We start from the raw sequence: 112,312 nt of genomic DNA, 5'->3' as shown, positions 1-112,312 counted from the left end.
TGCCAGGCATCAATTAAAAGAACCCCGTACCGTATGGTGCGGGGTTTTTTGCTTTTTGGGCTTCTTACTTCCTCCTTGAAACTTTCTCACCTTCCGCTTGCAGACTCGACATTCAGCCTGTTTCTGGGTATCGTTAGCTGTCTGGATGTCTAAACGTTTATACGTATGCTGTGAGGATATGAGGTTATGCCGATTCGGGTGCAGGACGAGCTACCAGCCGTCAATTTCTTACGTGATGAAAACGTCTTTGTGATGACGACTTCACGCGCTACAGGTCAGGAAATTCGCCCACTGAAGGTGCTTATTCTCAATCTGATGCCGAAAAAGATCGAAACAGAGAACCAGTTCCTGCGTTTGCTTTCGAACTCGCCGCTGCAGGTTGATATCCAGCTGCTGCGAATCGATGCCCGTGAGTCGCGAAATACGCCTTCTGAGCATCTGAATAATTTTTACTGTAACTTCGACGACATTCGCGACGAAAACTTCGACGGACTGATTGTGACCGGTGCACCGCTGGGCCTGGTCGAATTTAATGATGTTGCCTACTGGCCGCAGATCAAACAGGTACTGGAGTGGGCTAAAGATCACGTCACGTCCACGCTGTTTGTTTGTTGGGCGGTGCAAGCCGCCCTGAATATCCTCTATGGGATCCCCAAACAAACCCGCACTGAGAAGCTTTCAGGTGTTTACGAGCACCACCTTGTCCAACCTCACGCCCTGTTGACGCGCGGGTTCGATGACTCCTTCCTGGCCCCACACTCGCGCTACGCCGATTTCCCGGCACAGCTGATTCGTGATTACACCGATCTCGATATCCTGGCCGAAACCGAAGACGGGGATGCTTACCTGTTTGCCAGTAAAGACAAGCGCATTGCCTTTGTTACCGGGCATCCTGAGTACGATCCGAACACCCTCGCGTCGGAGTATTTCCGTGACGTTGAAGCCGGTCTGAATCCGGACGTTCCGTACAACTATTTCCCCAAAAACGATCCACAGAACAAACCGAGAGCCACCTGGCGTAGCCACGGGAATTTGCTGTTTACGAACTGGCTCAACTATTACGTCTACCAGATCACACCATACGATCTGCGCCACATGAATCCAACGCTGGAGTAATCTTCTGCACTAAACGATCCTAAAGCGTTTCAGCTATTCACATCAGGCACCTTCGGGTGCCTTTTTCATTTCCGAAATGCCACTCAACAAACAATAAAACTTTAATTTCATATTAATCAATGCGTTAAATGCATTTAATAATTAAAATGGAAATTGTTTTTGATTTTGAAAAAAATATAGATAGTCTTAATTCTGCTGAGCGAAAACTACACAACGATCTTTCGTTCGCATCGGGGGCGTGATTTTGGATCTTTGATGAGGAGCAGAGTAATGACTCAACAGGCAACGACGGTCGATGAACTGGCCTTTACCCAGCCGCATGGCGAGCAAGAACAGCAAATTTTGACAGCAGACGCTGTCGAATTCCTGACCGAACTGGTGACCCGCTTTACGCCAACGCGCAATAAGCTGCTGGCGGCACGCATTCATCAGCAGCAGGAAATTGATGATGGCAAGTTGCCTGGGTTTATTTCGGAAACCGCTTCCATTCGCCGTGGTGAGTGGAAAATCCGCGGCATTCCGGATGATTTACAGGATCGGCGCGTCGAAATCACCGGCCCGGTGGAGCGCAAAATGGTGATCAACGCCATGAACGCGAACGTAAAAGTCTTTATGGCGGATTTTGAGGACTCACTGGCGCCGGACTGGCATAAGGTTATCGACGGGCAAATCAATCTGCGCGACGCCGTGAACGGCACCATCAGCTATACCAACGAAGCCGGCAAAATCTATCAACTGAAACCCAATCCGGCGGTTCTGATCTGTCGCGTACGTGGACTGCATCTGCCTGAAAAGCATGTCACCTGGCGTGGCGAAGCCATTCCGGGCAGTCTGTTTGACTTCGCCCTCTATTTCTTCCACAACCACAAGAATCTGCTGGCAAAAGGCAGCGGCCCCTATTTCTATCTGCCGAAAACACAGGCCTGGCAGGAAGCGGCCTGGTGGAGTGAAGTATTTAGCTTCACGGAAGATCGTTTCAACCTGCCGCGTGGCACCATTAAAGCCACCCTGCTGATTGAAACGCTGCCTGCCGTGTTCCAGATGAACGAAATTCTGCATGCGCTGCGCGATCATATTGTTGGGCTGAACTGTGGGCGCTGGGATTACATCTTCAGCTACATCAAAACCCTGAAAAATCATCCCGATCGTGTACTGCCGGATCGCCAGGTGGTCACCATGGATAAACCGTTCCTGAGTGCCTACTCACGCCTGTTGATTAAGACCTGCCACAAGCGTGGGGCCTTTGCGATGGGTGGAATGGCGGCATTTATCCCAAGCAAAGATGCTGAACGTAACAATCAGGTGCTCAACAAGGTGAAAGCCGATAAAGAGCTTGAAGCACGAAATGGCCATGACGGAACGTGGATCGCGCATCCGGGTCTGGCGGATACGGCAATGGACGTCTTCAACCGCGTACTCGGTGAGAACAAAAACCAGCTGTTTGTGACGCGTGATGAGGATGCCCCAACGGCTGAAGAACACCTGCTGGCACCGTGTGCGGGCGAGCGTACGGAAGAGGGTATGCGCGCCAATATCCGCGTAGCCGTCCAGTACATTGAAGCGTGGATCTCCGGTAACGGCTGCGTGCCGATCTACGGCCTGATGGAAGATGCCGCTACCGCCGAAATCTCTCGCACCTCAATCTGGCAGTGGATCCACCATCAAAAAACGCTCAGCAACGGCAAGCCGGTGACCAAATCCCTGTTCCGTCAGATGCTGGCCGAAGAGATGCGGGTGATCCAGGACGAACTGGGTGAACACCGCTTCAGCAGCGGACGTTTTGATGACGCCGCACGCCTGATGGAGCAAATCACCACATCCGATGACTTAATCGACTTCCTGACCCTGCCGGGCTACCGCTTCCTGGCGTAATTCACCCCACAACAATATGGAGCATCTGCACATGAAAACCCGTACCCAACAAATCGAAGAATTGAAGAAAGAGTGGACCCAACCTCGCTGGGAAGGCATCCGCCGCCCGTATAGCGCGGAAGAGGTGGTGAAATTGCGTGGCTCGGTCAATCCGGAATGTACCCTGGCGCAGCGCGGCGCGGCGAAAATGTGGGATCTGCTGCACGGCGGTGCCAAAAAAGGTTACATCAATAGCCTCGGCGCGCTGACTGGCGGCCAGGCCCTGCAGCAGGCGAAAGCCGGCATCGAAGCCATCTATCTTTCCGGCTGGCAGGTTGCGGCGGACGCCAACCTGGCCTCCAGCATGTATCCGGATCAGTCGCTCTATCCGGCAAACTCGGTACCAACCGTGGTGGATCGGATCAACAACACCTTCCGCCGTGCGGATCAGATCCAGTGGGCGGCAGGCATTGAGCCAAACGATCCGCGTTTTATTGATTATTTTCTGCCAATCGTCGCGGATGCGGAAGCGGGATTCGGCGGCGTGCTGAACGCCTTTGAGCTGATGAAATCGATGATTGAGGCCGGTGCAGCGGCCGTTCACTTCGAAGACCAGCTGGCGTCAGTGAAGAAATGCGGACACATGGGCGGGAAAGTCCTTGTCCCAACCCAGGAAGCGATTCAGAAGCTGGTTGCGGCGCGTCTGGCGGCTGACGTGCTCGGCGTACCCACGCTGGTGATTGCCCGTACCGATGCGGATGCGGCTGACCTGATTACTTCTGACTGCGATCCTTACGACAGCGAGTTCATTACCGGTGAACGCACCAGCGAAGGGTTCTATCGTACCCATGCTGGCATTGAACAGGCGATCAGCCGTGGGCTGGCATATGCACCGTATGCGGACCTGGTCTGGTGCGAAACCTCCACGCCGGACCTGGCGCTGGCAAAACGCTTTGCCGATGCTATCCACGCCAAATATCCGGGCAAACTGCTGGCCTATAACTGCTCGCCGTCCTTCAACTGGCAGAAGAAACTGGATGATCAAACCATCGCCAGCTTCCAGCAGCAGCTGTCCGACATGGGCTACAAATATCAGTTCATCACGCTGGCTGGCATTCACAGCATGTGGTTCAACATGTTCGACCTGGCGCATGCCTACGCGCAGGGTGAAGGCATGAAGCATTACGTTGAGAAGGTGCAGCAGCCGGAATTTGCTGCCGGTAAAGAGGGCTATACCTTCGTTTCGCATCAGCAGGAGGTCGGGACCGGTTACTTCGATAACGTGACCACTATCATCCAGGGGGGCACCTCCTCCGTCACCGCCTTAACGGGATCGACGGAAGAAGCCCAGTTCTGAGCCGTGTAATGCCCGGTGGCACGCTACCGGGCCTGTGAACATACTCCCTCTCCCGTCGGGAGGGGGCCGGGGTGAGGGAGCATGAACAATGTCGCGTGGTCTGGAATTACTGATTGCCCAAACTATTCTGCAGGGCTTCGATGCCCAGTACGGACGTTTCCTGGAAGTCACATCCGGCGCGCAGCAGCGTTTTGAGCACGCCGACTGGCATGCGGTTCAGCAGGCCATGAAGCAGCGAATCCACCTTTACGACCACCATGTGGGTCTGGTGGTGGAGCAGTTGCGTTGCATTACCGACGGCAAAATCCCTGACGCGGAGTTTTTACTGCGCGTGAAGGAGCATTACACCCATCTGTTACCTGATTACCCGCGCTTCGAGATTGCGGAGAGCTTTTTCAACTCCGTCTATTGCCGGTTATTTGACCACCGCTCATTATCTCCTGAGCGGTTATTTATCTTTAGCTCTCAGCCGGAACGCCGCTTTCGCACTATTCCGCGTCCGCTGGCGAAGGATTTCTTTCCCGATCGCGGCTGGGAAAAACTCCTGCATCGCGTATTAACGGATTTGCCGCTGCGTTTGCCCTGGGAGAATAAAACCCGTGATATCGGCTATATCTCTGCGCATCTCAAGGAGACCTTTGGCGAAGAGGTGCTCGGGCAAAGCCATTTGCAGGTTGCCAATGAGCTTTTTTACCGTAATAAGGCCGCCTGGCTGGTCGGTAAACTGATGACACCGTCGGCCATTGTGCCGTTTCTGTTACCCATCCATCGTACCGATGACGGTGAACTGTTTGTTGATACTTGCCTGACGACCAGCGCCGAGGCCAGCATTGTCTTTGGTTTCGCCCGCTCCTACTTTATGGTGTATGCCCCGCTGCCTGCTGCTCTGGTGGAGTGGTTGCGCGAGATCCTGCCGGGGAAAACCACCGCCGAGCTGTACATGGCCATTGGCTGTCAGAAACACGCCAAGACGGAAAGCTATCGGGAATATCTGCGCTATGTCACCACGGCAGATGAGCAATTTATCGAAGCCCCCGGTATTCGCGGCATGGTGATGCTGGTCTTTACCCTGCCGGGTTTTGATCGGGTGTTTAAGGTCATCAAAGATACGTTCGCGCCGCAGAAGGAGATGACCGCTGCTCACGTCCGCGCCTGCTACCAGCTGGTTAAAGAGCACGATCGCGTCGGGCGAATGGCGGACACCCAGGAGTTCGAGAACTTTGTGCTGGATAAGCAGCAGATCGATCCGGCATTAATGGCGTTATTACTGCAGGAAGCGCCGGCGAAAATCACCGATCTGGGCGACAAAATTGCCATCAGCCATCTCTATATCGAACGCCGCATGATCCCACTCAATATCTGGCTGGAGCAGTCCGAAGGTCAGGCACTGCGTGATGCCATTGAAGAATACGGCAACGCTATCCGTCAGCTTGCCGCCGCGAATATCTTCCCGGGCGACATGCTGTTTAAAAACTTCGGGGTCACCCGTCACGGGCGGGTGGTGTTCTACGATTATGATGAAATTTGCTATATGACTGAGGTGAATTTCCGCGATATACCGCAGCCCCGCTATCCGGAAGATGAACTGTCCGGCGAGCCGTGGTACAGCATCTCACCGGGAGATGTCTTTCCTGAGGAGTTTCGCCACTGGCTATGCGCTGACCCGCGCATCAGGCCACTGTTTGAAGAGATGCATGATGACCTGTTTCGTGCCAGCTACTGGCGGGGTCTGCAGACGCGCATCAAGAATGGGCATGTGGAAGATGTGTATGCCTATCGCCGCAAACAACGGTTTTGTATCCGGTATGCGGTGTAATGCCCCCTCTCCCGACGGGAGAGGGATTCAGGTGCACCCGATGTTATCGAATCCCGCCATATGCCAGCGTGACCTCTTTCGCCGCCTTAATCACCAGCGCACCTAACTCCGTGACGCGGTCATCGGTCATACGGGAAATCGGTCCGGAGATCGAAATGGCGGCAAACGGCTCGCGGTGCTCGTCAAAGATGCAGGCTGCAATACAGCGCAGTCCTAACGCATGCTCTTCGTCATCAAACGAATAGCCGCGCTTGCGGGTCAGGGCCAGATCTTCTTTCAGATGTACCGGTGAGACCAGCGTGGCGTGGGTGTAGGCGTGCAGCCCTTTCCGGTGCAGCAGTCCGGTGACCTGCTCTTCGCTGAGCTGCGACAGAAACGCTTTCCCCGCCCCGGAGGCATGCATCGGCAGCTTGCCGCCAATCGGTGCCGACATACGCATTAGCTGCGTGCACTGTACCTGGTCGATGATAATGGCCTGATGGTCGCTCTGGTCGAGCACGGCCAGGTTTACCGTCTCGCCGGAATCTTCCATCAGCTTACGCAGAATAGGGTGCACAATCGCCAGCAGGTTGCGGCTCTGCAGGAAGCTGCTGCCGACGATAAACGCATGTGCGCCCACCGCCCAGTGTCCCAGCTCGCCCACCTGGCGCACAAAGCCCAGCTGCTGCATCGTGGTCAACAGTCGATGGGTCGTTGAGTTCGGCAGGCCAGCCTGCTGTGCCAGCTCTGTCAGGGCCACGCTGCTGTGTGACTCGGCTATCCATTCCAGCAGCTTCAAACCGCGCGTGAGCGATTGAACCTGTCCGCCCTGAGAGGCGGCGGTGGTGGCAGCAGGTTTTCTGCCGCGTTTAGCGGGAACGGTCGTGACCATGACGAACTCCTTTTTCTGTATCGTGGAAATCATTTTCGTTTTATTTGGTGATTTTGCAACCGTTATCCTGACTGATCGGATGAGTGATAGTGAACATGTCTCATGTTACCGCTGTGTGACTTTTACACCCTGCGAGATTGTGCCAGTATGGACTGCTGGCCTTTTGGCCTGGTTGAGCGTTGTCGGGAGCAAGTGTGAGCAGCAAAGTAGAGCAACTGCGTGCGCAGTTAAATAAACGAATTCTGGTGCTGGACGGCGGCATGGGTACCATGATCCAGAGCTATCGTCTGAGTGAAGACGATTTCCGCGGCGAGCGTTTCGCCGACTGGCCATGCGACCTCAAAGGTAACAACGACCTTCTGGTGCTCAGCAAACCGCAGGTCATTTCGGCGATCCACAACGCGTATTTGGAGGCGGGTGCGGATATCGTCGAAACCAACACCTTTAACTCGACAACCATCGCCATGGCGGATTACCAGATGGAATCCCTCTCGGCGGAGATAAACCTTGCCGCGGCAAAGCTGGCCCGCGCCTGCGCTGATGAATGGACAGCCCGTACGCCGGACAAACCGCGCTACGTGGCCGGGGTGCTTGGCCCAACCAACCGCACCGCGTCGATTTCACCCGATGTGAACGACCCGGCCTTTCGTAACATCAGCTTTGATCAGCTGGTGGCGGCGTATCGTGAATCGACCAAAGCGCTGGTGGAAGGCGGTTCCGATCTGATCCTGATTGAAACGGTATTCGACACCCTCAATGCCAAAGCCGCGATTTACGCGGTGAAAGAGGAGTTCGAGGCGCTGGGCGTCGACCTGCCGATCATGATTTCCGGTACCATCACCGACGCCTCTGGTCGTACCCTCTCCGGCCAGACCACAGAAGCTTTTTATAACTCCCTGCGTCACGCTGAAGCGCTCTCCTTCGGCCTGAACTGCGCGCTGGGTCCCGATGAGCTGCGCCAGTATGTGCAGGAACTTTCGCGCATCGCTGAATGCTATGTCACCGCACACCCGAACGCCGGCCTGCCGAACGCCTTTGGTGAATACGATCTGGATGCAGACACCATGGCGGCGCAAATCCGCGAGTGGGCCGAATCCGGTTTTCTGAATATCGTCGGTGGTTGCTGCGGTACCACGCCAGAGCATATTGCCGCGATGAGCAATGCGGTGGCGGGTCTGCCGCCGCGTCAACTGCCTACGCTGCCGGTTGCCTGCCGTTTGGCCGGCCTTGAGCCGTTGACCATCGGTGACGATAGCCTGTTTGTGAACGTCGGGGAGCGGACTAACGTGACCGGTTCGGCGAAATTCAAACGGCTGATTAAAGAAGAGAAGTACAGTGAAGCGCTGGACGTGGCCCGCCAGCAGGTTGAGAGCGGTGCCCAGATCATCGACATCAATATGGATGAGGGGATGCTCGACGCCGAAGCGGCGATGGTGCGCTTCCTCAACCTGATTGCCGGTGAGCCGGACATTGCCCGGGTGCCGATCATGATTGACTCCTCTAAGTGGGAAGTCATCGAGAAAGGGCTGAAGTGTATTCAGGGTAAAGGCATTGTTAACTCCATCTCGATGAAAGAAGGCGTTGATACCTTTATCCACCACGCGAAGATGGTGCGCCGTTATGGTGCCGCCGTGGTGGTGATGGCCTTCGATGAAATGGGCCAGGCCGATACCCGTGCGCGCAAAATTGAGATTTGTCGCCGCGCATACAAAATTCTGACGGAAGAGGTGGGCTTCCCGCCGGAAGACATCATCTTCGACCCGAACATCTTCGCGGTTGCTACCGGTATTGAAGAGCACAATAACTACGCGCAGGACTTTATCGGCGCGTGTGAAGACATCAAACGCGAGCTGCCGCATGCGCTGATCTCCGGCGGCGTCTCGAACGTGTCATTCTCCTTCCGCGGTAACGATCCGGTGCGTGAAGCTATCCACGCCGTATTCCTCTATTACGCTATCCGTAACGGTATGGACATGGGGATCGTTAACGCCGGACAGCTGGCCATTTACGACGACCTGCCGGCGGAACTGCGCGACGCCGTAGAAGACGTGATCCTCAACCGGCGTGATGACGCCACCGAGCGCATGCTGGATCTGGCCGAGAAATACCGCGGCAGTAAATCCGATGCATCGGTAAACATTCAGCAGGCGGAGTGGCGTGCCTGGGACGTGAAAAAACGTCTGGAATACTCACTCGTTAAGGGAATTACCGAGTTTATTGAACAGGACACCGAAGAAGCACGTCAGCAATCGACGCGCCCGATTGAAGTGATCGAAGGGCCGTTGATGGACGGCATGAACGTGGTCGGCGATCTGTTTGGCGAAGGCAAAATGTTCCTGCCGCAGGTGGTGAAATCCGCACGCGTCATGAAGCAGGCGGTGGCCTATCTCGAACCCTTTATCGAAGCCAGCAAAGAGAAAGGCTCCAGCAACGGTAAAATGGTGATCGCCACCGTTAAGGGCGACGTGCATGACATCGGTAAGAACATTGTGGGCGTCGTACTGCAGTGTAATAACTACGAGATTATCGATCTTGGCGTGATGGTGCCGGCGGATAAAATCCTCAAAACTGCGCGCGAAGTGAATGCTGACCTGATTGGACTTTCCGGGCTGATTACCCCGTCGCTGGACGAGATGGTCAACGTGGCGAAAGAGATGGAGCGTCAGGGCTTTACCATTCCACTGCTGATTGGCGGGGCGACAACGTCCAAAGCGCACACGGCGGTGAAAATCGAGCAGAACTACAGTGGCCCGACGGTTTATGTGCAAAACGCCTCGCGTACCGTGGGCGTCGTGTCGGCATTGTTGTCTGCCACCCAGCGTGATGATTTTGTCGCGCGTACCCGCAAAGAGTACGAGACCGTGCGTATTCAGCATGGCCGTAAGAAACCGCGGACGCCGCCGGTGACACTCCAGGCCGCGCGCGATAACGATCTGGCGTTTGACTGGGCCAGCTATACGCCCCCTGTGGCGCATCGTCTGGGCGTTCAGGACGTCACTGCCAGCATCGAGACGCTGCGTAACTACATCGACTGGACACCGTTCTTCATGACCTGGTCACTGGCGGGCAAATATCCCCGCATCCTTGAAGATGAGGTGGTCGGGGAAGAAGCCAAACGCCTGTTCAACGACGCCAACGAAATGCTTGACCAGTTGAGTGCGCAGAAAAGCCTCAACCCGCGCGGCGTGGTGGGCCTGTTCCCGGCGAACCGTGTGGGCGACGACATCGAAATTTATCGCGACGAGACCCGCACGCACGTGCTGGCAGTAAGTCGCCATCTGCGCCAGCAAACCGAGAAAGTGGGCTTTGCTAACTACTGCCTGGCCGATTTCGTTGCACCGAAGCTTTCCGGGAAAGCGGATTATATCGGGGCGTTTGCCGTGACCGGGGGTCTTGAGGAAGATGCGCTGGCGGAGGCGTTCGACGCGCAGCACGATGATTACAATAAAATCATGGTGAAAGCGATTGCCGATCGTCTGGCGGAAGCCTTCGCAGAGTACCTCCACGAGCGCGTGCGCAAGGTACACTGGGGCTACGCGGCCAATGAGAACCTCAGCAACGAGGAGCTGATCCGCGAAAACTACCAGGGGATTCGTCCGGCTCCGGGCTATCCAGCCTGCCCGGAACACACCGAAAAGGGCACTATCTGGACATTGCTGGATGTAGAAGCCCATACCGGCATGAAGCTTACCGAGTCTTTCGCCATGTGGCCTGGGGCATCGGTGTCCGGCTGGTATTTCAGCCATCCCGACAGCAAATACTTCGCCGTCGCGCAGCTGCAGCGCGATCAGATTGAAGATTACGCCCTGCGCAAAGGCATGAGTGTCTCAGAGGTTGAACGCTGGCTGGCACCCAATTTAGGCTACGACGCTGACTAACGTCACTTTTCCTTACAACAAACAGGGCGCTCATTGGGCGCCCTGTCTCTTTCTTACGTTTAAACCCTTATACTGAATCATAAAAACGTAGAACGATAAGGAGGAGAACCTTCCGTGCTGACCCTGTTACACTTGCTTTCCGCAGTAGCATTGCTGGTATGGGGCACGCATATTGTCCGTACCGGCGTTATGCGCGTCTTTGGCGCGCGCTTACGCACCGTTCTCAGCAGCAGCGTTGAGAAGAAGCCGCTCGCCTTCTGCGCGGGCATCGGCGTGACGGCACTGGTGCAGAGCAGTAATGCGACGACCCTGCTCGTGACCTCGTTTGTGGCGCAAGATCTGGTGGCGCTGGCACCCGCGCTGGTCATTGTGCTGGGCGCTGACGTGGGGACCGCGCTGATGGCGCGTATCCTGACCTTCGATCTCTCCTGGCTGTCGCCGCTGCTGATTTTTATCGGTGTCATCTTCTTCCTTGGCCGTAAGCAGACGCGTGCCGGACAGCTTGGCCGCGTGGGGATTGGCCTTGGGTTGATCCTGCTGGCGCTGGAGCTGATTGTGCAGGCGGTGACCCCCATCACCGAGGCCAACGGCGTTCAGGTCATCTTTGCCTCGCTGACCGGGGACATCATGCTGGATGCGTTGATCGGCGCGGTATTTGCCATCGTCAGTTACTCCAGCCTGGCCGCTGTGCTGCTGACGGCGACGTTAACCGCCGCGGGGGCGATCTCTTTCCCGGTCGCGCTGTGTCTGGTGATCGGGGCCAACCTTGGCTCTGGCCTGCTGGCGATGCTCAATAACAGCGCCGCAAACGCTGCTGCCCGGCGCGTGGCGCTCGGAAGCCTGCTGTTTAAGCTGGTGGGTAGCCTGATTATTCTGCCGTTTGTCTATCCACTGGCCAACCTGATGGACAATCTCCCGTTACCGAAGGCTGAGCTGGTTATCTATTTCCACGTGTTTTACAACCTGGTGCGTTGCCTGGCGATGGTGCCTTTTGCTGAACCCATGGCCCGCTTCTGCGAACGGCTTATTCGGGATGAACCGGAGCTGGATGCGCGTCTGAAACCTAAGCATCTGGACACCTCCGCGCTGGATACCCCGGCGCTGGCGCTGGCTAATGCCGCGCGCGAGACGCTGCGCATGGGCGATGCCATGGAAACGATGCTTGAAGGGCTGCAAAAGGTCATGCACGGAGAGCCGCGAGAAGAGAAAGAGCTGCGCAGGCTGGCGGACGATATCAACGTGCTCTATACCGCCATCAAGCTCTACCTGGCGCGTATTCCGCAGGATGAACTGGCAGAGGAAGAGTCCCGCCGCTGGGCGGAAATCATCGAAATGTCGCTTAACCTCGAACAGGCCTCGGATATCGTTGAGCGTATGGGAAGTGAAATTGCTGACAAATCCCTTGCCGCGCGCCGCGCCTTCTCGGTTGAAGGCCTGAAGGAGCTGGAGGCGCTGCACGAGCAGTTGCTGAGCAACCTGAAGCTGGCGATGCTGGTCTTCTTCTCCAGCGACGTACCGAGCGCCCGCCGCTTGCGTCGTAACAAACATCGCTTCCGTATCCTCAACCGGCGCTACTCGCACGCCCACGTTGAACGACTGCACCAGCAGAACGTCCAGAGCATTGAAACCAGCTCCCTGCACCTGGGGTTGCTGGGGGACATGAAGCGTCTCAACTCGTTATTCTGCGCGGTCGCTTATAGCGTCATGGAGCAGCCGGATGAAGACGACGATCGAGATGAATATTAATCTCTGAAAGCGCCTTGATAAGGTGGTTAACCACAAAACCAGCAGGTTTACGCCGGGCATGATGCCCGGTAACCGTCGGCTAATCTTTTTACCAGCCCAAACCTAAGGTATATTTCGCCTTTACAGGAGAAACTATGCTGCCAACTCAATCAACACGATTAAACAAATACATTAGCGAGAGCGGGATCTGCTCACGTCGCGAGGCGGACCGTTACATTGAACAGGGTAACGTGTTTCTCAACGGCAAACGCGCCACCATCGGTGACCAGGTCGTCCCCGGTGACGTGGTCAAAGTGAATGGTCAGCTCATTGAACCGCGTGATGCGGAAGACCTGGTATTTATCGCGTTGAATAAGCCGGTTGGCATCGTCAGTACCACGGAAGACGGCGAGCGGGACAACATTGTTGATTTCGTTAATCACAGCAGCCGTATCTTCCCGATTGGCCGCCTTGATAAAGACTCACAGGGGCTGATTTTCCTGACCAACCACGGCGATCTGGTGAACAAAATTCTGCGTGCCGGTAACGACCACGAGAAAGAGTACATCGTTACGGTCAATAAGCCGGTCACGGACGACTTTATCCGCGGTATGGGCGCAGGTGTGCCGATTCTGGGGACCGTCACGAAGAAGTGCAAGGTGAAGAAAGAGGCGCCGTTTGCTTTCCGCATTACCCTTGTGCAGGGCTTAAACCGTCAGATCCGCCGGATGTGCGAGCACTTCGGTTATGACGTGGTGAAGCTCGAACGTACGCGCATTATGAACGTGAGTCTGACCGGTATTCCACTGGGCGAGTGGCGTGATTTAACGGATGACGAACTGATTGAGCTGTTCAGGCTCATCGAGAATTCATCGTCTGAAGCGAAGCCAAAAACGAAAGCCAAACCGAAAACCCAGGCCATTAAGCGCCCGGTGGTGAAAGCGCCGCCATCAGAAGAGAAAAGCCGCGGCAAGCCTACGGGCAAACGCTTCGTCCAGCCGGGCCGTAAAAAGAAAGGGCGCTAATTAGCGCCTTCCACGGGGTGAGGTATTGGCTGACCAGGAAAAGGTCGCTTCTTTATCGGGTTTATAAGCCTGCTCTTTTTTCAGCTTGCGGGCTTGTTTCGCCTCAGTTTCACGCTGAGCCATCAATTTATCAATGTACTCTTTTTTAACCTGATTGGTTTCGGCGTTAGTCAGCGTGCGGCCATGGGCGATACGAGCGCGGTCGAGGAGCGTTTTCAGTTCGCGCTGCTCAGCTTCCGTCATGTCTTTCTGGGTCAAACGTGGTGTAGCCATTGCTGAAGCCTCCTGAAGGGGAGGCTCCAGTGTAAAGCAAGCGAAGGAAATTAACCCTGTTTCACTGCATCTTTTTTCGCGGGCTCATTAATGGGTTTGCCTGACCAGTAGCCTGCCAGCAGCGAGCCGGACAGATTATGCCAGACGGAGAACAGCGCACCCGGCAAGGCCGCCAGCGGCGAGAAGTAGATCTTGCCCAGAGCTGCGGCCAGCCCCGAGTTTTGCATCCCCACTTCGATTGCCAGCGTACGACAGGTGGATTCGTCGAAACCAAACAGCTTCCCGCCCCAGTAACCGCCCAAAAGACCAAGGGTGTTATGCAACACTACCGCGATGATCACCACAAAGCCTACTGAGGCAATGTGCGATGCAGAGCCGGCAACCACGGCGCTGATGATGGCCAGAATACAGACCATCGAGAAGGCAGGCAGGTACGGTTCAACGGCTTTGACCACGCGCGGGAACAGATGGTGAATCACCAGGCCCAGCGCAATCGGGATCACCACAATCTGCAGAATACTGAGCAGCATCCCCATGACGTCTACCTGAATCTGCGCATCCACATACAGACGCGTTAACAGCGGCGTGGCAATCACACCCACCAGCGTTGAAACGGAAGAGATGGTCACCGAGAGCGCCACATCACCTTTTGCCAGGTAAATCATCACATTGGATGCCGTGCCGCTGGCCACGCTGCCGACCAGCACCATACCGGCGGATAAATCTGGCGGCATTTTAAAGGCCATGGCCAGCAGCCACGCCGCAAGCGGCATGACCAGGTAGTGCAGGAAAATTCCTGCCGCTACGGGGGCTGGGCGCGACAGAACGCGTTTGAAGTCGTCAATTTTCAGGTGTACGCCCATGCCGAGCATAATCAGCATCAGCAGCGTCGTGACCCACGGGCCAATGCCCGTAAAGTGGGTGGGAGTGTAATACGCGAGTACGGAAAGCAGCAGTGCCCACAACGGGAACAGCCGGGTGATGGCGGATAACATAGATAGTCCTTGCAGTATTGTCGTGTTGTTTAGTTATAAAAAAGCCGGGTCTGTGCCCGGCTTATAGGTATTGTTTATCGTGCTAACGAATTTTATTCAAACAAATTCTGATGAAGTTTTTGCACGACCTGCTCGGCCTGATCGGCTGGCACCAGGAAGCAGAGGTTGTAGCTGGAGGCGCCGTAGCAAATCATACGAATGCTGAACGGGTCGAGTACGCCGAAGACCTCTTTGCCCACGCCGCAGGCACGCGACAGCTTGTTGCCGATGATGGCAACCAGCGCCAGATCTTCTTCCACTTCCACGCGGCACAACTCAGAGAGTTCGATCAGCAACGACTGCGTCAGCAGGGTGTCGCCGGTTGACGTGGAGCCAGTGGTGTCCAGCGTCAGCGCGATGCTCACTTCGGATGTGGTGATCAAATCCACGGAGATATTATGGCGCGCGAGGATGCCAAACACTTCCGCCAGGAAACCGCGAGAATGCAGCATATTGTGGCTGTGCAGCGTCACCAGCGTCTGGCGGCGGCGCAGGGCCAGCGCTCGGAACAATGGCGGGTTTTCGGTTTTCTTGCACACCAGCGTACCGCCTGCTTTGGGATCCTTACTGGAGCCAACGAAGACCGGGATATCGCTGCGCACGGCCGGCAACAGCGTCGCCGGGTGCAATACTTTCGCGCCGAAGGTGGCCATTTCGGCCGCCTCTTCAAACGCGATCACATCAATGCGTTTCGCCGCAGAGACCACGCGCGGGTCGGTGGTGTAAATACCCGGCACGTCAGTCCAGATATCCACACGGGTGGCATGCAGCGCTTCGCCGAGCAGGGCTGCCGTATAGTCACTGCCGCCGCGGCCAAGCGTAGTTGTACGGCCTTTGGCTTCGCTACCGATAAAGCCCTGAGTGATCACCATCCCTTCTGCCAGGCGCGGAGCCAGCTGCTGCTGGGTCAGCTCGGCCAGCATTTCAACATCCGGCTCGGCACGGCCAAAGCGATCGCTGGTGCGCATGACTTTACGCACGTCAAACCACTGGGCATGGACGTTACGCTCGCGGAGGATCTCCACGAACAGCAGCGTGGACATCAGCTCGCCGTGGCTGACCAGTTCATCGGTCAGCGCGGTGGAGGTCGCCAGAGAGGCGGCTTCAGCCAGGGTAGTGATATTTTCCAGCAGGCGTTCCACTTCCTCACGGATCACGTTCGGATTCTGCAGACGTTCAAGGATGTTGAACTGAATTTTGCGCAGTGCGTCCAGCTTAACGAAACGTTCGGTTGCTTCCAGTCCTTCAGACAGAGAAACCAGCAGGTTCGTCACGCCAGCAGAGGCGGAAAGCACCACCAGGCGGGTATTCGGATCGGCCAGCACCACATCGGCGCTGCGGTTCATGGCATCGTAATCGGCCACACTGGTGCCGCCAAATTTGGCGACCACAAAACTCGTCATAACAACCTCGTGTCAGGGAATGAATAAAGCGACCTTGGCACAAGAATGAAACGAGAACAGGTGCAGGCGCAAAATACGGCCCTATAAATAAAATGTGGGGGAGGTCCTGTCAATGCTGGGATTATGCGGATTTTTTATGGGGGGGTACCCCTCAGTAACAGGACTTATAACAGGGCCATATTTTATGCTCCTTTTTACCGCCTTTTGACCGACATTTCGCCGCCCCTGAAGGGCGTTTCAGCAGCTATACTTTTCGGGTCTTTTCACCTGTGTTTGATGCAGGCCAGGGCAATGGCATAAAAACCATCACAATTTTTATTTGCAGGCGCTACAATCGACCGCAGTCACAATTCTCAAATCAGAAGAGTATTGCTAATGAAAAACATCAACCCAACGCAGACCGCTGCCTGGCAGGCACTACAGAAACATTATGATGAAATGAAAGACGTCACCATCGCGGACCTGTTCGCGAAAGATGCCGATCGTTTCAATAAGTTCTCCGCGACCTTCGATGACCTGATGCTGGTGGATTTCTCCAAAAACCGCATTACCGAAGAAACGCTGGCGAAGCTGCAGGATCTGGCGAAAGAGACTGAGCTGGCCGACGCCATCAAATCCATGTTCTCCGGTGAGAAGATCAACCGCACCGAAGACCGTGCCGTGCTGCACGTGGCGCTGCGTAACCGTAGCAATACTCCGATTATCGTTGACGGCAAAGATGTGATGCCGGAAGTGAACGCGGTGCTGGAAAAGATGAAAGCTTTCTCTGAAGCGATCATCTCCGGAAGCTGGAAAGGCTACACCGGCAAACCGATTACGGATGTCGTTAACATCGGTATCGGCGGGTCTGACCTCGGCCCATTCATGGTCACCGAAGCGCTGCGCCCATACAAAAACCACCTCAACATGCACTTTGTTTCTAACGTCGATGGTACCCACATTGCCGAGGTGCTGAAGAACGTGAATCCGGAAACGACCCTGTTCCTGGTCGCGTCTAAAACCTTCACCACTCAGGAAACCATGACCAACGCCCACAGCGCGCGCGACTGGTTCCTGAAAACCGCAGGCGACAACAAGCACGTGGCGAAACACTTCGCCGCGCTGTCGACCAACGGGAAAGCCGTTAGCGAGTTCGGTATCGACACCGCGAACATGTTCGAGTTCTGGGACTGGGTGGGCGGTCGTTACTCTCTGTGGTCCGCTATCGGCCTGTCGATCATCCTCTCCGTCGGCTTCGACAACTTTGTTGAGCTGCTCTCCGGCGCGCATGCGATGGATAAACACTTCTCCACCACCGCACCTGAGAAAAACCTGCCTGTGCTGCTGGCGCTGATTGGTATCTGGTACAACAACTTCTTCGGGGCTGAAACCGAAGCGATTCTGCCATACGACCAGTACATGCACCGTTTTGCAGCCTACTTCCAGCAGGGCAACATGGAATCCAACGGTAAATACGTTGACCGTAACGGTAACGCTGTGGATTACCAGACTGGCCCAATCATCTGGGGCGAGCCAGGCACTAACGGCCAGCATGCGTTCTATCAGCTGATCCACCAGGGCACCAAAATGGTCCCGTGCGATTTCATTGCCCCGGCCATTACCCATAACCCGCTGTCAGACCACCATCCGAAGCTGCTGTCTAACTTCTTCGCACAGACTGAAGCGCTGGCGTTCGGTAAGTCTCGTGACGTGGTTGAGCAGGAATACCGCGACCAGGGTAAAGATCCGGCCACGCTGGACCACGTTGTGCCGTTCAAAGTGTTCGAAGGCAACCGTCCAACCAACTCCATCCTGCTGCGCGAAATTACGCCGTTCAGCCTGGGGGCGCTGATTGCCCTGTACGAGCATAAGATCTTCACTCAGGGCGCTATCCTGAACATCTTCACCTTTGACCAGTGGGGCGTTGAGCTGGGTAAACAGCTGGCAAACCGTATCCTGCCTGAACTGGGTGACGATAACGCGATTAACAGCCACGACAGCTCCACAAATGGTCTGATCAACCGTTATAAAGCATGGCGCGCGTAATTAAAGTGTCATGAAAAAGTGCCGGCGAAATGCCGGCATTTTTTTATCGGATAATTCCTGATGTCTGTTATTAAACTCAAATTCCTGTAGTGAGTTTAATCTGAAAATAGCTGTTAACCTGTTAATTGCTGCGGTTTATTTTAGGAAAATACGGATAATTACCGTCACGGAATCTAATTCTATTTCATTGATTTATATAAGTTATATTATTATCTAATCGTCCTTTTGTTTCCATTTTATCCAATTGTCCGAAAACCCTTCTTCTATTTACCCCTACGGCAAACCCTCACCTTTAGTTGTGTATACTCGAATCCGCCTGAAATTCTTTTTGGGCAAATCTCCATTCATTAAATGAAGGGAAATTCTTATGAAGAAAGTACTGTATGGCATTTTCGCCATATCTGCGCTTGCGGCGACATCTGTTAATGCGGCTCCGGTTCAGGTCGGAGAAGCGGCAGGTTCGGCTGCGACGTCTGCGTCTGCGGGGATTTCTACCGCGTCCAGCGCCAGCACCGTAAGTTCAGCCGTGGGTGTCGCCCTGGCGGCAACCGGTGGCGGTGATGGCTCCAATACCGGAACCACGACCACCACGACCACCAGCACCCAGTAATAACGGGTGTTTTAATCATAACCACACTTCGGTGTGGTTATTCTGGCTTTTCAGTAGCCTTCGGGACCTGTAGACCGGGTAAGCGCAGCATCACCCGGCAATAATGCGGAGAAGAGTCGTGAAGCGACCTGGGATCATCCTGATTTGTCTGCTTTTGCAGGCGTGCTCGGCCACCACCAAAGGGCTGGGCCATTCACTGTGGGAAAGCATGTTCGGTACGCCGGGCGTGCATCTGACCGATGACGAACTTCAGAACATGCCCTATGCCAGTCAGTACATGCAGCTCAACGATGGCCCACAGCTGTTTGTGGTGCTCGCTTTCGATGAAAACGGGCAGCAGAAATGGGTGACGCAGGATCAGGCCACCATCGTAACGCAGCATAGCCGTATCGTGAAAACCCTGCTCGGGGGTGACAACCTGCTTGAAGTCAACAATCTCGCCGCCGATCCGCTGAACAAGCCGAACCAGATAACCGATGGGGCAAGCTGGACCCGCACGATGGGCTGGACCGAACACAAGCAGGTTCGCTATGCCACCGCCCGCTCCACCTTCCGCTGGGATGGCACGGACAGCGTCAATGTGGGCAGCGACGAAACCCGGGTTCGCGTGCTGGATGAAGAGGTCACCACCGATCAGGCAACCTGGCATAACCGCTTCTGGGTGGACGATGACGGCCAGATACGCCAGTCGTTACAGTATCTTGGTGCCGGATTCTTCCCGGTCAAAACCACGCTGATCAAGGCCGCGAAATCATGAAAACACTTATTCGCGTTGCGCTGATCGCAAGCTTTGCTACGCCGCTCGCATGGTCTGCCGGGACGGTAAAAGTCTATACGCAGGACAATACGAAGCCTAAAACATTGACCAACGCCGGACACTTGATCGATCTCGTCGGCCAGCCAAGGCTGGCGAACAGCTGGTGGCCGGGTGCGGTCATCAGTGAACGACAGGCGACGGTGGTGGCGGAGCAACAACATAACGCGCTGCTCGCCAGGCTAACAGGGCTGGCGGAGCAGGAAGAGGGTGACGACGCGGCGGCCATTAACAGCCTTCGCCAGCAGCTTAAGGCGCTGAAGGTCACCGGACGGTTGCCGGTCAATCTCGATCCGGACCACGTTCGCGTCGCGGAAACGGCTAACCCGTCACTGGAAGGCGAGTACACGCTCTGGCTACCTGTTCAGCCTTCTACCATTACCGTGTTCGGGCTTGTCAGCAGTCCGGGTAATAAGCCGTTTATGCCGGGTCGCGATGTGGCGAGCTATCTCGATGAACAAAATTTGTTGAGCGGTGCGGATAAGAGCTACGCATGGGTGGTGTACCCGGACGGCCAAACGCAGAAAGCACCGGTAGCCTACTGGAATAAACGCCATATCGAACCGATGCCAGGCAGCGTCATTTTTGTCGGTTTTGCCGACCATTTCTGGACGAAGGCATATGACGGGCTGAACGCCGATATCCTTCACTCCCTGAAACAGCGGATACCGGAATAATGAAAAGAACCTATCTCTATAGCATGCTGGCGTTGTGCGTGAGTGCCGCCTGCCATGCAGAAACGTATCCGGCACCCATTGGCCCGTCTCAGTCAGATTTCGGCGGCGTCGGTTTACTGCAAACGCCTACCGCGCGCATGGCGCGGGAAGGGGAAATCAGCCTCAACTACCGTGATAACGATCAGTATCGCTACTACTCCGCCGCTGTACAGCTGTTTCCGTGGCTCGAAACCACGCTGCGCTACACTGACGTGCGCACCAAACGGTACAGCAGCGTCGAGTCCTTCTCCGGCGATCAGACCTACAAAGATAAAGCGTTCGACGTGAAGCTGCGTCTGTGGGAAGAGAGTTACTGGATGCCGCAGGTCTCCGTTGGCGCGCGGGATATCGGCGGTACCGGTCTGTTTGATGCGGAATACGTGGTGGCCAGCAAAGCCTGGGGACCGTTTGATTTCTCACTCGGTCTCGGCTGGGGGTATCTGGGGACCAGCGGCAACGTGAAAAACCCGTTCTGCTCCTACAGCGACAAATATTGCTATCGCGATAATAGCTATCAGAAAGCAGGCTCCATCAACGGCGACCAGATGTTCCACGGCCCGGCCTCGCTGTTTGGCGGCGTAGAGTACCAGACGCCCTGGCAGCCGCTGCGCCTGAAACTGGAATACGAAGGGAATGACTATTCACAGGATTTCGCCGGCAAGATTGAGCAGAAGAGCAAATTTAACGTCGGTGCCATTTACCGTGTGGCTGACTGGGCTGACGTTAACCTCAGCTATGAGCGTGGCAATACCATGATGTTTGGCGTGACGCTGCGTACCAACTTTAACGATATGCGGCCACACTACAACGACAACGCGCGCCCTGCCTACCAGCCGGAGCCGCAGGATGCCATTCTGCAGCACTCCGTCGTGGCGAACCAGCTGACCCTGCTGAAATACAACGCCGGTCTGGCGGATCCGAAGATTCAGGTGAAAGGCGATACGCTGTACGTGACCGGCGAGCAGGTGAAATACCGCGACTCGCGGGAAGGGATCGAACGCGCCAACCGGATCATCATGAACGATCTGCCGGACGGGATTAGCACGATCCGCGTGACCGAAAACCGTCTGAACATGCCGCAGGTTACGACGGAAACGGATGTCGCCAGTCTTAAGCGCCATCTGGAAGGCGAACCGCTTGGGCATGAAACCGAGCTGGTGCAAAAACGCGTTGAGCCAGTGGTGCCAGACACCACCGAGCAGGGCTGGTATATCGATAAGTCGCGCTTTGATTTCCATATCGATCCGGTACTGAACCAGTCTGTTGGTGGGCCAGAAAACTTCTACATGTATCAGCTGGGCGTCATGGCGACGGCGGATCTGTGGGTCACCGACCACATGCTGACCACCGGCAGCCTGTTCGGTAACCTTGCCAACAACTACGACAAGTTCAACTATACCAACCCGCCGAACGACTCGAAGCTGCCGCGCGTGCGTACTCGCGTACGTGAATATGTGCAGAACGACGCTTACGTAAACAACCTGCAGGCCAACTACTTCCAGTACTTTGGCAACGGTTTCTACGGCCAGGTTTACGGCGGTTATCTGGAAACGATGTTTGGCGGCGCGGGGGCTGAAGTACTCTACCGTCCGGTAGACAGCAACTGGGCGTTTGGTCTTGATGCCAACTACGTCAAACAGCGTGACTGGCGCAGCGCGCAGGACATGATGAAGTTCACCGATTACAGCGTTAAAACCGGCCATCTGACGGCCTACTGGACGCCGTCGTTTGCCCCGGATGTACTGGTGAAAGCCAGCGTTGGTCAGTATCTGGCGGGGGATAAAGGTGGCACGCTGGATATCTCTAAACACTTCGACAGCGGTGTGGTGGTCGGTGGCTATGCCACGATCACTAACGTCTCGCCGGACGAGTACGGGGAAGGGGACTTCACCAAAGGCGTGTACGTCTCCATTCCGCTGGATCTGTTCTCGTCAGGCCCAACCCGCAGCCGTGCGGCAATTGGCTGGACGCCGCTGACGCGTGACGGTGGTCAGCAGCTGGGTCGTAAATTCCAGCTGTACGACATGACCAGCGATAAGAACATCAACTTCAGATGATGCGTGAGTGCCCGGTAGCGTTACGCCTGCCGGGCACCTTACAAACGCCGCAACAGTCTCGCCGGGTTCCCGGCGTAAACCCCTTTCTCGGTGATGGACTTTGTCACCACGCTTCCCGCCCCAATCACCGCCCCATCACAAATTGAGACAGCCAGAATGGTGGCCCCGCTGCCGATTGAAACGTCGTTGCCCACGCGAATGTGTCCCCAGCTGCGCCGGTCGGCATTGGGTTTACCGTCGCGGAACATATCGTTGGCGAACATCACCCCATGGCCAATGAAACAGCGCTCGCCGACGGTGACGTACTCGCAGATGAAGGTATGGGACTGAATTTTGCTGTCAGCACCGATGTGCGAGTTAGCCTGGATTTCAACAAACGGGCCGATAAAGACGTTATCGCCCAGCGAACATTCATAAAGATTCGCGGGTTCGTAAATGACGACGTTTTCGCCGCAGACAACATGACGAATAGCCGCCTGGCGTTGCTCTGGCATACATCTCCTTAGACTGGCATCGACATAATATGGAGGGTGCTGGTTTGCGCCGCAGTGACGAAGAGGGTGTCTTTGACATGTTTCAGCCCCTGCGCTTCGTAAAACCGGCGTGCGCGAGGGTTCTTTTCGAGGACTTCCAGCCACAGCAGATTTTCCGAACAGGCTTTTGCCTGGCGAATCACTTCCGCAAGGAGTTGCTCGCCGTAGCGGTGTCCCGTGGCATCCGGCAATAAATAGAGTTTATGCAGGAGCGTACCCGACAGCCCCTCGGGCTCGATGGTCTGCTGGGTTGAGAATTTTGCGAATCCGACTGGCATTTGTGCGCTGGCAATGAGCCAGTAAGTGCCCGGCTGCATCAGGCTGTCTGCTATCGCCTGCGGCGCGTATTCCTGCTTAAGAAAGGCGGCAAGCTCTGTCTGGCTTTCCCATAGATGCCCAAAGTGATGCCGGTAGCTGGCATACCCCATTTCACTCAGCTGTTTTGCATCATCCAGGGTGGCGCGTTGAATGGTTAATTTCATCATCCCTTCGTCGAAATAAGCGTGTCACAATGCAACATGCCACAGCGCTGAACATAATATAAACAAAAAATATAGATCACCGTCACATTTTTGCGTTATACAGGAACCTCGCCCTGGAGAATGAGGTGCTCTATGACATCCCTGACTCGCCCGCGCGTTGAGTTTATCTCAACAATCCTCCAGACCGTGCTGAACCTCGGTCTGCTGAGCCTTGGCCTGATACTGGTCGTCTTTTTGGGAAAAGAGACGGTGCATCTGGCGGATGTGCTGTTCGCCCCTGAACAAACCAGCAAATATGAGCTGGTGGAAGGCCTGGTGGTCTACTTTCTCTACTTTGAGTTTATCGCGCTGATTGTGAAGTATTTCCAGTCGGGCTTTCACTTCCCGCTACGCTATTTTGTTTACATCGGGATCACCGCGATTGTGCGGCTGATCATCGTGGATCATACCTCCCCGCTCGACGTACTGATCTATTCGACGGCGATCCTGCTGCTGGTGATCACGCTCTGGCTGTGCAATTCGAAACGGCTGAAACGGGAATAAAAAAATGGCGGCCCGGAGGCCGCCTAACAACAGTCACAAGTTGGGTCAATACAATACGTCTAAAGTTGAGGGTTGCAGTGGCATAACAAATGAAACTTAACCTTTCACACCGCCCGCCGTCAGGCCATTCACCAGCCAGCGCTGCGCCAGCAGGAACACGACGGTGATAGGGATGGCGGAGAGTACAGCCGCCGCCGCAAAGTCGCCCCACAAATAGTTCTGCGGATTGAGGTATTGCTGCATACCGACGGCCAGCGTATAGCTGTTGACATCACGCAGTAACAGGGAAGCGACCGGCACTTCGGTGATGGCTGCGATAAACGACAGGATAAAGACCACCGCCAGGATCGGCACCGACAGCGGCAGAAGCACCAGACGGAATGCCTGCCACGGGGTCGCGCCATCCAGCGCCGCCGCTTCTTCCAGCGAGCCGTCGATGGTTTCGAAATACCCTTTGATGGTCCACACATGCAGCGCGATACCGCCAAGATAGGCGAAGATGACGCCACCGTGGGTGTTCAGGCCGATAAACGGCACGTACTGGCCCAGTCGGTCAAACAAGGCATACAACGCCACCAGTGACAGTACTGCCGGGAACATCTGGAAAATCAGCATCCCTTTCAGCAGCGTGGCTTTACCCGGGAAACGCATACGGGCAAAGGCGTAAGCACAGGTCGTGGAGAGTGCGACAATTCCAATCGCGGTAATCCCGGCAATTTTCACCGAGTTCCACAGCCATAACAGCACCGGGAACGGCGGTGGCGTGACGCGGCCATCCGCGTGTTCAACGCTGAAGCCCAGCGCTAACTTCCAGTGCTCCCAGGAGATTTCATCCGGGATCAGGCTCCCGGTCGCGAAGTTACCGGCACGCAGGGAGATGGCGATGACCATCAGCAGCGGGAACATGATTGCCGCGATAAAAATCAGCAGCCCTAAATGCGTCGCGAAGAGGCGCAGTTTCTGAGATTTGGGTTGGACCATAGACATATTCTGTGCCCTCCTTAGTCGAATTTCATGCGTGTTGCTTTCAGGTTCACAATCGCCAGAGCGCCAACCAGCAGGAAGATCAGGGTGGCAATCGCTGCCGCCAGACCGAAGTCCTGACCGCCGCCGCCTTCGAAGGCGATACGGTAGGTGTAGCTGACGAGCAGGTCGGTATAGCCTGCCGGCGTGGTGGTGCCAAGACGGTCAGGCCCACCGTTGGTCAACAGCTGAATCAGCACGAAGTTGTTAAAGTTGAAGGCAAAGCTGGCAATCATCAGCGGCGTCAGCGGCTTAATGAGCAGCGGCAGCGTAATCTTAAAGAAATTCTGGAACGGACCCGCGCCATCCATTGCCGAGGCTTCGTACAAATCGTCCGGAATCGCCTTCAGCAGGCCCATGCACAGGATCATCATGTACGGATAACCGAGCCAGGTGTTCACGATGATAATCATCGAGCGGGCGGTGATTGGGTCGCTGAACCAGGCCGGTTTGATGCCGAACAGCGCGCTCAGCATCATGTTGATTTCACCGAAGCTCTGGTTAAACAGCCCTTTGAAAATCAGAATCGAGATAAACGACGGGACGGCATACGGCAGAATAAGCAGCACGCGGTAAATGGCTTTCCCTTTCAGAGATTCCCACTGCACCAGACACGCCAGCACCATGCCCACGGCAACGGTCAGGATCACCGTCAGTATGGAGAACACCACGGTCCAGACAAAGATGGCGAAGAACGGTTTCTGGATCCCTTCATCGGTGAAGACGCGGGTGAAGTTGTCCCAGCCTATCGTCACGGTGTAGCCCGGGCTGAGCTTGTCATCACCCCATTTGCCATCAGCCGTAATGGACTGGTAGAAACCAATGTCGTTGTTTGGACGGTACTTCACGCCGCTCTGGTTGTTGGTCAGCGTGCCGTCGTCCGCCAGCGTATAGAGCGGTTGTGTCCCGGAGAACTGGCGCAGTGAACTCATGGTCACTTTGCTTTCGTCCGGCAGTTGGGCGGTAAGCTGCGTCAGCGCCTGACGGTTCTGCGTAATGATGCGCAGGTTAGCGCGTTCGCCTTCCGGCAGGGCCGCAGCCTCTTTTAAGGCCAGCTTCTGCTCGCCGCCAAATTTGAAAGCGTCAGAGACATAATTTTTTCCGGTTTCTTCGTCAGTGAGTGCTAACTTCCACTCGCTGCCCGCAGGATACAGGCCGAAGTTAAAGGTTTTGCCCGCCTGATAAGAGCGGTCCATCAGCACCTGTTGGGCGCGTTCCTGCGCAAGCTGGTTGGTGCTGCTGTAGTTGGTGAACGCGATAGCAATGGTACAAATCAGCGGGAACAGGACAAACAGGCCCATCCCGGCCACGCCCGGGTAAACATATCGCCAGGCATAGGCTTTACGGTTGGCGAAAATATACAGGCCAGCAGAGCTTAAAATCAGCGTCATGATGGCGAACAGATATTCCCCTTGTACGTACATTAAAACAACAAGGTAACCCACCAGCAGACACAGCAGACCCATTACAGACCACTTCAGGGCAGAGCTTTGCCACCAGTGTTTCTTTTTAATGACATCCATGGGGTTCTTCCTCTACAACACATTTTGTTCTCCCTCTCTCCGCAGGGGAGAGAGGGGATAAAAGCCTTACTTCGTGATACGACCCTGAGCATCTTTCAGCGCAGCATCAACCGTCTGACGACCGCTTGCTGCGTTGATGACGGCGGTACGGGTGGCGTACCAGAACGCTGCCATTTGTGGGATGTTCGGCATGATTTCGCCTTTCTGGGCGTTATCCATGGTTGCCGCGATACGTGGGTCTTTCGCCAGCTGATCCTGGAAGGATTTCAGCGCAACCGCGCCCAGCGGTTTGTCCTTGTTCACTTCATCCAGACCCTGATCGGTCAGCAGGTAGTTTTCCAGGAACTCTTTCGCCAGCTCTTTGTTCGGGCTGGCAGCGTTAATACCTGCGCTCAGCACGCCAACGAACGGTTTAGACGGCTTGCCTTTAAAGGTTGGCAGCAGGGTTACGCCGTAGTTGATTTTGCTCTTGTCGATGTTGGTCCAGGCCCACGGACCGTTGATGGTCATCGCGGTTTCGCCTTTGTTGAACGCCGCTTCTGCGATGGAGTAGTCGGTATCCGCGTTCATGTGTTTGTTCTTGATGAGGTCAACCAGGAAGGTCAGGCCTGCTTTCGCGCCAGCGTTGTCCACGCCCACGTCTTTCACGTCATATTTGCCGTTTTCAAATTTGAACGCGTAACCGCCGTCGGCAGCAATCAGCGGCCAGGTGAAGTACGGTTCCTGCAGGTTGAACATCAGCGCGCTCTTACCTTTCGCCTTCAGCTCTTTATCCAGTTTCGGGATCTCTTCCCAGGTTTTCGGTGGGTTGGGTACCAGATCTTTGTTGTAAATCAGAGACAGCGCTTCTACCGCGATTGGGTAAGCGATGATCTTGCCGTTATAGCGAACGGCATCCCAGGTGAACGGGTACAGTTTGTCCTGGAAAGCTTTGTCCGGCGTCACTTCAGCCAGCAGACCCGACTGGGCGTAGCCACCGAAACGGTCATGTGCCCAGAAGATGATGTCCGGACCGTCACCCGTTGCAGCAACCTGCGGGAATTTCTCTTCCAGTTTGTCCGGGTGTTCAATGGTAACTTTGATACCGGTGTCTTTCTCGAATTTCTTGCCCACTTCGGCCAGGCCGTTATAGCCTTTATCGCCGTTAATCCAGATAACCAGCTTACCTTCTTCAATTTTGGCGAGAGCCGGTGCGGAAATCATCATTGCTGCAAGGGCGGACAATGCGAAAACGCGTGCGCCAGTCTTGATCTTCATATCTGCCATCCTTTTTTGGTGATGTGCTCGTGGATACACTGAGGTGGTTCAACGTGACTCAGTCTCCTTATTTGACATCCTCTTTCCATCCTCCCAACCCCTACGCCCCACCCCCCGTTTGTGTGATCTCCGTTACATAAATTTAAGTTATGAGTGCTGGCGCACATAAAAACACAGTGAATTTTGCAGGTGGCTTCACGAATTTCGCCTCAGCCCTCCAGCGGCGGTCGCAGAGCCTGCTCTCTCATCCTCCCGCCTCCTCCCCCATAAAAAAGCCGGGGGGTGGAGGATTCACGAAAGTAATGGATACCCCATAGTGAACTTATCTTGAATGTTTCTGTCGGTGACAGGTTGTAACGAAGGGAGAAGGGCATGGCGAGCGTACAGCTGCGTAATGTAACGAAAGCCTGGGGTGACGTTGTGGTGTCGAAAGACATCAATCTGGACATCCACGAAGGTGAATTCGTGGTATTTGTCGGCCCATCTGGCTGCGGTAAATCAACTCTGCTGCGTATGATTGCCGGTCTTGAAACCATCACCAGCGGCGATTTGCTGATTGGTGATACCCGAATGAATGACATTCCGCCTGCCGAACGTGGCGTCGGCATGGTTTTCCAGTCTTATGCACTCTATCCCCACCTTTCCGTAGCCGAGAACATGTCCTTCGGTCTGAAGCTGGCGGGCGCGAAAAAAGAGGTGATTAACCAGCGCGTCACGCAGGTGGCGGAAGTGTTACAGCTGGCACACCTGCTTGAGCGTAAACCAAAAGCCCTCTCCGGTGGTCAGCGTCAGCGTGTGGCAATTGGCCGTACGCTGGTCGCCGAACCGCGCGTGTTCCTGCTCGATGAACCGCTTTCTAACCTGGATGCCGCCCTGCGCGTCCAGATGCGTATCGAAATCTCCCGTCTGCACAAACGTCTTGGCCGCACGATGATTTACGTCACCCACGATCAGGTCGAAGCGATGACGCTGGCCGACAAAATTGTGGTGCTGGACGCCGGTCGCGTGGCGCAGGTGGGTAAACCGCTGGAGCTTTATCACTACCCGGCAGACCGCTTTGTTGCGGGCTTTATTGGCTCGCCAAAGATGAACTTCCTGCCCGTCAAAGTGACCGCGACAGCCATTGAACAGGTACAGGTGGAGCTGCCAAACCGTCAGCAAGTGTGGCTGCCGGTCGACAGCGCCAACGTACAGGTGGGGGCCAATATGTCCCTCGGTATTCGTCCTGAGCATTTACTGCCGAGCCACATCGCCGATGTGACGCTGGAAGGTGACGTTCAGGTCGTCGAACAACTTGGTCACGAAACACAGATTCATATCCAGATCCCCGCCATCCGTCAGAACCTGGTCTACCGCCAGAATGACGTGGTGTTGGTAGAAGAGGGTGCCACATTCGCTATCGGTTTGCCGCCAGAGCGTTGCCATCTGTTCCGTGAGGATGGCACCGCATGTCGTCGGTTGCACAAAGAGCCAGGCGTTTAAGCATTCCAATTACAAAGAAAAGCAATGATCTCAGGAGATAGAATGATGATTACTCTGCGCAAACTTCCTCTGGCAATCGCCGTGACGGCAGGCATTTTGTCTGCACACGCGGGTGCCGTGGACTTTAAAGGTTATGCTCGTTCTGGCATTGGCTGGACCGGGAGTGGCGGTGAACAACAATGTTTCCAGGCAACCGGTGCACAAAGTAAATACCGTCTCGGTAACGAATGTGAAACCTACGCCGAACTGAAACTGGGTCAGGAAGTGTGGAAAGAGGGCGATAAGAGCTTCTATTTCGACACTAACGTTGCGTATTCCGTTTCTCAGCAGAATGACTGGGAATCCACCAGCCCGGCCTTCCGTGAAGCAAACGTGCAGGGTAAAAACCTGATTGAATGGCTGCCAGGCTCCACCATCTGGGCCGGTAAGCGTTTCTATCAGCGTCATGACGTCCACATGATCGACTTCTACTACTGGGATATCTCTGGTCCTGGTGCGGGTATCGAAAACATCGATCTGGGCTTCGGTAAACTGTCTCTGGCCGCGACCCGTTCTTCTGAGTCCGGCGGTTCTGCAACCTTCGCCGATCGTGATGCGAACGGCGATCGTATTTATGACAACGTAGTACCAAACGATGTCTTCGACGTCCGTCTGGCCGGCCTGGAAACCAACCCGGGTGGTACACTGGAACTGGGTGTTGACTATGGTCACACCAACATTCCTGACGACTACTATCTGCAGCCTGGCGCCTCTAAAGATGGCTGGCTGTTCACCGCTGAACACACCCAGAGCATGTTGAAAGGCTTCAACAAGTTCGTGCTGCAGTACGGTACGGACTCCATGACCTCTAACGGCAAAGGTATTCCGCAGGGCGGTAGCATTGATAACGACGGTTCCATGTGGCGTGTGCTGGACCACGGTGCAATCACCCTGGCAGACCGTTGGGACCTGATGTACGTCGGTATGTACCAGAATATCGATCGTGACAACAACAATGGTACAGAGTGGTGGACTGTCGGCGTGCGTCCAATGTTCAAATGGACGCCAATCATGAGCACCCTGCTTGAAGTGGGCTACGATAACGTTAAGTCTCAGAAAACTGACGAGAAAAACAGCCAATACAAAATCACCCTGGCACAGCAATGGCAGGCAGGCGACAGCATCTGGTCTCGCCCGGCTATCCGTGTCTTCGCAACCTACGCGAAGTGGGATGAGAAATGGGGCTATGCGAACAACGACTCAGGCGCAGGTTACACCTCTGGCGTAGCGTATAGCGACACTTCCGCGAAAACCTTCAGCCGTGGCGACTCCGACGAGTGGACCTTCGGTGCCCAGATGGAAATCTGGTGGTAATTCGGTAGACCTGACGTAATGACCTAAAAAGAGGGGCGTAAGCCCCTCTATCCTTAGGGTGCTGCGCGCTATTGCCTGGCCACCGCAGTGCTCACGCTATCAGAGGTAATAACAATGAAAATGAAGAAAAGTCTCGTCGCGCTGTGCCTCTCTGCGGGGCTGCTGGCCTGTGTTCCGGCGATCACCTTCGCAGATGTCAATTTCGTGCCACAAAATACCAGCGCTGCACCTGCCATCCCGGCGGCGGCGCTCCAGCAACTGACCTGGACGCCGGTTGACCAATCCAAAACCCAGTCAACCCAACTTTCTGCGGCAGGCCAACAGCTTAACGTGCCGGGAATTGCCGGTCCGGTTGCCGCTTTCAGCGTCCCGGCCAATATTGGTGAGCTGACCCTGACGCTGACCAGCGAAGTAAGTAAGCAGACCAGCGTATTTGCGCCTAACGTCCTGATTCTGGATCAAAACCTGACGCCATCTGCCTTCTTCCCGAGCGACTATTTTGGTTACCAGGAACCTGGCGTCATGAGCGCTGACCGCCTCGAAGGCAAAATGCGCCTGACGCCTGCTCTGGGACAGCAGAAGATTTATGTCCTGGTCTTCACCACGGACAAAGATTTGCAGCAGACCACTAAGCTCACCGACCCGGCAAAAGCCTATGCCAAAGGAACCGGTAACTCTGTTCCGGATATCCCGGATCCGTTAGCGCGTCATGTCACCGACGGGTTGCTTAAGCTGAAAGTCTCAACAAACAGTGCTTCCAGCGTACTGGTTGGCCCTCTGTTTGGTTCATCCGGTACAGGCCCGGTCACGGTGGGGAACACTGCTGCGCCTGTGTATGCCGCACCAGTTGCTACGGCGGCGGCTCCGGCTGCAACCGCAGCTCCAGCTCCGGCGAAGAAAGCCGAGCCGGTACTGAACGACACCGAAGAATACTTCAATAACGCCATTAAGCAGGCGGTGAAGCGCGGCGATGTCGACAAAGCGCTGAAACTGCTTGATGAAGCCGAACGTTTAGGTTCAACCACTGCCCGTTCCACCTTTATCAGCAGTGTAAAAGGCAAGGGGTAACCGTTTCCCCACAGTGCTGATTTGTTAGTAGTTTAGTGCGCCTGAGTGGGCGCACTTTTTTTGGTGTCACACGGGCTGTTGCGCTCTTGTTGCGATCGTGATCGTTAAATAACGTTTGGCCCCCCTCAATCCGCTTTTCTGCGATACAATGCCATTACGTTATGTATCGGAGAGTCTGGCATGTCACACCCCGCGCTAACGCAACTGCGTGCGCTGCGCTATTTCGACCAAATACCTGCGCTTGACCCGGAGCAACTGGACTGGCTGCTGCTGGAAGATTCCATGACTAAACGTTTCGAGCAGCAGGGCAAAACCGTTACGGTGACCCTGGTTCAGGAAGGGTTTGTCTCTTGTGCTGAGATCGCCTCTGAGCTGCCGCTGTTGCCGCAGGAAGAACGCTACTGGCTGCGCGAAATTTTACTCTGTGCAGACGGTGAGCCATGGCTTGCCGGACGAACGGTCGTTCCCGAGTCTACCCTTTCCGGGCCAGAACTGGCGCTACAACGGCTGGGGAATACGCCGCTGGGGCGTTATCTTTTCACGTCGTCCGAGCTTACCCGGGATTTTATTGAGATTGGTCGCGATGCCGAACTGTGGGGGCGTCGTTCCCGCCTTCGCCTGAGCGGTAAACCGTTAATACTGACGGAGCTTTTTTTACCGGCATCGCCGTTGTACTGAGAGGAAGAAAAAATGGAGTGGAGCCTGACGCAGAATAAGCTGTTGGCTTATCACCGCTTGATGCGTACAGATAAACCCATCGGCGCGCTGCTGCTGCTGTGGCCGACCCTTTGGGCGCTATGGGTAGCAACACCAGGGGTACCGCCGCTGTGGATCCTGGGGGTGTTCATTGCAGGCGTCTGGCTGATGCGTGCGGCGGGCTGCGTGGTCAATGACTATGCGGATCGTAAATTCGACGGGCACGTAAAACGTACGGCCCATCGTCCGTTGCCCAGCGGGCAAGTGACCGAGAAAGAGGCCCGTACGCTGTTTATCGTACTGGTGCTGCTCTCTTTCCTGCTGGTGTTAACCCTGAACACCATGACCATTCTGCTTTCAGTTGCGGCCCTGGCTCTGGCCTGGGTTTATCCGTTCATGAAGCGCTACACCCACCTGCCTCAGGTGGTGCTGGGCGCGGCGTTTGGCTGGTCGATCCCGATGGCGTTTGCGGCGGTGAGTGAGTCCGTCCCGTTAAGCTGCTGGCTGATGTTCCTGGCGAACATTCTCTGGGCCGTGGCATACGACACGCAATACGCGATGGTAGACCGCGACGATGACCTGAAGATTGGCATTAAATCGACGGCGATCCTCTTCGGACGTCATGACAAGCTGATCATCGGTATCCTGCAGGTTGCGGTGCTGGCGTTAATGGTGACGATGGGTTACCTGAACGGGCTCAACTGGGCGTTTTACTGGGCCGTGCTGGTGGCGGGAATGCTGTTTGTCTACCAGCAGAAGCTGATTGCCAAACGTGAGCGTGAAGCCTGCTTCAAGGCGTTTATGAATAACAACTATGTCGGTCTGGTGCTGTTTTTAGGGCTGGCGATGAGCTACTTTTCGTAAAAAAACGGCAGCCAGAAGGCTGCCGTTTTTGTTTTCATCGCAGGTCATCAGACAGCTGCACGCTTCACTCGCCTTGCGTCGCACTTTCAATCGTTAAACGCACATCAGACGTGATCAGTTCGGCCAGCATCTGGTATACCTTCAGCGTCTCTTCCGGCTCGGCATCGCCCGTATCACTGATAAATCCTTCATCACGCAGCGTCAGCACCAGAGAGCTGAAGACCGCTTTGTCGAAGAATTCCGGGGCGTTAATCCCGTGCAGAACAGACAGGCGCTGTGCCAGCGTCCGGCTCTCTTTCTCGAGCGTACCGCGGTTAATGGACGGATTCGCGCTCAGCAACCAGAAGGTGATGGCGTAGCGCTGCAGCGTTTCGCGTGCGCCCGCCGCCAGCAGTTGCAGGGTACGGGACCGTGACGGATTGATATGCAGCTCGTCATTCGTGACGGTAATCAGCCCCTGACGACGCAGCTCTTCGGTCAGTTTATCCAGCTCAGTCGCCAGTTCGTCCTTGTCCCAGCGCAGGAACAGCTCCGCTTTCAGCATTGGATAGAGCGTTTCAACATGACGCAACAGCTCCTGACGCGAGATGCGACGATGCTGGGTGATGATGGCCGCCATGAGCGAGGGCAGCATCAGCATATGCGCGATGTTGTTGCGATAGTAAGTCATCAGCACCGCCTGCTCACGCGGGAGAATGATGATGTCGCCGATGGTGTCCTTTTCGACTTCAAACTTGTTCATCTGCAGGGCATGCTCGATAAGCTCGCTTGCCGTGCTTACCGGTACGGTCGAATCCACCGAGTACGGCACGTTGCGCATCATGTCGAGATAGCAATCCAGCTGCTCCGTAAGCTGTTCACGGGTCAGTGAACGCTGACGTGAGGCCAGAAGCGCCGTACAGCACAGGTTCATGGCGTTTGCCGCACCGGCGTTGTTAATGCGCACCATCAGTTCAGAGGCGATGCTGTTGACCGTAGGCGTCAGCCAGGCCGGGCGAATCGCTTCGATAGGATCGATAGACTCGCGCCACTCCGGAACATGGTTGTTCAGGTAGGTCATCAGCGGCATCGGCTCGCCAAAGTTGACGTAGCCCTGGCCAAGGTTGCGTAACTTGCTCAGGCCGCGCAGCATCTGCGGCAGGCTCTCTTTCTCTTTGGTCGCACCGCGGAGCTCTTTGGCGTAGGTGCCCACTTCCATCACGTGTTCGTAGCCAATGTAGATGGGTACCAGGGTGATCGGGCGAGTTCCCCCGCGCAGCATCGCCTGAATGGTCATCGACAGCGTGCCGGTTTTAGGATCGAGCAGACGACCGGTACGGGAGCGACCACCTTCCACGAAGTATTCAACGGAATAACCGCGGCTGAACAGCTCGCCAAGATATTCACGGAATACGGTGGAGTAGAGCTTGTTGCCCTTAAAGGTACGACGGATAAAGAACGCCCCCAGGCGGCGGAAAATCGGGCCGGCTGGCCAGAAGTTCAGGTTAATGCCGGCAGCGATGTGCGGCGGTACCAGACCCTGGTGATAGAGCACATAGGAGAGGAGCAGATAGTCCATGTGGCTGCGGTGGCAGGGGACATAGACAATCTCATGGCCATCATGGGCCAGCTGGCGTACGCGCTCGGCGTTATGAACGTTGATGCCCTGATAGAGGCGGTTCCACGTAAAGCCCAGGATACGATCGGAAAGACGAATCATCTCGTAAGAGAAGTTCGCGGCAATCTCTTCCATCAGCGCAATAGCGTTCTGCTGTGCTTTCTCATGGGAAATCTTTTTGCTGCGCGCTTCGTCTTCAACGGCCCTGGCAATCGCTTTGGAGGCCAGCAGCTTGTTGAACAGGTCCTGACGTGCAGGAAGACGCGGGCCGACGGCAGCCAGACGCTGACGGGCGAAGTGCATACGCGCCACGCGCGCCAGTTTTTGCGCGATAATCTTGTCGGTGCCGTGTTCGTCCGCCATACGGCGCAGCGAAACGGACGGGGAGAAACGCACGAAGCTGTCACGTCCCAGCCAGGAGACCGCGAAGAATTTCTGAATGCCGTTAAGCATGCGCAGCGGTGGGTTCTCTTCACCTTTCTCTCTGCCCGGGCGGCGACCAAACATCACCGATACCGGCACCATCTGCACATCCAGACCCGGATTGCTGCGGTGCAGGTCGAGATAGTCGTGGAAAAGCTTGATGGACTCTTCCTTTGGCGTGTAATAGGTAAACACGCGCGGCCCGCCGTGAATGAACACATAGCGCGGCAGCAGAGTGCCGTCGACTTCGAGGGGTTCAAGCGGGTCAGGTAAATCATGCGCCAGACACTGGGCGCGAAGCGTCAGTAGGTCTGCCTTCGAGTTATAAGGCAAAACGTACATAATTGGGCGTGACGTATCGAGCCCCAATTCCAGCGCGGGTTCCGCTGGGATAGACTTGCTTTTTACCAGGACGCTTAATGGTAAATTAAGTAATTTGTAGTAAATTCGTGGCCAGCCGGACATAAACGATGTAAAGCCTCTGGTTAATAATGCAATTGCGGCGCAAGGATAACAGAAAGCGCGCAAAATTTCTGTTGTTACCCGTCATACTTCAGGCAGCAGCGAAACACGCTGCGCCTACTGTTACTGACGCTATTTTAATTAAAAGGTTCTTTTAATGGCCAATAATACCACTGGGTTAACCCGAATCATCAAAGCCGCCGGCTATTCATGGAAAGGTTTCCGTGCCGCGTGGGTCAATGAAGCCGCGTTTCGCCAGGAGGGCGTCGCCGCTATCATCGCGGTGATTATCGCCTGTTTCCTTGATGTTGATGCGATTACCCGCGTTTTGTTGATCGGCTCCGTGCTGTTGGTGATGATAGTGGAAATTCTCAATAGCGCTATTGAGGCCGTGGTGGACCGTATCGGTTCTGATTTCCATGAGCTCTCCGGCCGGGCGAAAGACATGGGGTCTGCTGCCGTATTGCTGGCGATTATCACTGCGGTCATCACCTGGGTCACGCTGCTTTGGTCACATTTCCGATAAGCCTCGAGAAATAATTAAGTCCCTGGTTTTTTGTGCAGTTTTTGGTTCCAAAATCGCCTTTGACTGTATATACTCACAGCATAACTGTATATACACCCAGGGGGCGGAATGAAAGCGTTAACGACCAGGCAGCAAGAGGTGTTTGATCTCATCCGGGATCATATCGGCCAGACGGGTATGCCACCCACGCGTGCGGAGATCGCTCAGCGTCTGGGTTTCCGTTCTCCGAATGCTGCCGAAGAACACCTGAAAGCGCTGGCGCGTAAAGGCGTCATTGAGATTGTATCGGGCGCTTCACGTGGCATCCGTCTGCTGGTGGAAGAAGAGACAGGCATTCCGCTGGTGGGCCGTGTCGCGGCAGGTGAACCTTTGCTGGCACAACAGCATATTGAAGGTCACTACCAGGTTGACCCGGGCATGTTTAAACCGAGCGCAGATTTCCTGCTGCGCGTCAGCGGCATGTCGATGAAAGATATCGGTATTCTGGACGGCGATCTGCTCGCAGTTCATAAAACCCAGGACGTGCGCAACGGGCAAGTTGTGGTCGCGCGTATTGACGATGAAGTTACCGTTAAGCGTCTGAAAAAGCAGGGTAACACCGTCCAGTTACTGCCTGAAAACAACGAGTTCTCCCCGATTGTGGTGGATCTCCGCGAACATAACTTCTCTATTGAAGGGCTGGCTGTTGGGGTTATCCGCAACGGTGAATGGCTGTAATCATGTCATAACAGGCTACGGACCTGCCGTAGCCTGATTCAATCTCCACTGCCGGTATTTTTCATGTCACTGCTGACGACATCAGATAAGGCATTGTGGCGTCTTGCACTGCCAATGATTTTTTCCAATATCACCGTCCCTCTGCTGGGACTGGTAGACACGGCTGTTATTGGTCATCTGGATTCCCCCGTTTATCTGGGCGGCGTCGCGATCGGCGCGACGGCAACCAGCTTCCTTTTTATGCTGCTGCTCTTTTTGCGCATGAGTACCACCGGGCTTACGGCTCAGGCGTATGGCGCAAAAGATCCGTTGCGTCTGGCGCGTGCGCTGGTACAACCCTTGATCCTTGCCCTGGGCGCGGGTGCGCTGATCGTGGTGTTGCGCACGCCACTGATTGATCTGGCGCTGCATGTCGTTGGCGGGAGCGAGGCGGTACTTGAGCAGGCGCGACGCTTCCTTGAAATTCGCTGGCTCAGCGCACCCGCATCACTGGCGAACCTGGTCCTGCTAGGCTGGTTACTCGGCGTGCAGTATGCCCGTGCGCCAGTCATTCTGCTGGTGGCAGGCAATCTTCTCAACATCGTGCTTGATGTCTGGCTGGTGATGGGTCTGCATATGAACGTGCAGGGCGCCGCGCTGGCGACGGCAATTGCAGAATACGGTACCTTTTTCATCGGCCTGTGGATGGTCTGGCGCGTGCTGGCCCTGCGCGGTATCTCGCTTGCGATGCTCAAAACCGCGTGGCGCGGTAATATCCGCACGCTGCTGGCGCTTAACCGCGACATTATGCTGCGCTCGTTACTGCTTCAGCTCTGCTTTGGCGCGCTGACGGTCTTCGGGGCGCGACTTGGGCCGGAGATCGTCGCGGTTAATGCGGTCCTGATGACGCTGCTGACCTTTACCGCGTATGCGCTGGATGGCTTTGCCTATGCCGTTGAAGCCCATTCCGGGCAAGCGTATGGCGCACGCGAAAGCGGTCAGCTCCGCGAGGTGTGGCGTGCCGCCTGTCGTCAGTCAGGCCTGGTGGCGCTGGCGTTTGCACTCATTTACGCCTGTCTGGGTGAACAGATCGTTGCTTTACTCACCTCCCTCCCATCGCTGCGCGAACTGGCGAGTCACTATCTCTTCTGGCAGGCAATCTTACCGGTGGTGGGCGTGTGGTGTTATCTGCTGGACGGCATGTTTATTGGCGCGACGCGAGGTGCGGAGATGCGCAATAGCATGGCGGTCGCTGCGGCGGGATTTGGTCTGACGTTGCTGACGCTGCCGTATCTGGGCAACCACGGTTTGTGGCTGGCTCTGGCGGTTTTCCTCGCGTTACGTGGTCTGTCGCTGGCCTTTATCTGGCATCGTCACTGGCGAAATAACACCTGGCTGCCTTCCCGCCACGATATATCGTGACGGTTAAAGATTCCGAATATAAAAACAACTGCCGGATCCTTAACTACAATAATAATCACGTCCAGCAGAAAAGAACGAAGCGGACGAAACTTACAGACGCTTAACACGAGGACACGATTATGAATAAAGACGAAATCGGCGGCAACTGGAAGCAGTTCAAAGGTAAAGCGAAAGAACAGTGGGGTAAGCTGACGGATGATGATATGACCATCATCGAAGGTAAACGCGATCAGCTGGTGGGTAAAATTCAGGAACGTTACGGCTACGAGAAAGATCGTGCTGAAAACGAAGTGAAAGACTGGGAAACCCGTAACGATTATCGCTGGTAATCCTTTACTCCCCCTGAGGGCGGCTTCGGGCCGCCTTTTCTTTTGCCGTTAACGCGGCTTTTTCTTCACCAGTACCGAATGGTCGTGCTGGCACTCATCCTGGTGTCGACAGGCTTCTACCTCTACGCAGGCTGAACACAGGCCGTGCGCTTCAATCACGTTATGTCGCAACGCAAAGCCCATTTTGGCTGCCAGCGTATGCATAATATCTTCAACGCCTTCCGCACCTTCTTCCTTAACGCTGCCGCAGCGATCGCAGATAAACATGGCCGACGTATGGGTTGGCTGATCGAACAGATGGCACAGCACATAGCTGTTTGTCGATTCAACCTTATGCACAAAGCCCTGTTCCAGCAGGAAATCCAGCGCGCGGTACACCGTTGGCGGTTTAGCCTGTGGCTCGCTTTCGCGCAGCAGATCAAGCAGATCGTACGCGCTGATCGCGCCCTGCTGCAGGCTCATCAAACGTAATACTTCAAGGCGCTGCGGAGTCAGGCGCACATTGCGTTGCACGCACAGCTTTTCTGCCTGCGCTAACAGCTCTTTTGTGGACTTATCCATTTAGCACCCCGGATGTTATAGGCTGGAAAACCCCCACTTTATCATGTTCTGCTAAAAACACCGAGATCCGCCAGGCTGTGCTATACCTGACGCAACGCAATCCGGGGAATAAACGATGAAAAGACCTGACTGTATTCGACACTGGCGCGACGTAGAAGGCGCAGATGACTCAACCTATCCCGACAGTAGTGAACGTTTTTCCATTGGCGCACCGCTGGCGCGTAAGCTCGGCCTTGGACGCATTGGTATACACCATGAGCGCTTACCGCCAGGCCGACGGACCTCTTATCCTCATGCTGAAAGCGACGAAGAAGAGTTTATCTACGTGCTTGAAGGCTACCCTGAAGCCTGGATTAACGGATATTTATGGAAACTTGAACCTGGCGACAGCGTGGGCTTTCCCGCCGGAACCGGGGTCTGTCATACCTTCATCAACAACACCGACGAAGAGGTACGGCTTCTGGTGGTGGGTGAGGCCAACAAGAAGCATAACCGTATCTATTACCCGCTTAATCCGGAGTACGCCGCCACGCGCGAAGATCGCTGGGTAGACCACCCTCCTCAGTTTTTTGGACCGCACGATGGAAAACCTGGGAAAAAATAATTTCCTCTTCTATAAATATTGAGGGCCGTCACAAATAACTACAGGCCTGGCGGGAATTTAACTTAAGGAAATAGCGGGTCTTTTTGCACTTATTCACAGCAATAGTTCGTTCCTGTTTGGGAGATAACAGACAGGGGTTATTTAATAACAGACTATAAGACGAGCATACTGTGAAAAAACATTTTAAATTTTCGGTGGTTAGCATCGCTGTCTCCTTGTTTATGGCAAATCAGGCGGGAGCAGCCAATACCTGGACAGAATCACGTAGCGACGCCATGGGGGGCACGGGTGTCGCGGCCGGAAACTATGGCAGCGGGGCGTTAATCAACCCTGCGCTACTGGCGAAGGCGAAACCGGACGACGATGTGACGGTCATTTTACCGTCCGCTGGCGTGCAGGTGACCGATGAGGACAATCTTCAGGATGAGATTGATACCATCAATGATAAAATCAACCATTACAAAGACGTGGTTGATAACCTTACACCGATTGAGATCATTACCAACCCGTTAGGTTCCATCAACCAGTTCCAGGGCGCGGCGAAAGATCTCGCCGATGAGCTGGATTATCTCAAGGGCAAAACGGCACGCGCCACGGCGGGTGCGGGGATAGCCGTCAGTATTCCTAACGATGTCCTTTCCGTGGCCTTTATGGCTAAAGGCTATGCCCACGGACGCGTCAGTTCTTCTATTGATCAGCAAGATATTGATTACCTGCGCGGTATTCAACGCAGCGATGCGGTGGCTGCCGGCGTTGCACTGGACGCTGCGCTGAACGGCACCGATCAAATCACGAAAAACCTCAACTCAACGGCGTCTGGCCGGGCGGCAATTGTCTCCGACTATGGTATCGCGGTGGCGCGTCAGTTCGAGCTTGGCGGTGTTCCGGTGTCTGTTGGCGTGACTCCAAAACTGCAAAAGACCTGGGTCTATAACTACACCACCTCCATTTACGATTATGACAGCAACAAGTGGAACGACAGTCGCTACCGTACTGACGACACCGGCTTTAACGTTGATGCCGGTATCGCGGCCGATTTTGGTGAGCACTGGACGGTCGGCGTGAGCGGGCAAAACCTGATGTCACGCGATATCGACACCAAAGACATTCGCATCCGCAACGGGCGCACGGGGGAGGTGGTGAGCTATAAAGATACCTACCAGATCCGCCCTCTGGTTACCGCGGGTGCCGCCTGGCATAACGATCTGGTGACGTTAACCGCCGATGGCGATCTGACGGAAACCAAAGGCTTCAAAAGCGAAGACACTTCTCAGTATGTTGGCGTAGGCGCCGAAGTGACGCCGCTGAACTGGCTGGCGGTGCGTGCGGGTTTCCGTGCTGACATGAAAGGTAACGACAGCAATGTCTTTACTGGCGGTGTCGGTTTTGCACCGTTTAACACGGTCCATGTCGACCTGATGGGCCTGTACGGTGAAGACGAGACCTGGGGCGCAGGCGCCCAGCTGAGCATGACCTTCTAAAGTGCACCGGAGGCGCTGCGCCTCCGGCTTTTCTTTGTGCTATAGTAGCGCCCCCTTTTCACCAGATGCTTAAAACTTCGCCATGTCGTCAGAATTACAGACTGCTTTCCCTGCACACCGTTTCTCCATTGCGCCGATGCTCGACTGGACGGACAGACACTGTCGCTACTTCCTGCGTCAGCTCTCCCGCCATACGCTGCTGTACACCGAAATGGTGACCACCGGAGCAATTATTCACGGAAAGGGCGACTATCTGGCCTACAGCGAAGAAGAGCATCCGGTTGCGCTGCAGCTTGGCGGTAGCGATCCCGCTGCGCTGGCGCAGTGTGCGAAGCTTGCAGAAGCGCGCGGCTATGACGAGATTAACCTTAACGTTGGCTGTCCGTCTGATCGTGTGCAGAACGGCATGTTCGGCGCGTGTCTGATGGGCAATGCATCGCTGGTGGCAGACTGCATCAAGGCGATGCGCGATGTGGTTTCCATTCCGGTGACGGTCAAGACCCGTATCGGCATTGACGACCAGGACAGCTACGAATTTCTCTGCGATTTTATCAATACGGTCTCCGGGAAAGGCGAGTGCGAGATGTTTATCATCCATGCGCGTAAAGCCTGGCTCTCCGGACTTAGCCCGAAAGAGAACCGTGAAATCCCGCCGCTGGACTACCCGCGCGTGTACCAGCTAAAACGTGACTTCCCGCAGCTCACGATGTCGATCAACGGCGGCATTACGTCGCTGGAAGAGGCCAAAACACACCTGGAGCATATGGATGGCGTAATGGTCGGGCGAGAGGCGTATCAAAATCCAGGCATTCTGGCGACGGTCGACAGGGAAATCTTTGGCGTTCAAGGCGCAGATACCGACCCGGTGGCCGTGGTACGCGCCATGTATCCCTACATTGAGCGTGAGCTGAGTAACGGGACGTATCTTGGTCATATCACCCGTCATATGCTGGGCCTGTTCCAGGGGATCCCGGGAGCACGCCAGTGGCGTCGCTACCTTAGCGAGAACGCGCACAAAGCCGGTGCAGACATCGAGGTGCTGGAACACGCGCTACGTCTGGTCGCTGATAAGCGATAATTTTCGCTAAAAGATCGTCAAATTCACCACGCCTCGCACACCCGTGCGGGGCGTTTTTCTTTAAGAACAGCGGGTTATGGTTGGCATGATTCTTGTAATGATCGCGGTATCATTCGGGAACGCGTGGGAGAGCACCATGTTAGAACTACTTTTTGTGATTGGCTTTTTTGTCATGCTGATGATGACGGGGATTTCCCTGCTCGGGATTCTGGCGGCTATCGTCGTGGCGACGGTGGTCATGTTTATCGGGGGATTATTTGCCCTGACGCTGAAGCTCCTGCCGTGGCTGCTGCTGGCCATTGCCGTGGTGTGGGTAATACGGGCGATTAAATCACCAAAACTGCCCACTTATCAGCGCAATAACCGTTTTCGTTACTAAGGTATTGAGGTGTTCGTCACATACCTGCAACTTTTCCAGCAGCATTGCTTAGAACAGAATAGGATTTACTTATCGAATCTGTCACTATGACTGCCGCTAAAGAATTCATCGAGCTGTACCCTACATACAGCCGAACTAAAAAAAGAAAGGGCTTCCCACGGGAAGCCCAATTTCTTTTTAGGGGTCAGGGAATTAACAGACTTGAACCCTGTGTCGCTCTGCTCTCCAGCACCTCATGTGCTCGCCTGGCATCGGTTAGCGCGTATTTCTGCGCCTCCGCCACATCCACTTTAATCACGCCGCTGGCGATCAGCGAAAAGAGCTCGTTGCTGGCCTCGATCAGCTCTTCCCGGTTAGTGATATACCCCTGCAGGGAAGGGCGAGTCACATACAGCGACCCTTTCTGGTTGAGAATGCCAAGATTAATGCCGGTCACAGCGCCCGAGGCGTTGCCGAAGCTCACCATCAGCCCGCGACGCTGCAGACAATCCAGCGACGCCTCCCAGGTATCTTTACCCACCGAGTCATAAACCACGCGCACCTTTTTGCCGTTGGTTATCTCTTTGAGGCGCTCAGCAATGCTCTCTTCACGGTAGTTAATCACCTGCCAGGCGCCGGCCTGAAGCGCGCGCTGGGCTTTTTGTGCACTGCCCACCGTACCGATAAGTTTTGCACCGAGCGCTTTGGCCCACTGACAGGCGATCAGCCCCACGCCGCCCGCCGCGGCATGAAACAGGAACTGCTCGTCAGGTTTGATCTCATAGGTTTTGCGCAGCAGATAATAGACCGTTAGCCCTTTCAGGAATGAGGCGGCCGCTTGTTCAAACGAGATGGCATTTGGCAGAAGGGCGGCTTTATCGGCCGGCACGTTGTGCACGGAACTGTAGGCACCCAGCGCGGATTGCGCGTACACCACGCGATCGCCCTCTTTAATATGCTTAACGGCACTGCCCACTTTGAGCACGACGCCTGCCGCTTCCGTTCCCAGTCCGCTTGGCATGGAGGGAGGCGGATAGAGACCGCCGCGAATATACGTGTCGATGTAGTTAATGCCGATGGCTTTGTTTTCAACCTGAACTTCGTTTTCACCAGGCGCTGCGGGGGTAAACTCCACCGCGTTTAACACTTCTGGCCCACCATGTTTCTGGAATTCAATGCGCGTTGCCATGCTCCCTCCGTCAGAAAAATATGGTAATCTTTCGACCCACTCTTTATCTCGGTAACTCCATTCACTATGGCAGGAAACAAACCCTTCAACAAACAGACTGAACCTCGCGAGCGTGATTTCCAGGTCGCAGGATTAAAAGTCCCGCCGCACTCGATTGAAGCGGAACAGTCGGTGTTGGGCGGTTTAATGCTGGATAACGAACGCTGGGACGACGTCGCCGAGCGCGTGGTGTCCGAGGATTTCTATACCCGTCCGCACCGTCATATCTTTACTGAAATGGCACGTCTGCAGGAGTCGGGCAGCCCGATTGACCTTATCACGCTCGCGGAATCGCTGGAGCGTCAGGGGCAACTGGACAGCGTGGGTGGGTTTGCTTACCTGGCGGAACTGTCAAAAAACACGCCAAGTGCGGCGAATATCAGCGCTTATGCCGATATCGTGCGCGAACGTGCAGTTGTTCGTGAGATGATCTCGGTGGCGAATGAGATCGCCGAAGCCGGTTTTGATCCGCAGGGGCGTACCAGCGAAGACCTGCTTGATCTCGCCGAGTCCCGCGTCTTTAAAATCGCGGAAAGCCGGGCAAATAAAGACGAAGGCCCGAAGAATATTGCTGATGTGCTTGATGCTACCGTCGCGCGTATTGAGCAACTGTTCCAGCAGCCGCACGACGGTGTCACCGGCGTGAACACCGGCTATGACGATCTCAATAAGAAAACCGCGGGTCTGCAGCCGTCGGATTTGATTATCGTCGCGGCGCGTCCCTCCATGGGTAAAACGACATTTGCGATGAACCTCGTCGAAAATGCGGCGATGTTGCAGGACAAGCCGGTTCTTATCTTCAGTCTTGAGATGCCATCAGAACAGATCATGATGCGTTCTCTGGCGTCGCTGTCGCGCGTGGATCAGACCCGTATCCGTACCGGCCAGCTCGACGATGAGGACTGGGCGCGTATCTCCGGCACCATGGGTATCCTGCTGGAAAAACGGAATATTTATATCGATGACTCCTCCGGCCTGACGCCGACGGAAGTGCGCTCCCGTGCGCGCCGTATCGCCCGTGAACATGGCGGCATTGGCCTTATCATGATTGACTACCTTCAGCTGATGCGCGTGCCGTCGCTGTCCGACAACCGTACGCTGGAAATCGCGGAGATTTCCCGCTCGCTCAAGGCGTTAGCCAAAGAGTTGCATGTGCCCGTGGTGGCGCTGTCACAGCTTAACCGCTCCCTGGAACAACGTGCTGATAAGCGCCCGGTCAACTCCGACCTGCGTGAATCGGGCTCCATCGAGCAGGATGCCGACTTAATCATGTTTATCTACCGTGATGAGGTTTATCACGAGAACAGCGACCTGAAAGGGATCGCCGAAATTATTATTGGTAAACAACGTAACGGCCCTATCGGTACGGTACGTCTGACCTTTAACGGACAGTGGTCGCGTTTCGACAACTACGCCGGTCCTCAATATGATGATGAGTAATTTCTAAGGAATTCAAATGCAAGCGGCAACTGTAGTCATTAACCGCCGCGCTCTGCGACACAACCTGCAACGTCTGCGTGAACTGGCTCCCGCCAGTAAACTCGTTGCAGTCGTGAAAGCGAACGCTTACGGACACGGTCTTATTGAGACCGCGCGAACGCTCCCCGATGCCGACGCCTTTGGCGTCGCCCGTCTTGAAGAAGCCATCCGCCTGCGCGCGGGCGGGATCACTCAACCGATTTTGCTGCTGGAAGGCTTTTTTGAAGCGGCAGATCTGCCGACCATTGCTGACCAGCATCTGCACACCGCGGTACATAACGAAGAACAACTCGCGGCGCTGGAAACCGCCGAGCTGAGTGAGCCGGTCACCGTCTGGATGAAGCTCGATACCGGCATGCACCGTCTGGGCGTGCGCCCGGAAAAGGCGGACGCGTTTTATCAGCGTCTGTGTCAGTGCAAAAACGTCCGTCAGCCGGTGAATATCGTGAGCCACTTTGCCCGTGCCGATGAACCCGAGTGTGGCGCGACCGAGCAGCAGCTGGATATTTTTAATACTTTCTGCGAAGGCAAACCAGGAATGCGCTCCATTGCCGCGTCTGGCGGTATTTTGCTGTGGCCGCAGTCGCACTTCGACTGGGCGCGTCCAGGCATTATTCTTTACGGCGTCTCTCCGCTGGAGAACAGACCCTGGGGGCCGGATTTTGGTTTCCAGCCGGTGATGTCCCTTGTGTCTAACCTGATTGCCGTGCGCGATCACAAAGCGGGTGAGCCCGTGGGCTACGGCGGAACGTGGACCAGCGAGCGCGACACACGCCTTGGCGTGGTGGCGATGGGCTATGGCGATGGTTATCCTCGCGCCGCGCCGTCCGGCACGCCGGTACTGGTCAATGGCCGTGAAGCGAACATCGTGGGCCGCGTGGCGATGGACATGATCTGTATTGACCTCGGGCCAGATGCACAGGACAAACCGGGTGATGACGTGGTGATGTGGGGTGAGGGTTTACCTGTTGAACGCATCGCTGAAATCACAAAAGTGAGTGCTTACGAACTTATCACGCGCCTGACATCAAGGGTTGCGATGAAGTACATCGACTAACAGACCTTTCCAGGGAGGGGTAATGTCACCATCCGAAATGGCCGCTTGTCTGGCTTATGCCCTCTCGGTCTGGCTGGCTGCCAGAAACAGTATTCACACGTGGTGGATAGGCATCATCGGCAGTGGGCTTTATGGCTGGGTCTTTTATTCGGTTCAGCTTTACGCTGACGTTACCCTGCAGCTCTTTTTCATCATCACCAGCATCACCGGCTGGGTGCACTGGCTCAAAGGTCATCGCGGGGAGGTATTGCCCGTTCGGCGTACCCCGCCCAGACATTTCTTCATCCTGCTCGCCTGCGCCCTGCTGGTGGCCGCGGGTTATGGCCTGATCTTGCATCGCTACACTAACGCCTGGGCCCCCTGGGTGGACTCCGTTATTTTGACATTTAGCGTGCTTGCACAGTTTATGTTAATGGGGCGACGCCTGGAGAACTGGTACGTCTGGCTGGCTGTAAACACGCTGGCGGTCCCGTTATATGCGATGAGAGATCTGCATTTGACCGCGGGTTTATATCTGGTGTTTTGGTTTAATGCCTGGCACGGTTTATATCAGTGGCGTAAGGAGATTCGCGCCCAGTGAAGCCTTATCGCGACGGTCTGGTTGTGGGCAAATTCGCGCCATTACACGTGGGGCATGAAGCGCTGATAAATGCTGCGCTGGCCCAGTGTGAGACGGTCTATATCATCAGTTATTCGCGTCCGGAAATTCCGGGTTATGACCCCGACAAGCGCCTTCACTGGTTAAGCGCGCGCTTCCCGCAATGTCATCACCTTGTGCTCACGCCGGAGGTCATCGCGACCCATGCGCTTGAATCACCGCCGAATAATGATGCGGATGCCGATCTTCACCGGCATTACGTGGCAACGCTGTGTGAAAAAATACTTCACTGCCAGCCGCAGGCCGTATTTACCGCCGAAGACTACGGCGACGGATTTGCGGCGGTGTTAAGCCAGCGTTTTGGCAAGCAGGTTACGCATGTCCGCCTCCAGCGTCCGAAAGGGCCTGATGCGCCCTCGGGAACCCTGATACGTTCTGACGTCCATCGCTACCGCACGATGATGTCCCCGGAGGTCTACCGTAGCTTTGTCTTTCGGATTTGTTTATTGGGGGGCGAATCGACAGGAAAAAGCACGCTTTCCCGCGCACTGGCGACGACGCTCAACGCCCCATTTGTCGCCGAGTTTGGCCGAGAATATTGGGAAGAGAAGAATGGCGTGCTGGGATGCGACGATCTGCTGCATATTGCCCGCGAGCAGGTGCGTCGTGAAGCGATGGCCAGCACGGCTCCCTTCCTGGTTTGCGATACCTCGCCCTTAACCACGCTGTTTTATATGCTCGACCAGTTTGGCAGCGCGCCACGCGAGCTAGAGGAATTAGCCGGGCGTGCATATTCTCTGGTGGTGCTCTGTGGCGATGAGTTTCCTTTTGTTCAGGATGGTACCCGTCAGGGGGCTGCATTCCGCCAGCGACAACAGGCATGGTACATCCGCGCGTTAACAGACAGAAATATCCCCTATCTGTCTGTTTCTGGTTCGCTCGCTGAACGCATTGAACAGATTCGACGACATCTGCAGGAACGGATCTGATATCGCTCTCGATCTTCTGTCATATCCGGTTTATTGTTGAAATCCCTGCCTCATCGAATTCCGGAGAATCATCGCGTGTTTCAGAAAGTTGACGCCTATGCCGGCGACCCTATTCTCTCCTTAATGGAGCGTTTCAAAGAAGATCCTCGCAGCGACAAAGTCAACCTCAGTATTGGTTTGTATTACAACGAGGAGGGCATTATTCCTCAGCTGCAAGCCGTGGCAGAAGCGGAAGCGCGTCTTAACGCCGTCCCGCACGGGGCCTCGCTCTATCTGCCAATGGAAGGGTTAAACAGCTACCGCAACACCATTGCGCCGCTGCTGTTTGGTGCCGATCACGCCGTGCTGACACAAAAACGGGTGGCGACCATCCAGACGCTGGGTGGCTCGGGCGCATTAAAAGTTGGCGCTGACTTTCTGAAAAAATACTTCCCGGATTCTGGCGTGTGGGTCAGTGACCCGACGTGGGAAAACCACGTGGCGATTTTTGAGGGCGCAGGCTTTACGGTGCAGACCTATCCGTGGTTTGACAGCGAAACCAACGGCGTGCGCGTTGACGCGCTGCTGGAAAAACTGAATACGCTGCCGGAGCGCAGTATTGTTCTGCTGCATCCGTGCTGCCATAACCCGACCGGTGCAGACCTGACTAATGCCCAGTGGGATGCGGTAATCGACGTGCTGAAGACGCGTAACCTGATCCCCTTCCTCGACATCGCCTATCAGGGCTTTGGCGCGGGCATGGAAGAAGATGCCTACGCTATCCGCGCCGTTGCCAGCGCCGGACTGCCTGCGCTGGTCAGCAACTCGTTCTCAAAAATCTTCTCTCTGTACGGTGAGCGCGTCGGCGGCCTGTCAGTGGTCTGTGAGGACGCTGAAGCGGCCGGGCGAGTACTCGGACAGCTGAAGGCGACCGTGCGCCGCATTTACTCCAGCCCGCCAAACTTTGGTGCGCAGGTAGTCGCCACGGTACTGGGTGACGATCGGCTGAAAGCGTCGTGGCTCGCCGAAGTGGAATCTATGCGCAAGCGCATCCTGACGATGCGTCAGGAGCTGGTCGACGTGCTGAAAGAGGCCGTCCCAGGGCATAATTTTGACTATCTGCTTAAGCAGCGCGGGATGTTCAGCTACACCGGCCTCAGCGCGGCTCAGGTCGATCGCCTGCGTGAAGAGTTCGGCGTCTACCTGATTTCCAGCGGCCGTATGTGCGTGGCGGGGCTTAATGCCAGCAACGTTCATCGTGTTGCGCAGGCGTTTGCTGCAGTGATGTAAGCACTCACTATCATCCCTCTCTCCCTGCGGGAGAGGGCCGAGTGAGAGCATCAGGACGCACAAAAATCTTGCCCGGTGGCGCTGCGCCTACCGGGCCTTCAGACCTCATCCGCGCTTTGTGATCTTCTTCTTTTTATTCAGCTTCATAAGTAAAAACTCCTTTCCTTCATCTCCCCCCGGGGTTATGGTCGGATAGTTTTTTGACCATTCACTCAAAATAAAACGATAACAAACTGAATATTCAGGGGAAAACATGCGCAAGATCACACTGGCGCTCAGCGCCGCCTGCTTATTGTTCTCGCTAAATAGTGCCGTCGTCGCGCGCGCTTCCGCACCGACGCCGCTTTACACCGGCACAACAGCCGCCATGCTTGCGGAGCAGGCACCTGTTCACTGGGTATCCGTAGCCCAAATCGAAAATAGCCTGTTAGGGCGCCCGCCAATGGCTGTAGGCTTTGATATCGACGATACGGTCCTGTTTTCCAGCCCGGGATTCTGGCGGGGCAAAAAAACCTACTCACCGGACAGCGAAGCGTATCTGAAGAACCCCGAGTTCTGGGAAAAGATGAATAACGGCTGGGATGAGTTCAGCATTCCTAAAGAGGTGGCGCGCGCGCTTATCGCCATGCACGTTAAACGCGGTGACAGCATTTACTTTGTGACCGGACGCAGCCAGACCAAAACCGAAACCGTCTCTAAAACGCTGCAGGATGATTTTCAGATCCCGGCTTCCAGCATGAATCCGGTTATTTTTGCCGGCGACAAACCCGGCCAAAACACCAAAACCCAATGGCTGGAACAGAAGAACATCAAAGTCTTCTATGGCGATTCAGATAACGATATCACCGCCGCGCATGACGTCGGAGCCAGAGGGATCAGGGTGTTACGCGCCTCAAACTCTACGTATCGACCGTTGCCCATGGCCGGAAAGTTTGGCGAAGAAGTGATTGTTAATTCTGAGTATTAACCGCCGGGCGGCGAGGTTGCCTCTTTTTTAATCAAATCTCGCCGCTGTGGGTTTTACCTTTCGCTTTCTTGCTGCACACTTAGAAAGATTCATCTTTCATAACGGAGCAGCACATGTGGTATCAACAGACCCTGACCTTAAGCGCGAAACCTCGTGGATTTCATCTGGTGACTGATGAAGTCATTGGGCAAATTCGCGACCTCTCGCGCATCAGGACGGGGTTACTGCATCTGCTGCTTCAGCACACGTCAGCCTCTCTCACGCTTAATGAAAATTGCGATCCCACCGTCCGGTCTGACATGGAGCAGCATTTTCTCAAAACCGTTCCGGACAACGCCCCTTATGAACACGACTATGAGGGAGCAGATGACATGCCGTCGCATATCAAATCCTCTCTGCTGGGCGTATCGCTGATGCTGCCGGTGCACAATGGTCGGTTACTGCTGGGAACGTGGCAAGGGATCTGGCTGGGAGAACATCGTATTCACGGTGGTTCGCGTAAAATTATCGCAACGCTACAAGGGGAATAAAGATGACAATTTCGGAGCTACTTCAGTACTGCATGAGTAAACCTGGCGCGGAGCAGAGCGTTCACAGCGACTGGAAAGCCACGCAGATTAAAGTGGGGGATATTCTGTTTGCGATGGTGAAAGAGGTTGAGGGTCGCCCGGCGGCGTCGCTGAAAACCAGCCCGGAACTGGCGGAGCTGTTACGCCAGCAGCACCATGACGTCCGGCCAAGCAAGCATCTCAACAAAGCGCACTGGAGCACCGTTTATCTCGACGGTTCACTGCCGGGTTCGCAAATTTATTATCTGGTGGACGCGTCTTATCAGCAGGCGGTAGAGCTGCTGCCGGAAGCGACCCGACAGCAACTCTCCGTGTGACAATTACAGCAACGGTTTGAGGAAGCGCGCGGTGTGCGAGGCTTCGCACTCTGCAACGGTCTCTGGCGTACCGGAGACGAGGATTTCACCGCCGCCGCTGCCGCCTTCCGGGCCGAGATCGACAATCCAGTCCGCGGTTTTAATCACGTCCAGGTTGTGTTCAATGACCACAATCGTGTTGCCCTGATCGCGAAGCTGATGCAGAACATCAAGCAGCTGCTGGATATCGGCAAAGTGCAGACCGGTGGTCGGCTCATCGAGAATGTACAGCGTCTGGCCGGTACCGCGTTTGGAGAGCTCACGCGCCAGCTTCACGCGCTGTGCTTCACCGCCAGACAGCGTGGTGGCAGACTGCCCCAGACGAATATAGGTCAGGCCCACATCCATCAGCGTCTGCAGCTTACGCGCCAGCGCAGGGACCGCGTCAAAGAACTCACGCGCCTCTTCGATGGTCATATCCAGCACTTCGTGTATGGTTTTGCCTTTGTACTTAATTTCCAGCGTTTCGCGGTTATAGCGTTTGCCTTTGCACTGGTCGCACGGCACGTAAATATCCGGCAGGAAGTGCATCTCAACCTTGATAACCCCGTCGCCCTGGCACGCTTCACAGCGTCCGCCGCGCACGTTAAAGCTGAAACGTCCTGGCGTATACCCGCGTGAACGCGCTTCCGGCACACCTGCAAACAGTTCACGTACGGGTGTGAACACGCCCGTATAGGTGGCAGGGTTGGAACGCGGAGTCCGCCCGATTGGACTCTGATCGATATCGATCACTTTATCGAAATGCTCCAGCCCCTGGATGTCAAGGTACGGCGCCGGTTCGGCCAGCGTCGCGCCGTTCAGCTGCGTCTGCGCAATCGGGAACAGCGTATCGTTGATCAGCGTCGACTTACCGGAACCGGATACGCCGGTGATACAGGTAAACAGCCCAACCGGCAGCGTCAGCGTCACATCTTTCAGGTTGTTGCCGCGGGCGCCGGTCAGCTTCAGCACTTTTTCCGGGTTCGCCGGTACACGCTGTTTCGGCACTTCAATCTTGCGCTTGCCGCTCATGTACTGGCCGGTCAATGACTCCGGCACCGCCATAATATCTTTCAGCGTTCCTTCCGCGACCACCTGGCCGCCGTGTACGCCAGCGCCCGGGCCGATATCGATAACGTGGTCAGCGGCGCGGATCGCGTCTTCATCGTGCTCAACCACAATCACCGTGTTACCGAGATTACGCAGGTGGACAAGCGTGCCGAGCAGACGCTCGTTGTCACGCTGGTGCAGGCCGATTGAGGGTTCATCCAGTACATACATCACGCCGACCAGGCCTGCGCCAATCTGGCTCGCGAGGCGGATACGCTGAGCTTCGCCACCGGAGAGGGTCTCTGCGGAGCGGGAAAGCGTCAGGTAATTCAGGCCGACGTTCACCAGGAACTTCAGACGATCGCCGATCTCTTTCAGCACTTTTTCCGCGATTTTGGCGCGCTGGCCGGAGAGCTTCAGGTTGTTGAAGAAGTCCATCGCGTGACCGATGCTCATGTCTGAGATGGTCGGCAGCGCCGTGTTTTCAACAAACACATGGCGAGCTTCACGGCGCAGACGCGTACCTTCACAGGTCGCACAGGAACGGTTGCTGATAAACTTCGCCAGCTCCTCGCGAACCGCGCTGGATTCGGTCTCTTTGTAGCGGCGCTCCATATTGTGCAGCACCCCTTCAAACGGGTGACGGCGCACGGAGGTATCACCGCGATCGTTCATGTACTTGAACTCGATGTTCTCTTTGCCGGAACCGAACAGCACCACTTTGTGCACGTTCGGGTTCAGGCTGGCCCACGGGGCTTCGACGTCGAATTTATAGTGCTCTGCCAGCGACTTCAGCATCTGGAAATAGTAGAAGTTGCGGCGATCCCATCCGCGGATCGCACCGCCAGCCAGCGACAGCTCCGGGTTTTGGATCACCCGGTCCGGGTCAAAATATTGCTGCACGCCCAGCCCGTCACACGTCGGACAGGCGCCCGCCGGGTTGTTGAACGAGAACAGACGCGGCTCCAGCTCGCGCATGCTGTAACCACAAATCGGACAGGCAAAGTTGGCGGAGAAGAGCAGCTCTTCCGCTTTCGGGTTGTCCATATCGGAGACCACGGCCGTACCGCCAGAGAGTTCCAGCGCGGTTTCGAAGGATTCGGCCAGGCGGGTCGCCAGATCGTCACGGACTTTGAAACGGTCAATCACCACTTCGATGGTGTGCTTTTTCTGCAGCTCCAGCTTAGGCGGATCCGACAGGTCACACACTTCGCCGTCGATACGGGCGCGGATATAGCCCTGGCTTGCCAGGTTCTCCAGCGTTTTAGTGTGCTCGCCCTTACGTTCTTTAATGATGGGCGCCAGCAGCATCAGGCGTTTACCTTCCGGCTGCGACAGCACGTTATCCACCATCTGGCTTACGGTCTGCGCGGCCAGCGGGACGTCGTGATCCGGGCAGCGCGGTTCACCCACGCGTGCATACAGCAGACGCAGGTAGTCATGAATTTCGGTAATCGTACCAACCGTTGAACGCGGGTTATGCGAGGTGGATTTCTGCTCAATGGAGATAGCAGGTGATAACCCTTCAATATGGTCTACATCCGGTTTTTCCATTAGTGACAGGAACTGACGTGCGTATGCAGAGAGTGACTCCACGTAACGACGCTGTCCTTCGGCATATAAAGTGTCGAAAGCCAGTGAGGATTTGCCAGACCCCGAAAGCCCGGTCACGACGATGAGTTTGTCGCGAGGGATTATGAGGTTGATATTCTTGAGATTGTGGGTGCGGGCGCCCCGAACTTCGATCTTATCCATTCACCTTTCCCGGTTGGAACACGGATTGCCTGGTTTGTTTGAAGGACAAACGGCTGTCAGAAACGGCTAATTATGACACAAAATGACCTGTTTGAATATACAGTATTGGAATGCATTTTCTGATTCACTGTGTAACAATGTCGAGTTCGCGAGAGATTTCGGAACCGACTACGCAACTATGCAAATTGCAGCGTGGAAATGGTACACTCGCGCGTTTACACTATTAAGAAACGTATTCAGGAGACACGAACATGGCCAGCAGAGGCGTAAACAAGGTGATTCTCGTCGGTAATCTGGGCCAGGACCCGGAAGTACGCTACATGCCGAGTGGTGGCGCAGTTGCCAACATTACGCTGGCTACTTCCGAATCCTGGCGTGATAAAGCGACCGGTGAGATGAAAGAGCAGACCGAATGGCACCGCGTTGTGCTGTTTGGCAAACTGGCGGAAGTGGCTGGTGAGTATCTGCGTAAAGGTTCTCAGGTTTATATTGAAGGCCAACTGCGTACCCGCAAATGGACCGATCAAGCCGGCGCTGAGAAGTACACCACGGAAGTTGTGGTCAACGTGGGTGGCACCATGCAGATGCTCGGTGGCCGTCAGGGCGGTGGCGCACCAGCAGGTGGCGGTCAGCAGCAGCAGGGCGGTTGGGGTCAGCCTCAGCAGCCACAGGGCGGCAACCAGTTCAGCGGTGGCGCGCAGTCTCGCCCACAGCAGCAGTCCGCGCCAGCACCGTCTAACGAACCCCCAATGGACTTCGACGACGATATTCCGTTCTGATATCCGACGGTTTAAAACAAAAAACCCAGACCTCGGTCTGGGTTTTTTTATTCATCTCAGGGATCAGGTAATCACCATCGGCCAGTCTGGCGGGGTATGGCTCATGGCTTCCACCATGACCACTTTAATATTTTCCCAGACGGCAGCGAGATCCAGCAGGGTGATGCCAAGCAGGCCCGTTGCGAACCAGCATGCTGCGCCCAACCCCAACAGGGTGCTGATGACAGCAAGGCCAGCATAGTCAGATTTACGAAACTGAATGTTTAGCGTGCTGGCCAGGAACATCAGCACCGCACTTAACAAAGGCCAGCGCAGGAGAACCATGCTGGTAGTAATGGTTGCCATAAAACCCATCCTCAACAAAACAGACGAACTGAATGAAACAGTGTTTCTCGTTACACAATATGTGTGAACTATATCACATTTGTTGATTTATTCGCCAGCCTCAGAAGGGTGAAAAAAGCAGGAATTATCACAGCCAGGCGTCGCACGAGGATTGAGGGGAAAATATATCTTTGCACGCTAATGACCCCCTTTTATCGCTTCCAGGTAATAAATTCATTGAGATAACAAAACCTCTTCAAATTGAGGTGTGCTATAGAACGTTTACAGCAACAACCCTTTGGATTATGCTTGAGTGGATAAATAAATTTACTCGCATTCTATAATTCAGGTTTTTGAATTTTATTGGTTTTTTTCTCTTTGTACGTTTTTAATTACACACAACGTCTCGCACTCCAGCTGTGCTGATATTCAGCATCCTGCTCTGGCTCGCCGATTTTTGAATCTGAAGAAAGTTGCGTCCGGTTTAACGCTTAATAATCTGCGAAAAAAATGAAAGAAAAACGACGTGAGATTGTTAATGACAGCCTGCGGGCGTTGCATGCGCTGGCAGATCTGATGCCCCAGCTTCACGCCCATTGTTCGCTGGGCGAGATGCTTGAGACGATCAACCGGGCCTTCGGGGCAAGCCTGGCCTGGATTAGCGTTGATACTGACGGGCTGCAGCGCGTGGTCTGTGCGGGTGAAGTGACCTGTCACTCATTTGAGGTGGCCGATTTTCTTGCCGGTACCCTGCTGGAGAAGCATCACCGCGCGTGGCGGGTCGTCTACTGGAAAGAGAATATCGGCCGCGCATTATTCTCCGCTCATCATCCTGGCTATTCGCAATTGCAAAGCGGGGTGTTATGTAAGCTTTCAACCCATAACGGACAAGGCAGCGGCTATTTCTTTCTGGCGTTTGCTGAGCCGTTATATTCTCTGGCCATCCTGAAAAGTATTGTTGCGGTACTGATCGAAAAATTAAAAGACTATTTTTCAGAAATTATCGTTCGTGAAAAAACAGCGCAGGAAATGCAGCGTGTGGTGACCCAATATAAAACCCTGTTTGAACGAGCGCCTGTTTTAATGAACTCATTCGATAAATTTAACCGCTGCGTGCTGTGGAATGCTGAGTGTGAAAAAGTGTTTGGCTGGACAATGGCGGAGATCAGCGCCCATGCCGATCCGCTCTCACTGTTTTACCCCGACCCGGAAGAGCGGCGACGGGTCAGGGAGTCGGTAAATGTCTCGCCGCTAAAGGATATGTACGAGTGGCATCCACTGCGTAAAGACGGTACGCCGTTGACGGTTTTGTGGTCAAACATTCTGCTGCCGGACAGCTCAGTCCTGAATATCGGGCTTGATATTACCGAGCGTAAAAAAGCCGAACAGCAGCTGGAAGTGAAAGCCACCACGGACGATCTTACCGGGTGTTTTAACCGTTCAACCATTTTACAGCAGCTGGAATCCGCGCTGGCGGCAAATGCCAGGCAGGATGCTGACAGCCATTTTTGCGTGCTCATGTTTGACCTGGATTTTTTCAAACAGATCAACGATCGGTGGGGGCATCAGGTGGGCGATCGGGCGCTTATCCACTTTTGCCAGGCTATCCGTGAGTTAAGCCCCGAGAACGCTGCGCTTGGCCGTGTGGGCGGCGAGGAGTTTTTACTCCTGCTGGCACGAACCGACGGCAACGCGGGCGCCCTTTTTTCGGCGAGGCTACGTACTGCCCTCAAAACCAACCCGCTCGTGGTGGGAGAGAAAAAGCTGGTGCTGTCATTCAGCGCCGGGGCGGTGGAGGTCTGCCAGGGCCAACGCGATACTTCAGGATTACTGATGCGTGCCGATAAAGCATTATATGACGCCAAGCGTACGGGTCGGGGGAAAACGGTGGTGGCTGCTGATTATTTATAAATCAAAAACCAAAATACGCGCGAGTAAATAGCATAAAATGTCATGTTGCCGTTGTTGTTTTTTCACACTGCCAGAAGTTTGGCTTAATCAACGATCCTCTGTTGTGTTATCTTAAAACCTCCCGTACCCGCTGGATAATTATTTTCCTTAATTGAAACGGAACGAATACTTACAGTTTAGCTTACGGGAAAATATTATCGTCATAACGAAAATTAAGATTTTTAATACTAAAAGTCAGTTGCTAACTTCGCATGATTCATGCAACGTAATCACCTGTTAAACAAAGCATCCGGCCTTCATTACTACAGGCGTACAACATGCAGGGATATAGGGCGGGAAATGAATCGTAGCGCGCGGCGCAAGATGCTCAGGGTGGTAGGGATCATCATGGTAGTTATGCTGCCGGTGATGCTTGCGCTATGGTTTGCCCAGATAAGAGCCGTGTCGGAAACAAGCGCCCAGCTACGTACCTTTGCTGAACTGGCGTTAGACAAAACAGAACTGGTAATTCAACAGGTTGATCTGGCCCGCTACGAGGCTGAAAAATATCAGGGTGAACGTTGTACACCAGAACATCGCCAATATATGTTGAACGTTGTTCGCGGTCGTCTGTTTGTTGCGGATTTAATTTATGCTGAAGGTCAGAATTTTCTTTGTTCGACCGTTTTTACACCCGCCAGTCCTTATCTGATATCCACTGCTAATTACACACGTAAACCTGACGTTGCTATCTATTATTATCGCGATACGCCATTTTTTACTGGCTATAAAATGACATATATGCAGCGCGGAAATTATGTTGTGGTGGTCAATCCGCTTTCCTACAGCGAAGTAATGTCGACAGATCATTCCCTTTCGTGGGGGGTATACGACACGGTAACGAATGCATTCTTTTCCGTCAGTCAGCGCGCGAATGTTTCTTTATTAAGTTCGATGATTCGGGATAAGGAATCGGTATTTCAAAAAGATAACCGTTTTTATACGGTCGTCAAATCCCCAAAACGGCCTATTGCCGCTATCGTGTCGACGTCGAATAAACGTTTTTATGAAATGCTTTATCACCAGGCGACGTTGACGCTACCGCTGGGGATGATCTGCAGCATAATTATTTTGCTGGTGTGGTCTCGCACCCATCGTGAACTCAATTCTCCCGGGCGGTTACTGCAGCGAGCGCTCAATAAACGCCAGCTTTGTGTCCACTATCAGCCGATTATTGATATCAAGAACAACCAGTGCGTGGGAGCCGAGGCGTTATTACGCTGGCCTGGCTTTAACGGACCGGTCATGAGCCCGGCTGAATTTATTCCGCTGGCGGAAAAAGAGGGCATGAGCGAGCGAATTACGGATTATGTTGTCGAAGAGGTATTCAGCGATCTGGGCACATTCCTGGCAACGCATCCGCATCTCTATATTTCGATTAACCTGTCGGCCACGGATTTCCACTCTTCACGGCTGATCGCCATGATTTCGGACAAGGCCCGACACTACGCCGTGCGTGCGCAGCAAATTAAAATCGAAGTCACGGAGCGCGGTTTTATTGATGTCCCTAAAACCACTCCGGTTATTCAGGCGTTCCGTCAGGCGGGTTACGAAGTGGCGATTGATGATTTTGGAACGGGTTACTCTAACCTGCACAACCTTTATTCGCTGAATGTCGATATTCTGAAAATCGACAAATCCTTTATCGACACCCTAACAACCAACAGCACCAGCCACCTTATCGCCGAGCATATTATTGAGATGGCACAAAGCCTGCGGCTTAAAACCATTGCGGAAGGGGTGGAAACGGCAGAACAGGTGAGCTGGTTGTTGAAACGTGGCGTTCAGTTCTGTCAGGGATGGCACTTCGCGAAAGCGATGCCGCCCCAGGAGTTTATGACCTGGCAGCAGCAACCTTTGCATTGAGAGTCATTAATTCAACTGGTGGCGATAGTCGCTCGGTGTGCGGTCAAACTCGCGGCGAAACACGCGGGAAAAGGTTTGTTGCGACACATATCCCAGATCCATCGCGATATCAAAAATGGGCCGCTGCGTTGAGCGTAAGGCCTGCGCCGCCAGCAGCAGTCTGCGCTGACGAATGTACTCACCCAGCGTCTGGTGCATAACGGTACGGAACATTCTCTGTAAATACCATTTCGAATAGCCGGATTTTTTAGCGACCACATCAATGTTCAACGGTTGGTCGATATGTTCATCAATCCATTCAATAAGTGTCTGAATAATTTGCTGATGCGACATAAGGTTGCCCCTCTGTAGATACAACTGCCCTGGTTGATTCGTCGTTTTCTCTGCGGGCGAGTATAATTCCTCAAGTTAACTTGAGGTAAAGAGGTTTTATGGAAAAGAGATTGCCGCGAATTAAAGCGTTGTTAACCCCCGGCGAAGTGGCGAAGCGAAGCGGCGTTGCGGTGTCGGCGCTCCACTTCTATGAAAGCAAAGGGTTAATTAAAAGCATCCGAAACGCCGGAAACCAGCGACGCTACACGCGTGACGTGCTCCGTTATGTCGCAATTATCAAAATTGCCCAACGAATCGGAATCCCCCTGGCCACCATCGGCGATGCGTTCGGCGTGCTGCCGGAAGGGCACTCTCTCAGCCCGAAAGAGTGGAAAGAGCTTTCCTCTCAGTGGCGTGAAGAGCTGGATCGACGCATTCACACGCTGGTAGCGCTGCGTGATGAACTGGACGGATGTATTGGCTGCGGCTGTTTGTCGCGCAGTGATTGTCCGTTGCGTAACCCGGGCGACAGGCTGGGTGAGCAGGGGACAGGGGCGCGGTTGCTGGAGGAAGACTGAGATCCGGCGGAAAACCGCACCTCATAAAGAACTAAAGCGCCACAAAAGGGCGCTTTAGTTTTTCCCGGTCTTTGTCTTTCACTCTATCCCGCTGGTTCACGGGAGGGTTTCCCCCGACATCAGCACCCCTCATGTCGAGCGTGTTGGGGAGGTTCCGGATTGTGCTGACACTTTAATTCTATGCAAGACCCGTCTTTTCGCCAGTCGGTCAGGCCGTTTTTTAGGCGAATTTTTTTCGCGGTGTTGTTCGATTTTCTATAGTTAAAAAGTATGAATAAAAGGAGAACACAATGCTCACGGTACACCACCTGAACCAGTCCCGCTCACACCGTGTGATCTGGGCGCTGGAAGAACTTTCCCTGCCCTATGAGATTGTTCGTTACCAGCGCGAAAAGAGCATGCTGGCGCCTGAGTCGCTCAAAAAAGTGCACCCGTTGGGCAAATCGCCGGTTATTGAAGATAACGGCCTGATCCTCGCCGAGTCGGGGGCCATCCTCGAATATCTTCAGGAAACCTACGATCCTGAGTCGCGGCTTAAGCCTCTGGATCCTGCGCATAAGGTGCAGTACCGCTTCTGGTTGCACTATGCCGAAGGTTCGCTAATGCCGCTGCTGTTGATGAAGCTGGTTTTCAGTAGCCTCGGTAAGCCGCCCGTGCCGTTTGGCATCCGCACGTTGGGTAAAGCGCTGGGGCAGGGAGTGCAAAAAGCGTATCTCAACCGCCAGCTTGAAACCCATGCACGCTTTATTGAGTCGCATCTTGCCGAAAACAGCTGGTTTGCCGGCGACGCGCTCAGCATGGCGGATATGCAGATGAGCTTCCCGATTTTTGCCCTGCTGGCGCGCGGTGGTATTGATAACCTCCCGCATACCCAGGCCTGGAAGAAAAAAGTGGAGAGCAGCCCTGGCTGGCAAAAAACGCTGGAGCAAGGTGGCCCGTTATCGATTCCGGGTGGGGAGTGAAATGTAAACAAATTGCGCACAGACGATAACGTTTGCGCATCCTCTGTTTATTTCTTCAGCGTCATAAGGGAATTTTAGCGAAAAACGATAAAGTTCAGTTGAAAAGGGCGGGGATTAGGCTAGATAATCGTTTGCCTTAATTTGACAACCCGTTTGTAAGCGCGGAGCTAAACGTTTGCTTTTTCTGTGACGCCCCTTTCGTCGCAAATGCAAAACACGGATTTGACGTTTAGCTGGCAGTGGCGTCTCCACCACGCTTACGGACTTTCTATAAAAACTCTCAGGGGATGTTTTCTATGTCTACGCCATCTGCGCGTACTGGCGGTTCGCTTGACGCCATCTTTAAAATTTCGGCTCGCGGCAGCAACGTGCGCCAGGAAATCGTTGCCGGTCTGACCACGTTTCTGGCGATGGTTTACTCCGTCATTGTCGTTCCGGGTATGCTGGGTAAAGCAGGCTTCCCGCCGGCGGCCGTCTTTGTTGCTACCTGTCTCGTGGCGGGCGTTGGCTCCATCGTGATGGGCCTGTGGGCGAACCTGCCGCTGGCGATCGGTTGTGCAATCTCGTTGACCGCCTTTACCGCTTTCAGCCTGGTTCTGGGTCAGCACATCAGCGTACCGGTTGCGCTCGGCGCCGTGTTCCTGATGGGTGTACTGTTTACCGTTATCTCCGCCACCGGCATCCGTAGCTGGATTTTGCGCAACCTGCCTCAGGGCGTGGCGCATGGCACCGGCATTGGTATCGGGCTGTTCCTGCTGCTGATTGCCGCAAACGGCGTCGGCCTGGTGATCAAGAACCCGCTGGACGGTCTGCCGGTGGCGTTGGGGCACTTCGCGAGCTTCCCGGTCATTATGTCCCTGATCGGTCTGGCGGTGATTATTGGTCTGGAAAAACTGAAAGTCCCGGGCGGCATTTTGCTGACCATTATCGGGGTGTCCATTGTTGGCCTGATTTTCGATCCTAACGTTCACTTCTCCGGGATTTTCGCCATGCCGTCGCTGAGTGATGACAAAGGCAACTCTCTGATTGGCAGTCTGGATATCATGGGGGCGTTGAACCCGGTGATCCTGCCAAGCGTGCTGGCGCTGGTGATGACCGCGGTGTTTGATGCAACGGGTACCATCCGTGCCGTCGCGGGTCAGGCGAACCTGCTGGATAAAGACGGTCAGATTATCGATGGCGGCAAAGCGCTGACCACCGACTCCCTGAGCAGCGTCTTCTCGGGTCTGGTGGGCGCGGCTCCGGCTGCGGTGTATATCGAGTCCGCTGCGGGTACGGCGGCAGGCGGTAAAACCGGCCTGACGGCCATTACCGTTGGCGTGCTGTTCCTGCTGATCCTGTTCCTCTCTCCGCTCTCCTACCTGGTGCCGGCCTACGCGACCGCACCTGCGCTGATGTACGTTGGTTTGCTGATGCTGAGCAACGTGGCGAAAATCGATTTTGCTGATTTTGTGGATGCGATGTCAGGCCTTATCACGGCGGTCTTTATCGTGCTGACCTGTAATATCGTTACCGGCATCATGATCGGTTTCGCGTCGCTGGTGATTGGGCGTCTGGTCTCCGGCGAGTGGCGTAAGCTGAACATCGGTACCGTTGTGATTGCCGTCGCGCTGGTGGCGTTCTACGCGGGCGGCTGGGCAATCTAAGTTGTCCATTGATGCGAAAACGGGTGGCTCAGGCCGCCCGTTTTTATTTTCAGGACTCATCCCGTTGTCTTTTGCGTTACTCTGGGGAAGATAGAATAACAGGCACGACGCCTTAGGTTTGGCTTTTAAGAAACACAGCAAACAGGGAACGCATGGAAATCTTCTTCACAATACTCATCATGACTCTTGTGGTCTCGCTCTCCGGGGTAGTCACACGCGTACTGCCCTTTCAGGTCCCCCTGCCATTAATGCAAATTGCCATCGGCGCGCTGCTGGCGTGGCCGACGTTTGGCCTGCACGTGGAGTTCGACCCCGAACTGTTCCTCGTGCTGTTTATTCCGCCGCTGCTGTTTGCCGATGGCTGGAAAACGCCCACGCGTGAATTCCTTGAGCACGGGCGAGAGATATTAGGCCTGGCGCTGGCGCTCGTGGTGGTCACGGTGGTCGGGATTGGCTTCCTGATCTACTGGGCGGTACCGGGCATTCCGTTAATTCCGGCCTTTGCGCTGGCCGCGGTACTGTCACCAACCGATGCCGTGGCGTTGTCCGGCATTGTCGGTGAAGGCCGTATTCCGAAGAAAATCATGGGGATTTTACAGGGTGAGGCGCTGATGAATGACGCCTCTGGCCTGGTTGCCCTGAAATTTGCCGTGGCCGTCGCGATGGGCACGATGATCTTTACCGTGGGCGGCGCGACCCTGGAATTCTTCAAGGTGGCGATTGGCGGTATCCTGGCCGGGTTTGTGGTGAGCTGGCTGTATGGTCGTTCGCTGCGCTTCCTCAGCCGCTGGGGCGGCGATGAACCGGCGACACAGATTGTGCTGCTGTTCCTTCTGCCGTTTGCCTCTTACCTGATTGCCGAGCATATCGGCGTGTCGGGCATTCTGGCGGCGGTGGCGGCAGGGATGACCATCACCCGCTCCGGCGTAATGCGCCGCGCGCCGCTGGCCATGCGCCTGCGTGCGAACAGCACCTGGGCGATGCTGGAATTTGTCTTTAACGGGATGGTATTCCTGCTCCTGGGCCTGCAGTTACCGGGCATCATGGAATCCTCGCTGGTGGCGGCAGAGGCCGACCCGAACGTCGAAACGTGGATGTTGTTCACCGATATCGTGCTGATCTACATGGCGCTGATGCTGGTGCGTTTCGGCTGGCTGTGGACGATGAAAAAATTCAGCATGCGCTTCCTGACGAAAAAACCGATGGAGTTTGGCTCGTGGACCACGCGCGAGCTGCTGATTGCTTCTTTTGCTGGCGTTCGCGGGGCAATTACGCTTGCCGGTGTGCTGTCCATTCCGCTGCTGCTGCCCACGGGCGATGTCTTCCCGGCGCGCTATGAACTGGTGTTCCTGGCGGCAGGGGTGATTCTGTTCTCACTGTTTGTCGGCGTGATAATGCTGCCTCTTCTGCTGCAGCATATTGAGACGGGTGACTCGACTCAGCAGCATAAAGAGGAGCGTATTGCCCGCGCGGCGACCGCTGAAGTGGCGATTGTGGCCATTCAGAAGATGGAAGAACGTCTTGCGGCGGACACGGAAGAGAACATCGACAACCAGCTGCTGACTGAAGTGAGCTCGCGCGTGATTGGTAACCTGCGTCGTCGTGCCGATGGCCGCAACGATGTGGAAAGTTCGCTGCAGGAGGAGAACCTGGAGCGCCGGTTCCGTCTGGCGGCGCTGCGCTCAGAGCGTGCCGAGCTGTACCATCTGCGCGCCACGCGGCAAATCAGCAATGAGACGCTGCAAAAACTGCTGCACGATCTGGATTTGCTGGAAGCCTTGCTGATAGAGAATCAGTAGTCCGTGCGGGCTGATGCCCTCACCCTGACCCTCTCCGCCCGGAGAGGGTCAGGGAACCCAAAATCCTTCACAGCATTTCAGCCACGCCTGCGCGCTGTGCGATAAATAAACCCCTTCGCGCCAAATCATCCCTAATTGCCAGTGCAAATCGCTTTCCAGCGGGATCCAGCGCAGGGTGTTTTTATCGAGCCGTTCGCAAATCGGCTGCGGCAATATCGCAATGCCGACGCCAGCCTGCACCATCGCGGCCAGGAAATCCCACTGCCCGCTGCGCACCGCAATGCGCGGCTTCACGTTGTGTTGATTAAACAGCGCCATCAGCTGGCGGCTGAGGGCGAAATCTTCGTTGTAAATCAGCAGCGGGTGTTCACCGAGCCGTTCGGGTTTCACCGTGTCGACCTTCAGCCAGTCACCAGAGCGGGGGACCAGCACGCACAGCGGGTGGCTAAAGAGCGGCAGCGTCGCCAGACCGCTCTCTTCTTCCACGGGGAGGGCGGTCATGGCGACATCCAGCTCGCCGTTGGTGACCGCCTGTTGAACCGTTAAGCCGCCAAACTCGGAAATTTTCAGCTCAACGCCGGGATAACGCTGGCGAAACAGGCTGATGGGGCCGGCCATCATCATCCCAACCATCGGCGGGATGCCGAGGCGCAGCAGCCCTTTTGTCAGGTGATTGATATCGCCAAGCTCCGCTTCCAGCTGGCGGAACTCCGCCAGGATCGCCAGCCCGCGTTCAAAGACGACCCGCCCGGTATCGGTCAGCAGCAGCTTGCGTCCGTCGCGGATAAGCAGGGTGCAGTTCAGTTCATCTTCGAGGTTTTTCAGCATCTTGCTGATGGTGGGTTGGGTGACAAACAACTTCTCCGCTGCGCGGGTAAAACTTTGCTGACGAACCACTTCGACAAAATAGCGCAGCGTTCTTATGTCCATGATTATTCCTCGGAACTATACCTTTGATGATTTTAATTCATTTCAGTCCATTACGTGCGCTCACTATACTGGCGCCTCGTCTCATTTTTGAGGAAAACCCCCATGGCCATGGCGTTAAGCCGTGTTACGCCTGCCGTTGTGCAACGACTTCAGGTACCGGTTCAGGTACTGCTTTATGCGGGACTGTTTGTTTTCGCGGAATATCTTGTCAACTGGTTGCATCTGCCGCTGCCTGCCAACCTGGTCGGAATGGTGCTGATGCTGACGCTTATCCTCTGCCGCGTTATCCCCCTCAACTGGGTACGCGCCGGCGCGCGCTGGCTGCTGGCGGAGATGCTGCTGTTCTTTGTGCCTGCCGTGGTCGCGGTGGTGAACTATGCGCAACTGCTGAGGGTAGATGGCTGGCGCATCTTCGCGGTCATTGCGCTGAGCACGCTGATGGTGCTGGGGGCCACCGCCTGGGTGGTTGATAAAGTGTATCGGTTTGAAATCAGCAGGCAAAAGCATGACTAACTTCCAGATAAGCGTGTTGTGCCTGATTGCCACCCTGGCGATCTACTTTGCCAATAAACGGCTGTATCGCCGTTTTCACGCGCTGCCGCTGATGCCGCTGGTCTTCACGCCGATCCTGCTGGTCCTGATGCTGGTCTTCGGGCATATCTCCTGGCAGAACTACATTGGGGAATCCCACTGGCTGCTGTGGCTACTGGGGCCTGCGACCATTGCCTTTGCGGTACCGGTGTATGACAACCTGGCGATCATCAAACGCCACTGGATGTCGCTCAGCGCTGGCGTGATCACGGCCACGGTGGTGGCGGTCTGCAGTTCCGTCTGGCTGGCCCGGCTATTTACGCTGCCCGATGAAATTCAGCGCAGCCTGGCCGTCCGTTCGGTCACCACCCCGTTTGCGCTGGCCGCGGCCAAGCCGCTCGGCGGACAGCCGGATCTGGTCGCGTTATTTGTGGTCGTGACGGGCGTCTTCGGGATGGCGGTTGGCGACATGCTTTTTTTGCGGCTGTCGATCCGTGAAGGAATGGCGAAAGGGGCGGGATTTGGCGCGGCATCGCACGGTGCGGGAACGGCACGTTCGTATGAACTCGGGCAGCAGGAAGGGGTGGTGGCAAGCCTGGTAATGATGCTCTCGGGCGTGGTGATGGTACTGATTGCACCGCTGGTGGCGTGGGTGATGTTCTGATTTCCCCGGCCGGTAAGGCCGGGGAGACGAGGTTAGTGCGCGCGGCCTTGCTCGACGCCCAGACCCGTTTGTGAGCGGATAAACTGGGCGCGGAATTTCTCACGCTCCAGGTTACCTTCCGGCGAGTTATCGGTCGCGGAAAAGACCCAGATACCAATAAACGCCACGGCAATGGAGAACAGCGCCGGGTATTCATACGGGAAGATAGCGCTTTCGTGACCGAGGATCTGTACCCAAATCGTCGGGCCAAGGACCATCAGAATCACTGCCGTCAAAAGCCCCAGCCAGCCGCCAATCATCGCCCCACGGGTGGTCAGTTTTGACCAGTACATGGAGAGCAGGATGATAGGGAAGTTACAGCTTGCCGCAATGGAGAAGGCCAGCCCCACCATAAAGGCGATGTTCTGCTTCTCGAACAAAATCCCCAGCAGAATAGCGACCACGCCCAGCACCAGCACGGTGATTTTCGAGACTTTCAGCTCATCACGTTCGCTTGCACCTTTGCGGATAACGTTGGCATAGAGGTCGTGCGATACCGCAGACGCGCCCGCCAGCGTCAGCCCGGCAACCACCGCGAGGATGGTGGCGAAGGCCACGGCCGAGATAAAGCCAAGGAACAGGTTACCGCCTACCGCGTCGGCCAGATGCACTGCCGCCATGTTGTTACCGCCAATCAGCCCGCCCGCCGCGTCTTTAAACGCCGGATTCGCCCCCACCAGCATGATGGCGCCAAAACCAATGATAAAGGTCAGGATGTAGAAGTAACCCATAAAGCCCGTGGCGTAGAAGACGCTTTTGCGCGCTTCACGCGCATCGCTCACGGTGAAGAAACGCATCAGGATGTGTGGCAAGCCGGCCGTACCAAACATCAGACCCAGACCGAGCGAAAGCGCAGAAATAGGGTCTTTCACCAGCCCGCCAGGGCTCATGATCGCTTCCCCTTTCGGGTGTACCGCCATCGCTTCAGTGAACAGATTATTGAAGCTGAACCCGACGTGTTTCATGACCATAAAGGCCATAAAGCTGGCGCCGAACAGCAGCAGGACCGCTTTGATGATTTGCACCCAGGTCGTGGCCAGCATGCCGCCGAACAGGACGTACATCACCATCAGCACACCCACCAGCACCACCGCGATGTGGTAGTTCAGGCCGAACAACAGTTCGATCAATTTACCCGCGCCGACCATCTGCGCAATCAGATACAGCGCGACCACCACCAGCGAGCCGCAGGCGGAGAGGGTACGAATCGGCCCCTGCTTCAGCCGGTAGGAGGCCACGTCTGCGAAGGTATAGCGGCCCAGGTTGCGCAAGCGTTCTGCGATCAGGAACAAAATAATCGGCCAGCCCACAAGGAAGCCGAGGGAGTAAATCAGACCATCGTAGCCGGAGGTGTACACCAGCGCGGAGATACCGAGGAAGGAGGCGGCGGACATAAAGTCGCCTGCAATCGCCAGCCCGTTCTGAAAACCGGTAATGTTGCCGCCTGCGGTGTAGTAATCATTACGGGAGCGCACGCGTTTCGAGGCCCAGTACGTGATGTACAGCGTCAGCAGCACGAAAATCAGGAACATGGTAATCGCCTGCCAGTTGGTTGGCTGGCGCTGTACCTCGCCGGTGATGGCATCAGCGGCGTTGGCGGCAAAGGGAAGTGTGGCGGCAAGCGCCGTCAGGACTCTCTTCATGATGCTTTTACCTCTGCCAGGACTGCTCTGTTAAGACGATCGAATTCGCCATTGGCGCGCCAGACGTACACGCCGGTCAGCACAAACGAAATGATTATCACGCCAATCCCAATCGGAATTCCGCGCGTGACGCTGGTGCCCGCGTGCAGCGGCGTACCGAGCCAGTGTGGGGCAAAGGCAATCAGCAGAATAAAGCCGACGTAAATAATCAGCATGATGATGGAAAGTAAGAAGGCAAACCGTTGCCGTTTATCCACGAGCTCCCTGTAGTGCGCACTATTCTCTATCTGCTGACAAATATCGTTATTCATCAGAGGTCTCCAGAAGTATTTATAGGGGAGGTTTTTTTATTCCCTCTCCCGGGGGGGAGAGGGGGGATCGCGTTACGATGGCATTGCGATGGACTGCTTCTCTTCGAGCAGTTTTTCCACCACGCCAGGATCGGCAAGCGTTGAGGTATCACCGAGGTTGCTGGTGTCACCGGCTGCGATTTTGCGCAATATGCGGCGCATAATTTTGCCTGAGCGGGTTTTCGGCAGAGAGTCGGTCCAGTGCAGTACGTCCGGCGTGGCAAGCGGGCCAATCTCTTTACGTACCCAGTTGCGCACCTCGGCATACAGCTCTGGTGACGGCTCTTCGCCATGATTCAGCGTGACGTAGGCGTAAATCGCCTGGCCTTTAATGTTGTGTGGGATCCCGACGACGGCGGCTTCGGCGATCTTCGGATGAGATACCAGCGCGGATTCAATCTCCGCGGTACCCAGACGGTGGCCGGAGACGTTCAGCACGTCGTCCACGCGCCCGGTTATCCAGTAATAACCGTCCTCGTCACGCCGGGCGCCGTCACCGCTAAAGTACATGTTTTTAAAGGTCGAGAAGTAGGTCTGCTCAAAGCGCTCGTGGTCGCCGAACAGGGTACGCGCCTGGCCCGGCCAGGAATCGGTGATCACCAGATTGCCTTCGGTGGCCCCGTCCAGCGGATTACCTTCGTTATCCACCAGCGCAGGTTGTACGCCGAAGAACGGTTGAGTTGCTGAACCGGCTTTTAACTGCGTCGCACCCGGCATAGGGGTGATCATAAAGCCGCCGGTTTCGGTCTGCCACCAGGTGTCCATTACCGGACATTTTTCGTTGCCGATTTTCTTCCAGTACCACTCCCAGGCTTCCGGGTTGATGGGCTCGCCAACGGAACCGAGGATGCGCAGCGAAGAGCGGTCAGTGCCTTCAATGGCCTTATCGCCTTCCGCCATTAATGCGCGGATCGCCGTTGGGGCGGTATAGAGAATATTGACCTTGTGTTTATCGACCACCTGACACATGCGCGCCGGCGTTGGCCAGTTCGGTACGCCTTCAAACATCAGCGTAGTGGCACCACAGGCCAGCGGGCCGTAAAGCAGGTAGCTGTGACCGGTGACCCAGCCTACGTCGGCAGTACACCAGTAAATGTCGCCCGGATGGTAGTCGAATACGTACTTGAAGGTGGTAGCGGCATAGACCAGATAGCCGCCGGTGGTGTGCAGCACGCCTTTCGGTTTGCCGGTTGAGCCGGAGGTGTAAAGAATAAACAGTGGATCTTCCGCGTTCATCTCTTCCGGCTGATGCTGGTCGCTGGCTTTTTCAATCAGATCGCTCCACCACAGGTCGCGTCCTTCGTTCCAGTCGATCTTGCCGCCGGTACGCTTGAGGACGATGACGTTGCTGACGGTTTTCACGTTCGGATTTTTCAGCGCTTCATCGACGTTTTTCTTCAGGGGAATGCCACGGCCAGCGCGCACGCCTTCATCGGCCGTGATCACCAGTTTCGAACTGGAATCGACAATACGTCCGGCTACCGCTTCCGGTGAGAAGCCGCCAAAAATCACCGAGTGAATCGCACCGATACGCGCGCAGGCCAGCATGGCTACCGCCGCTTCAGGCACCATTGGCATATAGATAGCCACTACGTCGCCTTTTTTAATGCCCCTTTCCAGCAGAACGTTGGCAAAGCGGCACACGTCGCGGTGCAGTTCTTTATAAGTAATGTGTTTGCTTTGAGAGGCGTCGTCACCCTCCCAGATAATGGCCGTTTCATTACCGCGTTCGGCAAGGTGGCGGTCAAGACAGTTTGCTGCCAGGTTCAGCGTGCCGTCTTCGTACCATTTTATGGAGACGTTGCCGGGCGCAAAGGAGGTGTTCTTCACCTTCTGATAAGGTTTAATCCAGTCAAGAATATGGCCCTGCTCACCCCAGAAGACGTCCGGGCTGGAGACGGATTGCTGATACTTCTCGTGGTACTGCTCCGGGTTTATCAGGCAACGGTCCGCAATGTTTGCGGGAATGTCGTGTTTATGTACTTGGCTCATGGCTTTTTTTCTCCTTGTAAGATGTTAATAATATGTCGCAAAAACGTTAATAGTAGGGGCTTTACAAGCTTTGTTTATTATTTGGGCTACAGATCACGCATTGTTTGAAGAGTATGAAAAATGAGCGAATGAAACTTTGAAGGAAAATAATTCACCGTGCCGATTATTCACAATTTAGATTAAAAAAGCCTTTTTATAACAAAAAGTTATTGATGGGAATTGTGACAAACTCACGTCATGACCGCTTTTTGCAGCGAAATGTGCCGTTCTTTAAGGCTTGCGCAACATGCCGCGCAAATGATACTCATACGCCGCGTTAAAAAATCCCATAAACCAACGCAACACAATTCATACCCTTTCAGTATGTATCCATATTCATGCAGTTTATGTGAATAGGGCGCTTCATTGAGGAAGTCAGTTTCTATGAAAAACGTTAAAGTCAGCCTGGCCTGGCAAATCTTGCTAGCCCTTGTGCTGGGTATCCTGCTGGGTAGCTACCTGCATTATCACAGCGACAGCCGCGAGTGGCTGATTGCGAACCTGCTCTCCCCGGCAGGGGATATCTTTATTCATCTGATCAAGATGATTGTCGTACCGATTGTTATCTCAACGCTGGTCGTCGGCATTGCCGGTGTGGGGGATGCAAAACAGTTAGGCCGTATCGGCGCGAAGACAATTCTTTATTTCGAAGTGATCACGACGATTGCCATCATTCTGGGCATCACGCTGGCGAACGTGTTCCAGCCAGGATCCGGGATCGATATGTCGCAGCTGGCGACGGTGGATATTTCGAAATATCAAAGCACTACCGCTGAAGTACAGAGCCACGCGCATGGCCTGATGGGAACCATCCTTTCGCTGGTGCCGACCAACATCGTGGCTTCCATGGCGAAGGGCGAGATGCTGCCGATCATCTTCTTCTCGGTGTTGTTTGGTCTGGGTCTCTCCTCCCTGCCTGCCACGCACCGTGAACCGCTGGTCACCGTGTTCCGCTCAATTTCTGAAACCATGTTCAAAGTGACTCACATGGTGATGCGCTACGCGCCGGTTGGGGTGTTTGCGCTTATCGCGGTAACCGTGGCGAACTTCGGTTTCGCCTCCCTGTGGCCGCTGGCGAAGCTGGTGATTCTGGTTCACTTCGCTATCCTGTTCTTCGCGCTGGTGGTACTGGGAATTGTGGCGCGCCTGTGTGGGCTGAGCATCTGGATCCTGATCCGTATTCTCAAAGATGAGTTGATTCTGGCGTACTCCACGGCAAGCTCTGAAAGCGTACTGCCGCGTATTATTGAGAAGATGGAGGCCTACGGCGCGCCGGCATCGATTACCAGCTTTGTGGTGCCAACCGGCTACTCCTTTAACCTGGACGGCTCAACGCTGTACCAGAGTATTGCGGCTATCTTTATTGCTCAGCTGTACGGCATTGACCTGTCTCTGTGGCAGGAGATCGTGCTGGTGCTGACCCTGATGGTGACCTCAAAAGGCATCGCAGGCGTACCTGGCGTCTCCTTTGTCGTCCTGCTGGCAACCCTGGGCAGCGTAGGGATCCCGCTGGAAGGTCTGGCGTTTATCGCCGGTGTCGACCGTATCCTCGACATGGCGCGTACGGCGTTGAATGTGGTGGGTAACGCCCTGGCGGTGCTGGTTATCGCTAAGTGGGAGCACAAATTCGACCGTAAAAAAGCGCTGGCGTATGAACGCGAAGTGCTGGGTCGTTTTGATAAGACCGCAGACCAGTAAAATAAAAAGGCCGGGGTTAACCCGGCCTTTTCGCATTCCCTCTCTGTCCAAAAGAGAGGGCCGTGTAAGAGGCTTTACTCCCCACTCAACGCGTCAAATTCTTCACATCCCGTATCAAACCCTTCGGTACAGCTCAGGTTCAGCCAGTAGAGCGCTTTCTGCTTATTCGGCGTTATAAAGCCTTTCTCGCCCTGCTGGAACAGCATTCCGGCCCAGTACTCCGCGTAACCCGTACGCGAAAGGGAGGAGCTGCGTTTGAACCACGACGCGGCTTTGACGTCGTCCTGCGCCACCTCAACGCCGTTGGCATAAATCATCCCCAGCAGCATTTGCGCATCCACCGCGGAGTCGTTGTCGATATCTTCGGTTGCCGTTTGCAGCAGTGCGATGGCCTGTGGGTAGTCGGTTTTCCCTGCCTGGGTGTTGACCAGCACGCGTGCCAGCATAATTGCGCCACGTTTACTGCCGGCAATAGTGGCTTGCTGCGCCAGCGCTTTGGCCTGCGCGTAATCGCCCTGTGTAAACTGGATTTGCGATAACAACGCCATGGCGTCGACATCGCCCCCTTTTGCTGCTTTCTCTGCCCACTGCGCGGCCTGCTTGCTGTCGCCGGAACTGAAGTAGGTATCGGCAAGGTAATACTGGGCGCGGGCGTCACCCGCTTCCGCCTGTTGCTTGTACTGGCTGCCAATCTCATCCGCGTGGACGAGTGACGTAAAAAATAACAACATCAGAAAAATTGATTTCATGGATTCTTATCATCTGGGTACACGCCGCGCAGTATAATCGTCGTCGCAGAAGAAAAAAACGGGCGCGGTAAAGGTGAATGAACATTTCCCGGTGCCCGCCGCGTTTCGTCTCACAATAATGCTTGTGAAAGAGGGTATTAGACGCTCGCGGGGGAGATTCTCTCACTGAATTAAAATACAAAGCCGGGTATTTATTTCGGTGCTAATGACATTATTGCTGCGGGGCAGCGTGCACAATATATATTGATAATATAAATAGCTTATTAAGAAATAAAAAAGGGGTGAATAAGTCACCCCCTTTTATTCATCGATTAATTAACGGCATTAACCCAACGCGCTTTCACGCAGTCTGGCTTTCAGCTTGCTATATTCGTCAATCACATACTGTTCCGCGGCGTGCTGGTCAGCAATCGGCTCCACGCGTACGGCGCAGTACTTATACTCCGGCGTTTTGGTTATCGGGCTTAAGTTCTCCGTCACCAGTTCGTTGCAGGCACCAATCCACCACTGGTAGGTCATATAGACCGCCCCTTTGTTAGGTCGGTCGCTGACCTGCGCACGGGTAATGATGCGTCCTTTACGCGAGTGCACCCAGATCAGGGCTTCATCTTCAATACCCAGACGCTCTGCGTCAGCGGTGTTGATCTGCGCATAGCCCGGTTCATCCGCCAGTGCCGCCAGCGCAGCACAGTTACCGGTCATCGAACGACAGGAGTAGTGGCCCACTTCACGCACGGTAGAGAGCACCATCGGATACTCATCGGTGAGTTTATCGATTGGCGCGACCCAGTCGCAGGTGAAGAACTGCGCCAGTCCGTTCGGGGTGTCGAACTTCTCTTTAAAGAGATACGACGTGCCCTGATCGGCCTCTGACTCATCGCGGCACGGCCACTGGATATACCCCAGTTCACCCATTTTCTCATAGGTGGCACCGGTGAAGTCCGGACACAGTTTGCGCAACTCGTCCCAGATTTCCTGGGTGTTGTTGTAGTGCATCGGATAACCCATGCGGGTGGCGATTTCGCTGATGATCTGCCAGTCGGTTTTCAGATCCCACTTCGGCTCCACCGCTTTGAAGAAGCGCTGGAAGCCGCGGTCTGCCGCCGTGTAAACACCTTCATGCTCGCCCCATGACGTTGACGGTAAAATCACATCCGCCGCCGCCGCGGTTTTGGTCATAAAGATGTCCTGGACAATCACCAGTTCGAGATCCTCAAAGCCTTTACGCACCGCTGACAGCTCGGCGTCGGTCTGCAGCGGATCTTCACCCATAATGTAGGCGGCACGCACTTCACCGTGCGCCGCACGGTGCGGCAGCTCGCTGATGCGATACCCGGTATGTTCCGGCAGGCTCTCCACGCCCCAGGCCTTCGCGAATTTCTCACGATTTTCCGGGAACTTAACGTACTGATAGCCCGGATAGGTATCCGGCAGTGCGCCCATGTCACACGCACCCTGCACGTTATTCTGACCACGTACCGGGTTCACGCCCACATGCGGTTTGCCCAGATTTCCGGTCAACATCGCAAGGCTTGTCAGGGAGCGTACGGTTTCCACGCCCTGATAGAACTGGGTTACGCCCATGCCCCACAAAATGGCCGCGGTTTTCGCTCCGGCGTACATCCGCGCTGCCTGACGGATCTCTTGCGCGCTTACGCCGGTTATCGCTTCGACGGACTCCGGCGTGTAGCCTTCGACAATTTTCCGATACTCGTCAAACCCTTCCGTACGGGTCGCGACGAACGCCTGGTCGTAGAGATTCTCCTCAATAATGACGTGGCCCATCGCATTCAACAGCGCGATATTCGAGCCGTTTTTCAGTGCAATGTGCATATCCGCAATACGTGCCGTTTCAATTTTGCGCGGATCGCAGACGATGATTTTCGCCCCATTCTTTTTGGCGCGAATAACGTGGTTCGCGACGATAGGGTGAGAATCCGCCGGGTTGTAGCCAAAAATAAACACGAGATCGGTGTTATCTATCTCGTTGATCGCATTACTCATAGCGCCGTTACCGACCGACTGGTGCAGACCTGCAACCGATGGGCCGTGTCAGACGCGAGCGCAGCAGTCGACGTTATTGGTACCAATAACGGCGCGCGCGAATTTTTGCATTACATAGTTGGTTTCATTACCGGTACCGCGTGAAGAGCCGGTAGTCTGGATCGCATCCGGGCCATACTTGGCTTTGATGGCGCTCAGGCGCGTGGCGACATAATCCAGCGCCTCGCTCCAGGAAACGGCTTCCAGCTTGCCACCGCGCTCGCGGCGGATCATAGGGGTTTTCAGGCGTGGGGTAAGGATTTGGGTATCGTTAATAAAATCCCAGCCGTAGTAGCCTTTCAGGCACAGCGTGCCCTGGTTGGTTTTCCCCTGGGCGGCCTCCGCCCGGACGATTTTGCCGTTATCGACCACCAGGTTGATCTTGCAACCCGAGGCACAATAAGGGCAAACCGTGACGACTTTTTTCATCAGTCTGCTCCAGTTAATCAATGCTTACGCCCCACTATGCAGCTTCTATGCCATGTTTTTATTGTGGGTATCAGCAGACTTTACGGCCAAAAGAGGGGCAAAACCCTGACGAAAAACAGCCAATCGTCAAAATTGACGTGTCGAATGGGCAGTGGATGTGACATGGGTTGTAATTCCGTCATGTAAAAGTCAAATTGGCTGGAGCCGACGGCAGAATGGTTCAGACTTAACATAATCCCCTGATGGAAGCATGCGATGAAACCGGCGATTCTGGTGGTTGATGACGATACCGCAGTCTGCGAGCTGCTGCAGGATGTGCTGAGTGAGCACGTCTTTAGCGTGCTTGTCTGCCATAACGGCCAGGACGCACTGAGTCTGGTTCAGCATGAGCCACACATCGCCCTTGTCCTGCTGGATATGATGCTGCCGGATATCAACGGCCTGCAGGTATTACTGCACCTGCAAAAGCAACGTCCGGAGCTGCCGGTGGTGATGTTGACCGGGCTGGGCAGTGAGTCAGACGTGGTGGTGGGGCTGGAGATGGGGGCCGACGATTATATTGGCAAACCGTTTAACCCGCGCGTGGTGGTTGCCCGGGTTAAAGCCGTGCTTCGCCGGACCGGGGCGCTGGCCGCAGACACCCCGGTGCCACGCGTGGCGGGCGTGACGTTCAATGGCTGGACGCTGGATACCTCCCGCTGTGAACTCAGCGATCCGCAGCGTAACCCCGTACCGTTGACCCAGGGAGAATATGGTCTGCTGCTGGCGCTCACCCAGAACGCCCGGCGGGTGCTCAGCCGGGAACAACTGCTCGAGCTGACGCACAGCGAAAGTGCCGAGGTGTTCGACCGCACAATCGATGTGTTGATCATGCGCCTGCGCCGTAAAATAGAAGCCAACCCGCATCAGCCCGTACTCATTAAAACCGTCCGTGGGCTGGGCTACGTCTTTGCTGCCGATGTGTCTCACAGCGAGAAAGCGGCTTAAATATTCTCTTTAATAAACAGCTGCAGCTCGGCCAGCGTTTTTGCCCCATCAATGGCGTTCGCAGCCAGCAGGCTTGCCCGCGCGCAGGCATGGGCCAGATAAATACTCTCGACCAGCGGCAACGCTTCATGGCAGCCGTATAAGAAGCCTGCGCAGAAGGCATCACCCGCCCCGACGCTGCCGATAATCTCTTCCCGCTCCAGCAACCAGGAGGGGATCCAGCGCCCTTCATCGTCCGGTGTTAACCCCCACGCCCCTTCCGGACAGTGGATCACCACCCGCTGACGCACGCCAGCTGCCAGAAGCTGTGAGGCGGCTTCCGCGATATGGGCAATGTGCGGGGCATCGTTCTCGTCGCGCATCTCCAGCCCGCTAAACTCGCCGGCTTCCAGTTCGTTGATGACCAGATAATCAAGATGGCGCAGGGCAGGGAGGACTAGAGGCTGATAGCGCAGGTCACCCTTTCGCGAGACCAGATCGAGCGATGTTTCATACCCCTGATCGCGCATCTGGGCCAGCAGCCGTGCGCTGCGGGTGCCGTACTCGTCATCGGGCATATCCAGGCTGTCCAGCAGCAACAGGTAGCCGAGGTGGAAAATCTTCATCGCGCCGTCGAGGCGGTCGAAGGCGGGCAGATCCAGAAGACGGTTGGCGCCCGGGGAGTGGAAAAAAGTGCGCTGCCCGCTGGGGTCGGTCATAACCTGCGACATAGAGGTTGGCGCAAAGGTCGTGCGCTGCACCCGCTGGCGGTTGACGTGATACTGGTCGAGCATCGCCAGGATGTAATCGCCGTCGCTATCTTCGCCAATCAGGCCGACGGCCTGCAGCGGCAGGCCAACGTGCATTTTGGCCAGCGTCAGCAGGACGTTCAGCGGCGCACCGCCGGTTGAACGTTCGCTGTGGGTAATCTCCGCCAGCCAGCCGCGCTCCGGCCATTGCACAATCTGGTGGACGTGATCCACCAGCATATTGCCGGCGGCGATAATCCCTTTACGTTCCATTATGCCTGCCCCGCGCTGCCAAAGATGCGCATTTGCGCGGCGACCGTATCGGTAATCGCCTCCTCTATGCCCAGCAACAGTTCTGCAAATTCATCGTACAGAGGCTGACGTTTTGCCATCCGTTGCTCAACGGCGGAGAGCGCGGCCTGTGACATCCCGGTATAAAAGTTGATTTTATGGATCCCCAGTTCGATGGCGCGACGAAAATCGGCATCGCTGATGCCGGAGCCGCCGTGTAAAACTAACGGCAGGCCGGTCTGCTGGCGAATGGCGTCCAGACGAGGGAAATCGAGTTTTGGCTCGCCTTTGTATTTACCGTGCGCGTTGCCAATGGCGACCGCCAGCGCATCAATGCCGGTGGCATCGACAAACTCGCGCGCCCGCAGCGGGTCCGTAAACAACGCTTCATCCGCATGGCCATACAACGCGCCACCTTCGTCACCGCCTACCGCACCCAGCTCCGCTTCTACCGATACGCCAACCGCGTGGCACATCTTCACCACCTCCCGCGTCTGGCGAATGTTTTCTTCGTAACTCAGAGTGGATCCATCAAACATCACGGAGCTGAAGCCTACGCGCAGCGCACGTACCACCGCCTCGAAATGCAGGCCGTGATCGAGGTTGAGCACCACCGGAATATCATGACGGGCGGCTTCAAACCTGACCGCTTCGACCAGCGACTCCAGGGAGACATACTTAAAGTGGACTTCCGCAATATTAATGATAAACGGCGAGCGTTCCTGTTTCGCGGCAGCAAACAGCGCGCGCAAAAAATGGGAGTCGAGAACGTTAAACGCGCCGAGCGCGTAGCGGTGTTTCCTGGCGTGCTCAAGACCGTCGGCAAGAGAAATCAATGGCATTATTTACTCCTTATTTCCGAAACAGGTTGTACTCGTTGCACAACACCAGCACCGCCGGTTCGTCTTCTTCGATATTGTTATAGCGGGCAATGGGCTGTAAAAAATGGTTATCGTGTTCATCGTCATTCACCGATGACACTTCCCCCACCAGTACGTCGCCAAAACCGCGTTCACCCCAGAAACTGTGGTACAGACCGGGGGTGAGGCAGATGCTGTCCCCGGGTTGCAGGCGTAACTGACTGCCGGGTGCGTGGGTCTGCAGACAGCCGTCGAGGGTAACGGTCACGTCGGTATTTTCAGGTTCTTGATGTGCGCCGGCATTCCATAACTCGACGATCAGGTTTCCGCCGCCACGGTTGATGATGTCTTCCCGTTTACGCCAGTGAAAATGCATGGGCGTCACCTGACCATCCCGGATGTGCATGATTTTTTCGGCATAGCACTTTTCATAGGGCACGCCGTTCGGTGAGCCATTGCGCAGGGTAAAGAGCGTTAGCCCCTGTGCGGCAAAATGGTCGCCGCCGAATGCCGTTACGTCCCAGCCAAGCCTGAGATCAAACACTTCCTGCCAGGCGGCCGGGTCAAGCTGCTGCCATTTCGTCGGCGGAAAACTGGCAAAGGGAGGGAGATGCACATCGTGCATGGAGAAGAATTGCCGCGTGTGGCCAAGGATTTCATTGATTTCGGAGCGTTTCATGGGGCCCCCTGGACGCTATGTCAGGCCTCACCCCAACTCTCTCGCGCGAAGAGAAGATCAGGGTGAGGGCATCAAACCGCACTACATCACTTCACTGTCCACCCCTTATAGGATCCGACGTTCTTTTTATCGATCATCGTCACCGGGATCAGCACAGGCTCTTTAGGCGCAGGTTTGCCCTGCAGAATGTCATAGCCGATCTCAACCGCTTTTGCCGCCATTACCTGAGGATCCTGAGCCGGCGTCGCGACAAACAGGGAGTTCTCACGCTTAAGCGCTTCTTCGCCGTCCGGGCTGCCGTCTACGCCAACGATAAAGAATTCATTGCGTTGGGCCTGTTTTGCCGCCAGATCGGCACCGATCGCCGTCGGATCGTTAATCGCGAACACGCCGTCGATCTTCGGATTGGCCGCCAGCAGTGAGGTCATCACTTCCAGACCGCCTTCACGGCTACCTTTGGCGTTCTGGTTATCAGAGAGCACCTTGATATCCGGATGTTTTTTGAACTCGGTCTGGCAGCCTTCGACGCGGTTTTGCACCGCGGACACTGGCGGCCCGTTGATGATGACCACGTTGCCTTTGCCTTTCAGGCGATCAGTAATGTATTTACAGGCCATTTCCCCCGCCTGGGTGTTATCGGAGGTGATGGTGGCATCCGCCCCTTCCGCCGCGACGTCAACCGCGACAACCACGATCCCGGCCTCTTTCGCGCGTTTAACCGCCGGGCCGATCCCTTTGGAATCCGCGGCGTTAAGGATGATCATGTCCACTTTGGCCGCAATAAAGTTGTCAATATGTGCCACCTGCTGGCCGAGATCGTAACCGCTGGAGACCAGCGTCACTTTGACGTTATCCCCCGCCAGTTTGCGCGCTTCCAGCTCGGCACCTTTGGTGATCTGCACGAAGAATGGGTTGGCCAGGTCGCCCACCGTCACGCCGATGGACTTCAGATCTTTCGCCTGCGCAAACGGCGTTGCGGCAAGCAGCGCGCCAGCACAGAGCGCGGTCACTAACGGTTTCAAACGCATCTTCTCTTCCTCGCTTGTAGGGTATTGTTGTTATGCACTTTGATGGTGTCGGGTACGGTATTTGTCGATCAGCACCGCTATGATGATCACCGCCCCTTTGATCACCAGTTGCCAGAAGTAGGAGACGCCCATCAGCGTCATGCCGTTGTTAAGCGTGGCGATGATCAGCGCCCCCACCAGCGTGCCGGTGATCGTGCCGATCCCGCCAACAAAGCTGGTACCGCCGAGGATCACCGCCGCAATCGCATCCAGCTCGTAGCCCATGCCCAGGTTGCCGTTGGCGCTGTAGAGACGCGAGGCACTCATCACGCCGCCCAGGCCCGAGAGCAGCCCGCTCATGCCGTACACAAACAACAGCACCAGCCAGACCTTAATGCCTGTCAGACGCGCCGCCTGCATGTTGCCGCCAACCGCATAAATGTGAACGCCAAGCGTGGTGCGACGCAGAATAAACCAGCACAGCACAATGACCGCCAGCGCGATCACCACCAGCCACGGAATGGGTCCAAGGTAGTTATTGCCGATCCACTCAAAGTTAATGTTGGAGTTAATGACGGTCGTACCGTCCGCCAGCAGATAAGCCGCACCGCGCAGTGCCGTATAGGTACCGAGCGTCACGATAAACGGCGGCAGCCCGGCAAAAGCCACCAGCGCGCCGTTGAACAAACCCAGCACCAGGCCGAGCATGAGCGCTGCCGGAATAGAAAGCATGGCGAACTCAGGTATTAACGACACCACCATCGCCGCCACGGCCGTGGTGCCCAGAATGGAGCCGACGGAGAGGTCGATCCCGCCGGTCAGAATGATGAAGGTCATCCCTGCGGCCAGTACGATGTTGATCGACGCCTGGCGGGTGATATTGAGCAGATTACTTTCGGTAAAGAAGTTAGGCGCGATAAAACCAAATACCGCCACAATCAGGATCAAGATGGGCAAAATGCCGACCGTCTGCATCAGATCGCTCATCAGCATTTTTTTGGCAGAGGCGGACTTCGCCACCTGCTGCGGATGGGTTGAATTTGTCATAGTTGCACCGCCTGATGATGAGAGTCGTTCACGCCGGTCGCCAGCGTCATGATGTTTTCCTGAGAAATTTCTGCTCCGTGAAGTTCACCTGCAATGCTGCCTTCACGCATGACATAGACGCGGTCGCTCATGCCGACGATTTCCGGCAGCTCGCTGGAGATCATCAGGATCGCCACGCCTTTGCGCGCCATCTGGTTCATGATGCGGTAGATTTCACTTTTCGCCCCGACGTCGACGCCGCGCGTCGGTTCGTCCAGAATCAGAATGCGTGGGCCGATGGCCACCCATCGGGAGATAAGCAGCTTTTGCTGATTGCCCCCGGACAGGCCACCCGCGCGGACCTGTGAATGCGGCACGCGGATGTTAAGCAGGGCGATTGCATCGTCAGAAATGGTCTGCGCTTTTTTGCGGTTCAGCATGCCGAAGGTGGCGTCGCGCTCCAGCGTCGCCATGGTGATGTTCTCCTGGGCGGCCAGCTCGAGGAACAGCCCTTGTTCTTTGCGGTTCTCGGTGAGAAAACCGATCCCGTTGTCGATGGCGGCACGTGGGGAGTGGATCACCACCGGTTCGCCGTCGACCTCAATCATGCCGCCCGTGGCTTTGCGCGCGCCGAAGATCAGCTGCGCCAGTTCGGAACGTCCGGCGCCCACCAGACCTGCCAGCCCGACAATTTCTCCGGAACGCACCTGCAGACTGCAGGGGAGCACTTTCTTGCCGTCGGTAAGGTGATGCACATTAAGACGCGGGCTGCCGAGCGGGATATCGCGCTCTTTGTTAAACAGATCGCTTAGCGGACGGCCGACCATCATCTTCACCAGCTCAGAGGCGTTCAGTTTGTCGCGCGTCAGGCTACCGACGTACTGCCCGTCACGCAGAACGCTGACGCGATCGGAGAGTTCATACACTTCCGCCATGCGATGGCTGATATAGATAATCGCCATTCCTTCCTCTCGCAGGCGCAGTATCAGCTCGAACAGGCGATGGGTTTCACGTGAGGAGAGGGCGGCGGTGGGTTCATCCATCACCAGAATGCGGCTGTTGCGGTGCAGCGCGCGGGCAATTTCAACCTGCTGCTGCTCGGCGATGGTTAGCCTCATTACCAGGTCGGTCGCCTTGAAGTGCGCGCCCAGACGGTCAATCACCGCCTGCGCCTGTGCGGCCATCTCTTTGCGCTGTACCAGCCCCGCGCGCGACAGCTCGCTGCCCAGGAAAATGTTTTCAGCGACGGTCAGATTGGGGGCAAGCTGCATCTCCTGATAAATGAGGGTGATACCCGCGGCCAGCGCGTCCTTTGGCCCTTTGATGTGAAACGGCTGTCCGTCAATCAGGATCTCACCGCTGGTGGCGGTGTAGGCGCCCGCGAGGATCTTCATCAGGGTACTCTTTCCTGCGCCGTTTTCCCCCATCAGCGCGTGGATCTCACCGGGGTACACCGTCAAATCCACACCCTTGAGCGCGTGGAAATGGCCAAACGTTTTGGCAATGTTGCGCATCTCCAGTACCGGGGTTCTGCTCATGGCGGATCTCCTTGAATGTCGATATCCGCACTTCATCACAGGTTGGTAAATGCAAAATGTCAGAAGCCGTTCATATTTGTCATAGTTATGAATAGTTAACTTACATCACAATTCCCCGCTTTTTCCCTCTCAGCAGGAGAGGGCCAGGGTGAGGGCATCACATTGCACCGGAGCTTACCGTATGCCATCACACCGTCCGCCCTTCTTTGCCAGCGCCCGTGGTCGCCTGCTGATTTTTAATCTGCTGGTGGTGGCGGTGACGCTGATGGTCAGCGGCGTGGCGGTGCTCGGCTTTCGTCATGCCAGCCAGATCCAGGAACAGGTGCAGCAGCAGACGCTGGATGACATGACCGGCAGCATGAACCTCGCCCGCGATACCGCGAATGTGGCAACGGCGGCGGTGCGGCTCTCGCAAGTTGTAGGCGCGCTGGAATACAAGGGCGAAGCCGAGCGCCTGAAGCAGACGCAGATGGCGCTGCGTCACTCGCTGGAACAGCTTGCCGATGCGCCACTGGCGCAACAGGAGCCCGCGCTGGTGGCGCGAATTATTCAGAGAAGTAATGAGTTACAGCAGAGCGTGACGGGCATGCTGGAGCGCGGGCAGCGGCGTCATCTGGAGCGTAATGCGCTTCTCAGCGCGCTCTATCAAAGCCAGAGCTATTTGCGCCATCTGCAGGACATCAACCGCCGTTACGCCAGCAACGTCCCGGATGCGCAACAGCTTATGGAAATGGACAGGCTAATCATCGCCGCTATTGAAACGCCCTCGCCGCGCGCCACGGTTCAGCAGCTGGATGCCGTGACGGCAACGCTGCCCCGGAGCGTGACGCAGCCCGTGGTGAACGCTATCCTGCCCGATTTTAATGCCGAGCTTCACAAGCTTGTTCCGCTCTCGACGCAGCTGGAGGAGAGCGATCTGGCGATCAGCTGGTATATGTTCCACATCAAGGCGCTGGTGGCGATATTAAACAGCGACATCAATCAGTACGTTGAACAGGTGGCGCAGGCCTCCCGGCTGCGCACTGCCCAGAGTCACCAGGAGCTGCGCTCCATCAGCGTATTTATCAGCGTGTTCGCCGTGCTGGCGCTGATCATCACCGGGTGCGCCTGTTGGTATATCTACCGTAATCTGGCCTCCAACCTGACGGCCATCTCCCGGGCGATGTCGCGCCTTGCCCACGGCGAGCAGGATGTTTCCGTCCCCGGGCTGCAGCGCCGTGATGAGCTGGGTGAGCTGGCGCGAGCGTTTAACGTTTTTGCCCGCAACACCGCCTCGCTTGTCCACACCACCCGCCTGCTGAAAGAAAAAACCACGCAGATGGAGATCGACCGCATCGAGCGTCAGGGGCTGGAAGAGGCGCTGCTGCACAGCCAGAAGATGAAGGCCGTCGGGCAGCTGACGGGCGGTCTGGCGCATGACTTTAACAACCTGCTGGCGGTGATCATTGGCAGTCTTGAACTCACCGATCCCGACTCACATGACGCCCCGCGTATCACCCGGGCGCTCAAGGCCGCCGAGCGTGGTGCGGTGCTGACCCAGCGTCTGCTGGCGTTTTCCCGCAAGCAATCCCTGACCCCGCACGCGGTAGAGATGAAACCGCTGCTCGAGAACCTGCGGGAGTTGATGTACCACTCGCTGCCGGCCACCCTGACGCTGGAAATTGAAGCGCAATCACCGGCGTGGCTGGCGTGGATAGACGTCAGCCAGCTGGAAAACGCCATTATTAACCTGGTGATGAACGCCCGCGATGCGATGGAGGGACAGACGGGAGTTATTAAGATCCGCACGTGGAATCAGCGCGTGACCCGCAGTGACGGACGCAGGCAGGATATGGTGGCGCTGGAGGTTATTGACCGGGGAAGTGGAATGTCGCAGGAGGTCAAATCCCGGGTCTTCGAACCGTTCTTCACGACCAAGCAAACCGGGAGCGGTAGCGGATTAGGCCTGTCGATGGTCTACGGTTTTGTACGCCAGTCCGGTGGGCGCGTGGAGATTGAAAGCGCGCCGGGGCAGGGGACCACCGTGCGGCTGCATCTGCCACGCTCGACGCTGCCTGTTATTTCTGCTGATGAGACCCAGGCCGCCGCGGCTGCCGTTGAAAATGAACGCCTGGTACTGGTGCTGGAAGATGAAGCCGATGTCCGCCAGACCCTGTGCGAGCAGCTGCATCAGCTGGGCTATCTGACGCTTGAAGCGGACAACGGCGAACAGGCCCTGAAGATGCTGGACGCGTCACCGGATATTGGCATGTTTATTAGCGATTTAATGCTGCCCGGCAACCTCAGCGGTGCCGAGGTGATCAACCATGTGCGCAGCCATTATCCGCAGCTTCCGGTGTTGCTGATCAGCGGCCAGGATTTGCGTCCGACGCATAACCCGCAACTGCCGGACGTGGCGTTACTGCGTAAGCCTTTTACCCGTGTACAGCTGGCGCAGGCGTTGCGCAAGGTGATGACAGGAACTGGCTGAGAGCCAGGGTCGCCGCCCCCTGAGCACCGTTAAAGGATGACGATGATGCTGTAATGAAACGGACTGCCTCATACGGCAGCGGACGGCGCAGATGCTGTTTAATTCTGGCAATCAGCGCGTCGCGTGGAAAATCGACCATATCCATCACGCCGCCGCCGAGGATCACCGCATCCGGGTCGAAGAGATTTACGCTGGTGGCAATGGCTCGGGCTGCATGATTTAAGAGCTGTATGACAAAGGGGTCATGACACGCTGAGGTAAAAATCTCGCCAATCGCGTAATCACGGGGCTGTTGTTCATACCACTGTTTCAGGGCAATACCGGAACAGACGGTTTCCAGACATCCTGTGTTACCACAACCGCAATGGCGTGACGTATCGCCCTGCGGAATATGTCCAAGCTCGCCCGCGACCCCGTGTGCACCTGTCCAGGGCGCGCCGTTCAGCCAGATGGCGAACCCCATGCCGGTACCGAGATAGGCTGCCAGAACCTGCTGTTGCTGCAAGTTGTGCTGCATAACATCAAAAGAGAGCTGGAGGTTAACGTCACGGTAGAATTCGACCGGGCATCCCAGCGCGTCCGCCAGTTTACCCGCCAGGTCCCGTCGGTCTGTTGCCTGTAATGGCAGGTTTGGTGTTGAGATAATGGTGCGTTTGTCTTTGCCGACCAGCGCAGGGAAACCCATCACCAGACCCCGACAGCGAACCTGATAGTGGCGAAGCCTTGCAACGATCATTTCTGCGACGCCGCACATGACGCCTGAACGGATAATGTCTGCTGTACGGTGTTTTTCACAGTGCAGCACGGCCCCCTCGGCTGTAAGCAGGCAAAAACGGATATGGGTAGCGCCCATATCCACTCCGGCGACGACATCAGGCTGTTTTTGCATGAGGAAGGGCCTCGTTCTTTGCCGACAGAATCTGTCCGGCCATCAGTTGCCATGCGTCGTCGATATTCTCTGCGTGGTTGAACAGTCCTGACGTCCCGACGATAAAGACATCAGCCCCGGCGGCCATCAGTTTTTTGTAGGTGGACTGATTGCAGGAGCCATCGATCTCAATCTCATAGCGCAGCCCTTCACGTTCGCGCCAGGCTTTCAGCTCGGCAATTTTTTCGAGCATTTCCGGAATGAAAGGCTGCCCGGCAAAGCCAGGATCGACGGTCATGACCGTAATTTTGTCCGCCTTGTGAATGTAATATTTCATCGCTTCAACGGGCGTTTCAGGGTTGAGGATCAGACCGACTCTCATGCCATGACGGCGAATTTCGTCAATCAGACGGAAGGCCTGACCGTTAATCGTTTCCGGATGCAGGGTGATGAAATCCGCTCCGGCCTGTGCCAGTTGGCTAATGTAGTCCTGGGGGCGCGTCACCATCAGATGGCAGTCCAGCGGTTTGGTGGCGAGCTTCTTCACCTGGCTGACAAAGAACGGTGACAGCGTCAAATTGGGCACAAAGTGACCGTCCATGATGTCGATATGGAAGTAGTCCGCGTGCTGGTCTATGAATTCGATCTGCTCTTTGAATTTCAGCAGGTCCATACACATCAGGGAGGGGGAAATTTTCATCGTCAATTCCTTACTTACTGATCAATCTATCGAGGGCGACAGCGGCGATAATCAACCCGCCCATCACCACCAGCTGGTAGTAGGTTTGTACTTGTAAAATATTGAGTCCGTTATTGATGGTGCCGATGATGAGCCCCCCAATCACGACAGAGAAGATGCGCCCTTTACCGCCAAAGAAGCTGGTTCCGCCGATAATGGCGCTGGCAATGGCGTAGGTTTCAAAGCCCATACCAGCCAGCGGCTCTGCTGCCCCCAGTCGTGCCGTTGACACCACGCCTGCCAGCCCTGCACACACACCGGAGATAATGAAAACCACCAGGATATGAAACTTCACGTCAATACCGGAGTAGAACGCCGAGTTCTTGTTACCGCCCAGCGCGTAGATGTTGCGTCCCAGCCGCATACGGGTGGTGAGGAACCAGAGGATCACCGCCACTACCAGCGAGAAGATCACCGGCACGGGAATACCTAAGAGATTGGCGGCAAAAAAGTTTACAAAGTCGAACGAGAAGCCGTATACCGAGTTGGCATCCGAAATCACCAGCGTAATGCCGCGAAAAATGGCGTTAGTGCCCAGGGTGATAATGAACGGATGCAGCCCGGTCCAGTTGACCAGACAGCCGTTGATCGCGCCTAACGCACCGCCAACCAGCACGCCGCCAATGAGCGCTGCCAGGAACGGGTCGACGCCGGCCAGCATGAGCTTGGCGGTCACCATCCCGGACAGCGCCAGAATCGCCCCGACGGACAGATCGATACCTGCCACCAGAATGGCAAAGAACTCGCCCATCCCGATCAGCACCGTCACCGAACTCTGGACAAAAATTTGAGTGATGTTATTGGTGGTCAGGAAGTATTCCGACGACAGCGTGCCAAAGATGGCAACGATGATCGCGAGGATGAAAAAGGTGCCGTACTTGTCCCAGAACAGCGCGAAATTAAACGGTTTTTTTTCGTCCATATCGCGTTTCACTCTTGTGGTAATGCCCATGCCATAATCTCCTCTTCGCCCATGTCGTCGCGATTGGTCAGGATTTGCGTCAGTCGCCCTTCGCAGAACACGGCGATGCGGTCGCAGACGGCGATAATTTCAGGTAGCTCGGACGACACCATCAGGATGACCTTGCCCTCGTCAGCTAACTGGCGCATCACCTTGTAGATTTCGGCCTTTGCGCCGACGTCGATGCCGCGGGTAGGTTCATCAAAAATGATGACGTCCGGGTTGCAGCACAGCCATTTGGAAATCAGCACCTTCTGCTGGTTTCCGCCGGAGAGCTCAGTGATGTTTTGCTCCACGCTATGGCACTTTAACGCCAGCAGCTGGCGCTGCGTTTCAGCAGTTTTGCGCTCTTCATGTTCGCGAAACAGGCCCATGGCACCTTTGTAGCCGCCATTTTTCAGGCTTTGGCTGACCGCCATGTTCTGAGCAATAGAGAAGTTGGGGAAGAAGCCGTTTTCCCGACGACTTTCAGTGATGTAGGCCATCCCTTTTTTCAACGCATCCAACGGCGAGTGTGGGGAGATGGTTTTACCGTTGAGACGGATTTCACCGCTAGCGCGTTTATCCACCCCGAAGAGGCAGTCCATCAGCTCGGTGCGGCCTGAGCCGACGAGTCCTGCAAAGCCAAAGATTTCACCGCGGTTCACGCTGAACGAGATATCACGTACTTTTTTCTTGTCCCGGCTGGTGACGTTTTTCACTTCGAACACGGTATCGCGTTCGAGGTTGCCGGTACTTTCTTTCATCGCGTTAAAGCGGTTTTGCAACTCGCGGCCCACCATCAGGCGCACAATATCGTCGTTTGTGACATCACTCACCATGCCCGTGCAGACGCTGCTTCCATCTTTCATCACGGTAAAGCGGTCGCAAATGCGGCGGATTTCTGCGAGCTTATGCGAGATATACACAATTGCTGTGCCCTCTTTACGTAATTGATTCATGATCAGGAAAAGATAATCCACCTCTTTATTGGTTAAAGACGATGTGGGCTCATCCATAATGATCGCTTTAGCGTTGAGCATTAATGTTTTTGCAATTTCCAGCATTTGCTTGTGACTGATGGATAAATTCGCCACCTTTTCATCTAAATCGACTTTCAATCCCACGCGTAAAAGCATCATTGCGCCGCGAATACGCATCTCTTTCCAGTCGATGATATTGACGCCACAGACTTTTTTCGTCAGATGACGGCCAATATATAAATTCTCCAGAACGGTTAATTCATCGATAACGCTAAGTTCCTGGTAAATTATGCCAATGCCCAACTGTGCTGCCAGTTTATGATCGAGCTTGTCGTAATTTACCTCGTTGATAGTAATAGTTCCTTTGGTCGGTTCATGTATTCCCGACAATACTTTCATTAAGGTTGATTTACCGGCGCCATTCTCCCCTAATAACGCATGAATCTCGTGGGGATAAATAGTTAAATCAACCGACGTTAATGCGTGAACCGGACCAAAGGATTTGCCGATCCCCGCCATTGAGATATATGGCGTGACCATGTTTACTCCTTATGTTTTCCCTCTCATCCTGTGGGAGAGAGTTGGGGTGTGGGCATTTGACCGCACCGGATATCAGTTATTTCGTCACCAGAACCGAATCAACCAGTTTGAATTCAGGCGTTTTTTCTAGGGGGATCACGTTGCCGGTTTTCGCCGCATCCACCATCAACTTCAGGCCCGTGGCACCAATATCCGCTGGGTTCTGCGCGACGGTGGCGGTCATTTGTCCGGCATCGACCATCTTACGTGCTTCAGGAATGCCATCCGTGCCAACGACCAGTACTTTTCCTGTTTTACCGGCGTTTGCCACCGCCTGTGCCACGCCCATTGCCATGGTATCGTTTGCACAGTAGAAGGCTTTCAAATTTGGATTTCGTTGCAAAACGTTGGTGGCGACATCCAGGGCTTTAATGCGATCCCAGTCGGCGGGTTGGCTGGCAACGAGCTTGATTTGACTTGCTTTTTTGAAGGTTTCTGTAGCGCCATTGCGGCGTGCCTCTCCCGATGCATTTCCGGCTTTCCCTTCAATAATCGCGACTTCACCGCCCTGCACACCGAGTTTATCAATGATAAAGCCTGCGCCTTTTGCCCCAACGGCTACGTTATCCGTCGTGACAAAACCTTCAACGTTACCGCCGGCTTTTTTCAGGTTATCCATATCGATTTTTTCATCGAGGTTGACCAGAAAAATGCCTTTCTGCCAGGCGCGTGAGACGGGCATCACCAGGTTGACCGAGGAGAGTGGGGCAAAGGCAATGCCTTTGTATTTCTTATTACTCAAGTCTTCAAAAAGCTGCAGTTGAGACTGAAAATCCCCCTCTGACGGCGAAGCAAAAATATCAACACTTACCCCCAGGGTTTTTGCTTCATCTTCGATCCCTTTCTTCATATCCACCCAGAATGGATTGTTCAATGTTTTTAATACTACTGCATATTCTGCGGCAGCAAATGCGCTGGTAGATAACATTAAGCCCATAGCGGCGCCGCTGAAATATTTCAGATATTTATTCATAGCAGTGTTCTCAATGTAGGGTATATTTTGTTGATCCCGCTAATACGGGATCAACATTTTATCGTTACTTCAGGGCGCCAGGGGAGAAGAAATCCACAATAGCACCGGTTTTTTGCATATTAAGTGTGGCCTGTTGAATATTCTGTTGTGCAACGGATACAAATAAAGCATCTAATAGTGTGAGTTGTAATATACGCGCGGAGGCGTTACGCCCTAATAAAGGGGTCTCTGGTGCTGGCGAACAAATAATATAATCAGCGAGTTTGGCAATGGGTGAATGATAGCTATGGGTAATGCAGATAATCTTCGCACCGTTCTTTTTCGCTAACTCTACTGCAGCTTTCACATCGCTGGTGCGTCCTGAGTGTGTTACCACCAGCACTACGTCTCCCTCTTTCAGCAGCGATGCTGACATCATCATGATATGGGCGTCCTGATAGGACTGGCAGCGCACGCCGATACGTAAAAACTTGTGCTGGATGTCGGCACAAATGGCGTTAGAGCCGCCGACGCCGTACAGATCGCGCTGGTTAGCCTGAGCGAAGAAACGTGCTGCGCGATGAATTTCATCCACATTAACAATCGACTGGCCTTCCATAATGGTGCGAAGCGTAATGTTGAACACTTTATTAACCACATCCTGTGGTGCTTCATCAAAGGCGAGTTCAGCGGGGAGCACCTGCTCGGATTGAGAGAAGTAGTCCACAAGCGCTGCGCGCAGAGTACGAAAACCGCTAAACCCGAGCAGCTTGGCCACTTTGACGATCATCGCTTCCGAGACCAGCAGTGTTTCGGCAACATCTTTAATTGCCGGCGCACCGCTCAGGTTACCTGGCTGAAGCAGCCAGTCGACGATACGGCTCTCGTTGTCGGTCATCCCTTCCTGTTTCATACGCAGGTAAGGTGCCAGACCGATGCCATTAGGCAGCTCTTTTTCAAATTCTGACTGACTCATCGCTCTCTGTTGTCCTTAAAAATGAAGACGACACTATATCATCACAACCTTCCCGGGAAATATGTTGCCAACTTCACAATATTTATAAATTCATAAAGTTTTATTGGTTGTGAAGTTTTGGGCTGTGCGTTGTTGCTTCATTCGTTGTAAATCAATTACTTAATTTATTTGGCATTGAGTGGACTAAGACTTACAGGCAAACTTAACCATCAGGTCAGGGTTGAAATGCGATCCTCAGGGGTGTAGAACACGCTCAGAACGCGATGATTTTGTGGTTTTATTGCACAACTAACCGGTCTTAAATCACAAAATACATCGTGTTCGTAAAGTTTACTCACTGAGAGGCAAATCATGAAAAGGATTGCGTTTGGTTGCGATCACGTTGGCTTCATACTGAAAGAGGACATACTGGCCCATCTGCGTGGGCGTGGCGTAGAGGTGGTGGATAAGGGCACCTGGTCGCCCGAACGCACCGATTACCCGCATTATGCCAGCGCTGTTGCGACCTCCCTGCTCGACGGTGAGGTTGATGGCGGCATCTTAATTTGTGGTACCGGCGTTGGGATCTCTATTACGGCCAACAAATACCCCGGCATTCGTGCAGTGGTATGTAGTGAGCCTTATTCTGCGCAGCTTTCAAGGCAGCATAACAACACCAATATCCTGGCATTTGGCTCACGTGTTGTTGGCCTTGAGCTGGCAAAAATGATTGTCGATGCCTGGCTCAATGCAGAATTTGAGGGCGGGAGACACCAGGTGAGAGTGGAAGCGATAGGGGTGATTGAACAGGCGCAGAAATGAGATTCCTCCGCTACCCCAGCCAGCTGTTGTTCATTACCGTAAGGCCAGTCCACCTGCGAGTCTGGTCTTATGAAACGTTACTCTACCGCTCTGTTATTTGGTCTGCTGTCACTTACCAGCCAACTGGCTCACGCCGATGTTATTGATGAAGCCATTGGCAATATTCAGCAGGCGATCAACGATGCCTATAACCCCAGCAGCAGTCGCAGTAGCGATGATGACGACGATCGCTACGATCGCAGCCGCCAGACCGACAGCCGTCAGTATGACGATCGCCGCAGGCAACTGGAGGATCGCCGTCGCCGTCTGGATGAGCGTCAACGCCAGCTGGATGATGACAGACGTCAGTTAGAAGAAGATGAACGCCGGTTAGAAGACGATTACGATCGCTGATACGCGCGGTTTAGCATCCATACGCCTCGCCCTCTCATTCAGAGAGGGAGTGACCTAATCCAGCAACAACGTCATTCCGTCATATCCCGCCTCGAACCCGTCGGGTAGCGGGTTATCCATCATCCATACGTCGAACTGATGACTGATATGGGTCAGGATCACCTGTGGACAGCCGATGATCTCATTTAAGGCAATAACCGTATTCAGATCGCAATGGTTGCGCGGCGTTTCGTCACGCGGCTCGTGGCTGCAGTCGATGATCATCGCCTGCGGCCGGTTATTGAGCAGGAATTTTACCGTTTTATCGGGTAATCCGGCGGTGTCGGAAAGCCAGGCCACACGGCTGTGGGCGGACTCCAGCAGGTAGCCAAAGGTGATTTTCGAGTGATTCAGCGGCAACGGTGTGACCCGCAGGCCCTGCAGTTCAAACACCACAAACGGCTCTACCGTATGGCTGAAATCCAGAATCCCCGGGTGTTTAAACAGGTCGTCACACCCCGCCTCGTCTGGTGGGCCGTACACCGGAACAGGGGCACCGACGCCCCAGCGCAGGGGGAACAGCCCCTGGACGTGATCCATATGGTAGTGGGTCAGTAAAAACTGCTGAAAGCTGCCTGCCGGCCAGTCGTCCATCAGGTGCGGGATACCGGCGTCCAGCAGCGTTACCGCATCGTTGAATTTGACTACCGCGCTACAGGGGCGACGGCGATGGTTATCCTGCAGACGCGCCCGGCGACACGCGGCGCAGTCGCAGCCAAACACCGGCACCAGCTGAGCGCTACCGGTTCCCGTTAACGTAATCGTCAGACTCATCGTGCACCTCTACAACAGTTTGGTGAAACGAAAATGGCTCTGCGTATACCCTTCACGCGCATAAAAACGGTGAGCGTCCAGGCGCTTCACGCTGGTGGATAGCTCTGTCAGTTCAGCGCCCGCCTGCCGCGCCACGTTCTCCGCCCAGGCCAACAGCTGGCTGCCCACCCTGAGACCGCGCGCCTGCGGCATGACCACCAGCTCCTGGATCTCGCCAATCCATCTGGCGTGGTGCAGGTGAAACTGCATATGCAGGCCAATCATGCCCACCACCTGGCCGTTTAATTCAGCCAGCTGGTAGCGCATATTGTGGTCCTGCAGATTGGCAAGATACCCGGCGTGGAACGCCTGATGATCAAACTCACTCTGCTTGAGTTCGCAAATCAGCGCGTAAACAATCTGCGCATCGTCGGCAGTGGCGGGGCGAAGCTGGCAGTCAGGCATGCTGTTTCTCCTTCTGACGGATAAGCGTTAAAAAGTTATCGACTGACTGTAGCAAACTTCCGTCGTTATTGAGGATATGACAGTTCGATGGGGTATAGCGCGCCGCACGTTCAAGCCGCTGCTCGATCTCTTTGGCGTTTTCGCGACCCCGGCTCTGCAACCGGCTGCGCAGCACATCAGGCGAGACCTGCAGACAGACCGGCAACAGCGCTGCTTCATAGCGGGCGCGCGCTTGTTGAAGGTGTGCGCGTGAGCCGTTGACCAGCACGTCGAACCCGGCGTGCAGCCACAGGTCTGTCTCGATGCCTATCCCGTAGTAATAACCGTTGGCGTGCCAGCTAAGCGCCAGCAGATTTTGCCCGGCGCGCGTGAAAAATTCCGGCTCGCTCAGGGCGATATGGTTCTCACTCCCGGCATTCGCCGCACGGGTGATATAGCGGTGCGCAACCAGAAGCTGGGGATGTTCCCGCTGCCGTAACGCGGACAGCAGGCTGTCCTTACCAGAGCCTGACGGCCCCATTAGCCAGATTAGTCTTCCCATCAGAACACCCGTTTTCCCTGACGCCAGACGTGGTCGATATGGATGTGCTCGCCCTTACGGTGAACCAGCACCAGATCCGCCCGTTTACCTTCAGCTATCTCTCCACGATCGTGAAGATTGAGTGCCGTTGCCGGGTTTTTCGTTACCAGACGAATCGCCTGCGGTAGCGTAAAGCGATTGTTTTCGTCAGCCGCGACCCGGAAGGCGGCGTCCAGCAGGCTGGCGGGGTAGTAGTCGGACGAGAGGATATCCAGCAGACCTAGCGACGCGAGCGCGCTTGCCGCCACGTTGCCGGAGTGGGAGCCGCCGCGCACGATATTCGGCGCCCCCATCAGGACGTTCATGCCGTGGGTGCGTGAGGCTTCTGCTGCTTCAAACGTGGTGGGAAATTCAGCGATTACGCTGCCAAGCTGGTGCGATTCGCGCACATGTTCATGCGTCGCATCATCATGGCTGGCTAAGGCAATGTTGCGATCCCGACACATGGCGGCAATGGAGAGCCGGTTTGGTTGAGACCACTGGGCAGCAAGCTGTCGCTGTTCCTCTTCATAACGCGCCATTTCCTCGTTGGTCAGCGCGTATTTTCCCTGATAGTACTCGCGGTATTTCTCTATTCTGGCGAACTGACGCTGCCCCGGCGAGTGGTCCATCAACGAGACCAGTGAGACCGGCTCGCGGTCCACCAGCTTTTCAAACAGCGGCAGAGTGGTGTGATGCGGGAGTTCACACCGCAGGTGCAAACGATGCTCGGCGCGGTTAAGGCCGCGTTTTTGCGTCTCTTCCACGGCGTTGATCATCTTCTCGAGGTTTTCCAGACGGTCGCCGCCGTCGCGCACGTCGCCAATCGCTACGGCGTCCAGCACGGTGGTGATGCCGCTGGCGACCATCAGCGCGTCATGGCTGCTCATTGCGGAATGAGCTGGCCAGTCGACTTTCGGACGCGGGGTAAAGAATTTATCCAGATTATCGGTGTGCAGTTCGATAAGGCCCGGCAGCAGCCAGCCCCCTTCACCGTCCATCGCTTCCGGGGCGCGGCTCTGGGTTTCCGCAAAGGCGCGGATCTCTCCGGCCTGGATCTCAATCGAGCCATCAACGACTTCATTTTCCAGCACCAGCTTTACGTTATTCACGATCATGCGAGCGTCCCCATCGGGTGCAGCCTGTCTGCGACGCGGGAGCGAACGGTGTCGTCGTGGAAGATCCCCACGATCGCCGCGCCGCGTGCTTTGGCCTGTTCGATCAGTTCAACCACCGCCGCGCTGTTCTTGCTGTCGAGCGAGGCAGTGGGTTCATCAAGCAGTAAAATCGGGTAGTCGACGATAAACCCGCGAGCGATATTCACCCGCTGCTGCTCGCCACCGGAAAAGGTCGACGGGGCAAGGTGCCAGAGGTGTTCCGGTACGTTCAGGCGCGTGAGCAGGCCGGCGGCTTTCGCGGCGCAGGTTTCGCGCGGAACGCCCAGGTCCAGCAGCGGCTGCATGACCACGTCCAGGGCGGAGATCCGTGGGATCACCCGCAAAAACTGGCTGACCCAGCCGATCGTCGAGCGGCGCACGTCCAGCACCTTACGCGCCGGCGCCTGCACCAGATCGACCCATTCATTGCCATGACGAATATAGATGTGGCCTTCGTCCGGCAGATAGTTGGCGTACAGGGAGCGCAGCAGCGTCGATTTGCCGCTGCCGGAATGGCCGTGCAACACCACGCATTCACCCTTGCTAACCTCCAGAGAGGCGCTGTGCAGGACCGGCAGGCGCACGCCGTTTTGCTGGTGGAGCACAAAGGTCTTACTGACATTTTCTACGCGGATCATGGGGGCCTCTTAATTCTGCAATACCGATGACACCAGCAGCTGGGTGTACGGATGATGGGGATCGTCGAGTACGCGGTCGGTCAACCCACTTTCCACCACCTGACCCTGCTTCATCACCAGAAGACGGTCCGCCAGCAGGCGGGCAACGCCTAAATCATGGGTGACAATCACCACGGCCAGGTTCAGTTCCACCACCAGGCCGCGCAGCAGGTCGAGCAGACGCGCCTGAACGGAGACGTCCAGCCCACCGGTGGGTTCGTCCATAAACACCAGCTTCGGGTGAGTGACGAGATTGCGGGCAATCTGCAGGCGCTGCTGCATACCGCCGGAGAAGGTGGTGGGCAGGTCATCAATGCGCGAGGTGGGGATCTCCACATCGCTCAGCCATTGCTGTGCCGTGGCGCGGATGTTGCCATAATGGCGTGCGCCGGTGGCCATCAGCCTTTCACCGATATTGCCTCCGGCCGAGACCTGCCGGCGCAGGCCGTCCATGGGATGTTGATGCACCACGCCCCATTCGGTGCGCAGCAGGCGACGGCGTTCGGCCTCGCTCATGCCGTACAGCGACCGGCCCTCATATAAAATGTCGCCCTTTTGCGGCGTCAGTCGTGCAGAGATAGATTTCAGCAGGGTGGTTTTGCCCGAGCCGGACTCGCCGACAATGCCCAGCACCTCGCCCGGCCACAGCTCAAACGAGACGTCGCTGAAGCCTTTGCCCGGCGCGTAAAGGTGGGTCAGGTTATTAACCGAAAGCAGCGGTTTCATTGGCTTTTCGCCTCGCTCTGTTGGCGGCAGAAGTCGGTGTCGGAGCAGACAAACATCCGTTTGCCCGTGTCATCCAGCACCACTTCGTCCAGATAGCTGTGTTTTGAGCCGCAAATGGCGCACGGCTCGTCCCACTCCTGCACCGTAAACGGGTGGTCGTCGAAATCGAGACTCTCCACGCGGGTGTAAGGCGGTACGGCGTAGATGCGTTTTTCACGCCCGGCACCAAACAGCTGCAGGGCAGGCATCATGTCCATCTTCGGGTTGTCGAATTTGGGGATGGGGGACGGGTCCATCACGTAGCGTCCATTGACCTTGACCGGATAGGCGTAGGTTGTGGCGATATGGCCGAAGCGGGCGATATCCTCATACAACTTCACCTGCATGACGCCGTACTCTTCCAGGGCGTGCATGGTGCGGGTTTCCGTTTCACGCGGCTCGATAAAGCGCAGGGGCTCCGGAATAGGCACCTGAAAAATCAAAATCTGATCTTCCGTCAGCGGCGTTTCCGGAATGCGGTGACGGGTCTGGATCAGCGTCGCATCTTCGGTTTTTTCGGTGGTATTGACGCCCGTCACCCGTTGAAAGAACTGGCGAATCGACACGGCGTTGGTGGTGTCATCAGCCCCCTGGTCGATGACCTTCAGCACGTCCGACTCGCCAATGACGCTGGCGGTCAGCTGAATGCCGCCGGTACCCCAGCCGTATGGCATGGGCATTTCGCGGCCGCCGAACGGCACCTGATAACCGGGGATAGCCACCGCTTTCAAAATGGCGCGGCGGATCATGCGTTTAGTTTGTTCATCCAGATAAGCAAAGTTGTAGCCGCTTAAGTTAGTCATGTGCGCGCTCCCGTTGCAGGCGTTTCAGCAGTTCCAGTTCGGCCTGGAAATCGACGTAGTGCGGCAGCTTGAGGTGGGAAACGAAGCCCGCGGCCTCGACGTTATCCGCATGGGCCAGCACGAACTCTTCGTCCTGCGCCGGGCCGGAGACCGCTTCACCGTAGTCCGGTGCCAGCAGGGCACGGTCGACCAGCGCCATCGCCATCGCCTTGCGCTCACTCATGCCGAACACCAGCCCGTAACCGCGGGTAAAATGTGGGGACTCGTTCTCGGGGGCGACAAATCCATTCACCATTTCGCATTCGGTCATGAGCAGTTCGCCGACGTTCACCGCAAAACCCAGCTCTTCGGGCACGATCTCGACGTTAAGGTAGCCGCTACGAATTTCCGCCGCGAACGGATGGTTGCGGCCGTAGCCACGCTGGGTGGAGTAGGCCAGCGCCAGTAAATACCCCTCGTCGCCGCGCATCAGCTGCTGCAGGCGCGACGAGCGTGAACAGGGGTAAACCGGCGGCGTGCGGGTGATATCGTCAGGTTGCGCGCCGGTATCGTCTTCGGCCTTCGCCAGACCCTGTTTCGCCAGCAGGCTAAAAACGTGTGGGGAGGGAACCTGCTCTGCATCCGAGGTGCTCAGCTGGGGCGTTTCGCCGTTCGCCAGCAGGGTGAAATCCAGCAGACGGTGGGTGTAGTCATAGGTGGGCCCAAGCAGTTGACCACCGGGGATGTCTTTATAGACCGCCGAAATACGACGTTCCAGACGCATTTCTGCCGTATTGATCGGTTCGCTCACCGCCAGTTTCGCCAGCGTGGTGCGATAAGCACGCAGCAGGAAGATGGCTTCGACGTTGTCGCCGCTGGCCTGTTTCAGCGCCAGCGCCGCCAGTTCGCGATCAGCGACGCCGCCTTCAGTCATTACCCGGTCGACGGCCAGATTGAGCTGTTGCTCAATCTGGGTGACGCTGAGCTCGGGAAGCGCGTCATCACCCCGTCGTCTGTGCGCCTGCAAGGCATGGGCGGCGGCGATAGCCTTCTCGCCCCCTTTGACGGCAACGTACATCAGCACACCTCCACATGAGTGGTACGAGGGATGGCCAGCAGGCGTTCTCCGCAGGTGAGGATCAGGTCAATACCGAGTGGGAACGGGTGCGGGCGTTCAGTCAGTTCATGAATGATGCACTCCGGCAGCTGTGGCGCGACCATGCGCTCTTCGGCAATACCCGCCCCCGTGAGGCGCAGCATGCGGCCACCGCTCAGGCTTGATACCTGCAAAATCAGCGTGGCGCTGGTCTCCGGTGCCACCGCGCTTCCTTCGCTCAGGGCATTAAGCTGCTCGTGGCTGATTTGCTCGTCGGCCACGGCAAACACCGCCTGCCGGGGTTGTTCAACCAGCGGGGCGTTGGTGTGAAAGCGCAGGTTCTGGCTGGCGATATCATTCGATAACGCGCCAGAGAGCCACACCGGGGTGTCGTTGTCGGCGAGCGTCAGCAGAACGCTGGTGGTCGCCAGATTCAGCGGCAGCCAGCCCTGAGAGAGCTGATGCAGCGAGACGATGACGCCCGGCTCGCTCATGGCTTTCAGCAGGCGACGAAAACTTTGTTGGGCATCCTGGACGGCCAGGGTAAAAGCGGGTTGAAGCGTCATGCGTTATCTCCGCGAACGAGCGTAAAGAAGTCGACCCGGCTGGTGTTTATCTGGGCCTGGCGGGCGGCAATCAGTGCAGCACGGTCGGCTTCCAGCGGGGCAATAAGGGTTTCCATCAGGGTCTGGAAATGAGGTTGTTCCTGTAACAGGGCGTCAATCACCGCGCAGCGTTCGGCGTGTGGTTTGTCGCGCCCGAGCACGTAGCTGTAGCCCAGCGTGCCGCTGTTCAGGCGGATCACTGCGCGGGTGAGGGTGGCATCGCCGGCGAAGAAGCGCTCACCGGTACCGCCCATACGCGCCTGGATCTGCACCAGACCGATTTCCGGCGCGCGGATGAGGTCATATTCCGGCGTCAGATTCAGCGCCTGCATGCGGTCCGAAAGCGCTGCGGGCTGGCTGTGCGCCAGGACGCCCATCCAGCGCTGGCGGGTGGAGGTATCGAAATGCATTCAGTGCTCCATGGTGAATTCGATCATGTCGGCGCGGGTCAGGCTGACGGAGTATTCCGTCGCGTCTATTTCGCCGTCACGGTGGTTGAGGGTGCGAACGCAGAGCAGCGGAGCCATGTTGGGGATCTCCAGCACGTTGCTCTCTTTGGCCTGCGCGCGGCGGGCGCTGATGCGCGTCTGGGTACGTTTAAGCGCGATGCCCGTGGCATCCTGAAGAAAATCATGCAGCGAGCCGCTGGAGAAATTTTGCAGCACCGGCCACAGCGCCAGGTCGGCGAAGTAGTGGTCTATCTGGCACACCGCCACGCCGTTGACCCGACGCAGGGTACGCAGGTGGATGACATTGTCGCCCTCCTGAATGCCCAGCGCGTCCGCGACGTGGCTTGAGGCCGGGCGCAGCACCGACAGCAGTTTTTCGCTGGTCGGGTGGCTGCCCTGATCCAGCAGGTTCTGGCTAAAACGCGCCTGCGCATTGAGCGGATAGTCAAACGGACGCATCAACACCAGCACGCCGACGCCCTGACGGCGCTGCACCCAGCCGCGCTCGACCAGCTGATCAATGGCGCGGCGCAGCGTGTGTCGGTTCACTTCATAGCGGTCGGCAAGCTGCTGCTCGGCAGGCAGGTAGTCTCCGCAGCGGTAGTGGGTGCGAAGTTCCACCTCGAGCTTTGCCGCTATCTCTTGCCAGCGGGTGGGGTAACTGGTCGGATGTCTGGATAAGTGCATACAAATCAAAGCCTCGCTTCTCAGATGAAGTGCTTACGCAAACGTTGAGACATAAAATCCAGCAGGCTGACGGTGATGATAATGAGCACCATCAGGGCGCAGGTTTGCTGGAACTGGAACCCGCGAATCGCTTCCCACAGCGTGACGCCAATACCGCCTGCGCCCACCATGCCGACGACGGTGGCGGAACGAACGTTGGATTCGAAACGGTACAGGGAGTAGGAGATCAGCAGCGGCATCACCTGGGGCAGTACGCCGAAGAGAATCTCTTCAATTTTGTTGGCGCCCGTTGCGCGAATCCCTTCGACCGGGCCCGGCTCGATAGCTTCCACCGCCTCGGAGAGCAGCTTGGAGAGCACGCCGGTGGTATGAATAAACAGCGCCATCACCCCGGCGAACGGACCCAGGCCGACGGCCACCACGAACAGCATGGCAAAGACCATTTCGTTAATGGCGCGGCAGGCGTCCATCAGGCGACGCATCGGCTGGTAAATCCACCACGGTACGATGTTCTCGGCGCTCATCAGGCCGAACGGAACAGAAAGGATGACGGCCAGGGCGGTGCCCCAGACGGCGATTTGCAGAGTGACCGCCATTTCGCTGAGGTAATCCTGCCACTGGCTGAAATCAGGCGGGAAGAAGTCGGCGGCAAAAGTGGCCATATTGCCGGCATCTTTAAACAGCAGCAGCGGATCCATTTCCGCGCCCTGCCAGGAGATAACGAGCACCGCAAGCAAAATGGCCCAGCTAAAAAGCGAGAACCAGCTGCGTTTCGGCGGTGGGAGGGTGATGGTTTGCATGTATGCCCCTTTGGTCTGAATGCCCTCTCCCACCGGGAGAGGGCGGTAAGCGTTATTGCACCGCTTTATTCACGCTACTCATGGCGCCGAGCGCCGCGGTCAGGCGTTCAAGGTCTTCGAGCTGAGCCTGAATCGCAGCCACTTTGCTGCTCTTCTCCTCCTCCTTCAGGCCCTTGTTGTCCTTCACGCCCTGCATCTCTTTAAACAGCGCCAGCTGGCGAATCGGGACCAGCTGCAGGTCGCTTGACGGGCGGAAAGGTGCCCAGCCCAGGCGTTCCAGAACCGTTTTTTCTTCCGGCGTTTTGCCGTAATTCATAAAGAAGTCGTACACCTTGTCTTTGGTGGTCTCAGACAGGTTTTTGCGCCAGACAATGGGGTCGCCCGGGATCAGAGGGGATTTCCAGATAACCTTCAGCGCTTTCAGCTTGTCCGGTGCCGAGGTTTTCAGCTTGTCGAGGTTCTCGGTGTTGTTCGTGGCGACATCCACCTGCTTATTGGCCACGGCCAGCGCGTTGGTTTCATGGCTGGCGTTCACGGTGCGCTTAAACTCGCTGGCAGAGGCGTTGTTTTTAGCAAAGACGTAATAGCCCGGCACCAGGAAACCAGAGGTGGAGTTGGGATCGCCGTTACCAAACGTCAGCTCTTTACGTTTGGCGAGCATGTCGTTCAGGTTGTTAATGGGGCTGTCTTTATTGACGATCAGCACGCTCCAGTAACCCGGAGAGCCATCCGCGGCAACGGTCTGGGCAAAGACCTGGCCGTTCGCGCGATCCACCGCTTCCATGGCGGAGAGGTTACCGTACCAGGCGATGTCGACTTTGTTAAAGCGCATCCCCTGGATGATGCCCGCATAGTCCGGGGCGAAGAAGGCGTTCACTTTGATCCCCAGTTTGGTTTCCATATCTTTCAGGAACGGTTCCCACTGAGGTTTCAGGTTCTGCTGTGATTCCGTCGAAATAATGCCAAAGTTCAGCGCTTTTTCCTGCTCCTGGGCGTACGCAGGGCTTAACAGAGTGCTTATGCTGAACATGCTGGTAAACGCCAGCGCGGCAACGGCTTTGTAGCTCATGTACTTTCCTCGGATCGGTTTTAATTAAGCAGCCTGCGCGTTCTCTTCGACGCGGTTAATGCTGCGGTAGAGATGGTCGAAACGGTCGTTATCAAACTGATGGCTTGGGCCATCAAAGAACACATGCCCCTGACGCAACGCGACGATGCGCTCGCAATAGCGCAGGGCGTAATCCACCTGGTGCAGCGTCACCACTACGGTGATGCCGTCGTTTAGGTTGATGTCGCGCAGGGTTTCCATCACGATGCGAGCCGATTCCGGATCCAGCGAGGCGATGGGTTCATCGGCAAGAATGATTTGCGCTTTTTGCATCAGGGCACGGGCGATCGCCACGCGCTGCTGCTGTCCACCGGACAGGGTGGAGACGCGCTGGTGGGCGAAATGCGCCATTCCGACGCGGGTCAGCGCCTGCAACGCTTCCTGCTTTTGAGAGGGGGAGAACCAGCGCAGACAGGTACGCCAGAACGGGGTGCTGCCGAGCGCGCCAATCAGCACGTTCTCCAGTACCGTCAGGCGATTGACCAGGTTGAACTGCTGGAAGATATAGCCCGTCTGGGCGCGGCTTTTGCGGATATCCCGCGCCAGGCGTCCTGCACGCTGCACGGTGTTGCCCAGCAGCTCGACGTGGCTTTCTGAGGTCTTATCACAGGTGATAAGGCCGCTTAAATGACGCATAAGGGTGGATTTACCAGAGCCGGATGGCCCCAGGAGCGCCACCATTTCGCCCTGCTGGACGGTCAGATCAACGGCATGCAGGGCCTTGTTGTGATGAAAGGTCTTGCTCAGTTTCTCGACGCGGATAACAGTTTGCATATGCTGGGCCTCACAATAAATGTGGCCTCATGCTGGCGCATCAATATGACATTTGGGTTAAGTCTCGGTTGCGGGAGTTTGAAGAGTTGAGGGGAGTTTGATGACAGGCGGGGGCAGACTGCCCACCGCCAGAAGATCACTGCTGTTGCTTAACGACGTTAATCATCCACGGCACGCCGTATTTGTCGGTGACTTTACCGAAACCGTGCGCCCAGAAGGTCTCCTGCCAGGCCATTTCGATATGGCCTTCCGCGGCCAGATTGTCGAACCAGCGTTTGCCTTCTGCCACGTCCTGGGTGTCCAGCACCAGCGTGAACCCGGCATACTGCGCTTTGCTGCCGGGCGGCTGCCCATCACTCATCATGATATCGCTGCCCGCAATGCGAACATTCGAGTGGGCGATCGCCGAATCCGGAAACTGCATGCCAGACGGACAGCCTTCTTCGCTGCTGTCGCCTTTTGGCATTTCACCGAAGGTGATTTTATAGAGGAGCTCTGCGCCGACGGCGTGCTGATAAAAGGCGGAGGCCTCGGCACAGTTACCGGCGAAAGAGATGTAGGGACTTAACGGCATAATCTATACCTCACGTAAGAAGAGCCCGTTAAGTGTAGTTCTCGCCAGCCCGGTAAGCGAAGCGCCACCGGGCGGGTAAATCAGTTCTTTTTCACAAACTCTGATTTCAGTTTCATCGGGCCAAAGCCGTCAATTTTGCAGTCAATATTATGGTCGCCTTCTACCAGACGGATATTCTTCACTTTAGTGCCGATCTTCAGCATGGAAGAGCTGCCTTTAACCTTCAAATCTTTAATCACGGTGACGCTGTCGCCATCAGCCAGCAGATTACCGTTCGCATCTTTTACAACAAGCGTATCAGTATCGTGCGACGGCTCGGCGTCATTCCATTCGTGAGCGCATTCCGGGCAGATGAACATGCCATTATCTTCATAGGTGTATTCAGAATTGCATTTCGGGCAGTGTGGGAGTTGCATTAGGGTATCCTCAAAAAGTGCGTAACACGCTGGAAAGTGCCAGCAAAATGACGGCTGGGTGCCGAAAAAGGGGGCAAGTATAACGCAAATCCACACCGTTGTCGGTGATATTCTATTTAAAAAAAAAGCAAAAAGCGTGTCGCCAGTGACATTTCCTGTCAGTCAGTTAAGCGATGCTTACGGCATTAACACGGTGGAAAGAAATGGCAGTAAATATATCGAATATTTTATTGCAGCAAATTGCTACGCACCTCCATTTCGGATAAGGTGAAGCGACACATTGTTATTTATCTCCTGACTTCCCCGTCATCCATATCTTATGGCGGTGACGCATTACCTCTCTTTTTAGGTGGGTAAATAATGATGATATATCCTGAAGTTTCTTAAAAATGGGCCAGGCTTTTATCTTTTGGCTGTCATGCCAGAGGGGAAGCTTTACACGCCATGCAAGGATAGCGATTTATTTCTGATTATCTTCAATCAGTTATATTTCGGTGAACATGTTTTCCACACGTGATCATATAAGCCTGAACAACATAATTAAAACCAGTGGCTTAATAAAAGTAATAAATTTGCGTTAAGGAAAGGCTTTTATCATGCACACACAGACCATTTTTGAATTAAGCCAGGAAGCAGAGCGTTTGTTACAGCTCGCCCTGCAAAATCTTGATACTTTGAAATCAATGCCGACGGCGAAGCTAGAAAGCACCGCCGCAGCCATTACGGGTGAAAAGAACAACGTCTTACCTTTGCATTTTAGTGCGCGGGGTGTCGAAGCCCAGCAGGCTATGCTGAATAATGAATTACGGAAAATAACCCGTCTGGAAATGGTGCTGGCAATTGTGGGCACCATGAAAGCGGGGAAATCGACCACCATTAATGCCATTGTCGGAACCGAAGTGTTGCCGAACCGCAACCGACCGATGACGGCGCTTCCGACATTGATCCGTCATACGCCGGGTCAGAAAGAGCCGGTGCTCCATTTTGCTCACGTCTCTCCTATCGATGAATTAATCCTCCTGTTACAGAAAAAGCTCTGCGATTACGATCGCGGGAAGCTGGCGCAGCGTCTGGAAATTGATAAGGACATGATTACGCTGCTGGAAAGAATTGAAAAAGGTGAGGCTTTCGAGAAGCATCACCTTGGTGCGCAGCCGATATTTCATTGTCTGAAAAGCCTTAACGATCTGGTGAGGCTCTCACAGGCGTTGGGCGTCGAGTTTCCGTTCTCTGAATATGCGGCCATCGAACACATTCCGGTGATTGAAGTGGAGTTCGTGCATCTCGCGGGTCTGGATGCCCACCTTGGGCAACTGACGCTGCTTGATACCCCCGGGCCGAATGAGGCCGGGCAACCGCATTTGCAAAAAATGCTGAGCGAGCAGTTATCCCGCGCGTCGGCGGTGCTGGCGGTGATGGATTACACCCAGCTCAAATCGATTTCCGATCAAGAGGTCCGGCAGGCCATTTCAGTCGCCGGTAAATCGGTGCCGCTGTATGCGCTGGTCAATAAATTCGATCAGAAAGATCGTAACAGCGACGATGAAGAACAGGTTAAAGCGATGATCTCGGGCACCCTAATGAAAGGGAATATTTCGCCGGGGCAAATTTATCCCGTTTCGTCGATGTGGGCGTATCTGGCGAACCGCGCCCGTTATGAGATGACTACCCACGGTCAGCTACCGGATCACAAGGAGCAGCGCTGGGTTCAGGATTTTGCCGAAGCCGCGCTGGGACGCCGCTGGCGTACGGAGGATTTGGACGACATCGACCATATTCGTCATGCTGCCGATTTGCTGTGGGAAGATTCGTTATTTGAACAGCCGATCCGCAAGCTTATTTATGCCGCCTATGCCAATGCATCGCTCTTCGCTCTGCGTTCGGCGTCGCATAAGCTGCTTAACTACGCCCAAAATGCCCGGGAGTACCTGGACTTCCGCTACCAGGGGCTGACGGTCGCTTTTGAGGCGCTGGAATTGAATATTGCGCGCCTGGAAGAGGACATGGCCCTGCTGCATACGCGTCAGCGCGTGGTGAGCGACGAAGTGAAGCATGAAGTGGAGCAGGCGCTTAACGCCACCGCTGACTTTATGATGTCGCAGAATACTTCACTCCAGCAGGCAATTAGCCATGTGTTTAGCGCCCGCTCTGTTCTCGACCTGGCGGGCATCGAACCGCGGGATCTTCGCCGTGACGAGCCGCAGGCGCTGAAACAGCTGGTACTGGATGATGAAGGACAGGCGCAAATTGCGCTGAGTAAAATCCGCTCCTCCTGCGAGCTGATCATGCTGGATGCGCAGACGAAGATCGGCCGGGAGCTGGCGTTACGCTTCGATCAACTGGAGTCGACGCTGGCGCGCTCGCTGAATGAAGCCATGCGGCCAATCGAAACGCGTATTAAAGAACAACTCAGCCATGCGGGTTTTCGCGCGCGGATAAGCTTCCCGGCGTTTCAGGCGCATCAACTTAACTTCAACACCCGGGCGCTGTTTAACGATGCCATTGCGCAGGACCACCGCCCGGCAGGCCAGCCAGCGGGCGCGGCGAGCATGCGTGAAACCGTCTCTCGCTGGCTGAATAACCCGGGCTGGGGCTGGGAAGATTATGTTGTTGCACGCACACGCTATGTCATTGACATTGAACAGCTGCATGAAAAATTCAAGCAGCATATCGATCAGTTCTGTGAACAAATCCGTAAAGCTTTGACCGCCCAGGTCGATGTCTCTGTTACGGCGGGGATGGCAACGTTCTTTGCGGAATTTTCGTTATGCCTGACCGGGTTACAGGAAAGTTTGCGTGATAGCCTCGCAGTACGTCAGCAAAATGAGCATTCGACCCGAGCGCTCAGCCAGCTGTTAAAGCAAAGTATCACGACTGCGACGTGGATACAGGAAGATACCCGACTGTTACGCGATGATATTCAAACCCTATTCGCGGCAGAACAACCATGACAACACAACTACTGGACGGCCCCGGGCGAACGCTGGAGTGTATTCATCCAAAATTTATGGTCGATCTGGTTCAGGGGGTAGACGCGGCGCGTCATCCCCACCCGGGACCACAACAGCTGCAGTTTCGTGAGCGTTTGACCCAGGAGATCATGACGCATACCCGGCTACGGCCCTGGGCGATGGCGGGTATGCTTAATGAAAATGCGGCGCTGCGCCTGGGGCTGGCGGAAAAGCTGGCCGGTATGCTTGACCCCGGGCACCTTGCGCTGACGCTGATGGCAGACAAATTGATTGCGCTGCGTCAGCAGACTAACCCGCGGGCCCAGCAGTCGCCCGGCCTGATTCAGCAGTACGCTGAGCTTTCCGCTCATTTTACGCAACGAGCCGCCTATAAAGAGAAGGCGCTCTCCCAGCGAGGGCTGACGGTGCAGGCGGGTGAGCACAGTGAACAAATTTTTACCCGCTGGCGAGCCGGTCACTACGATGGCTGGTCGCTGGCCGGGCGTTGCTACGTCGTCCTGGAAGAGCTGCGCTGGGGCGCATTTGGTGATGCCTGTCGCCTGGCGAATGAAGACGTGGCGGCGATGCTCAAGGATAACTTACGCAGTATGGCGGCAAACTATCTTGCGCAGGGCATCAACGCTTCTCCTTCCACCCGCCATTTCTACCATCAGTGGCTGACAACGCCCGCGTCGCCGGGATTGATAGATCATAAAGACATGCTCGGCTGGCTGGGCGACTGGTGTCAGGCGGATAACCATCCGGTGAGCTGGTCGGTGACGCAAAGCTGGCACACTGTCGCGCTGGGTATGCCGAGGCTGTGCTCGGCAAAACGGCTTGTGGATGGGATGGTGGAAGAGATTTTTGGTGGCTGAAATCCCCCTCTCACCGGGAGGGGGAGCACCGGTTAGTGGTGTGTTTCAACAGGCTTAGGCTCTGTCTGAACCTCAGCAACATGTCCGACGCGTTTTGCGTACAGAGCGGTGATGATGGGAACCAGAATCGCGGTCACAATCACGCTGGCTGCAACCAGTGCCGTCGCGGACGCGGCCACCGGTTCAAAAGCCGGGTTAATCTGCGCAATGATTACCGGGTTGGCCACGGCTGCACCTGCGGCTGAAGAGGCGGCTATCCCCGCCGTTCCGTTTCCTCCCCCAATGACCCGGTCGGCAATAATCAGCGGAATACCGGTGATGATGATAACCGCCACGCCCAGCACGATACCCAGCAGACCCGTATCGAGGATGACATTCAGGTTGATGGTGTTACCCAGCGCAAAACCGAAGAACGGGATCAGCACCGGCGTGGCTTTGCTGAAGAAATCACGCAGATCGTGATCCAGGTTACCCAGAGCAAAACCGATCAGGAAGGGCAGGATCGCGCCGATAAAGTGGTGGGGTTCAAAGGACGCCAGGCCAGCAGAGCCCAGAATCAGCATGGTCATCAGCGGACCGGACTCCAGAGACATCAGGACAAATGCACCTGACTCTTCTTTGGTGCCGTACTGGTTCATCAGGCTGGCATACAAACCGCCGTTGGTCATATCCATCGCAGAGACAATTGCCAGAACCGATAATCCGGCGAAGAATCCGGTCTGAATTCCATTCTCCGGAATGAACATCGCACAGATCATTGCCACTACCCAGGCCACGGCAATTTTCGTAATCACCAGCGTGCCGGATTTCCGTAATACGGTGCCTGTTGCCCGTAAATTAATTGAGGCGCCGATACAAAAGAACCAGACGGCCAGAATGGGAACGGTGCCCGTAATCATCCCTTTTGTGAACCCGCCAAAATAAGCGCCGGTTTCAGGAGCCAGGGTATTCAGGATAGCGCCCAGTACAAGCGGAACCAGCATCATACCGCCCGGTATGCGTTCAATCGTGGCTTTAATCTTCATAGATAACCCTCAAATCGTATCCCGCATGGCGGGCGGCAAAAACTAAAAAATAAATCAATAAATTCAATGAATTGAATGTCTTTGGGTTCGATGGTGTCATTACCCATGCAATAAAACTAAAAAAGCGATCCTGGTAAACGCGGTGCCACAGCACCGGGAACGTGGTATTCGGAATTATCATGCGATCATTGGAATGATGATTCAATGAAAATAAAACAGTGTTTTAGTTATCTGCATCACATATTGACGTAAACGTTTTAAACGCGCGTCGGAGGGTTAGAATTTATGTAAATCTGATGTGAAGTAATGGGGTTTCATTTTCCGTTGTCCGGGAAATAATGATGTGTGTGAGGATGTGTTTTTATGGCGATTGAGAACGTGCAGATTTGCGCTAATTGACAAAAACTGCAGCCAGCTGACGTAACATAAATATATGTGTGAAGTTGATCACAAATATAAACGCTGGTAGGGTAAAAAGGTCATTAACTGCCCAGGCAGGCGTCAACAGGTTCGGTTGTATCGACGTAAAACGTCAATGTAAGTAAACCTGCTACGCTTGAATAAGGCGATTCGCATGGAGCGGATCCCATGGTTCACAGATCACATACGGGACTGTGAAACGGACAGGGCCGAGTCTACGAGGATAGCTATGCTCAGAAGGAAAAAAATCAAACCCATCACGCTTCGCGACGTCACCATTATTGATGATGCCAAACTGCGCAAAGCGATCACCGCCGCCTCGCTGGGTAATGCGATGGAATGGTTCGATTTTGGTGTTTACGGCTTTGTGGCCTATGCGTTAGGTAAAGTGTTCTTCCCCGGCGCCGACCCCAGTCTGCAGATGATTGCCGCGCTGGGTACGTTCTCCGTCCCCTTCCTGATTCGCCCGCTGGGTGGTCTGTTCTTCGGTATGCTTGGCGATAAATATGGTCGCCAGAAGATCCTTGCTATCACCATTGTCATTATGTCGATCAGTACGTTCTGTATCGGCCTGATACCGTCCTATGCCAGCATCGGCATTTGGGCTCCGATTCTGCTGCTGCTTTGTAAGATGGCCCAGGGCTTCTCCGTAGGCGGTGAGTATACGGGTGCCTCTATCTTTGTCGCAGAGTATTCCCCGGACCGTAAGCGCGGCTTTATGGGAAGCTGGCTGGACTTCGGCTCGATTGCCGGGTTTGTCCTGGGGGCGGGCGTAGTGGTGCTGATTTCTACCGTCGTCGGTGAAGAGAACTTCCTCTCCTGGGGCTGGCGTATTCCGTTCTTCCTGGCGCTGCCGTTAGGGATTATCGGTCTTTACCTGCGTCATGCTCTTGAAGAAACGCCGGCGTTCCAGCAGCACGTTGAGAAGCTGGAGCAGGGCGACCGCGAAGGGCTGCAGGATGGCCCGAAAGTCTCCTTTAAAGAGATTGCGACGAAGCACTGGCGCAGCCTGCTGACCTGTATTGGTCTGGTCATCTCCACGAACGTGACCTACTACATGCTGTTGACCTACATGCCGAGCTATCTGTCGCATAACCTGCACTATTCAGAAGACCACGGTGTGCTGATTATTATCGCCATCATGGTGGGTATGCTGTTTGTGCAGCCGATTATGGGGCTGTTGAGCGACCGCTTTGGCCGTCGACCGTTCATTATTCTGGGGAGTGTCGCGCTGTTTGCCCTGGCAATCCCGGCCTTTATTCTGATTAACAGTAATGTGCTGGGTCTGATTTTTGCCGGTCTGCTGATGCTGGCGGTGATCCTTAACTGCTTTATCGGGGTGATGGCCTCGACGCTGCCTGCGATGTTCCCGACACACATTCGGTACAGTGCGCTGGCGGCTGCCTTTAACATCTCGGTGCTGATTGCCGGTCTGACCCCGACGCTTGCCGCCTCTCTGGTGGAAAGTACGCAGAACCTGATGATGCCGGCTTATTACCTGATGGTTATCGCGGTGATTGGTTTGATTACCGGTATTACCATGAAGGAGACGGCGAATCGTCCTCTTAAAGGGGCCACGCCTGCGGCGTCTGATATCCAGGAAGCGAAAGAGATCCTGCGCGAACACTACGATAATGTAGAGCAGAAGATTGAAGACATTGATGCAGAGATTGAAGAGCTGCAGCAAAAACGCTCCCGCCTGGTGGACCAGCATCCACGAATCAACGAGTAATAAAAAAACCCGCCGCTGGCGGGTTTTCTTTTATTAGCAGCCTGCGGCGATGTAATCGCCATTGGCACTGATGGGGAGTACCGTCAGGAACAGCACGGTCGCGAACAGGATCAGGACTATCCCGCCGGCTATTTTAAAGACCGGAACCAGCCAGCTGAGTGAAGCCCCGCCGCCAAACCAGGCCACCGTCCGCTCTCGGGCATAACGTACCGCCAGTGACAGGCCCATAATCGACAACGCCGTTCCCAGCGACATGGTCATGACCGCGGCCATCCCCCAGGTAACAATACCCAGCGCATTTGAAAACATCAGGATCATGATCGCCCCGCTGCACGGACGCGCACCAATCGCCAGTATGACGCCCAACCGGGTTTTCCAGTCGCCTTGCGCCAGATCTGCACCTACACCGTGATGACCACAACCACAGTGTTCATTATGCTGATGAAGGGGCATGATGGCTGAGATAGCCATCCGGCGAGGCCGCAGGCTTTTCAGCGCCTGGTAAATGACAAATACACCAAATGCACCGATGAGCACCGCGCTTATCTTCTCGACGTACCAGCGGCTGGTACTGATATCCCCCGATGCGAGGTTAAACCCTACCGCCAGAATAAAGACAAAGAGAATGGCGCTGACGCCCTGCATCAGGCTGCCAAGAAAAGGAACGACCCGGGCGGCCCGTTCGCTTTCTTTATTTGTCGTGAGGTAGGTCGTCACAATGAATTTCCCATGCCCCGGCCCGATGGCGTGCAACACGCCATAGAAGAAGGCGCCGGTTAATAGCCATAACCCGCCGCTGTACTGGTGGTTGTTAAGCTGGAGCAGGTACATCACCAGATAACGGTGCAGGGTAATTTGCGTGGCAAGGCACCACTGAAGAAAGGTGTTCCAGTGCGTATGCAGGGCAAACCCGGCTAAGAGGATCGCCAGCAACATGATGCCTGCTGTAGGAAGGCGCCAGTCACGAGTCAGTTGTTGTGTGGTCATGGGGTGGCCTGGTGGGGGAATATTTGTCGCTAGTATAGTTGATCTTGCCTGTTAATCCGTAGGATCGCACAGAGATCCCGCCTCAATTGTGGATAAGTCTGTGCGTAAAAGGGTATAAAGCGGGGTTTTGCTGGGGAATACAGCAGTCAGTCATCTTTTTGCAACTTTTAGGTTGCGGCCTGCAGAGAACTCCCTATAATGCGCCTCCATCGACACGGCGGATGTGAATCACTTCACAGATAACC

Annotated in this window: 102 protein-coding genes; 51 read left to right on the top strand and 51 right to left on the bottom strand. The window is 55.4% G+C overall.

The annotated features are described in order from the left end of the window. The first annotated feature begins 186 nt into the window (after positions 1-186). The 4 genes from metA to aceK all read left to right on the top strand — a co-directional run bounded on the left by metA (position 187) and on the right by aceK (position 6,140). Positions 187-1,116 (top strand): homoserine O-succinyltransferase, encoded by a 930-nt coding sequence (gene metA / locus QLG09_RS11440; protein WP_014168174.1) that lies wholly within the window; start codon positions 187-189, stop codon positions 1,114-1,116. Between the two features lie 270 nt (positions 1,117-1,386). After that, positions 1,387-2,988, top strand: coding sequence for a malate synthase A (aceB, locus tag QLG09_RS11435; RefSeq protein WP_032681929.1), 1,602 nt, complete (start codon positions 1,387-1,389; stop codon positions 2,986-2,988). Between the two features lie 31 nt (positions 2,989-3,019). Then, a complete protein-coding gene (gene aceA / locus QLG09_RS11430) occupies positions 3,020-4,324 on the top strand; it encodes an isocitrate lyase (protein WP_148576971.1) in 1,305 nt (434 codons plus the stop codon). 88 nt (positions 4,325-4,412) lie between these two features. Next, a complete protein-coding gene (gene aceK, locus QLG09_RS11425; RefSeq protein WP_020882863.1) occupies positions 4,413-6,140 on the top strand; it encodes a bifunctional isocitrate dehydrogenase kinase/phosphatase in 1,728 nt (575 codons plus the stop codon). A gap of 43 nt (positions 6,141-6,183) precedes the next feature. On the opposite strand, the gene iclR is transcribed toward aceK, so the two are convergent. Beyond that, complete coding sequence (gene iclR / locus QLG09_RS11420; RefSeq protein WP_020882862.1) at positions 6,184-7,011, bottom strand: glyoxylate bypass operon transcriptional repressor IclR; 828 nt, start codon at positions 7,009-7,011, stop codon at positions 6,184-6,186. Positions 7,012-7,205: 194 nt separating this feature from the next. On the opposite strand from iclR, the gene metH reads away from it, so the two are divergent. From metH to rluF, 3 genes are all read left to right on the top strand, one after another. Beyond that, positions 7,206-10,889, top strand: coding sequence for a methionine synthase (gene metH, locus QLG09_RS11415; protein WP_049022150.1), 3,684 nt, complete (start codon positions 7,206-7,208; stop codon positions 10,887-10,889). A 114-nt stretch (positions 10,890-11,003) separates the two neighbouring features. Then, positions 11,004-12,635, top strand: coding sequence for a Na/Pi cotransporter family protein (locus QLG09_RS11410; protein ID WP_020882860.1), 1,632 nt, complete (start codon positions 11,004-11,006; stop codon positions 12,633-12,635). A gap of 134 nt (positions 12,636-12,769) precedes the next feature. After that, the gene (rluF, locus tag QLG09_RS11405; RefSeq protein WP_049022153.1) at positions 12,770-13,639 is read left to right on the top strand and encodes a 23S rRNA pseudouridine(2604) synthase RluF; all 870 of its coding nucleotides are present in this window, start codon (positions 12,770-12,772) and stop codon (positions 13,637-13,639) included. Here rluF and QLG09_RS11400 read toward each other — a convergent pair whose 3' ends face one another. The 3 genes from QLG09_RS11400 to lysC all read right to left on the bottom strand — a co-directional run bounded on the left by QLG09_RS11400 (position 13,640) and on the right by lysC (position 16,349). Beyond that, positions 13,640-13,912 carry a DUF3811 domain-containing protein gene (locus QLG09_RS11400; protein WP_014168182.1) on the bottom strand — a complete coding sequence of 91 codons (273 nt, stop codon included), beginning with the start codon at positions 13,910-13,912 and terminating at the stop codon, positions 13,640-13,642. It lies immediately after the preceding gene. A 50-nt stretch (positions 13,913-13,962) separates the two neighbouring features. Continuing rightward, positions 13,963-14,907 (bottom strand): ketopantoate/pantoate/pantothenate transporter PanS, encoded by a 945-nt coding sequence (panS, locus tag QLG09_RS11395; protein WP_014168183.1) that lies wholly within the window; start codon positions 14,905-14,907, stop codon positions 13,963-13,965. Positions 14,908-14,999: 92 nt separating this feature from the next. Then, positions 15,000-16,349 carry a lysine-sensitive aspartokinase 3 gene (lysC, locus tag QLG09_RS11390; protein WP_014168184.1) on the bottom strand — a complete coding sequence of 450 codons (1,350 nt, stop codon included), beginning with the start codon at positions 16,347-16,349 and terminating at the stop codon, positions 15,000-15,002. Positions 16,350-16,724: 375 nt separating this feature from the next. Here lysC and pgi point away from each other — a divergent pair, with 375 nt between their 5' ends. From pgi to QLG09_RS11365, 5 genes are all read left to right on the top strand, one after another. Then, positions 16,725-18,374 carry a glucose-6-phosphate isomerase gene (gene pgi / locus QLG09_RS11385; protein WP_020882856.1) on the top strand — a complete coding sequence of 550 codons (1,650 nt, stop codon included), beginning with the start codon at positions 16,725-16,727 and terminating at the stop codon, positions 18,372-18,374. A 367-nt stretch (positions 18,375-18,741) separates the two neighbouring features. Then, positions 18,742-18,984: an exopolysaccharide production protein YjbE gene (gene yjbE, locus QLG09_RS11380; RefSeq protein ID WP_014168186.1), complete on the top strand. Its 243-nt coding sequence runs from the start codon at positions 18,742-18,744 to the stop codon at positions 18,982-18,984. A 118-nt stretch (positions 18,985-19,102) separates the two neighbouring features. Beyond that, complete coding sequence (locus QLG09_RS11375; protein ID WP_025206403.1) at positions 19,103-19,741, top strand: YjbF family lipoprotein; 639 nt, start codon at positions 19,103-19,105, stop codon at positions 19,739-19,741. Then, positions 19,738-20,475: a capsule biosynthesis GfcC D2 domain-containing protein gene (locus QLG09_RS11370; RefSeq protein WP_014168188.1), complete on the top strand. Its 738-nt coding sequence runs from the start codon at positions 19,738-19,740 to the stop codon at positions 20,473-20,475. Before QLG09_RS11375 ends, QLG09_RS11370 begins: the two co-directional genes overlap by 4 nt. Continuing rightward, positions 20,475-22,571, top strand: coding sequence for a YjbH domain-containing protein (locus QLG09_RS11365; protein ID WP_049022156.1), 2,097 nt, complete (start codon positions 20,475-20,477; stop codon positions 22,569-22,571). Before QLG09_RS11370 ends, QLG09_RS11365 begins: the two co-directional genes overlap by 1 nt. Positions 22,572-22,609: 38 nt before the next feature. Here the strand turns inward: QLG09_RS11365 and QLG09_RS11360 are convergent, their stop codons facing one another. Together QLG09_RS11360 and QLG09_RS11355 are read right to left on the bottom strand one after the other, a co-directional pair. Next, on the bottom strand, positions 22,610-23,065 hold the full coding sequence (locus QLG09_RS11360) for an acyltransferase (protein ID WP_020882853.1): 456 nt from the start codon (positions 23,063-23,065) through the stop codon (positions 22,610-22,612). 8 nt (positions 23,066-23,073) lie between these two features. Beyond that, positions 23,074-23,589 (bottom strand): GNAT family N-acetyltransferase, encoded by a 516-nt coding sequence (locus QLG09_RS11355; RefSeq protein WP_049022161.1) that lies wholly within the window; start codon positions 23,587-23,589, stop codon positions 23,074-23,076. Positions 23,590-23,718: 129 nt separating this feature from the next. Here QLG09_RS11355 and psiE point away from each other — a divergent pair, with 129 nt between their 5' ends. Further along, entirely contained in the window at positions 23,719-24,129 is a 411-nt protein-coding gene (gene psiE / locus QLG09_RS11350) for a phosphate-starvation-inducible protein PsiE (RefSeq protein WP_282488911.1), read from the top strand. Positions 24,130-24,225: 96 nt separating this feature from the next. Here psiE and malG read toward each other — a convergent pair whose 3' ends face one another. The 3 genes from malG to malE all read right to left on the bottom strand — a co-directional run bounded on the left by malG (position 24,226) and on the right by malE (position 27,932). Next, positions 24,226-25,116, bottom strand: a complete 891-nt coding sequence (gene malG, locus QLG09_RS11345) for a maltose ABC transporter permease MalG (RefSeq protein WP_014168193.1) — start codon at positions 25,114-25,116, stop codon at positions 24,226-24,228. A 14-nt stretch (positions 25,117-25,130) separates the two neighbouring features. Further along, the gene (malF, locus tag QLG09_RS11340) at positions 25,131-26,675 is read right to left on the bottom strand and encodes a maltose ABC transporter permease MalF (RefSeq protein ID WP_020882850.1); all 1,545 of its coding nucleotides are present in this window, start codon (positions 26,673-26,675) and stop codon (positions 25,131-25,133) included. 66 nt (positions 26,676-26,741) lie between these two features. Next, entirely contained in the window at positions 26,742-27,932 is a 1,191-nt protein-coding gene (gene malE, locus QLG09_RS11335; protein ID WP_020882849.1) for a maltose/maltodextrin ABC transporter substrate-binding protein MalE, read from the bottom strand. Between the two features lie 372 nt (positions 27,933-28,304). On the opposite strand from malE, the gene malK reads away from it, so the two are divergent. From malK to ubiA, 5 genes are all read left to right on the top strand, one after another. Continuing rightward, complete coding sequence (gene malK / locus QLG09_RS11330) at positions 28,305-29,414, top strand: maltose/maltodextrin ABC transporter ATP-binding protein MalK (protein WP_014168196.1); 1,110 nt, start codon at positions 28,305-28,307, stop codon at positions 29,412-29,414. Positions 29,415-29,456: 42 nt separating this feature from the next. Beyond that, a complete protein-coding gene (locus QLG09_RS11325; RefSeq protein ID WP_020882848.1) occupies positions 29,457-30,767 on the top strand; it encodes a maltoporin in 1,311 nt (436 codons plus the stop codon). A gap of 114 nt (positions 30,768-30,881) precedes the next feature. Further along, positions 30,882-31,835 (top strand): maltose operon protein MalM, encoded by a 954-nt coding sequence (gene malM / locus QLG09_RS11320; protein WP_032681924.1) that lies wholly within the window; start codon positions 30,882-30,884, stop codon positions 31,833-31,835. 180 nt (positions 31,836-32,015) lie between these two features. Next, positions 32,016-32,513: a chorismate lyase gene (gene ubiC / locus QLG09_RS11315; protein WP_014168199.1), complete on the top strand. Its 498-nt coding sequence runs from the start codon at positions 32,016-32,018 to the stop codon at positions 32,511-32,513. A gap of 12 nt (positions 32,514-32,525) precedes the next feature. Continuing rightward, positions 32,526-33,395: a 4-hydroxybenzoate octaprenyltransferase gene (ubiA, locus tag QLG09_RS11310; RefSeq protein ID WP_025206398.1), complete on the top strand. Its 870-nt coding sequence runs from the start codon at positions 32,526-32,528 to the stop codon at positions 33,393-33,395. 64 nt (positions 33,396-33,459) lie between these two features. On the opposite strand, the gene plsB is transcribed toward ubiA, so the two are convergent. Then, positions 33,460-35,880, bottom strand: coding sequence for a glycerol-3-phosphate 1-O-acyltransferase PlsB (gene plsB, locus QLG09_RS11305; RefSeq protein WP_020882845.1), 2,421 nt, complete (start codon positions 35,878-35,880; stop codon positions 33,460-33,462). A gap of 154 nt (positions 35,881-36,034) precedes the next feature. Between plsB and QLG09_RS11300 the strand changes: the two genes are divergently transcribed. The 4 genes from QLG09_RS11300 (at position 36,035) to QLG09_RS11285 (ending at position 38,850) form a co-directional block, all read left to right on the top strand. After that, complete coding sequence (locus QLG09_RS11300; RefSeq protein WP_014168202.1) at positions 36,035-36,403, top strand: diacylglycerol kinase; 369 nt, start codon at positions 36,035-36,037, stop codon at positions 36,401-36,403. 108 nt (positions 36,404-36,511) lie between these two features. Then, positions 36,512-37,120 carry a transcriptional repressor LexA gene (lexA, locus tag QLG09_RS11295; RefSeq protein WP_014168203.1) on the top strand — a complete coding sequence of 203 codons (609 nt, stop codon included), beginning with the start codon at positions 36,512-36,514 and terminating at the stop codon, positions 37,118-37,120. 63 nt (positions 37,121-37,183) lie between these two features. After that, positions 37,184-38,521, top strand: coding sequence for an MATE family efflux transporter DinF (dinF, locus tag QLG09_RS11290; RefSeq protein WP_014168204.1), 1,338 nt, complete (start codon positions 37,184-37,186; stop codon positions 38,519-38,521). A 119-nt stretch (positions 38,522-38,640) separates the two neighbouring features. Beyond that, entirely contained in the window at positions 38,641-38,850 is a 210-nt protein-coding gene (locus QLG09_RS11285; RefSeq protein WP_014168205.1) for a CsbD family protein, read from the top strand. A 48-nt stretch (positions 38,851-38,898) separates the two neighbouring features. On the opposite strand, the gene zur is transcribed toward QLG09_RS11285, so the two are convergent. Beyond that, a complete protein-coding gene (zur, locus tag QLG09_RS11280) occupies positions 38,899-39,411 on the bottom strand; it encodes a zinc uptake transcriptional repressor Zur (RefSeq protein WP_014168206.1) in 513 nt (170 codons plus the stop codon). 115 nt (positions 39,412-39,526) lie between these two features. Between zur and QLG09_RS11275 the strand changes: the two genes are divergently transcribed. The 4 genes from QLG09_RS11275 (at position 39,527) to pspG (ending at position 42,953) form a co-directional block, all read left to right on the top strand. Next, positions 39,527-40,015 (top strand): cupin domain-containing protein, encoded by a 489-nt coding sequence (locus QLG09_RS11275; RefSeq protein ID WP_049022165.1) that lies wholly within the window; start codon positions 39,527-39,529, stop codon positions 40,013-40,015. A gap of 170 nt (positions 40,016-40,185) precedes the next feature. Next, a complete protein-coding gene (traF, locus tag QLG09_RS11270) occupies positions 40,186-41,496 on the top strand; it encodes a conjugal transfer protein TraF (RefSeq protein ID WP_014168208.1) in 1,311 nt (436 codons plus the stop codon). 82 nt (positions 41,497-41,578) lie between these two features. Beyond that, positions 41,579-42,574 (top strand): tRNA dihydrouridine(20/20a) synthase DusA, encoded by a 996-nt coding sequence (gene dusA, locus QLG09_RS11265; protein ID WP_049022166.1) that lies wholly within the window; start codon positions 41,579-41,581, stop codon positions 42,572-42,574. 136 nt (positions 42,575-42,710) lie between these two features. Further along, positions 42,711-42,953, top strand: a complete 243-nt coding sequence (pspG, locus tag QLG09_RS11260) for an envelope stress response protein PspG (RefSeq protein ID WP_020882842.1) — start codon at positions 42,711-42,713, stop codon at positions 42,951-42,953. Positions 42,954-43,137: 184 nt separating this feature from the next. On the opposite strand, the gene QLG09_RS11255 is transcribed toward pspG, so the two are convergent. Continuing rightward, on the bottom strand, positions 43,138-44,121 hold the full coding sequence (locus QLG09_RS11255) for a quinone oxidoreductase (RefSeq protein WP_014168211.1): 984 nt from the start codon (positions 44,119-44,121) through the stop codon (positions 43,138-43,140). Between the two features lie 66 nt (positions 44,122-44,187). Between QLG09_RS11255 and dnaB the strand changes: the two genes are divergently transcribed. The 8 genes from dnaB (at position 44,188) to QLG09_RS11215 (ending at position 51,405) form a co-directional block, all read left to right on the top strand. Beyond that, on the top strand, positions 44,188-45,600 hold the full coding sequence (gene dnaB, locus QLG09_RS11250; protein WP_008503375.1) for a replicative DNA helicase: 1,413 nt from the start codon (positions 44,188-44,190) through the stop codon (positions 45,598-45,600). Between the two features lie 16 nt (positions 45,601-45,616). Then, positions 45,617-46,696, top strand: a complete 1,080-nt coding sequence (alr, locus tag QLG09_RS11245) for an alanine racemase (protein WP_014168212.1) — start codon at positions 45,617-45,619, stop codon at positions 46,694-46,696. Positions 46,697-46,718: 22 nt separating this feature from the next. After that, positions 46,719-47,276, top strand: coding sequence for a nicotinamide riboside transporter PnuC (gene pnuC, locus QLG09_RS11240; protein WP_014168213.1), 558 nt, complete (start codon positions 46,719-46,721; stop codon positions 47,274-47,276). Further along, positions 47,273-48,283, top strand: coding sequence for an AAA family ATPase (locus QLG09_RS11235; protein WP_049022168.1), 1,011 nt, complete (start codon positions 47,273-47,275; stop codon positions 48,281-48,283). Before pnuC ends, QLG09_RS11235 begins: the two co-directional genes overlap by 4 nt. Before the next feature lie 75 nt (positions 48,284-48,358). Beyond that, entirely contained in the window at positions 48,359-49,552 is a 1,194-nt protein-coding gene (gene tyrB / locus QLG09_RS11230) for an aromatic amino acid transaminase (RefSeq protein ID WP_032679391.1), read from the top strand. Positions 49,553-49,805: 253 nt separating this feature from the next. Beyond that, complete coding sequence (gene aphA, locus QLG09_RS11225) at positions 49,806-50,519, top strand: acid phosphatase AphA (protein ID WP_014168217.1); 714 nt, start codon at positions 49,806-49,808, stop codon at positions 50,517-50,519. A gap of 113 nt (positions 50,520-50,632) precedes the next feature. Then, entirely contained in the window at positions 50,633-51,049 is a 417-nt protein-coding gene (locus QLG09_RS11220) for a secondary thiamine-phosphate synthase enzyme YjbQ (protein ID WP_014168218.1), read from the top strand. 2 nt (positions 51,050-51,051) lie between these two features. After that, positions 51,052-51,405 (top strand): MmcQ/YjbR family DNA-binding protein, encoded by a 354-nt coding sequence (locus tag QLG09_RS11215; RefSeq protein WP_014168219.1) that lies wholly within the window; start codon positions 51,052-51,054, stop codon positions 51,403-51,405. Positions 51,406-51,408: 3 nt separating this feature from the next. Here QLG09_RS11215 and uvrA read toward each other — a convergent pair whose 3' ends face one another. Continuing rightward, positions 51,409-54,231 carry an excinuclease ABC subunit UvrA gene (uvrA, locus tag QLG09_RS11210; RefSeq protein ID WP_049022171.1) on the bottom strand — a complete coding sequence of 941 codons (2,823 nt, stop codon included), beginning with the start codon at positions 54,229-54,231 and terminating at the stop codon, positions 51,409-51,411. A 251-nt stretch (positions 54,232-54,482) separates the two neighbouring features. Between uvrA and ssb1 the strand changes: the two genes are divergently transcribed. Further along, positions 54,483-55,010, top strand: coding sequence for a single-stranded DNA-binding protein SSB1 (gene ssb1, locus QLG09_RS11205; RefSeq protein WP_020882840.1), 528 nt, complete (start codon positions 54,483-54,485; stop codon positions 55,008-55,010). Between the two features lie 63 nt (positions 55,011-55,073). Here ssb1 and QLG09_RS11200 read toward each other — a convergent pair whose 3' ends face one another. Beyond that, positions 55,074-55,355, bottom strand: coding sequence for a YjcB family protein (locus QLG09_RS11200; RefSeq protein WP_020882839.1), 282 nt, complete (start codon positions 55,353-55,355; stop codon positions 55,074-55,076). Between the two features lie 489 nt (positions 55,356-55,844). On the opposite strand from QLG09_RS11200, the gene QLG09_RS11195 reads away from it, so the two are divergent. Both QLG09_RS11195 and QLG09_RS11190 read left to right on the top strand, forming a co-directional pair. Continuing rightward, complete coding sequence (locus QLG09_RS11195; protein WP_049022174.1) at positions 55,845-57,245, top strand: sensor domain-containing diguanylate cyclase; 1,401 nt, start codon at positions 55,845-55,847, stop codon at positions 57,243-57,245. A gap of 339 nt (positions 57,246-57,584) precedes the next feature. Then, on the top strand, positions 57,585-59,150 hold the full coding sequence (locus QLG09_RS11190) for an EAL domain-containing protein (RefSeq protein ID WP_282488914.1): 1,566 nt from the start codon (positions 57,585-57,587) through the stop codon (positions 59,148-59,150). Positions 59,151-59,156: 6 nt separating this feature from the next. On the opposite strand, the gene soxS is transcribed toward QLG09_RS11190, so the two are convergent. Continuing rightward, on the bottom strand, positions 59,157-59,483 hold the full coding sequence (gene soxS / locus QLG09_RS11185) for a superoxide response transcriptional regulator SoxS (RefSeq protein ID WP_013095071.1): 327 nt from the start codon (positions 59,481-59,483) through the stop codon (positions 59,157-59,159). A gap of 98 nt (positions 59,484-59,581) precedes the next feature. Here soxS and soxR point away from each other — a divergent pair, with 98 nt between their 5' ends. The 4 genes from soxR (at position 59,582) to QLG09_RS11165 (ending at position 64,447) form a co-directional block, all read left to right on the top strand. Next, complete coding sequence (gene soxR / locus QLG09_RS11180) at positions 59,582-60,040, top strand: redox-sensitive transcriptional activator SoxR (RefSeq protein ID WP_014168225.1); 459 nt, start codon at positions 59,582-59,584, stop codon at positions 60,038-60,040. 290 nt (positions 60,041-60,330) lie between these two features. Next, positions 60,331-61,002 carry a glutathione S-transferase gene (locus tag QLG09_RS11175; protein WP_014168226.1) on the top strand — a complete coding sequence of 224 codons (672 nt, stop codon included), beginning with the start codon at positions 60,331-60,333 and terminating at the stop codon, positions 61,000-61,002. A gap of 296 nt (positions 61,003-61,298) precedes the next feature. Next, a complete protein-coding gene (gene ghxP / locus QLG09_RS11170; RefSeq protein ID WP_282488909.1) occupies positions 61,299-62,648 on the top strand; it encodes a guanine/hypoxanthine transporter GhxP in 1,350 nt (449 codons plus the stop codon). 152 nt (positions 62,649-62,800) lie between these two features. Next, positions 62,801-64,447, top strand: coding sequence for a Na+/H+ antiporter (locus QLG09_RS11165; protein ID WP_014168228.1), 1,647 nt, complete (start codon positions 62,801-62,803; stop codon positions 64,445-64,447). Between the two features lie 48 nt (positions 64,448-64,495). On the opposite strand, the gene QLG09_RS11160 is transcribed toward QLG09_RS11165, so the two are convergent. After that, positions 64,496-65,377 (bottom strand): LysR family transcriptional regulator, encoded by an 882-nt coding sequence (locus QLG09_RS11160; RefSeq protein ID WP_025206385.1) that lies wholly within the window; start codon positions 65,375-65,377, stop codon positions 64,496-64,498. Positions 65,378-65,479: 102 nt separating this feature from the next. Between QLG09_RS11160 and QLG09_RS11155 the strand changes: the two genes are divergently transcribed. Together QLG09_RS11155 and QLG09_RS11150 are read left to right on the top strand one after the other, a co-directional pair. Continuing rightward, entirely contained in the window at positions 65,480-65,890 is a 411-nt protein-coding gene (locus QLG09_RS11155) for a CidA/LrgA family protein (protein ID WP_020882833.1), read from the top strand. Further along, complete coding sequence (locus QLG09_RS11150; protein WP_023310063.1) at positions 65,883-66,572, top strand: LrgB family protein; 690 nt, start codon at positions 65,883-65,885, stop codon at positions 66,570-66,572. Before QLG09_RS11155 ends, QLG09_RS11150 begins: the two co-directional genes overlap by 8 nt. A gap of 32 nt (positions 66,573-66,604) precedes the next feature. On the opposite strand, the gene actP is transcribed toward QLG09_RS11150, so the two are convergent. The 3 genes from actP to acs all read right to left on the bottom strand — a co-directional run bounded on the left by actP (position 66,605) and on the right by acs (position 70,596). Then, complete coding sequence (gene actP, locus QLG09_RS11145) at positions 66,605-68,254, bottom strand: cation/acetate symporter ActP (protein ID WP_049022182.1); 1,650 nt, start codon at positions 68,252-68,254, stop codon at positions 66,605-66,607. Beyond that, positions 68,251-68,565, bottom strand: coding sequence for a DUF485 domain-containing protein (locus QLG09_RS11140; RefSeq protein ID WP_014168233.1), 315 nt, complete (start codon positions 68,563-68,565; stop codon positions 68,251-68,253). The genes actP and QLG09_RS11140 overlap by 4 nt, the downstream gene beginning before the upstream one ends. Positions 68,566-68,637: 72 nt before the next feature. Continuing rightward, positions 68,638-70,596: an acetate--CoA ligase gene (acs, locus tag QLG09_RS11135; protein ID WP_020882831.1), complete on the bottom strand. Its 1,959-nt coding sequence runs from the start codon at positions 70,594-70,596 to the stop codon at positions 68,638-68,640. A 423-nt stretch (positions 70,597-71,019) separates the two neighbouring features. Between acs and gltP the strand changes: the two genes are divergently transcribed. Next, positions 71,020-72,333, top strand: coding sequence for a glutamate/aspartate:proton symporter GltP (gltP, locus tag QLG09_RS11130; RefSeq protein ID WP_013095082.1), 1,314 nt, complete (start codon positions 71,020-71,022; stop codon positions 72,331-72,333). 74 nt (positions 72,334-72,407) lie between these two features. Here gltP and QLG09_RS11125 read toward each other — a convergent pair whose 3' ends face one another. Then, positions 72,408-73,082: a tetratricopeptide repeat protein gene (locus tag QLG09_RS11125; protein WP_014168236.1), complete on the bottom strand. Its 675-nt coding sequence runs from the start codon at positions 73,080-73,082 to the stop codon at positions 72,408-72,410. A 324-nt stretch (positions 73,083-73,406) separates the two neighbouring features. Further along, positions 73,407-75,554, bottom strand: a complete 2,148-nt coding sequence (fdhF, locus tag QLG09_RS11120; RefSeq protein WP_079231498.1) for a formate dehydrogenase subunit alpha — start codon at positions 75,552-75,554, stop codon at positions 73,407-73,409. Positions 75,555-75,809: 255 nt separating this feature from the next. Between fdhF and QLG09_RS11115 the strand changes: the two genes are divergently transcribed. Beyond that, on the top strand, positions 75,810-76,541 hold the full coding sequence (locus QLG09_RS11115) for a response regulator transcription factor (protein WP_025206379.1): 732 nt from the start codon (positions 75,810-75,812) through the stop codon (positions 76,539-76,541). On the opposite strand, the gene QLG09_RS11110 is transcribed toward QLG09_RS11115, so the two are convergent. From QLG09_RS11110 to QLG09_RS11085, 6 genes are all read right to left on the bottom strand, one after another. Beyond that, positions 76,538-77,545, bottom strand: a complete 1,008-nt coding sequence (locus QLG09_RS11110) for a carbohydrate kinase family protein (protein ID WP_131828549.1) — start codon at positions 77,543-77,545, stop codon at positions 76,538-76,540. The genes QLG09_RS11115 and QLG09_RS11110 overlap by 4 nt on opposite strands. Continuing rightward, positions 77,542-78,402, bottom strand: a complete 861-nt coding sequence (locus QLG09_RS11105) for a ketose 1,6-bisphosphate aldolase (protein WP_025206378.1) — start codon at positions 78,400-78,402, stop codon at positions 77,542-77,544. The genes QLG09_RS11110 and QLG09_RS11105 overlap by 4 nt, the downstream gene beginning before the upstream one ends. 10 nt (positions 78,403-78,412) lie before the next feature. Then, positions 78,413-79,099 carry a D-lyxose/D-mannose family sugar isomerase gene (locus QLG09_RS11100; protein WP_049022191.1) on the bottom strand — a complete coding sequence of 229 codons (687 nt, stop codon included), beginning with the start codon at positions 79,097-79,099 and terminating at the stop codon, positions 78,413-78,415. Positions 79,100-79,185: 86 nt separating this feature from the next. Then, a complete protein-coding gene (locus tag QLG09_RS11095) occupies positions 79,186-80,127 on the bottom strand; it encodes an ABC transporter substrate-binding protein (RefSeq protein WP_282488908.1) in 942 nt (313 codons plus the stop codon). 30 nt (positions 80,128-80,157) lie between these two features. Beyond that, positions 80,158-81,153, bottom strand: a complete 996-nt coding sequence (locus tag QLG09_RS11090) for a ribose ABC transporter permease (protein ID WP_014168244.1) — start codon at positions 81,151-81,153, stop codon at positions 80,158-80,160. Continuing rightward, a complete protein-coding gene (locus tag QLG09_RS11085; RefSeq protein WP_020882824.1) occupies positions 81,150-82,670 on the bottom strand; it encodes a sugar ABC transporter ATP-binding protein in 1,521 nt (506 codons plus the stop codon). The genes QLG09_RS11090 and QLG09_RS11085 overlap by 4 nt, the downstream gene beginning before the upstream one ends. Before the next feature lie 181 nt (positions 82,671-82,851). Between QLG09_RS11085 and QLG09_RS11080 the strand changes: the two genes are divergently transcribed. Next, complete coding sequence (locus QLG09_RS11080; RefSeq protein WP_049022197.1) at positions 82,852-85,140, top strand: ATP-binding protein; 2,289 nt, start codon at positions 82,852-82,854, stop codon at positions 85,138-85,140. Here QLG09_RS11080 and alsK read toward each other — a convergent pair. The 6 genes from alsK to alsR form a co-directional block, all read right to left on the bottom strand. Continuing rightward, positions 85,085-86,029, bottom strand: a complete 945-nt coding sequence (gene alsK, locus QLG09_RS11075; RefSeq protein ID WP_049022201.1) for an allose kinase — start codon at positions 86,027-86,029, stop codon at positions 85,085-85,087. The two genes, QLG09_RS11080 and alsK, sit on opposite strands and share 56 nt — an antisense overlap. After that, positions 86,013-86,708, bottom strand: a complete 696-nt coding sequence (gene alsE, locus QLG09_RS11070; RefSeq protein WP_020882821.1) for a D-allulose 6-phosphate 3-epimerase — start codon at positions 86,706-86,708, stop codon at positions 86,013-86,015. The genes alsK and alsE overlap by 17 nt, the downstream gene beginning before the upstream one ends. 10 nt (positions 86,709-86,718) lie before the next feature. Further along, positions 86,719-87,699 carry a D-allose ABC transporter permease gene (gene alsC, locus QLG09_RS11065; RefSeq protein WP_014168249.1) on the bottom strand — a complete coding sequence of 327 codons (981 nt, stop codon included), beginning with the start codon at positions 87,697-87,699 and terminating at the stop codon, positions 86,719-86,721. Beyond that, positions 87,678-89,210 (bottom strand): D-allose ABC transporter ATP-binding protein AlsA, encoded by a 1,533-nt coding sequence (gene alsA / locus QLG09_RS11060; protein WP_014168250.1) that lies wholly within the window; start codon positions 89,208-89,210, stop codon positions 87,678-87,680. The genes alsC and alsA overlap by 22 nt, the downstream gene beginning before the upstream one ends. 76 nt (positions 89,211-89,286) lie before the next feature. Next, positions 89,287-90,222, bottom strand: coding sequence for a D-allose transporter substrate-binding protein (gene alsB / locus QLG09_RS11055; RefSeq protein ID WP_014168251.1), 936 nt, complete (start codon positions 90,220-90,222; stop codon positions 89,287-89,289). Positions 90,223-90,286: 64 nt separating this feature from the next. After that, on the bottom strand, positions 90,287-91,177 hold the full coding sequence (gene alsR / locus QLG09_RS11050; protein ID WP_014168252.1) for a D-allose utilization transcriptional regulator AlsR: 891 nt from the start codon (positions 91,175-91,177) through the stop codon (positions 90,287-90,289). Positions 91,178-91,528: 351 nt separating this feature from the next. On the opposite strand from alsR, the gene rpiB reads away from it, so the two are divergent. Together rpiB and yjdP are read left to right on the top strand one after the other, a co-directional pair. Further along, complete coding sequence (gene rpiB / locus QLG09_RS11045; RefSeq protein WP_032681899.1) at positions 91,529-91,978, top strand: bifunctional allose-6-phosphate isomerase/ribose-5-phosphate isomerase RpiB; 450 nt, start codon at positions 91,529-91,531, stop codon at positions 91,976-91,978. A 69-nt stretch (positions 91,979-92,047) separates the two neighbouring features. Beyond that, positions 92,048-92,371, top strand: coding sequence for a DDRRRQL repeat protein YjdP (yjdP, locus tag QLG09_RS11040; protein WP_014168254.1), 324 nt, complete (start codon positions 92,048-92,050; stop codon positions 92,369-92,371). Between the two features lie 54 nt (positions 92,372-92,425). On the opposite strand, the gene phnP is transcribed toward yjdP, so the two are convergent. The 16 genes from phnP to QLG09_RS10960 form a co-directional block, all read right to left on the bottom strand. Continuing rightward, complete coding sequence (gene phnP, locus QLG09_RS11035; RefSeq protein ID WP_040018698.1) at positions 92,426-93,184, bottom strand: phosphonate metabolism protein PhnP; 759 nt, start codon at positions 93,182-93,184, stop codon at positions 92,426-92,428. A 9-nt stretch (positions 93,185-93,193) separates the two neighbouring features. Further along, positions 93,194-93,628: an aminoalkylphosphonate N-acetyltransferase gene (phnO, locus tag QLG09_RS11030; protein ID WP_014168256.1), complete on the bottom strand. Its 435-nt coding sequence runs from the start codon at positions 93,626-93,628 to the stop codon at positions 93,194-93,196. Beyond that, entirely contained in the window at positions 93,621-94,172 is a 552-nt protein-coding gene (gene phnN, locus QLG09_RS11025) for a ribose 1,5-bisphosphokinase (RefSeq protein ID WP_040018699.1), read from the bottom strand. Before phnN ends, phnO begins: the two co-directional genes overlap by 8 nt. Beyond that, positions 94,169-95,305: an alpha-D-ribose 1-methylphosphonate 5-triphosphate diphosphatase gene (phnM, locus tag QLG09_RS11020; protein WP_014168258.1), complete on the bottom strand. Its 1,137-nt coding sequence runs from the start codon at positions 95,303-95,305 to the stop codon at positions 94,169-94,171. The genes phnN and phnM overlap by 4 nt, the downstream gene beginning before the upstream one ends. Further along, positions 95,302-95,982, bottom strand: coding sequence for a phosphonate C-P lyase system protein PhnL (gene phnL / locus QLG09_RS11015; RefSeq protein ID WP_020882817.1), 681 nt, complete (start codon positions 95,980-95,982; stop codon positions 95,302-95,304). The genes phnM and phnL overlap by 4 nt, the downstream gene beginning before the upstream one ends. Positions 95,983-95,991: 9 nt before the next feature. After that, entirely contained in the window at positions 95,992-96,747 is a 756-nt protein-coding gene (gene phnK, locus QLG09_RS11010; RefSeq protein ID WP_020882816.1) for a phosphonate C-P lyase system protein PhnK, read from the bottom strand. Continuing rightward, positions 96,744-97,589, bottom strand: a complete 846-nt coding sequence (gene phnJ / locus QLG09_RS11005) for an alpha-D-ribose 1-methylphosphonate 5-phosphate C-P-lyase PhnJ (protein ID WP_014168261.1) — start codon at positions 97,587-97,589, stop codon at positions 96,744-96,746. Before phnJ ends, phnK begins: the two co-directional genes overlap by 4 nt. Continuing rightward, a complete protein-coding gene (locus tag QLG09_RS11000) occupies positions 97,582-98,646 on the bottom strand; it encodes a carbon-phosphorus lyase complex subunit PhnI (RefSeq protein ID WP_049022207.1) in 1,065 nt (354 codons plus the stop codon). Before QLG09_RS11000 ends, phnJ begins: the two co-directional genes overlap by 8 nt. After that, positions 98,646-99,230 carry a phosphonate C-P lyase system protein PhnH gene (gene phnH, locus QLG09_RS10995; RefSeq protein ID WP_014168263.1) on the bottom strand — a complete coding sequence of 195 codons (585 nt, stop codon included), beginning with the start codon at positions 99,228-99,230 and terminating at the stop codon, positions 98,646-98,648. The genes QLG09_RS11000 and phnH overlap by 1 nt, the downstream gene beginning before the upstream one ends. Continuing rightward, positions 99,227-99,679, bottom strand: a complete 453-nt coding sequence (gene phnG / locus QLG09_RS10990) for a phosphonate C-P lyase system protein PhnG (RefSeq protein WP_020882814.1) — start codon at positions 99,677-99,679, stop codon at positions 99,227-99,229. Before phnG ends, phnH begins: the two co-directional genes overlap by 4 nt. Continuing rightward, positions 99,680-100,405 carry a phosphonate metabolism transcriptional regulator PhnF gene (phnF, locus tag QLG09_RS10985; protein WP_032679404.1) on the bottom strand — a complete coding sequence of 242 codons (726 nt, stop codon included), beginning with the start codon at positions 100,403-100,405 and terminating at the stop codon, positions 99,680-99,682. A gap of 20 nt (positions 100,406-100,425) precedes the next feature. Next, positions 100,426-101,205, bottom strand: a complete 780-nt coding sequence (phnE, locus tag QLG09_RS10980) for a phosphonate ABC transporter, permease protein PhnE (protein WP_025206369.1) — start codon at positions 101,203-101,205, stop codon at positions 100,426-100,428. 52 nt (positions 101,206-101,257) lie between these two features. Continuing rightward, the gene (phnD, locus tag QLG09_RS10975) at positions 101,258-102,274 is read right to left on the bottom strand and encodes a phosphonate ABC transporter substrate-binding protein (protein WP_049022213.1); all 1,017 of its coding nucleotides are present in this window, start codon (positions 102,272-102,274) and stop codon (positions 101,258-101,260) included. 24 nt (positions 102,275-102,298) lie between these two features. Continuing rightward, complete coding sequence (phnC, locus tag QLG09_RS10970; RefSeq protein WP_014168268.1) at positions 102,299-103,087, bottom strand: phosphonate ABC transporter ATP-binding protein; 789 nt, start codon at positions 103,085-103,087, stop codon at positions 102,299-102,301. 136 nt (positions 103,088-103,223) lie between these two features. Further along, the gene (gene yjdN / locus QLG09_RS10965; RefSeq protein WP_014168269.1) at positions 103,224-103,661 is read right to left on the bottom strand and encodes a VOC family metalloprotein YjdN; all 438 of its coding nucleotides are present in this window, start codon (positions 103,659-103,661) and stop codon (positions 103,224-103,226) included. A gap of 80 nt (positions 103,662-103,741) precedes the next feature. After that, positions 103,742-104,077 (bottom strand): zinc ribbon domain-containing protein YjdM, encoded by a 336-nt coding sequence (locus QLG09_RS10960; RefSeq protein ID WP_020882810.1) that lies wholly within the window; start codon positions 104,075-104,077, stop codon positions 103,742-103,744. 596 nt (positions 104,078-104,673) lie between these two features. Between QLG09_RS10960 and crfC the strand changes: the two genes are divergently transcribed. Together crfC and QLG09_RS10950 are read left to right on the top strand one after the other, a co-directional pair. Further along, complete coding sequence (gene crfC / locus QLG09_RS10955) at positions 104,674-107,028, top strand: clamp-binding protein CrfC (RefSeq protein ID WP_020882809.1); 2,355 nt, start codon at positions 104,674-104,676, stop codon at positions 107,026-107,028. After that, positions 107,025-107,903, top strand: coding sequence for a diguanylate cyclase regulator RdcB family protein (locus QLG09_RS10950; RefSeq protein WP_014168272.1), 879 nt, complete (start codon positions 107,025-107,027; stop codon positions 107,901-107,903). Before crfC ends, QLG09_RS10950 begins: the two co-directional genes overlap by 4 nt. A gap of 32 nt (positions 107,904-107,935) precedes the next feature. Here QLG09_RS10950 and kdgT read toward each other — a convergent pair whose 3' ends face one another. After that, on the bottom strand, positions 107,936-108,928 hold the full coding sequence (gene kdgT, locus QLG09_RS10945) for a 2-keto-3-deoxygluconate transporter (protein ID WP_014168273.1): 993 nt from the start codon (positions 108,926-108,928) through the stop codon (positions 107,936-107,938). 649 nt (positions 108,929-109,577) lie between these two features. Here kdgT and proP point away from each other — a divergent pair. After that, positions 109,578-111,080, top strand: coding sequence for a glycine betaine/L-proline transporter ProP (proP, locus tag QLG09_RS10940; RefSeq protein WP_020882807.1), 1,503 nt, complete (start codon positions 109,578-109,580; stop codon positions 111,078-111,080). Between the two features lie 33 nt (positions 111,081-111,113). On the opposite strand, the gene QLG09_RS10935 is transcribed toward proP, so the two are convergent. Next, a complete protein-coding gene (locus QLG09_RS10935; protein WP_049022218.1) occupies positions 111,114-112,067 on the bottom strand; it encodes a nickel/cobalt transporter in 954 nt (317 codons plus the stop codon). Positions 112,068-112,312 lie beyond the last annotated feature (245 nt).

The organism is Enterobacter sp. V89_11, from assembly GCF_029967775.1.
GTDB classification, from domain to species: domain Bacteria; phylum Pseudomonadota; class Gammaproteobacteria; order Enterobacterales; family Enterobacteriaceae; genus Enterobacter; species Enterobacter ludwigii.
The sequence above is the reverse complement of the archived record's forward strand: the minus strand, read 5'-3'. Positions and strand labels throughout refer to the sequence as shown.

What these genes read in the sequence shown, in the direction of transcription:
- alsB (WP_014168251.1), bottom strand. Translation starts at nt 90,222, where the DNA reads ATGAATAAATATCTGAAATATTTCAGCGGCGCCGCTATGGGCTTAATG.
- QLG09_RS11190 (WP_282488914.1), top strand. Translation starts at nt 57,585, where the DNA reads ATGAATCGTAGCGCGCGGCGCAAGATGCTCAGGGTGGTAGGGATCATC.
- alsR (WP_014168252.1), bottom strand. Translation starts at nt 91,177, where the DNA reads ATGAGTCAGTCAGAATTTGAAAAAGAGCTGCCTAATGGCATCGGTCTG.
- QLG09_RS11360 (WP_020882853.1), bottom strand. Translation starts at nt 23,065, where the DNA reads ATGCCAGAGCAACGCCAGGCGGCTATTCGTCATGTTGTCTGCGGCGAA.
- alsA (WP_014168250.1), bottom strand. Translation starts at nt 89,210, where the DNA reads ATGGTCACGCCATATATCTCAATGGCGGGGATCGGCAAATCCTTTGGT.
- acs (WP_020882831.1), bottom strand. Translation starts at nt 70,596, where the DNA reads ATGAGCCAAGTACATAAACACGACATTCCCGCAAACATTGCGGACCGT.
- proP (WP_020882807.1), top strand. Translation starts at nt 109,578, where the DNA reads ATGCTCAGAAGGAAAAAAATCAAACCCATCACGCTTCGCGACGTCACC.
- QLG09_RS11275 (WP_049022165.1), top strand. Translation starts at nt 39,527, where the DNA reads ATGAAAAGACCTGACTGTATTCGACACTGGCGCGACGTAGAAGGCGCA.
- phnD (WP_049022213.1), bottom strand. Translation starts at nt 102,274, where the DNA reads ATGAGCTACAAAGCCGTTGCCGCGCTGGCGTTTACCAGCATGTTCAGC.
- pnuC (WP_014168213.1), top strand. Translation starts at nt 46,719, where the DNA reads ATGTCACCATCCGAAATGGCCGCTTGTCTGGCTTATGCCCTCTCGGTC.
- phnC (WP_014168268.1), bottom strand. Translation starts at nt 103,087, where the DNA reads ATGCAAACTGTTATCCGCGTCGAGAAACTGAGCAAGACCTTTCATCAC.
- QLG09_RS11220 (WP_014168218.1), top strand. Translation starts at nt 50,633, where the DNA reads ATGTGGTATCAACAGACCCTGACCTTAAGCGCGAAACCTCGTGGATTT.
- dinF (WP_014168204.1), top strand. Translation starts at nt 37,184, where the DNA reads ATGTCACTGCTGACGACATCAGATAAGGCATTGTGGCGTCTTGCACTG.
- phnJ (WP_014168261.1), bottom strand. Translation starts at nt 97,589, where the DNA reads ATGACTAACTTAAGCGGCTACAACTTTGCTTATCTGGATGAACAAACT.
- phnO (WP_014168256.1), bottom strand. Translation starts at nt 93,628, where the DNA reads ATGCCTGACTGCCAGCTTCGCCCCGCCACTGCCGACGATGCGCAGATT.
- yjdP (WP_014168254.1), top strand. Translation starts at nt 92,048, where the DNA reads ATGAAACGTTACTCTACCGCTCTGTTATTTGGTCTGCTGTCACTTACC.
- aceK (WP_020882863.1), top strand. Translation starts at nt 4,413, where the DNA reads ATGTCGCGTGGTCTGGAATTACTGATTGCCCAAACTATTCTGCAGGGC.
- phnM (WP_014168258.1), bottom strand. Translation starts at nt 95,305, where the DNA reads ATGATCGTGAATAACGTAAAGCTGGTGCTGGAAAATGAAGTCGTTGAT.
- alr (WP_014168212.1), top strand. Translation starts at nt 45,617, where the DNA reads ATGCAAGCGGCAACTGTAGTCATTAACCGCCGCGCTCTGCGACACAAC.
- QLG09_RS11155 (WP_020882833.1), top strand. Translation starts at nt 65,480, where the DNA reads ATGGCCATGGCGTTAAGCCGTGTTACGCCTGCCGTTGTGCAACGACTT.
- panS (WP_014168183.1), bottom strand. Translation starts at nt 14,907, where the DNA reads ATGTTATCCGCCATCACCCGGCTGTTCCCGTTGTGGGCACTGCTGCTT.
- QLG09_RS11150 (WP_023310063.1), top strand. Translation starts at nt 65,883, where the DNA reads ATGACTAACTTCCAGATAAGCGTGTTGTGCCTGATTGCCACCCTGGCG.
- QLG09_RS11125 (WP_014168236.1), bottom strand. Translation starts at nt 73,082, where the DNA reads ATGAAATCAATTTTTCTGATGTTGTTATTTTTTACGTCACTCGTCCAC.
- QLG09_RS11090 (WP_014168244.1), bottom strand. Translation starts at nt 81,153, where the DNA reads ATGACAAATTCAACCCATCCGCAGCAGGTGGCGAAGTCCGCCTCTGCC.
- QLG09_RS11325 (WP_020882848.1), top strand. Translation starts at nt 29,457, where the DNA reads ATGATGATTACTCTGCGCAAACTTCCTCTGGCAATCGCCGTGACGGCA.
- crfC (WP_020882809.1), top strand. Translation starts at nt 104,674, where the DNA reads ATGCACACACAGACCATTTTTGAATTAAGCCAGGAAGCAGAGCGTTTG.
- alsE (WP_020882821.1), bottom strand. Translation starts at nt 86,708, where the DNA reads ATGAAAATTTCCCCCTCCCTGATGTGTATGGACCTGCTGAAATTCAAA.
- malE (WP_020882849.1), bottom strand. Translation starts at nt 27,932, where the DNA reads ATGAAGATCAAGACTGGCGCACGCGTTTTCGCATTGTCCGCCCTTGCA.
- yjbE (WP_014168186.1), top strand. Translation starts at nt 18,742, where the DNA reads ATGAAGAAAGTACTGTATGGCATTTTCGCCATATCTGCGCTTGCGGCG.
- QLG09_RS11160 (WP_025206385.1), bottom strand. Translation starts at nt 65,377, where the DNA reads ATGGACATAAGAACGCTGCGCTATTTTGTCGAAGTGGTTCGTCAGCAA.
- QLG09_RS11080 (WP_049022197.1), top strand. Translation starts at nt 82,852, where the DNA reads ATGCCATCACACCGTCCGCCCTTCTTTGCCAGCGCCCGTGGTCGCCTG.
- phnF (WP_032679404.1), bottom strand. Translation starts at nt 100,405, where the DNA reads ATGCACTTATCCAGACATCCGACCAGTTACCCCACCCGCTGGCAAGAG.
- ssb1 (WP_020882840.1), top strand. Translation starts at nt 54,483, where the DNA reads ATGGCCAGCAGAGGCGTAAACAAGGTGATTCTCGTCGGTAATCTGGGC.
- QLG09_RS11400 (WP_014168182.1), bottom strand. Translation starts at nt 13,912, where the DNA reads ATGGCTACACCACGTTTGACCCAGAAAGACATGACGGAAGCTGAGCAG.
- phnG (WP_020882814.1), bottom strand. Translation starts at nt 99,679, where the DNA reads ATGCATTTCGATACCTCCACCCGCCAGCGCTGGATGGGCGTCCTGGCG.
- soxS (WP_013095071.1), bottom strand. Translation starts at nt 59,483, where the DNA reads ATGTCGCATCAGCAAATTATTCAGACACTTATTGAATGGATTGATGAA.
- metA (WP_014168174.1), top strand. Translation starts at nt 187, where the DNA reads ATGCCGATTCGGGTGCAGGACGAGCTACCAGCCGTCAATTTCTTACGT.
- QLG09_RS11365 (WP_049022156.1), top strand. Translation starts at nt 20,475, where the DNA reads ATGAAAAGAACCTATCTCTATAGCATGCTGGCGTTGTGCGTGAGTGCC.
- QLG09_RS10960 (WP_020882810.1), bottom strand. Translation starts at nt 104,077, where the DNA reads ATGCAACTCCCACACTGCCCGAAATGCAATTCTGAATACACCTATGAA.
- lysC (WP_014168184.1), bottom strand. Translation starts at nt 16,349, where the DNA reads ATGACGAGTTTTGTGGTCGCCAAATTTGGCGGCACCAGTGTGGCCGAT.
- malG (WP_014168193.1), bottom strand. Translation starts at nt 25,116, where the DNA reads ATGTCTATGGTCCAACCCAAATCTCAGAAACTGCGCCTCTTCGCGACG.
- malK (WP_014168196.1), top strand. Translation starts at nt 28,305, where the DNA reads ATGGCGAGCGTACAGCTGCGTAATGTAACGAAAGCCTGGGGTGACGTT.
- dnaB (WP_008503375.1), top strand. Translation starts at nt 44,188, where the DNA reads ATGGCAGGAAACAAACCCTTCAACAAACAGACTGAACCTCGCGAGCGT.
- iclR (WP_020882862.1), bottom strand. Translation starts at nt 7,011, where the DNA reads ATGGTCACGACCGTTCCCGCTAAACGCGGCAGAAAACCTGCTGCCACC.
- QLG09_RS10950 (WP_014168272.1), top strand. Translation starts at nt 107,025, where the DNA reads ATGACAACACAACTACTGGACGGCCCCGGGCGAACGCTGGAGTGTATT.
- QLG09_RS11215 (WP_014168219.1), top strand. Translation starts at nt 51,052, where the DNA reads ATGACAATTTCGGAGCTACTTCAGTACTGCATGAGTAAACCTGGCGCG.
- QLG09_RS11115 (WP_025206379.1), top strand. Translation starts at nt 75,810, where the DNA reads ATGAAACCGGCGATTCTGGTGGTTGATGACGATACCGCAGTCTGCGAG.
- actP (WP_049022182.1), bottom strand. Translation starts at nt 68,254, where the DNA reads ATGAAGAGAGTCCTGACGGCGCTTGCCGCCACACTTCCCTTTGCCGCC.
- aphA (WP_014168217.1), top strand. Translation starts at nt 49,806, where the DNA reads ATGCGCAAGATCACACTGGCGCTCAGCGCCGCCTGCTTATTGTTCTCG.
- QLG09_RS11165 (WP_014168228.1), top strand. Translation starts at nt 62,801, where the DNA reads ATGGAAATCTTCTTCACAATACTCATCATGACTCTTGTGGTCTCGCTC.
- aceA (WP_148576971.1), top strand. Translation starts at nt 3,020, where the DNA reads ATGAAAACCCGTACCCAACAAATCGAAGAATTGAAGAAAGAGTGGACC.
- QLG09_RS11175 (WP_014168226.1), top strand. Translation starts at nt 60,331, where the DNA reads ATGCTCACGGTACACCACCTGAACCAGTCCCGCTCACACCGTGTGATC.
- aceB (WP_032681929.1), top strand. Translation starts at nt 1,387, where the DNA reads ATGACTCAACAGGCAACGACGGTCGATGAACTGGCCTTTACCCAGCCG.
- phnL (WP_020882817.1), bottom strand. Translation starts at nt 95,982, where the DNA reads ATGATCCGCGTAGAAAATGTCAGTAAGACCTTTGTGCTCCACCAGCAA.
- uvrA (WP_049022171.1), bottom strand. Translation starts at nt 54,231, where the DNA reads ATGGATAAGATCGAAGTTCGGGGCGCCCGCACCCACAATCTCAAGAAT.
- ubiC (WP_014168199.1), top strand. Translation starts at nt 32,016, where the DNA reads ATGTCACACCCCGCGCTAACGCAACTGCGTGCGCTGCGCTATTTCGAC.
- QLG09_RS11085 (WP_020882824.1), bottom strand. Translation starts at nt 82,670, where the DNA reads ATGAGCAGAACCCCGGTACTGGAGATGCGCAACATTGCCAAAACGTTT.
- phnP (WP_040018698.1), bottom strand. Translation starts at nt 93,184, where the DNA reads ATGAGTCTGACGATTACGTTAACGGGAACCGGTAGCGCTCAGCTGGTG.
- alsK (WP_049022201.1), bottom strand. Translation starts at nt 86,029, where the DNA reads ATGCAAAAACAGCCTGATGTCGTCGCCGGAGTGGATATGGGCGCTACC.
- QLG09_RS11300 (WP_014168202.1), top strand. Translation starts at nt 36,035, where the DNA reads ATGGCCAATAATACCACTGGGTTAACCCGAATCATCAAAGCCGCCGGC.
- ubiA (WP_025206398.1), top strand. Translation starts at nt 32,526, where the DNA reads ATGGAGTGGAGCCTGACGCAGAATAAGCTGTTGGCTTATCACCGCTTG.
- malM (WP_032681924.1), top strand. Translation starts at nt 30,882, where the DNA reads ATGAAAATGAAGAAAAGTCTCGTCGCGCTGTGCCTCTCTGCGGGGCTG.
- QLG09_RS11255 (WP_014168211.1), bottom strand. Translation starts at nt 44,121, where the DNA reads ATGGCAACGCGCATTGAATTCCAGAAACATGGTGGGCCAGAAGTGTTA.
- alsC (WP_014168249.1), bottom strand. Translation starts at nt 87,699, where the DNA reads ATGGGCATTACCACAAGAGTGAAACGCGATATGGACGAAAAAAAACCG.
- phnE (WP_025206369.1), bottom strand. Translation starts at nt 101,205, where the DNA reads ATGCAAACCATCACCCTCCCACCGCCGAAACGCAGCTGGTTCTCGCTT.
- QLG09_RS11095 (WP_282488908.1), bottom strand. Translation starts at nt 80,127, where the DNA reads ATGCGTTTGAAACCGTTAGTGACCGCGCTCTGTGCTGGCGCGCTGCTT.
- phnK (WP_020882816.1), bottom strand. Translation starts at nt 96,747, where the DNA reads ATGAAACCGCTGCTTTCGGTTAATAACCTGACCCACCTTTACGCGCCG.
- QLG09_RS11370 (WP_014168188.1), top strand. Translation starts at nt 19,738, where the DNA reads ATGAAAACACTTATTCGCGTTGCGCTGATCGCAAGCTTTGCTACGCCG.
- QLG09_RS10935 (WP_049022218.1), bottom strand. Translation starts at nt 112,067, where the DNA reads ATGACCACACAACAACTGACTCGTGACTGGCGCCTTCCTACAGCAGGC.
- QLG09_RS11355 (WP_049022161.1), bottom strand. Translation starts at nt 23,589, where the DNA reads ATGATGAAATTAACCATTCAACGCGCCACCCTGGATGATGCAAAACAG.
- gltP (WP_013095082.1), top strand. Translation starts at nt 71,020, where the DNA reads ATGAAAAACGTTAAAGTCAGCCTGGCCTGGCAAATCTTGCTAGCCCTT.
- pspG (WP_020882842.1), top strand. Translation starts at nt 42,711, where the DNA reads ATGTTAGAACTACTTTTTGTGATTGGCTTTTTTGTCATGCTGATGATG.
- ghxP (WP_282488909.1), top strand. Translation starts at nt 61,299, where the DNA reads ATGTCTACGCCATCTGCGCGTACTGGCGGTTCGCTTGACGCCATCTTT.
- QLG09_RS11105 (WP_025206378.1), bottom strand. Translation starts at nt 78,402, where the DNA reads ATGCCATTGATTTCTCTTGCCGACGGTCTTGAGCACGCCAGGAAACAC.
- plsB (WP_020882845.1), bottom strand. Translation starts at nt 35,880, where the DNA reads ATGTCCGGCTGGCCACGAATTTACTACAAATTACTTAATTTACCATTA.
- QLG09_RS11140 (WP_014168233.1), bottom strand. Translation starts at nt 68,565, where the DNA reads ATGAATAACGATATTTGTCAGCAGATAGAGAATAGTGCGCACTACAGG.
- kdgT (WP_014168273.1), bottom strand. Translation starts at nt 108,928, where the DNA reads ATGAAGATTAAAGCCACGATTGAACGCATACCGGGCGGTATGATGCTG.
- QLG09_RS11000 (WP_049022207.1), bottom strand. Translation starts at nt 98,646, where the DNA reads ATGTACGTTGCCGTCAAAGGGGGCGAGAAGGCTATCGCCGCCGCCCAT.
- QLG09_RS11195 (WP_049022174.1), top strand. Translation starts at nt 55,845, where the DNA reads ATGAAAGAAAAACGACGTGAGATTGTTAATGACAGCCTGCGGGCGTTG.
- phnH (WP_014168263.1), bottom strand. Translation starts at nt 99,230, where the DNA reads ATGACGCTTCAACCCGCTTTTACCCTGGCCGTCCAGGATGCCCAACAA.
- malF (WP_020882850.1), bottom strand. Translation starts at nt 26,675, where the DNA reads ATGGATGTCATTAAAAAGAAACACTGGTGGCAAAGCTCTGCCCTGAAG.
- rluF (WP_049022153.1), top strand. Translation starts at nt 12,770, where the DNA reads ATGCTGCCAACTCAATCAACACGATTAAACAAATACATTAGCGAGAGC.
- QLG09_RS11200 (WP_020882839.1), bottom strand. Translation starts at nt 55,355, where the DNA reads ATGGCAACCATTACTACCAGCATGGTTCTCCTGCGCTGGCCTTTGTTA.
- psiE (WP_282488911.1), top strand. Translation starts at nt 23,719, where the DNA reads ATGACATCCCTGACTCGCCCGCGCGTTGAGTTTATCTCAACAATCCTC.
- QLG09_RS11285 (WP_014168205.1), top strand. Translation starts at nt 38,641, where the DNA reads ATGAATAAAGACGAAATCGGCGGCAACTGGAAGCAGTTCAAAGGTAAA.
- lexA (WP_014168203.1), top strand. Translation starts at nt 36,512, where the DNA reads ATGAAAGCGTTAACGACCAGGCAGCAAGAGGTGTTTGATCTCATCCGG.
- dusA (WP_049022166.1), top strand. Translation starts at nt 41,579, where the DNA reads ATGTCGTCAGAATTACAGACTGCTTTCCCTGCACACCGTTTCTCCATT.
- pgi (WP_020882856.1), top strand. Translation starts at nt 16,725, where the DNA reads ATGAAAAACATCAACCCAACGCAGACCGCTGCCTGGCAGGCACTACAG.
- yjdN (WP_014168269.1), bottom strand. Translation starts at nt 103,661, where the DNA reads ATGCCGTTAAGTCCCTACATCTCTTTCGCCGGTAACTGTGCCGAGGCC.
- zur (WP_014168206.1), bottom strand. Translation starts at nt 39,411, where the DNA reads ATGGATAAGTCCACAAAAGAGCTGTTAGCGCAGGCAGAAAAGCTGTGC.
- rpiB (WP_032681899.1), top strand. Translation starts at nt 91,529, where the DNA reads ATGAAAAGGATTGCGTTTGGTTGCGATCACGTTGGCTTCATACTGAAA.
- soxR (WP_014168225.1), top strand. Translation starts at nt 59,582, where the DNA reads ATGGAAAAGAGATTGCCGCGAATTAAAGCGTTGTTAACCCCCGGCGAA.
- QLG09_RS11100 (WP_049022191.1), bottom strand. Translation starts at nt 79,099, where the DNA reads ATGAAACGCTCCGAAATCAATGAAATCCTTGGCCACACGCGGCAATTC.